Origin of the sequence: Burkholderia sp. Z1, assembly GCF_014893795.1 — a bacterium.
Lineage (GTDB): Bacteria > Pseudomonadota > Gammaproteobacteria > Burkholderiales > Burkholderiaceae > Burkholderia > Burkholderia theae.
Map to the genome: position 1 here is coordinate 2114259 of NZ_JACFYL010000002.1, position 115343 is coordinate 2229601.

General features: G+C 68.0%; 99 protein-coding genes, 1 tRNA gene and 1 pseudogene (2 of these 101 cut by a window edge). 49 read left to right on the forward strand and 52 right to left on the reverse strand.

From position 1 onward, the window contains the following. Positions 1 to 329, forward strand: partial view of an aldehyde dehydrogenase gene (locus H3H55_RS26440; protein ID WP_193100853.1) — the 3' end only. It extends 1159 nt beyond the left edge of the window; the window shows 329 of its 1488 coding nt (coding positions 1160-1488); the start codon falls outside the window, past its left edge; its stop codon occupies positions 327 to 329. A 170-nt stretch (positions 330 to 499) separates the two neighbouring features. Beyond that, positions 500 to 1183 carry an alpha/beta hydrolase gene (locus H3H55_RS26445; protein ID WP_193100854.1) on the forward strand — a complete coding sequence of 228 codons (684 nt, stop codon included), beginning with the start codon at positions 500 to 502 and terminating at the stop codon, positions 1181 to 1183. Positions 1184 to 1234: 51 nt separating this feature from the next. On the opposite strand, the gene H3H55_RS26450 is transcribed toward H3H55_RS26445, so the two are convergent. Beyond that, a complete protein-coding gene (locus H3H55_RS26450) occupies positions 1235 to 2737 on the reverse strand; it encodes an amino acid permease (protein WP_193100855.1) in 1503 nt (500 codons plus the stop codon). A 112-nt stretch (positions 2738 to 2849) separates the two neighbouring features. Next, complete coding sequence (gene aspA / locus H3H55_RS26455) at positions 2850 to 4256, reverse strand: aspartate ammonia-lyase (protein WP_048246333.1); 1407 nt, start codon at positions 4254 to 4256, stop codon at positions 2850 to 2852. 141 nt (positions 4257 to 4397) lie between these two features. Here aspA and H3H55_RS26460 point away from each other — a divergent pair, with 141 nt between their 5' ends. Next, positions 4398 to 5372, forward strand: a complete 975-nt coding sequence (locus H3H55_RS26460) for a LysR family transcriptional regulator (protein ID WP_193100856.1) — start codon at positions 4398 to 4400, stop codon at positions 5370 to 5372. Between the two features lie 89 nt (positions 5373 to 5461). On the opposite strand, the gene H3H55_RS26465 is transcribed toward H3H55_RS26460, so the two are convergent. Next, positions 5462 to 6526, reverse strand: coding sequence for an asparaginase (locus H3H55_RS26465; protein ID WP_129517045.1), 1065 nt, complete (start codon positions 6524 to 6526; stop codon positions 5462 to 5464). Positions 6527 to 6850: 324 nt separating this feature from the next. Here H3H55_RS26465 and H3H55_RS26470 point away from each other — a divergent pair, with 324 nt between their 5' ends. Then, on the forward strand, positions 6851 to 9070 hold the full coding sequence (locus H3H55_RS26470; protein WP_193102165.1) for a TonB-dependent receptor: 2220 nt from the start codon (positions 6851 to 6853) through the stop codon (positions 9068 to 9070). Positions 9071 to 9598: 528 nt separating this feature from the next. Continuing rightward, positions 9599 to 12484, forward strand: a complete 2886-nt coding sequence (locus H3H55_RS26475; protein WP_226800376.1) for a GH92 family glycosyl hydrolase — start codon at positions 9599 to 9601, stop codon at positions 12482 to 12484. A gap of 102 nt (positions 12485 to 12586) precedes the next feature. Here the strand turns inward: H3H55_RS26475 and H3H55_RS26480 are convergent, their stop codons facing one another. From H3H55_RS26480 to H3H55_RS26510, 7 genes are all read right to left on the reverse strand, one after another. Next, positions 12587 to 13534: a dimethyl sulfoxide reductase anchor subunit family protein gene (locus tag H3H55_RS26480; RefSeq protein WP_193100858.1), complete on the reverse strand. Its 948-nt coding sequence runs from the start codon at positions 13532 to 13534 to the stop codon at positions 12587 to 12589. Between the two features lie 37 nt (positions 13535 to 13571). Beyond that, on the reverse strand, positions 13572 to 14318 hold the full coding sequence (locus H3H55_RS26485; RefSeq protein ID WP_193100859.1) for a 4Fe-4S dicluster domain-containing protein: 747 nt from the start codon (positions 14316 to 14318) through the stop codon (positions 13572 to 13574). 16 nt (positions 14319 to 14334) lie between these two features. After that, positions 14335 to 17271 carry a molybdopterin oxidoreductase family protein gene (locus tag H3H55_RS26490; protein WP_193100860.1) on the reverse strand — a complete coding sequence of 979 codons (2937 nt, stop codon included), beginning with the start codon at positions 17269 to 17271 and terminating at the stop codon, positions 14335 to 14337. 361 nt (positions 17272 to 17632) lie between these two features. Then, a complete protein-coding gene (locus tag H3H55_RS26495) occupies positions 17633 to 17956 on the reverse strand; it encodes a hypothetical protein (protein WP_048246325.1) in 324 nt (107 codons plus the stop codon). A gap of 142 nt (positions 17957 to 18098) precedes the next feature. Continuing rightward, positions 18099 to 19121, reverse strand: coding sequence for a DUF2891 domain-containing protein (locus H3H55_RS26500; protein WP_193100861.1), 1023 nt, complete (start codon positions 19119 to 19121; stop codon positions 18099 to 18101). 19 nt (positions 19122 to 19140) lie between these two features. After that, positions 19141 to 20091, reverse strand: a complete 951-nt coding sequence (locus tag H3H55_RS26505) for a DUF979 domain-containing protein (RefSeq protein WP_193100862.1) — start codon at positions 20089 to 20091, stop codon at positions 19141 to 19143. Continuing rightward, positions 20088 to 20777, reverse strand: a complete 690-nt coding sequence (locus H3H55_RS26510) for a DUF969 domain-containing protein (RefSeq protein WP_129517039.1) — start codon at positions 20775 to 20777, stop codon at positions 20088 to 20090. The genes H3H55_RS26505 and H3H55_RS26510 overlap by 4 nt, the downstream gene beginning before the upstream one ends. 330 nt (positions 20778 to 21107) lie before the next feature. On the opposite strand from H3H55_RS26510, the gene H3H55_RS26515 reads away from it, so the two are divergent. Further along, positions 21108 to 21332, forward strand: coding sequence for a hypothetical protein (locus tag H3H55_RS26515; protein ID WP_048246322.1), 225 nt, complete (start codon positions 21108 to 21110; stop codon positions 21330 to 21332). 47 nt (positions 21333 to 21379) lie between these two features. On the opposite strand, the gene H3H55_RS26520 is transcribed toward H3H55_RS26515, so the two are convergent. Then, positions 21380 to 21808, reverse strand: coding sequence for a hypothetical protein (locus tag H3H55_RS26520; RefSeq protein WP_193100863.1), 429 nt, complete (start codon positions 21806 to 21808; stop codon positions 21380 to 21382). A gap of 461 nt (positions 21809 to 22269) precedes the next feature. On the opposite strand from H3H55_RS26520, the gene H3H55_RS26525 reads away from it, so the two are divergent. Together H3H55_RS26525 and H3H55_RS26530 are read left to right on the forward strand one after the other, a co-directional pair. Beyond that, the gene (locus tag H3H55_RS26525) at positions 22270 to 23274 is read left to right on the forward strand and encodes a chemotaxis response regulator protein-glutamate methylesterase (RefSeq protein WP_193100864.1); all 1005 of its coding nucleotides are present in this window, start codon (positions 22270 to 22272) and stop codon (positions 23272 to 23274) included. A 58-nt stretch (positions 23275 to 23332) separates the two neighbouring features. Beyond that, on the forward strand, positions 23333 to 24400 hold the full coding sequence (locus H3H55_RS26530) for a diguanylate cyclase domain-containing protein (RefSeq protein WP_193100865.1): 1068 nt from the start codon (positions 23333 to 23335) through the stop codon (positions 24398 to 24400). Positions 24401 to 24415: 15 nt separating this feature from the next. On the opposite strand, the gene H3H55_RS26535 is transcribed toward H3H55_RS26530, so the two are convergent. Together H3H55_RS26535 and H3H55_RS26540 are read right to left on the reverse strand one after the other, a co-directional pair. Continuing rightward, on the reverse strand, positions 24416 to 26665 hold the full coding sequence (locus H3H55_RS26535; protein WP_193100866.1) for a putative bifunctional diguanylate cyclase/phosphodiesterase: 2250 nt from the start codon (positions 26663 to 26665) through the stop codon (positions 24416 to 24418). 488 nt (positions 26666 to 27153) lie between these two features. Further along, positions 27154 to 28047 (reverse strand): LysR substrate-binding domain-containing protein, encoded by an 894-nt coding sequence (locus H3H55_RS26540; RefSeq protein ID WP_193100867.1) that lies wholly within the window; start codon positions 28045 to 28047, stop codon positions 27154 to 27156. A 203-nt stretch (positions 28048 to 28250) separates the two neighbouring features. On the opposite strand from H3H55_RS26540, the gene H3H55_RS26545 reads away from it, so the two are divergent. The 3 genes from H3H55_RS26545 to H3H55_RS26555 all read left to right on the forward strand — a co-directional run bounded on the left by H3H55_RS26545 (position 28251) and on the right by H3H55_RS26555 (position 30809). Next, the gene (locus tag H3H55_RS26545) at positions 28251 to 28889 is read left to right on the forward strand and encodes a hydrolase (protein ID WP_193100868.1); all 639 of its coding nucleotides are present in this window, start codon (positions 28251 to 28253) and stop codon (positions 28887 to 28889) included. A 214-nt stretch (positions 28890 to 29103) separates the two neighbouring features. Then, entirely contained in the window at positions 29104 to 29826 is a 723-nt protein-coding gene (locus tag H3H55_RS26550; RefSeq protein ID WP_193100869.1) for a haloacid dehalogenase type II, read from the forward strand. Continuing rightward, a complete protein-coding gene (locus tag H3H55_RS26555; protein ID WP_226800377.1) occupies positions 29823 to 30809 on the forward strand; it encodes a hypothetical protein in 987 nt (328 codons plus the stop codon). Before H3H55_RS26550 ends, H3H55_RS26555 begins: the two co-directional genes overlap by 4 nt. Positions 30810 to 30812: 3 nt before the next feature. Here H3H55_RS26555 and H3H55_RS26560 read toward each other — a convergent pair whose 3' ends face one another. Both H3H55_RS26560 and H3H55_RS26565 read right to left on the reverse strand, forming a co-directional pair. Then, the gene (locus H3H55_RS26560) at positions 30813 to 31316 is read right to left on the reverse strand and encodes a hypothetical protein (RefSeq protein ID WP_193100870.1); all 504 of its coding nucleotides are present in this window, start codon (positions 31314 to 31316) and stop codon (positions 30813 to 30815) included. A gap of 94 nt (positions 31317 to 31410) precedes the next feature. After that, the gene (locus tag H3H55_RS26565; protein ID WP_193100871.1) at positions 31411 to 32370 is read right to left on the reverse strand and encodes a LysR family transcriptional regulator; all 960 of its coding nucleotides are present in this window, start codon (positions 32368 to 32370) and stop codon (positions 31411 to 31413) included. Between the two features lie 156 nt (positions 32371 to 32526). Here H3H55_RS26565 and H3H55_RS26570 point away from each other — a divergent pair, with 156 nt between their 5' ends. The 3 genes from H3H55_RS26570 (at position 32527) to mmsB (ending at position 36399) form a co-directional block, all read left to right on the forward strand. Then, complete coding sequence (locus H3H55_RS26570) at positions 32527 to 33855, forward strand: MFS transporter (RefSeq protein WP_193100872.1); 1329 nt, start codon at positions 32527 to 32529, stop codon at positions 33853 to 33855. Between the two features lie 110 nt (positions 33856 to 33965). Then, on the forward strand, positions 33966 to 35492 hold the full coding sequence (locus H3H55_RS26575; protein ID WP_193100873.1) for a CoA-acylating methylmalonate-semialdehyde dehydrogenase: 1527 nt from the start codon (positions 33966 to 33968) through the stop codon (positions 35490 to 35492). Between the two features lie 16 nt (positions 35493 to 35508). After that, positions 35509 to 36399, forward strand: a complete 891-nt coding sequence (gene mmsB, locus H3H55_RS26580) for a 3-hydroxyisobutyrate dehydrogenase (RefSeq protein ID WP_193100874.1) — start codon at positions 35509 to 35511, stop codon at positions 36397 to 36399. A gap of 121 nt (positions 36400 to 36520) precedes the next feature. Here the strand turns inward: mmsB and H3H55_RS26585 are convergent, their stop codons facing one another. The 4 genes from H3H55_RS26585 to H3H55_RS26600 form a co-directional block, all read right to left on the reverse strand. Then, positions 36521 to 36853, reverse strand: a complete 333-nt coding sequence (locus H3H55_RS26585; protein ID WP_129517026.1) for a hypothetical protein — start codon at positions 36851 to 36853, stop codon at positions 36521 to 36523. 197 nt (positions 36854 to 37050) lie between these two features. After that, the gene (locus H3H55_RS26590; RefSeq protein ID WP_193100875.1) at positions 37051 to 39489 is read right to left on the reverse strand and encodes a c-type cytochrome; all 2439 of its coding nucleotides are present in this window, start codon (positions 39487 to 39489) and stop codon (positions 37051 to 37053) included. After that, positions 39479 to 39982 carry a (2Fe-2S)-binding protein gene (locus H3H55_RS26595; RefSeq protein WP_193100876.1) on the reverse strand — a complete coding sequence of 168 codons (504 nt, stop codon included), beginning with the start codon at positions 39980 to 39982 and terminating at the stop codon, positions 39479 to 39481. Before H3H55_RS26595 ends, H3H55_RS26590 begins: the two co-directional genes overlap by 11 nt. 170 nt (positions 39983 to 40152) lie before the next feature. Then, on the reverse strand, positions 40153 to 41310 hold the full coding sequence (locus H3H55_RS26600; protein ID WP_129517022.1) for an FAD-dependent monooxygenase: 1158 nt from the start codon (positions 41308 to 41310) through the stop codon (positions 40153 to 40155). A 298-nt stretch (positions 41311 to 41608) separates the two neighbouring features. On the opposite strand from H3H55_RS26600, the gene H3H55_RS26605 reads away from it, so the two are divergent. From H3H55_RS26605 to H3H55_RS26625, 5 genes are all read left to right on the forward strand, one after another. Continuing rightward, positions 41609 to 42361 carry an Asp/Glu racemase gene (locus H3H55_RS26605; RefSeq protein ID WP_048246304.1) on the forward strand — a complete coding sequence of 251 codons (753 nt, stop codon included), beginning with the start codon at positions 41609 to 41611 and terminating at the stop codon, positions 42359 to 42361. 27 nt (positions 42362 to 42388) lie between these two features. Beyond that, a complete protein-coding gene (locus tag H3H55_RS26610) occupies positions 42389 to 43219 on the forward strand; it encodes an alpha/beta fold hydrolase (RefSeq protein ID WP_193100877.1) in 831 nt (276 codons plus the stop codon). Positions 43220 to 43270: 51 nt separating this feature from the next. Then, the gene (locus tag H3H55_RS26615) at positions 43271 to 44311 is read left to right on the forward strand and encodes a 2,5-dihydroxypyridine 5,6-dioxygenase (protein WP_193100878.1); all 1041 of its coding nucleotides are present in this window, start codon (positions 43271 to 43273) and stop codon (positions 44309 to 44311) included. 19 nt (positions 44312 to 44330) lie between these two features. Beyond that, positions 44331 to 44984 (forward strand): isochorismatase family protein, encoded by a 654-nt coding sequence (locus tag H3H55_RS26620; protein ID WP_193100879.1) that lies wholly within the window; start codon positions 44331 to 44333, stop codon positions 44982 to 44984. 137 nt (positions 44985 to 45121) lie between these two features. Further along, positions 45122 to 47407 (forward strand): xanthine dehydrogenase family protein molybdopterin-binding subunit, encoded by a 2286-nt coding sequence (locus tag H3H55_RS26625; RefSeq protein WP_193100880.1) that lies wholly within the window; start codon positions 45122 to 45124, stop codon positions 47405 to 47407. A gap of 23 nt (positions 47408 to 47430) precedes the next feature. Here the strand turns inward: H3H55_RS26625 and H3H55_RS26630 are convergent, their stop codons facing one another. After that, a complete protein-coding gene (locus tag H3H55_RS26630; protein ID WP_129517017.1) occupies positions 47431 to 47877 on the reverse strand; it encodes a MarR family winged helix-turn-helix transcriptional regulator in 447 nt (148 codons plus the stop codon). A 532-nt stretch (positions 47878 to 48409) separates the two neighbouring features. On the opposite strand from H3H55_RS26630, the gene H3H55_RS26635 reads away from it, so the two are divergent. The 4 genes from H3H55_RS26635 to H3H55_RS26650 all read left to right on the forward strand — a co-directional run bounded on the left by H3H55_RS26635 (position 48410) and on the right by H3H55_RS26650 (position 53579). Continuing rightward, positions 48410 to 49717, forward strand: a complete 1308-nt coding sequence (locus H3H55_RS26635) for an MFS transporter (RefSeq protein ID WP_193100881.1) — start codon at positions 48410 to 48412, stop codon at positions 49715 to 49717. 350 nt (positions 49718 to 50067) lie between these two features. Continuing rightward, positions 50068 to 51618, forward strand: coding sequence for an NCS1 family nucleobase:cation symporter-1 (locus H3H55_RS26640; RefSeq protein WP_193100882.1), 1551 nt, complete (start codon positions 50068 to 50070; stop codon positions 51616 to 51618). A gap of 22 nt (positions 51619 to 51640) precedes the next feature. Then, positions 51641 to 52369 carry an aspartate/glutamate racemase family protein gene (locus H3H55_RS26645; RefSeq protein WP_193100883.1) on the forward strand — a complete coding sequence of 243 codons (729 nt, stop codon included), beginning with the start codon at positions 51641 to 51643 and terminating at the stop codon, positions 52367 to 52369. A gap of 61 nt (positions 52370 to 52430) precedes the next feature. Continuing rightward, positions 52431 to 53579 (forward strand): LysR family transcriptional regulator, encoded by a 1149-nt coding sequence (locus tag H3H55_RS26650; protein ID WP_193100884.1) that lies wholly within the window; start codon positions 52431 to 52433, stop codon positions 53577 to 53579. Between the two features lie 29 nt (positions 53580 to 53608). Here the strand turns inward: H3H55_RS26650 and H3H55_RS26655 are convergent, their stop codons facing one another. Further along, positions 53609 to 55177, reverse strand: a complete 1569-nt coding sequence (locus H3H55_RS26655; RefSeq protein ID WP_193100885.1) for an MFS transporter — start codon at positions 55175 to 55177, stop codon at positions 53609 to 53611. A 100-nt stretch (positions 55178 to 55277) separates the two neighbouring features. Between H3H55_RS26655 and H3H55_RS26660 the strand changes: the two genes are divergently transcribed. Continuing rightward, on the forward strand, positions 55278 to 56156 hold the full coding sequence (locus tag H3H55_RS26660) for a LysR family transcriptional regulator (protein ID WP_193100886.1): 879 nt from the start codon (positions 55278 to 55280) through the stop codon (positions 56154 to 56156). A 151-nt stretch (positions 56157 to 56307) separates the two neighbouring features. Next, on the forward strand, positions 56308 to 57294 hold the full coding sequence (locus H3H55_RS26665; RefSeq protein ID WP_193100887.1) for an ABC transporter substrate-binding protein: 987 nt from the start codon (positions 56308 to 56310) through the stop codon (positions 57292 to 57294). Positions 57295 to 57315: 21 nt separating this feature from the next. Here the strand turns inward: H3H55_RS26665 and H3H55_RS26670 are convergent, their stop codons facing one another. Further along, positions 57316 to 57690, reverse strand: coding sequence for a phage protein NinX family protein (locus tag H3H55_RS26670; protein ID WP_193100888.1), 375 nt, complete (start codon positions 57688 to 57690; stop codon positions 57316 to 57318). Positions 57691 to 58005: 315 nt separating this feature from the next. Here H3H55_RS26670 and H3H55_RS26675 point away from each other — a divergent pair, with 315 nt between their 5' ends. The 4 genes from H3H55_RS26675 (at position 58006) to H3H55_RS26690 (ending at position 63053) form a co-directional block, all read left to right on the forward strand. Further along, entirely contained in the window at positions 58006 to 59103 is a 1098-nt protein-coding gene (locus H3H55_RS26675; RefSeq protein ID WP_193100889.1) for a glycosyltransferase family 2 protein, read from the forward strand. A 6-nt stretch (positions 59104 to 59109) separates the two neighbouring features. After that, a complete protein-coding gene (locus H3H55_RS26680; protein WP_193100890.1) occupies positions 59110 to 60372 on the forward strand; it encodes a glycosyltransferase family 87 protein in 1263 nt (420 codons plus the stop codon). Positions 60373 to 60699: 327 nt separating this feature from the next. After that, a complete protein-coding gene (locus tag H3H55_RS26685) occupies positions 60700 to 61776 on the forward strand; it encodes a glycosyltransferase family 2 protein (RefSeq protein ID WP_193100891.1) in 1077 nt (358 codons plus the stop codon). Positions 61777 to 61790: 14 nt separating this feature from the next. Continuing rightward, on the forward strand, positions 61791 to 63053 hold the full coding sequence (locus H3H55_RS26690) for a glycosyltransferase family 87 protein (protein WP_193100892.1): 1263 nt from the start codon (positions 61791 to 61793) through the stop codon (positions 63051 to 63053). On the opposite strand, the gene H3H55_RS26695 is transcribed toward H3H55_RS26690, so the two are convergent. The 12 genes from H3H55_RS26695 to H3H55_RS26750 all read right to left on the reverse strand — a co-directional run bounded on the left by H3H55_RS26695 (position 63017) and on the right by H3H55_RS26750 (position 73532). Beyond that, positions 63017 to 64057 (reverse strand): TadG family pilus assembly protein, encoded by a 1041-nt coding sequence (locus H3H55_RS26695; RefSeq protein ID WP_193100893.1) that lies wholly within the window; start codon positions 64055 to 64057, stop codon positions 63017 to 63019. The two genes, H3H55_RS26690 and H3H55_RS26695, sit on opposite strands and share 37 nt — an antisense overlap. Beyond that, positions 64050 to 64478, reverse strand: a complete 429-nt coding sequence (locus tag H3H55_RS26700) for a TadE/TadG family type IV pilus assembly protein (RefSeq protein WP_193100894.1) — start codon at positions 64476 to 64478, stop codon at positions 64050 to 64052. Before H3H55_RS26700 ends, H3H55_RS26695 begins: the two co-directional genes overlap by 8 nt. Then, positions 64475 to 65335, reverse strand: coding sequence for a tetratricopeptide repeat protein (locus tag H3H55_RS26705; RefSeq protein ID WP_193100895.1), 861 nt, complete (start codon positions 65333 to 65335; stop codon positions 64475 to 64477). The genes H3H55_RS26700 and H3H55_RS26705 overlap by 4 nt, the downstream gene beginning before the upstream one ends. Continuing rightward, positions 65332 to 66276 carry a type II secretion system F family protein gene (locus H3H55_RS26710; protein ID WP_129517001.1) on the reverse strand — a complete coding sequence of 315 codons (945 nt, stop codon included), beginning with the start codon at positions 66274 to 66276 and terminating at the stop codon, positions 65332 to 65334. Before H3H55_RS26710 ends, H3H55_RS26705 begins: the two co-directional genes overlap by 4 nt. Then, positions 66273 to 67250, reverse strand: coding sequence for a type II secretion system F family protein (locus H3H55_RS26715; protein ID WP_193100896.1), 978 nt, complete (start codon positions 67248 to 67250; stop codon positions 66273 to 66275). The genes H3H55_RS26710 and H3H55_RS26715 overlap by 4 nt, the downstream gene beginning before the upstream one ends. After that, positions 67247 to 68659, reverse strand: a complete 1413-nt coding sequence (locus H3H55_RS26720; protein ID WP_193100897.1) for a CpaF family protein — start codon at positions 68657 to 68659, stop codon at positions 67247 to 67249. The genes H3H55_RS26715 and H3H55_RS26720 overlap by 4 nt, the downstream gene beginning before the upstream one ends. Next, positions 68656 to 69879 (reverse strand): AAA family ATPase, encoded by a 1224-nt coding sequence (locus tag H3H55_RS26725; RefSeq protein WP_193100898.1) that lies wholly within the window; start codon positions 69877 to 69879, stop codon positions 68656 to 68658. Before H3H55_RS26725 ends, H3H55_RS26720 begins: the two co-directional genes overlap by 4 nt. A 22-nt stretch (positions 69880 to 69901) precedes the next feature. Beyond that, on the reverse strand, positions 69902 to 70285 hold the full coding sequence (locus H3H55_RS26730; protein WP_193100899.1) for a CpaD family pilus assembly lipoprotein: 384 nt from the start codon (positions 70283 to 70285) through the stop codon (positions 69902 to 69904). A gap of 13 nt (positions 70286 to 70298) precedes the next feature. Further along, positions 70299 to 71681 carry a type II and III secretion system protein family protein gene (locus H3H55_RS26735; protein WP_193100900.1) on the reverse strand — a complete coding sequence of 461 codons (1383 nt, stop codon included), beginning with the start codon at positions 71679 to 71681 and terminating at the stop codon, positions 70299 to 70301. Positions 71682 to 71746: 65 nt separating this feature from the next. Continuing rightward, positions 71747 to 72760 carry a Flp pilus assembly protein CpaB gene (gene cpaB, locus H3H55_RS26740; RefSeq protein WP_193100901.1) on the reverse strand — a complete coding sequence of 338 codons (1014 nt, stop codon included), beginning with the start codon at positions 72758 to 72760 and terminating at the stop codon, positions 71747 to 71749. Positions 72761 to 72780: 20 nt separating this feature from the next. Next, the gene (locus H3H55_RS26745) at positions 72781 to 73260 is read right to left on the reverse strand and encodes a prepilin peptidase (protein ID WP_193100902.1); all 480 of its coding nucleotides are present in this window, start codon (positions 73258 to 73260) and stop codon (positions 72781 to 72783) included. An 89-nt stretch (positions 73261 to 73349) separates the two neighbouring features. Continuing rightward, on the reverse strand, positions 73350 to 73532 hold the full coding sequence (locus H3H55_RS26750) for a Flp family type IVb pilin (protein WP_048250404.1): 183 nt from the start codon (positions 73530 to 73532) through the stop codon (positions 73350 to 73352). A gap of 851 nt (positions 73533 to 74383) precedes the next feature. Between H3H55_RS26750 and H3H55_RS26755 the strand changes: the two genes are divergently transcribed. From H3H55_RS26755 to H3H55_RS26780, 6 genes are all read left to right on the forward strand, one after another. Continuing rightward, positions 74384 to 75466: an ABC transporter substrate-binding protein gene (locus H3H55_RS26755; RefSeq protein WP_193100903.1), complete on the forward strand. Its 1083-nt coding sequence runs from the start codon at positions 74384 to 74386 to the stop codon at positions 75464 to 75466. Between the two features lie 15 nt (positions 75467 to 75481). Next, positions 75482 to 76324: an ABC transporter permease gene (locus H3H55_RS26760; RefSeq protein ID WP_193100904.1), complete on the forward strand. Its 843-nt coding sequence runs from the start codon at positions 75482 to 75484 to the stop codon at positions 76322 to 76324. Positions 76325 to 76358: 34 nt separating this feature from the next. Continuing rightward, positions 76359 to 77189, forward strand: coding sequence for an ABC transporter permease (locus H3H55_RS26765; RefSeq protein WP_193100905.1), 831 nt, complete (start codon positions 76359 to 76361; stop codon positions 77187 to 77189). A gap of 40 nt (positions 77190 to 77229) precedes the next feature. Next, the gene (locus tag H3H55_RS26770) at positions 77230 to 78075 is read left to right on the forward strand and encodes an ABC transporter ATP-binding protein (protein WP_193100906.1); all 846 of its coding nucleotides are present in this window, start codon (positions 77230 to 77232) and stop codon (positions 78073 to 78075) included. 148 nt (positions 78076 to 78223) lie between these two features. After that, positions 78224 to 79177 (forward strand): TauD/TfdA dioxygenase family protein, encoded by a 954-nt coding sequence (locus H3H55_RS26775; protein ID WP_193100907.1) that lies wholly within the window; start codon positions 78224 to 78226, stop codon positions 79175 to 79177. A gap of 162 nt (positions 79178 to 79339) precedes the next feature. Then, complete coding sequence (locus H3H55_RS26780; protein ID WP_193100908.1) at positions 79340 to 80287, forward strand: TauD/TfdA dioxygenase family protein; 948 nt, start codon at positions 79340 to 79342, stop codon at positions 80285 to 80287. Positions 80288 to 80329: 42 nt separating this feature from the next. Here H3H55_RS26780 and H3H55_RS26785 read toward each other — a convergent pair whose 3' ends face one another. After that, on the reverse strand, positions 80330 to 81991 hold the full coding sequence (locus tag H3H55_RS26785) for an ABC transporter substrate-binding protein (RefSeq protein ID WP_193100909.1): 1662 nt from the start codon (positions 81989 to 81991) through the stop codon (positions 80330 to 80332). Positions 81992 to 82304: 313 nt separating this feature from the next. Between H3H55_RS26785 and H3H55_RS26790 the strand changes: the two genes are divergently transcribed. After that, complete coding sequence (locus tag H3H55_RS26790) at positions 82305 to 82712, forward strand: DUF427 domain-containing protein (protein ID WP_193100910.1); 408 nt, start codon at positions 82305 to 82307, stop codon at positions 82710 to 82712. A 171-nt stretch (positions 82713 to 82883) separates the two neighbouring features. Then, positions 82884 to 83876: a sulfonate ABC transporter substrate-binding protein gene (locus H3H55_RS26795; protein WP_193100911.1), complete on the forward strand. Its 993-nt coding sequence runs from the start codon at positions 82884 to 82886 to the stop codon at positions 83874 to 83876. Between the two features lie 27 nt (positions 83877 to 83903). On the opposite strand, the gene H3H55_RS26800 is transcribed toward H3H55_RS26795, so the two are convergent. Next, positions 83904 to 84488, reverse strand: a complete 585-nt coding sequence (locus tag H3H55_RS26800) for a putative glycolipid-binding domain-containing protein (RefSeq protein WP_193100912.1) — start codon at positions 84486 to 84488, stop codon at positions 83904 to 83906. Between the two features lie 269 nt (positions 84489 to 84757). On the opposite strand from H3H55_RS26800, the gene H3H55_RS26805 reads away from it, so the two are divergent. After that, complete coding sequence (locus tag H3H55_RS26805; RefSeq protein ID WP_193100913.1) at positions 84758 to 85666, forward strand: LysR family transcriptional regulator; 909 nt, start codon at positions 84758 to 84760, stop codon at positions 85664 to 85666. Between the two features lie 39 nt (positions 85667 to 85705). Here H3H55_RS26805 and potE read toward each other — a convergent pair whose 3' ends face one another. Together potE and H3H55_RS26815 are read right to left on the reverse strand one after the other, a co-directional pair. Next, complete coding sequence (gene potE / locus H3H55_RS26810; protein WP_129516982.1) at positions 85706 to 87091, reverse strand: putrescine-ornithine antiporter; 1386 nt, start codon at positions 87089 to 87091, stop codon at positions 85706 to 85708. Between the two features lie 54 nt (positions 87092 to 87145). Beyond that, the gene (locus H3H55_RS26815; protein ID WP_193100914.1) at positions 87146 to 89446 is read right to left on the reverse strand and encodes an Orn/Lys/Arg decarboxylase N-terminal domain-containing protein; all 2301 of its coding nucleotides are present in this window, start codon (positions 89444 to 89446) and stop codon (positions 87146 to 87148) included. A 509-nt stretch (positions 89447 to 89955) separates the two neighbouring features. Between H3H55_RS26815 and H3H55_RS26820 the strand changes: the two genes are divergently transcribed. After that, positions 89956 to 92136, forward strand: a complete 2181-nt coding sequence (locus tag H3H55_RS26820) for an ornithine decarboxylase (protein ID WP_193100915.1) — start codon at positions 89956 to 89958, stop codon at positions 92134 to 92136. A gap of 30 nt (positions 92137 to 92166) precedes the next feature. Further along, positions 92167 to 92688: a hypothetical protein gene (locus H3H55_RS26825; protein WP_193100916.1), complete on the forward strand. Its 522-nt coding sequence runs from the start codon at positions 92167 to 92169 to the stop codon at positions 92686 to 92688. Positions 92689 to 92744: 56 nt separating this feature from the next. On the opposite strand, the gene H3H55_RS26830 is transcribed toward H3H55_RS26825, so the two are convergent. From H3H55_RS26830 to H3H55_RS26835, 3 genes and pseudogenes are all read right to left on the reverse strand, one after another. After that, entirely contained in the window at positions 92745 to 93902 is a 1158-nt protein-coding gene (locus H3H55_RS26830; protein ID WP_193100917.1) for an iron-containing alcohol dehydrogenase, read from the reverse strand. Then, positions 93899 to 94033: pseudogene (locus H3H55_RS37690) on the reverse strand (antibiotic biosynthesis monooxygenase); the annotation flags it as partial. The pseudogene H3H55_RS37690 and the gene H3H55_RS26830, both read right to left, overlap by 4 nt. A gap of 14 nt (positions 94034 to 94047) precedes the next feature. Further along, positions 94048 to 94764, reverse strand: coding sequence for an SDR family oxidoreductase (locus H3H55_RS26835; RefSeq protein ID WP_193100918.1), 717 nt, complete (start codon positions 94762 to 94764; stop codon positions 94048 to 94050). A gap of 133 nt (positions 94765 to 94897) precedes the next feature. On the opposite strand from H3H55_RS26835, the gene H3H55_RS26840 reads away from it, so the two are divergent. Continuing rightward, positions 94898 to 95875 (forward strand): LysR family transcriptional regulator, encoded by a 978-nt coding sequence (locus H3H55_RS26840; RefSeq protein WP_193102169.1) that lies wholly within the window; start codon positions 94898 to 94900, stop codon positions 95873 to 95875. A gap of 20 nt (positions 95876 to 95895) precedes the next feature. Here H3H55_RS26840 and H3H55_RS26845 read toward each other — a convergent pair whose 3' ends face one another. Then, positions 95896 to 96633: an SDR family oxidoreductase gene (locus H3H55_RS26845; protein ID WP_193100919.1), complete on the reverse strand. Its 738-nt coding sequence runs from the start codon at positions 96631 to 96633 to the stop codon at positions 95896 to 95898. Positions 96634 to 96736: 103 nt separating this feature from the next. Here H3H55_RS26845 and H3H55_RS26850 point away from each other — a divergent pair, with 103 nt between their 5' ends. The 4 genes from H3H55_RS26850 (at position 96737) to H3H55_RS26865 (ending at position 100608) form a co-directional block, all read left to right on the forward strand. Continuing rightward, entirely contained in the window at positions 96737 to 97684 is a 948-nt protein-coding gene (locus H3H55_RS26850; protein ID WP_193100920.1) for a LysR family transcriptional regulator, read from the forward strand. Positions 97685 to 97835: 151 nt separating this feature from the next. Further along, entirely contained in the window at positions 97836 to 99224 is a 1389-nt protein-coding gene (locus H3H55_RS26855) for a nucleobase:cation symporter-2 family protein (protein ID WP_193100921.1), read from the forward strand. 586 nt (positions 99225 to 99810) lie between these two features. Continuing rightward, entirely contained in the window at positions 99811 to 100047 is a 237-nt protein-coding gene (locus H3H55_RS26860) for a hypothetical protein (RefSeq protein ID WP_129516971.1), read from the forward strand. 243 nt (positions 100048 to 100290) lie between these two features. Further along, positions 100291 to 100608, forward strand: a complete 318-nt coding sequence (locus H3H55_RS26865) for a hypothetical protein (RefSeq protein ID WP_129516970.1) — start codon at positions 100291 to 100293, stop codon at positions 100606 to 100608. A 289-nt stretch (positions 100609 to 100897) separates the two neighbouring features. Here H3H55_RS26865 and H3H55_RS26870 read toward each other — a convergent pair whose 3' ends face one another. Further along, complete coding sequence (locus tag H3H55_RS26870) at positions 100898 to 101137, reverse strand: hypothetical protein (protein ID WP_193100922.1); 240 nt, start codon at positions 101135 to 101137, stop codon at positions 100898 to 100900. 236 nt (positions 101138 to 101373) lie between these two features. On the opposite strand from H3H55_RS26870, the gene H3H55_RS26875 reads away from it, so the two are divergent. Further along, on the forward strand, positions 101374 to 101778 hold the full coding sequence (locus H3H55_RS26875) for an NUDIX hydrolase (RefSeq protein WP_129516968.1): 405 nt from the start codon (positions 101374 to 101376) through the stop codon (positions 101776 to 101778). Positions 101779 to 101889: 111 nt separating this feature from the next. On the opposite strand, the gene H3H55_RS26880 is transcribed toward H3H55_RS26875, so the two are convergent. The 8 genes from H3H55_RS26880 to fdnG form a co-directional block, all read right to left on the reverse strand. Then, the gene (locus H3H55_RS26880; RefSeq protein ID WP_129516967.1) at positions 101890 to 102102 is read right to left on the reverse strand and encodes a hypothetical protein; all 213 of its coding nucleotides are present in this window, start codon (positions 102100 to 102102) and stop codon (positions 101890 to 101892) included. 206 nt (positions 102103 to 102308) lie between these two features. Continuing rightward, positions 102309 to 102404: transfer RNA gene (locus H3H55_RS26885), tRNA-Sec, on the reverse strand. Between the two features lie 32 nt (positions 102405 to 102436). Beyond that, the gene (gene selB / locus H3H55_RS26890) at positions 102437 to 104362 is read right to left on the reverse strand and encodes a selenocysteine-specific translation elongation factor (protein WP_193100923.1); all 1926 of its coding nucleotides are present in this window, start codon (positions 104360 to 104362) and stop codon (positions 102437 to 102439) included. Further along, entirely contained in the window at positions 104359 to 105798 is a 1440-nt protein-coding gene (selA, locus tag H3H55_RS26895) for an L-seryl-tRNA(Sec) selenium transferase (RefSeq protein ID WP_193100924.1), read from the reverse strand. Before selA ends, selB begins: the two co-directional genes overlap by 4 nt. Positions 105799 to 105873: 75 nt before the next feature. After that, positions 105874 to 106809 carry a formate dehydrogenase accessory protein FdhE gene (gene fdhE, locus H3H55_RS26900; protein WP_193100925.1) on the reverse strand — a complete coding sequence of 312 codons (936 nt, stop codon included), beginning with the start codon at positions 106807 to 106809 and terminating at the stop codon, positions 105874 to 105876. Positions 106810 to 106918: 109 nt separating this feature from the next. Further along, entirely contained in the window at positions 106919 to 107545 is a 627-nt protein-coding gene (locus H3H55_RS26905) for a formate dehydrogenase subunit gamma (protein WP_039370262.1), read from the reverse strand. Then, positions 107542 to 108456: a formate dehydrogenase subunit beta gene (gene fdxH / locus H3H55_RS26910; RefSeq protein ID WP_059237213.1), complete on the reverse strand. Its 915-nt coding sequence runs from the start codon at positions 108454 to 108456 to the stop codon at positions 107542 to 107544. Before fdxH ends, H3H55_RS26905 begins: the two co-directional genes overlap by 4 nt. 10 nt (positions 108457 to 108466) lie before the next feature. Next, positions 108467 to 111538, reverse strand: a complete 3072-nt coding sequence (fdnG, locus tag H3H55_RS26915; protein WP_193100926.1) for a formate dehydrogenase-N subunit alpha — start codon at positions 111536 to 111538, stop codon at positions 108467 to 108469. Between the two features lie 174 nt (positions 111539 to 111712). Here fdnG and H3H55_RS26920 point away from each other — a divergent pair, with 174 nt between their 5' ends. The 3 genes from H3H55_RS26920 to H3H55_RS26930 all read left to right on the forward strand — a co-directional run bounded on the left by H3H55_RS26920 (position 111713) and on the right by H3H55_RS26930 (position 115107). Beyond that, positions 111713 to 112645: a YihY/virulence factor BrkB family protein gene (locus tag H3H55_RS26920; RefSeq protein WP_193100927.1), complete on the forward strand. Its 933-nt coding sequence runs from the start codon at positions 111713 to 111715 to the stop codon at positions 112643 to 112645. Positions 112646 to 113086: 441 nt separating this feature from the next. Then, positions 113087 to 114244: a porin gene (locus H3H55_RS26925; RefSeq protein ID WP_193100928.1), complete on the forward strand. Its 1158-nt coding sequence runs from the start codon at positions 113087 to 113089 to the stop codon at positions 114242 to 114244. A gap of 389 nt (positions 114245 to 114633) precedes the next feature. Then, positions 114634 to 115107 carry a VOC family protein gene (locus tag H3H55_RS26930; protein ID WP_193100929.1) on the forward strand — a complete coding sequence of 158 codons (474 nt, stop codon included), beginning with the start codon at positions 114634 to 114636 and terminating at the stop codon, positions 115105 to 115107. A gap of 165 nt (positions 115108 to 115272) precedes the next feature. Here H3H55_RS26930 and H3H55_RS26935 read toward each other — a convergent pair whose 3' ends face one another. Further along, on the reverse strand, positions 115273 to 115343 hold the end of the coding sequence (locus H3H55_RS26935; protein WP_193102171.1) for an AadA family aminoglycoside 3''-O-nucleotidyltransferase. The gene runs 721 nt beyond the window's last position; the window shows 71 of its 792 coding nt (coding positions 722-792); the start codon falls outside the window, past its right edge — the gene reads right to left on this strand; its stop codon occupies positions 115273 to 115275.

A 115343-nucleotide genomic window follows, 5' to 3' on the forward strand; every position in this document is an offset into this window, starting at 1 on the left:
CGCGTGCCGATGCGCGGATCGTGCGCGAGGAGATCTTCGGGCCCGTGCTCGCGGTCACCGCATTCGACGATCTCGATACGGCCGTCGCGCTCGCCAACGACACGCGCTACGGGCTCGCGGCATCGGTATGGACGGCAAACCTGACGACCGCGCACGAAACCGCGCGCCGGTTGCGGGCCGGCACGGTGTGGGTGAATGGCTACGAGGAAACCGACGACATGAACTTCCCGTTCGGCGGTTTCAAGGAATCGGGCAACGGGCGCGACAACTCACTGCACGCGCTGGAGAAATACACGGAGCTGAAGTCGACGATCATCCGGCTTCGGTAAGACGAAACGGGCGGCACCGGCCGCCCGTTTCGTACCGCACGCTTCGAGTTGAACAACGACGCGCTCCCCGATTCATTCCCACCAGGAAACAATCAATCGCCTCCCGGCGATTCACCTCCCCGTCCGCACGCTCTAGACTGTCGCATCGCTCCTCTTTCCGGACCCACGCAATGACCGACGTCCTGCCGCTGACCACCGAACCCGAGTCGGGCCTCCAGTACCGGCTGCGCCCGGCCACCGGGCGCCCCACCGCCCGCCTGTTGCTGCTGCATGGCGTCGGCGGCAACGAAACCAACCTTCTGAACATTGCCGATGCGATCGACCCGCGCATCGAGATCGCGTTCGTGCGCGGCCCGCTCACGTTCGGGCCCGATCAGTACGCGTGGTTTCCGGTGCGCTTCGGCCCGAACGGCCCTGAAATCGACGCGGCCCGCGCGGACGCAAGCCGTGTGCAACTGATCACGCTGCTGCGTGCATTCCGTGCGCAGGACGGTGCAGGCTCCGCATTGCCGGCCGTGATCGCCGGCTTCAGCCAGGGCGGCATCATGAGCGCGAGCGTCGGCCTCACGTCGCCGGACGACGTCACCGCGTTCGCCGTGCTGTGCGGCCGCATCCTGCCGGAAATCGATCCGCTGATCGCGCCGCGCGATGCGCTTCGCCCGCTTCACGCGCTGATCGTGCACGGCCGCTTCGACGACAAGCTGCCCGTCGCCTGGGCCGACACCACCGACGCGAAACTCACGGCGCTCGGTGTCGCGCACGACACGCGGCTATACGAAGCCGGGCACGAACTGACCCAGGAAATGGCCGCCGATTTCGGCCGGTGGGTCGATGAACGCGCCGGGTTGAACTGAGCGCACCGTGAAGCCGGCCCGCGAACGGACCGGCTTCACCGGCGCGATTCGTCAAGCGTTCCGCGCCGAATCGGCGACGGTGCGCGCCACGGGCGCAGCAACCGCCCGCTCGCGCGCGACGCCACGCTTCGCCAGCTTCCAGCCGATCACCAGCGCGAGCACGACGACCGGAATCGTCGCGACGGTCCACGTCCCGCCCGGATAGTCGAACGCCATCAGCACCAGCACGCCGACGAGGAACACCAGCGTGAGCCACGACGTGAACGGCGCGCCGGGCATCCGGAACGACACGGCCTGCAGCTCGCCGCGATCGACCGCGCGGCGGAACAGGATCTGGCACATCACGATGAAGCCCCAGGTCGTGATGATCCCGAGCGACGCCATGTTCAGCACGATTTCGAACGCCTGGGCCGGCACGATGTAGTTCAGCGGCACGCCGATCGCATTGATCGCGACCGTGATCAGGATCCCGCCGTACGGCACGCCGCGTGCGTTCATCCGCGACACGAAGCGCGGCGCCGACCCGCCCATCGCGAGCGAACGCAGCACGCGCCCGGTCGAATAGAGGCCGGAGTTCAGGCTCGACAGCGCGGCGGTCAGCACGACGACGTTCATCACGGTGCCGACGTACGGCACGCCGAGCTTGCTGAAGAACGTCACGAACGGGCTTTCGTGCGAGCTGTACGCGGTCCACGGCAGCAGCATCGTCAACAGCACGACCGAGCCGACGTAGAACAGCGCAATGCGCCACATCACGCTGTTGATGGCCTTCGGCAGCACCTTGCGCGCATCGGCGGTCTCGCCCGCCGCGACGCCGACGAGTTCGATGCTCGCATACGCGAACACGACGCCCTGCACGATCAGCACGGCCGGCAGGATGCCGTGCGGAAAGATCCCGCCGTGATCCGCGACCAGGTGGAGCCCCGGCATCTGGCCGGCGACCGGATGGCCGCTCGCGAGGAACACGGCACCGACCGCGAGAAACACCGCGAGCGTCCCCACCTTGACGAGCGAGAACCAGAACTCCATCTCGCCGAACACCTTCACGCCGATCATGTTCATCACCGACACGATCCCGAGCGCGCCGAGCGCGAACACCCATTGCGGCACGTCCGTGAACACGGCCCAGTACTTCATGTAGATCGCGACCGCGGTGATGTCGACGATGCCGGTCGTCGCCCAGTTCAGGTAGTACATCCAGCCCGCGACGAACGATGCGCGCTCGCCCATGAACTCCCGCGCGTACGACACGAAGCTGCCGCTGGTCGGCCGGTGCATCACGAGCTCGCCGAGTGCGCGCATGATCAGGAACGCGAACACGCCGCAGACGAGATACACGAGCGCCAGCGCGGGCCCCGCGCTCTGCAGGCGTCCGCCCGCACCGAGAAAGAGGCCGGTGCCGATCGCGCCGCCCATCGCGATCATCTGCACGTGCCGCGGCTTCAACTGCTTCGCATAACCGGCTTCGTGCGACGCGAACATCGCATCGGGGTCGGCATGACGGGCATCCGCGCCGCCGGCCGGGTCGACCGGCCGCTCGCTGGTGTGTTTCATTGTGAGTCTCCATTTATTGATGTATCGCGCCCCGCGCGGGGGCGCTTCTGGAACGATTGGAACGGCCGCGCGCGGGCCGCCGGCGGCAGGCGCCGGCGCCACGCGGCCGGTGTCACAGCACGCGCGGCCGGATCAGCGCTTCGGGCCGCAGCGCGTCGTCGAGTTCCGCGTCGGTCATCAGCTGACGCTCCAGCACGACCTCGCGGACCGACTTGCCGCTCGCGTGCGCTTCGGCCGCGACGACCGTCGCGTTCTTGTAGCCGATGTACGGGTTCAGCGCGGTCGCGAGCGCGACCGAACGCTCCATCGTTTCGCGCAGCCGCTCGGGATTCGCGGTGATCCCGCTCACGCACCGCTCCGCGAGCGTCGTGCACGCCGCGGTCAGATGGCTGAAGCTGCGGAACAGCGCGCTGGCGATCACCGGTTCGAACGCGTTGAGCTGAAGCTGTCCGGCCTCGGCGGCGAAGGTCACGGTCAGGTCGTTGCCGAACACCTCGAACGCGACCTGGTTGACGACTTCCGGGATCACCGGGTTCACCTTGCCCGGCATGATCGACGAGCCGGCCTGCATGGGCGGCAGGTTGATCTCGCCGAAGCCCGCGCGCGGGCCGCTCGACAGCAGCCGCAGGTCGTTGCAGATCTTCGACAGCTTGACGGCGATCCGCTTCAGCACACCCGACACCTGCACGAACGCGCCGCAATCCTGCGTCGCCTCGATCAGGTTCGGCGCGGTGCTCAGGTCGAGCCCGGTGATGCGCCGCAGTGCCGCCAGCGCCTTCTCCGCGTACTGCGGATGCGCGGTGATCCCGGTGCCGATCGCGGTCGCGCCGAGGTTGATCTCGCGAATCAGCCAGCCGGCTTCCTGCAGGCGCGCGATGTCTTCGGTCAGCATCACCGCATAGGTCGAGAACTCCTGGCCGAGCGTCATCGGCACCGCGTCCTGCAACTGCGTGCGGCCGAGCTTCAGCAGGCCCGCGAACGCGTCGGCCTTCTCAGCGAACGCATCGCGCAGGCGCCCCATCGCTTCGAGCAGGTGCTCGACCGCGAAGCACGTCGCGATCCGGATCGCGGTCGGATAGACGTCGTTCGTGCTCTGCGCGAGATTGACGTGCTCGTTCGGGTGCAGGTATTCGTACTGTCCGCGCGCGTGCCCCATGATTTCGAGCGCACGGTTGCAGATCACCTCGTTCGCGTTCATGTTGGTCGACGTGCCGGCCCCGCCCTGGATGACGTCGACGACGAACTGGTCGTGCAGGCGGCCCTCGCGGATCTCGACGCACGCAGCGGCGATCGCATCGCGATACGGCTGCGGCAGCAGCCCGAGCTCGCAGTTGGCGTCGGCCGCGGCTTCCTTCACGGCCGCGAGCGCCAGCACGAGGTACGGAAGCGTCGCTATGCTACGGCCCGAGATATCGAAATTCTCTTTCGCGCGCAGCGTATGGACGCCGTAGTAGACCTCGTCCGGAATGCTTCGTTTACCTAAAAGATCCGCTTCGACGCGGAACCCGTTTTCTGCCATCGTGCCCTCCTGAATGTCTCTTGCCGCTTGTCGTGCGCCGCTTGCCGACGCGACGGGTTCGCATTCTATGCCTTTGCAAAAACAAGCTCGCTTATGTATTATCGAAAGCGGTTTTGCGTGGGACGCAACAGCGAGAATCGAATGAAAAAAGGCGCGAGAGAAACCGGCATCGACCACGTGGGCGCGATGCGCGCGTTCGTCAGGGTGGTCGAAACAGGGAGTTTTTCGGCGGTCGCGAAGGAGATGCACGTGTCGACGTCGACCGTCGCGCGCAAGGTGACGGCGATCGAGGAATCGCTCGGCGTCGCGCTGCTGCACCGCTCCACGCACAGCGTGACGCTGACCGAGGCCGGCCACATCTACCTGGAGCGCGCCGTCACGCTGATCGCCGATCTCGACGATACGCTGCGCGTCGTCGCGGAGCTGAATGCGCGGCCGAGCGGCCCGCTGAAGCTCACCGCGCCGGTCGCGTTCGGCCGCCGTCACCTCGCGCCGCTGGTCGCGCCGTTTCTCGCGCGCTATCCGACGATCCAGCTCGACGTGCGGCTCACCGACAACCACAACGACCTCGTGGCCGGCGGCTTCGATCTCGACATTCACGAAGGCGAGAACTACCTGGACAACCTGGTCGTCCACCGGCTGTCGCGCAACGACAGCATCCTGTGCGCGACGCCCGGCTATCTCGACCGCTGCGGGCGGCCGTCGACGCCGGACGACCTGAAGCATCACAACTGCCTGCGCTACGTGCATCCCGAAGGCGATCCGCGCTGGGATCTCGTGAACGGCGACGCGCAGCACAGCGTGCTGCCGACCGGCAATCTCGTCACCGACCATTCGGAGCTGCTGCTCGAAGCGACCTGCGCGGGGCTCGGCATCGCGGAGTTCGAGATCTGGCTGGTGCGCGACCTGCTCGCGAGCGGCCGGCTCGAAGCCGTGCTGCCGCGCTACCGGCTGCAGAACCGGCTGACGGGCGAATTCATCTACATCGCGTATCTGGCGAACCGGCGCAGCTCAGCGAAGCTGCGCGTGCTGAAGGATTTTCTCGCGGAACACCTCGCGCAGATCGGCGAGCTGTCGGAACGGGAGCTGACGAAGATTCGCGGCGAACGCGCGTAGCGCGCGCGTCCGCATCGGTCAGCACGCAGGCGGGCACCGACGCACGCCGCCCGGATCGCGGGCCGGTGGCATCGGCGCGGCGACCGCGTTCAGGCCGGCTGCAGTTCGAACGGGAACGTGACGTGCCCGAACTCGACGCCCTTCGTGTTGAGCATCCGCGGCCGGTGGAAGCCGGCCAGTTGCGCGCGCTGCGCGGCCGTACCGATCTGCAGCCGCTCGAGGATTTCGCTGACGACCATGTAGAGCACGTCGAGATTGCCGTCCTCGATCTTCACCGACAGGCCGAGCGCGCCGTCGGCGCCGAGCTGCCGCGTGCGTTCCGATGCACGCACGCCGATCCCGTAGCACGCATCCGCGCCGAGCTTGCCGACGACCTGCCCGTCGAACGCGTTCATCAGCACCGTGCAATAGCGCCCGTCGCCGGCAACCAGTTCGGGATGCGCCGTCATCGCGCGATGAATGCGTGCCAGCGCGCGAACGCGCTCGGTGATCGCACCGCCGCCCGCTTCCACCGCGTCCGCGCCGTCGGCCAGCGATGCATAGAGACGTGCCAGCCGATCCAGTGAAAAAGCCGGCGTCGGCAGGTTACAGCCGTCGATCGCCCAGTCGACCTCGTCGTCGCGCAGCCCGCACGCGTCGGCCACGACATGCTTCACGCGCACCTGCATCGGATGGTCGGGCAGATGGTAGTCGGCCATCGCGGCGCCGATCGCCTGCGCGCCGGCCAGCATCCCGACGTGCTTGCCCGAACAGTTGCTGCACACGCCGGTCGGCGTGTAGTCGCGCTTGATCCACGACCGGTACACCGCGTCGGACAACGGCGGATGGCCGCCGCAACGCAAGTCCGATTCGTGCGCGGCCACCTTGGCCAGCATCGCCCGCGTGCGTTCGATATGCCGGTCCTCGCTGCTGTGCGACGCGCACATCAGCGCGATGTCCGCGTCGTCGAAGCCGAAGCGCTCGGGCGCGCCCGTCTCGATCACCGACAGCGCCTGGGCCGGCTTGGCCGCCGAGCGCGCGAGCGTCATCCGGAACGGATCGCCGAACCGGGCCAGCAACCTGCCGCGGGCATCGACCACCGCCACATGGGCGACGTGCGTGTTCTCGATCGCATTGCCGCGGTACGTGACGACCGCTGCGCGTTGGGTGTCCATCGTGTGTTGTCTCCTTGCTCGGGGCCTGCTTGCCGGGGCCCTTCCAACCGGTACCGCAGTGTATCGAGTCGTCGCCGCCGCGCGCCGGTCGAGCCATGGAAAGCGGTGTTGCACGCGACGCAAAGGCAGCCGCGTCGCCCACGAAAGCCTGACTGATTTAGTACAAAAACCATTCAAATGTTTACATATTTGGGTCTAATTCGTACAATTGCGATCGCTAACGCGAATCATACGCATTTACATGGACGTGCTCCGATGTTCCGGCCAGTACTGCCCGCATCGAGAAAACGCGCCCGATCACCGAACCTTCCGTTGCTTCCCGATATGCCTGCCCAGTTCAAGACGAGGCCTCGCGCCCTCGTGTCGGCGCTGACCTGCTCCGTTTTCCTGACGCCGCTGCTCGCCTCCGCCGAAACCGCTCCCGCCGCCGCTCCTGCCACCGACGCACCTGCGACACTGCCGACGATCGCGGTCCAGTCGTCCGCGCTGTCGGACATGCAGGTGAAGCGCTCGCCGTCGTACAAGTTCACCGCGCCGCTGCTCGATACGCCGCGTTCGGTGACGGTGATCCCCGAGCAGTTGATCAAGGAAAAGAACGTCACGTCGTTCGCGGACGCGCTGCGTTCGGTGCCGGGCATCACGTTCCTCGGTGGCGATGCGGCCGCGAACCCGTCGGCCGACCGTCCGGTGATCCGCGGCTTCGAATCGCGCAACTCGATCTTCGTCGACGGGATGCGCGACTCCGGGCTGCAGAATCGCGAGACGTTCGCGGTCGAGCAGATCAGCGTGATCAAGGGCCCTGATTCGGTCTACGCGGGCCGCGGCTCGGTGGGCGGCAGCGTCGACATCGTCACGAAGACGCCGAAGAACGACAACTTCATCAACAGCAGCATCGGCTTCGGCACCGACGGCTACAAGCGCGCGACGGTCGACGCGAACCGCAAGATCAACGACACGACGGCCGTGCGCCTGAACGTGATGGGTCACGACGCGAACCAGGCCGGCCGCAACGACGTGTACAACAAGCGCTGGGGCGTCGCGCCGTCGATCGTGTTCGGGCTGAACACGCCGACCACGGTCACGGTCAGCTACTACCATATGAACTCGTACGACATGCCGGACTTCAGCGTGCCGTTCCGTGCGTCGGGCGGCACGCCGGTGCCGACCGATCGCGGGCAGTTCTTCGGGCTGAACACGCGCGACTATCGTTACGGGCAGACCGACACCGGCGAAGTGCGCGTCGAGCATCGCATCAACGACGACTGGAAGCTGAAGAACACGACGATGTTCGGCCGCACGACGCTCGATTACGTGGCGACGAATCCGCAGATCCTCGCGTCGAATCCGAACATGCTGAGCCTGCAGGCGAAGAGCGGCAAGTACGCGACGAACGGCATCGCGAACCAGACCGAGGTGACCGGCCGCACGAACCTGTTCGGCATGCAGCACACGCTGACGGCCGGCGTCGAGTTCAGCCTCGAACAGAACCGCTACGAGGGTTACCTCGTCACCGATGCGAAGGGCAACAACATCCGCTCGGGCGGACCGTGCACGGTGCCGGGCAACTGCACGCCGCTCGCGGGCGGCTGGAACCCGAACATGCCGTGGACCGGCAACATCGTGCTGAACGGCGACAAGAGCTTCCCCGGCGCGACGACCAACACGCGCACGACGACCGCGTCGGCGTACCTCTTCGACACGGTCAAGCTGACCGAGCAATGGCTCTTCAACGCGGGGCTGCGTTTCGACCGCTACGACCTCAACGCGAAGCAGGCCGGCGCGGCCGACCTGTCGAACACGTCGAACCTGTTCAGCTACCAGTTCGGCCTCGTGTACAAGCCGGTGCGCACCGTGAGCCTGTATGCGTCGTACGGCACGTCGTCGAACCCGCCCGGCGCGAACGGCGGCCTCGGCGGCGGCACCGACCAGATCACCGCGAACAACCAGAACCTGACGCCCGAGCGCACGCGCAACATCGAGGTCGGCGCGAAGTGGGATGTGATCGACCAGCAGCTTTCGTTGACGTCCGCGCTGTTCGACACCGAGAAAACCAATGCGCAGGTCAGCGACGGCCTCGGCCACACGATCAACGCGGGCAAGCAGCGCGTGCGCGGCGCCGAACTCGGCTTCGCGGGCAACCTGACGGACAAGTGGCACGTGTTCGGCGGCTACACCTACCTGAACGCGGTCACGGTCGACGCGGGCCCCGGCAATCCGGGCGGCTCGGGTTTGCCGATGGTGATGGTGCCGAAGCACAGCTTCACGCTGTGGACGAGCTACGACGTGATGCCGAAGCTGACGCTCGGCGCGGGCGCGACGGTGATGAGCAAGACCTACGCATCGGTGTCGCCGACGGTGAAGAAGTGGACGCCCGGCTACGCCCGCTTCGACGCGGCCGCGACGTGGCGTGTGAACAAGACGATGGACGTCCAGCTGAACGTGCAGAACCTGTTCGACAAGAAGTATTACTCGAGCGCGTATCCGATCTACGCGACGTGGGCGCCGGGCCGTTCGGCGATGGTCACGCTCAACTTCTATCAGTAATACCGGCCACGCCGGTTGCGGCGGGAAGGCGCGACGCGCCCTTCCCCGCCGCGTCGCAATTCAGCGAACCACAACCAGCCCTTCGTATTCGAGGCAGCGGCACAGCGACGCGCACGCCAACAGCGTGTGCGCGATGCCGCTGCTTCCGGATGGGCTTTTCCGCGATTCCGCTCGACCGGATCGAGCCCGGCGTGCGGGCGCTGGCGCAGTGCGAGCGGATGCAAAAGATGAACGCCTGACCGGTTGCGAAATGGCGCGCGCATGTCGTTGCGCCGCGCACCACGCGCGTCACTCGCGCTCACACCGTTGCAGTGTCATCTCGACGAAACAGCGCCGAATATCCCGGCGTTTCTATTTGTTTAGTAAATCGAATAAAAATATTACAACTCTGTTATTCCGATTGACAGCGGATTCCTCCAAATCCTAGTGTTACGACCCAACAGGATAGCAATAACCCACGGCGAACCCATGGTTCGATCGACCGGGTGATCAACGCAGAAGATGCATATCCGAATGGAGGGGGCAATCATGAATCGATTCACGACGCTTGCGGCGATACTGGCCGCGACGTATGCGTTGGCAGGATGCGGAGGCGGTGACGGCAGCGACGGAACAGCGGCGTCGATACTGACTGCAAGGCCGTCGAACGCCGTGGCCGATACGACCAATCTCGACGACAACCGCAGCCTGTCGTTGACGCAGTATGTCGATCCGCTGATCGGCACGCTCGCGAGCAATTCACCGAACCCGGTGCCGGCAGGACAGGCCGGCAGCGTCGAGCCGGCCGCCGGCCTGCCGTCGGGCATGGTGCAATGGGCGCCCGACACCAACACCACGCCGGCGCCGAACGACAGCCAGGAACCGAACTCGCCCGCCGGCTACTACTACGACATCCATTCGATCCAGGGATTCAGCGTGACGCACATGCCGGGGGCCGGCTGCAGCGGCAACAACGGCGAATTCCCGATCATGCCGACCACCGACGCGACGAAGCTCGTGCCGACCTTCAGTCATGCGAATGAAACGGCGAAGCCCGGCTACTATTCCGTGCTGCTCGATTCGCAGATCAAGGTGGAGCTGACCGCCACGCTGCGCACCGGCTTCGGCCGGTTGACCTACCCGGCCGGCCAACCCGCGCTGCTGGTGCTCGACGCAACGCGCACCAACACGAAAACGTCGACCACCGGTGCGATCACGCTGGTTTCCGACAGCGCCCTCTCGGGCAGCACGATCGGCGGCGGCTTCTGCGGCAACTCGGTGCCGGTGCCCGTGTACTTCTATGCCGCGTTCGACCAGCCCTTCGCTTCGTCCGCGATTTCGCACGGCGTGGCCCAGCTCGGCTTCCGCTCCGGCCAGACGGTCAGGATGAAGATCGGCATCTCGTACGTCAGCGTCGCCAATGCGAAAGCCAACCTCGACGCGGAAAATCGCGGCTGGGACTTCGACGGCGTGCGCACGCAGGCAGACCGCATCTGGAACGACCGCCTCAACGGGATCCGCGTGGCGGGCGGCACGCTCGATGCGAAGAAGAAGTTCTACACGGCGCTCTATCACGCGCTGTGGGCACCCAGCATCTTCAGCGACGTGAACGGCCAGTACATCGGCTTCGACAATACCGTGCATCAGGTCGCCAAAGGCCAGGCGGCACAGTATTCGTCGTTCTCGGGCTGGGACATCTATCGCTCGCTGATCCAGCTGAAGGCGATCCTCAACCCGTCCGAGACCAGCGACATGATCCAGTCGCTGGTCAACGACGCGGATCAGTGCGGCGCAATTCCGCACTGGGTCAACGACAACGTCGAGGACGGCGTGATGCCGGGCGATGCCGGTTCGCTGATCGTGTCGAGTGCCCATGCCTTCGGCGCACGGCGCTTCGATACGCGCTCCGCGCTGCAGCACATGGTGAAGATGGCGAACATCCCCGGCACCGCGTGCAACAACGTGACCACCAACGGCGGACGCGCGAGCTACCTGCAGACCGGCTACATCACCAGCGGCGAGTGGGGACAGGCTTCGTCGACGCTCGAATACACGAGCAGCGACTTCGCCATCTCGCGCTTTGCCGGCGCACTCGGCGATACCGCCACGCAGCGCATGCTGCTGGGCCGCTCGGCCTACTGGCAGAACCTGCTGAACACCGCGTTGACGCCGCCGCTGATCGCGGCACGGCAATCGAACGGCGCGTGGATTCCAGAGACGCCGAGCAGCGGCGACAACTACGTGGAAGGCAATGCCGAGCAGTACACGTGGATGGTGCCGTACGATTCGGCCGGCCTGTTCGCGCAGCTGGGCGGCAATACGACGGTGACGTCGCGGCTCGACCAGTTCTTCACGGTACTCAATGCCGGCATGACGCTGCCGAATTTCTACATGGGCAACGAGCCGACCTTCGAGGCGCCCTGGCTCTACAACTGGGCCGCGCAACCGTCGGGCACGCAGCGCGTGGTGCAGCAGATCATGGGCACCGCGTTCGGCACCGGCCCCGATGGCCTGCCGGGCAACGACGACCTCGGCGCCGTGTCGGGCTGGTATGTGTGGGGCGCGCTCGGCCTGTACCCGCAGATCCCCGGCGTGGCGGGCCTCGCGATCGGCAGCCCGCAGTTCCCGCAGATCGACGTGCGGCTCGGCAACGGCCGCACCTGGCGGATCCGCGCCGAGGGCGCGCCCGCGTCGAACTATGTGCAGTCGCTGTCGATCAACGGCCGCACCCACCCTGCCGCATGGGTTGCCTACGACGACATCGCCAACGGCGCCACGCTGCACTTCACGATGGGCGGCGCTCCGTCGCAATGGGGCAGCCAGAAACAGCCGCCGTCGTTCGGCGTGCCGGTGGCGGTCAACGCGGCCGACAGCTACAACAATCGCGGCTTCAGCGCGGACGGCGCGACCAATACCGACGGCCAGGGTGCGGACTTCGACGGCAGCCTGTTCAGCTACTCGCTGAACGCGCTGGCGGCCGCGGGCGTGCAGCCGGGCAAGCCGTTCGCGGTGGCCGGCGCCAGCGTGGCGGTGGCGGGCGGACCGCTGTCGCTCGACAACACCGTGACCGTCGGCCAGACCGTGATGCTGCCGCCGGGGTCGGTCGGCACCGGTGTCGTGGTGCTCGGCTCGGCCAACAACGGTCCGAGCAGCGGCATCGCGCAGCTGAACTTCGCCGACGGCTCGAGTCAGGCCGTCACGCTGGCGTTCGACGACTGGACCCTGAACGGCGGCAGCGCGAGCGCCAGCTCGACGGTCGCCGTCACGATGGCCTATCGCAACGGCGGCAACGGCCAGCAGGACAACGTCAAGACCTACATCTTCGCGCAGAAGCTTCCCGTGCCGCCCGGCAAGGTGGTCACGAGCATCGTGCTGCCGCGCCAGGTCAGTGCCGGCAAGATGCACGTGTTCGGCATCGGCATGACGGCCTCGTGATGCCCGCATGACCCGCGGGGGACATCGCACGTGACGATGTCCCCTGCTCTCCCCGCTCCCTCCTCGTGAGCACGCGTCGCGCAAGTTCGCGCACACGCATCGTCACGACGCGCGCTGGTAGTAGATGTTCTGCGGATGCCGCGCGTCCGCGAAGAAGAACCAGCGTTCCGCGACCAGCCCCGCATACTGGATCACGAAGGCCGCGCCGAGCGCGACGGCCGCCGCGACCGACGTCGGCGCGAGCGCGCCCGCACCGGTCAGCACGAACGGCACCGCGAACGCGCCGAGCAGGAAACCGGCCTTCACCGCGCGCAGCGTGCCGTTGCCCTGCCCGTGAAAGAACTCCCGCGTATTGAACGCGCTGGCCGTGAAGCCGCGCGATTTCTGCTCGACCTTTTCATTGCGAATCCCCGTCGCGCTCTGCACGGTCGACTTCGGCCGCAGCCGCGCATTGCGCGCGAGCGACGCGAGCCGTGTCGCGCCGCCCGCGAGCGTCAGCACGCAGGCGGCTGCCGCGAGCCGGCCGACCAGTGCCGGCGCGAGCCAGGCCGCACACGCCGTCGCGAGCGTGCAGCCCGACGCGCAGCCGAGCAGCACGAAGTTCACGAGCGTCAGCGGACTCGCCCATTCCTGCAGGAAGCGCAGGCATGCGTAGATCATCGCGGTGCACACGAACAGCGCGACGCTCGCGAGCGCGCCCGCCGCACCAATCAGCAGCGTGCCGGGCCAGCCGAACAGGTGCGCCGCGCCATACGCGAATGCACATGCGAGAAACACCGGCAGCGCGATGCATTCGCGCGACAGCCACGACGTGCGCCACATCGCGATCGCGCGCCATGCGCGTTCGGGGTGGCCGAGATGGAAGAACGACGCGAACAGGCCGAGCACGCCGAACGCGACCGACAGCGCCGCGCCGGTCACGTAGAACGCGGCGGCCACGTCGACGCCGGTCAGCCGCGCCAGCGCCTCGACGATCACGAGCGTCAGCAGCAGGCCCTGTGCGGCGCCGCATAGCGTGGTGAGAAAAACGACCGAAAAGGCTGGGCGCATGGGAACTCCGTCTGGATCTGAATGAAAAACAACGCGTTCAGCGCGGCGTCGCGAGCGAAACGAGATCGATGTCGCCGCGTGCCGCGCGTGCCTCGAACGACTCGTCCGCATCGCCGCCGCCCGACGTACTGCCGCATCCGCCGCCGCTGCCGCAACCGCATGACGCTTCGGTCTTCACGCGCGGCAGGTAATGGTTCGACGGCCGCGTGTCCCATTCGGGCATCAATGCATAACCGCCGCGTTCGCGGATCGCGCGCGACACGTCCGAGTCGGGATCGTGCACGTCGCCGAACAGCCGCGCCGACGTCGGGCACGCAAGCACGCAGGCCGGCTTGCGATCGCGTTCGGGCAGCGCTTCGTTGTCGATGCGGTCCGCGCACAGCGTGCACTTCGTCATCTCCTTGCGGCCTTCGTCGAGCTCGCGCGCGCCGTACGGGCACGCCCATGCGCAGTACTTGCAGCCGATGCACTTGTCGTAGTCGACCAGCACGATGCCGTCAGACTTGCGCTTGAAGCTCGCGCCGGTCGGGCACACGGGCACGCACGGCGGGTCCTCGCAGTGCAGGCACGATTTCGGGAAGTGGATCGTGTCGGTCATCGGGAACACGCCGGCTTCGTAGGTCTGCACGCGATTGAAGAACGTGCCGGACGGGTCATCGTCGTACGGGCGCAGGTCGGCAAGGCTGCCGGCTTCGCCCGACGTGTTCCATTCCTTGCAGCTCGTCACGCAGGCATGGCAGCCGACGCATACGTTCAGGTCGATGACGAGGGCCATCTGGGTCATGGTTGCGCTCCTTCGATCAGCTATCGTCTGACTGCGAGCCCGCCGACGCCGCGCGCCGCAGCCGCGCGGCGAATGCGCCGGTTCCCGCGAAATACGCCTGCACGCGCTGCAGCACGCGCGGCGTGCCGGGCAGCGGCGGCATCGGCGCGAACTGCGGCAGCGTCGTCGCCGCATCGGCTTCGGCCGGATAGATCCGCACCTGCACGTCGTACCAGCCGGCCTGCCCCGTCACGGGATCGGAGTTCGACATCCGCGCACCGGCGCGGGCCGCATCCGGCAACTCGTCGGTGATCACGTGATTGAGCAGGAAGCCGCGCTGCGATTCGCCCGCTTCGGGCCCGAGGTTCCATGCGCCGGCTGCCTTGCCGATCGCATTCCACGTCCACACGGTGCCGGGTTCGACCGCCTCGCTGTAGCGCGCGCGGCAACGCACCTTGCCCCACGGCGATTCGACGTAGATCCATGCGCCGTCGTCGATCTGTTGCGCGGCGGCCGTCAGCGGGTTCACGAACAGGTGGTTCTCGCCGTGGATCTGCCGCAGCCATGCGTTCTGCGAATCCCACGAGTGGTACATCGCCATCGGCCGCTGCGTGATCGCCGCGAGCGGATAGCGGTTCGCGTCGGTCAGCCCGCTTTCGAGCGACCGATGCCAGAACGGCAGCGGATCGAAATAGCACGCGATGCGCTCGCGCAGATGGTCGGGCGGCTGGCGGCCCGACGTGCGGCCCTGCGCGGCGAGCCGGAATTTCTGCATCACGTCCGAGTAGAGCTGGATCACGATCGGCACGCCGAACTTGCGCATCCCGTTGTCGACGGCCCACTGCATGTACGGGCCGTTGCAGTTGCGCATGTACTGCAGCGGCTCCGGCAGCCGGTGGTGGTACACGCAGTTGTTCTCCGCGTAGCGCTGCCACTGGTCGGGGTTCGGTTCGCCGACGACGGCCTTGTCACCGTTCTTGCCGCGCCAGCCGATCAGGAAGCCGGTGCCGGAGTTCGGCGCCGTCTGGAAGTTGATGACGAAATCCGGATAGTCGCGGTACTTGCGCTGCCCGTCGGCCGTCGTGAACGCCGGAAACTTCAGCCGGCTCGCGAGCTCGATCAGCACTTCCTGGAACGGCTTGCATTCGCCGGTCGGCGGCACGACGGGCACGCGCACCGAGTCGACCGGCCCGTCGAATTCGGAGATCGGCCGGTCGAGCACCGACATCACGTCGTGGCGTTCGAGGTAGGTCGTGTCGGGCAGGATCAGGTCGGCGAATGCCGTCATCTCCGATGCGAATGCATCGCACACGACGAGGAACGGGATCCGGTACTCGCCGTCGTCGCGCTTGTCGACCAGCATCTTGCGCACTTCCGTCGTATTCATCGACGAATTCCACGCCATGTTGGCCATGAAGATCAGCAGTGTGTCGATCGGATAGGGATCGCCGCGCCACGCATTGGTGATCACCGAATGCATCAGCCCGTGCACCGCGAGCGGGTATTCCCACGAGAACGCCTTGTCGAGCCGCGCGGGCGTGCCGTCCGGATGGATGAACAGATCCTCGGGGCCCGCCGGCCAGCCGAGCGGGCCGGTGGCGAGCGGCGTGTTCGGCTTGACCTGGGCCGGGTCGTTCGGCGGTTTCGCCGAAGGCGGCACCGCGCGCGGATACGGCGTCTTGTGCCGGAACCCGCCCGGCCGGTCGATCGTGCCGAGCAGCGACATCAGCACGGCGAGCGCGCGGATCGTCTGGAAGCCGTTCGAATGCGCGGCAAGCCCGCGCATCGCATGGAACGCGATCGGCACGCCCTTCACCGTCGCGTGTTCCTTGCCCCACGAATCGGTCCAGCGCACCGGCAGCTCGATCGCGTGATCGCGCGCGACCGTCTCCATTTCGCGGGCGAGGCGGCGGATCGTGTCGGCCGCGATGCCGGTGATGTCGGCCGCCCATTCGGGCGTGCAGTCGGCCACCTGTTCGCGCAGCAGCGTGAACGACGGCGCGACCGGCGTGCCGTCGTCGAGCGTGTAGCGGCCGTCGAGCGCCGGCTCTGCACCTTCCGTGTGATGCAGCACCGCGCGGTTCGTCTTCGTGTCCCACCACATGCGATTCTGCGGATACAGCGCGTTGACCTCCGGCGCGGCCGCATCGCGCACGAACAGCCCGAACGTGTCGGCGTCGTCGCGCTGATCGACCAGCTCGGCCGCGTTCGTGAAGCGCGACACAAATTCGACGTCGAACGCGTCGCGCGCGATCAGCTCGTGCATCAGCGCCATGAACAGCGCGCCGTCGGTGCCGGGGCGGATCGGAATCCATTCGTCGGCGATCGCCGCGTAACCGGTACGCACCGGATTGATCGCGATGAAGCGCCCGCCCGCGCGCTTGAATTTGCCGAGCGCGATCTTCAGCGGATTCGAATGGTGATCCTCCGCGGTGCCGATCATGAAGAACAGCTTCGCGTTGTCGAGGTCGGGGCCGCCGAATTCCCAGAACGAGCCGCCGATCGTATAGATCATCCCGGCCGCCATGTTCGCCGAGCAGAACCCGCCGTGCGCCGCATAGTTCGGCGTACCGAACTGCTTCGCGAACAGGCCGGTGAGCGCCTGCATCTGGTCGCGGCCCGTGAACAGCGCGAAGCGCTTCGGGTCGGTCGCACGCAGGTGCGCGAGCCGCTTTTCGAGCACGTCGAACGCGACCGCCCACGACACCGGCTCGAACTGCGCGTCGCCGCGCTCGGCGCCCGGCTTGCGCATCAGCGGCTGCGTGAGCCGCGCGGGCGAATACTGCTTCATGATTCCCGACGAACCTTTCGCGCAGATAACACCCTGGTTCAGCGGATGCTCGGGGTTGCCGTCGATATAACGCACTTCGCCGTCGCGCAGGTGCACGCGGATGCCGCAGCGGCACGCGCACATGTAGCACGTCGTCGTCTTGATCTCGGCCTGTTCGTCGCGCTCGCGTGCTCGATGCTCCATCGTCTGTCCTCGTTCGCGGATGATGGCGCGCCCCCCGGGGCGCACCCGTGAATCGGTTCATCCATGCTATGCCGGCAGGCGGCCGACATAAAGTCGCATCCTCCGATCGGTCCTATCGGGCGGCCTGATAGTTGGCTAGACAATCCATCGGGCCTGGCCAGGGTCCGCATGCGCGAAGGCCCGGCTCACGACCGGGCCTTCAGCGTCATGCGTTACCACGGCGGATAGGCGAGCAAGTTCGCTGTCGTCGAGATGCTCGCGACGGCCGCAGCACGTCAGCCCGTACGCGACACTCAACGACCTGCTGGAGAACGTGTCGAAGATGCGTGACGCGGCCGCCCGAGGTCAGACAGTCACGCGTTCAAGCGAGGTGATAGCGCAGCCAGAAGGTTTCGCGACACGCGTTGTCGAACGTGAGCCGCGACGGGCTGATCGGCCGCGCATCGGGATGGCGCAGCACGTCGTAGTCGATCCAGCATTCGGCGCACAGCAGGTCGGACGGCGCGCGATCCTGCTCGACCGAGCGGCGCACGATCGCGCCGTTGTCGAAGCGGTATTCGGTTTCGTCGCGCGTGACCTCGACGTCGTCGTCGGTCCAGCGGTCGTGGGAGGTCGCGTGCGACACGATCGATACCGGGCCGGCGAGCCCGTGGATCGCGGCGACGTAGGAAATGAGCTTGTCCATGAAGAGGCGGCGAACTGGCGGATGGCCGCTTCGCGCAACGCATGCTGCGCGAAGCGGCCCGAGCGGCGAGTATAGCCGCGCGCCGATGACCTTGCCGCCGGCGGGGTTTCGTTCCCGTTGCACCTAGCGCAACGACCGCGCGCTACGCTTCCAGCGCGAGCAACGCGAACGTCGCGAGCCAGTGCTCGCCCATGTAGTCGCCGGCCACGTGCGCGAGCGCGCTCGCGAGATGCCGGTCGGCCGCGTCGAGCAGCTTCGCGCGCCGCGCATCGCCTTCCGGCAGCGCACCGGCGAGCGCGCGCTGGCACCACGCGCGGCTCAGGTTCAGCCCGTCGAGGTGCGCGATCTTGCCGTCGCTGCGGTCGCTGACCGTCGCCGGCTCGAACAGCGTCGCCGGCTCGCCGCGCGCGAGATCCGGCAAAAAGCGCGCGAACCAGCCGTCGAAATCGGCTGCCGGCAGCACGCGCCGCATCAGCTCGGCCTCCATCAGCGCGGGCGACAGGAATTCGTCGCCCGACGGCTCCCACGCCTGGCACGCGACGTCGTTCAGGTGCCAGCGCTTCGCGGTATCGACGATCAGCGCCGCGAGCCCGTCGCGCTGCGTGTCGCGCGCGAAGTCGAGCGTAAGCGCCAGCGCGAACGCGGTGTTGAAGTGCGTACCGACGCGCAGCGGATAGGTCGCCTTCGGCAGGAAGGTCTCGAAGCGCGACACGAACAGGTCGGTGAGCGGCGCCATCGCCTTCGCCCAGCGCGCGGCCTGCGGCAGCGCGCCCTTCAGCGCGAGCCGTTCGAGCTGCGCGGACAGCGCGAGCAGCCACGCCCAGCCGTACGGCCGCTCGAAGCCGCCGTTGTGCGGCAACGCGAGATACGCGCGCTCGCCGGCGACGTTCGCGTCGGTGAAGTGCGCGTCGACGATCGCGACGATGCGCTCGGCCTCCGGCAGCGCCGGATAACGTTCGAGCACGCGCAACACGAGCCAGTAGCCGTGCACGCACGAATGCCAGTCGTAGCTGCCGTAGAAGATCGGATGCAGCGCGCGCGGCCCCTGCACGTCGTGCGGGCCTTCGAGCGAATGCGTGAGCTTGTTCGGATATTCGCGGGTCAGGTGCGCGAGCGCGAGCGACGCGAATTTCGATGCGAGTTCAGGCGTGAGTCGGTCGGTCATGAGGATCTCGTCCATCGAGTCAGAAGCGGAATACGAACGCATACATCAGCAGTGTGTTCACGGCCAGCAGCAGCACGGCCGTCGGCCACTGCGCCTTGATCACGCCGTTCTTGTCCTTCAGTTCGAGCAGCGCCGCCGGCACGATGTTGAAGTTCGCGGCCATCGGCGTCATCAGCGTACCGCAGAAGCCGCTCAGCATCCCGATCGCGCCGACGATCGCCGGGTTGCCGTGGAACTGGTGGACGATCAGCGGCAGGCCGATGCCGGCCGTCATCACGGGGAACGCGGCGAAGCCGTTGCCCATGATCATCGTGAACAGCGCCATGCCGACCGTGTAGGCCGCGACGACCGCGAACGGCGAATCGATCGGCACCCAGTCCTTCACGAGCCCCGACACCACGCCGCCGACGCCCGCGACCGCGAACAGCGCGCCGAGCGCCGCGAGCATCTGCGGCAGGATCGCGGCCCAGCCGACCGCGTCCATCGTGTGGCGCGCTTCCCTCAGCGCATGCACGGGCGAATCGCGCAGCATCGCGAGCGCGACGACGAACGCGACGATCGTGCCGAGCACGAGCGAGATCAGCGTCACGCTCTTCGGATCGACGAACGGCAACAGCTTCAGCGCGAACGTACCGATCAGCGTGACCACCGGAATCAGCAGCGCGGGCAGGAACAGCCGGTTGCCGAAGCGCTGCGCGAGGGTTTCGCGGCGCACGGCCGCCGCTTCGCCGGCCTCGTCGGACTTGCCGCGCCCGAGCTTGCCCGAACCGGCGATCACCGCGAGCGCGATCGCGAGGCAACCCGTCACGAAATGCGGCAGCCGCGCGCCGAACAGGAACGTGACCGCGTAGATCCCCCAGAACGCGAAATTGACGACACGGCGAGGGTTCGTGCGATCCGTCAGGTTGAAGCACGCGAACGCGGCGAACATCAGCCCCGCGAGCGTGTACAGCGATTCGAGGCCGATCATCGCGCGCCCTCCTGCCCCAGCAGGCCGAAGCCGCGCGCGAGCCGCCGGTCGAGCAGCGCGAGGCGCGTGCAGTGGATCAGCAGCGCGGCGATCGCGGTCGGGATCGCCCACACCGACACCTGCAGCGGCTCGACGACGATCCCGTTCTGTTCGAGAAAGCCCTTGATCAGCAGGATCGACTGGATCGCGATGAAGATGTCCTCGCCGAAGAACACGGCGATGTTGTCGACGCCCGATGCATGCGCGCGGATCTGCTGGCGCACCGACTCGGGCAGCTCGCCGTGCCGGTTGACGGCGGCGGCCTCGGCCATCGGCGCGATCAGCGGCCGCACCATCTGCGCGTGCCCGCCGAGCGACGTGAGGCCGAGCGCGGCCGTCACCTGGCGCAGCACGAAGTACAGCATCAGCACGCGGCCCGTGGTCGCCGCCTGCACGCGCGAGATCATCCGCCTCGCCTGCTCCTTGAGCCCGTTGCGCTCGAGCAGCGCGATCACCGGCAGCGTCAGCCAGATGAGCCCCATGTAGCGGTTTTCGGTGAACGCCTTGCCGAACGCGCTGACGATGTCGACGAGATTCAGCCCGCCCGCCAGCCCCGTCGCGAGCCCCGCGATCGTGACCACCAGCAGCGCGTTGAAGCGCAGCGCGAAACCGATCACGACGATCGGCACCCCAATCAGCACCAGCATTGCTCTCCTCCTTGTGTCGGATCCGCGGCGCCTCCTTCGCAACGCGCCGCCTGCCCGGTTTGGACCGGGCTCGAATCGCGAAATCTAACACGAGACTTTATCGATAAAAAGTCGACAATTTACTGCTTCGGGTAAACGTTGAAAACCTGTCCGGGCCGTGTGGGGGCGGCGTTTCATCGGAGGAATCGATGGCCGGCTGGCCGCCGCGGGCGCGTCGATCGCAGCACGGATTTCCTGCCCGGGCGCGGCGACCGGCCGGCCGCCGCGCGTGGCGGAGCCCCGGTGCGCCGACTACACTGGAAAGCATCTGCAACGTACGGGAGAGCCGCCATGATTGACGTATTCCAGACCATCGGCAGCCGCGCGTTCTCCGCTCATCTGGCGAAGGACGGGATGGTGACGCTGATGGAACAGCGCAATGAAGTCGACCGCGTGACGCTCGCGACCGCCTATGCCGCGCTCGTCGAGGAGTCCGAGCAGGAATCCGACCTGCTCGATGCGACGGTCGAAGGGATGATGCGCGCGCTGATCCAGGGGTACGCGCGCAGCCACTGACGGCGATCGACGGCACGGCCGCGCATCCGGTGCGCGGCCGGGTGCCGTTATGCGGCCGGCGTGCCGGCGCCCATGCCGAACCACCGGCCCGCGCGCAGTTGCCCGTAGTCGGCCTGCGTGAAGATCCTCAGCAGGTTCGATACGGCGCCGTTGCTGCCGCGGTCGAGCTGTGTCAGGAAGGCCTCGACCTCGTCTCGCCCCGCAAACAGGATCGTGCTGAAGTAGCGTTCGCGCTCGGCGTCGGACAGGTTCGTCGCGCGCAGCTGGTACGGATGGTGAAGCGCCGCGAACAGGAAGTAGTAGCGTTCGGCGTCGTCGCGCAGCACGCGCACCGCGTCGCGGTCGACCGGAAACTCGCGGTGGAAGGATGCGTGTCCGCTCTCGATGTCGATCCGGTACAGCAACCGGTCGTCGCGCTCGATCACGACCGGTGCGTACGGATCGCGGCTGACCAGCGTGGTGTCGGGCGCGGTCACGGCGCCCGCCTTGCGGCCGGCTCCCCGCCGGTGCGGCGGCGCCCTGCCGATGGCGTGACACACAAGCACGCGAAGATGGCGCGCACGGTCATGCGAAAACGGGGTTTCTCGTTCATGTCGCTCGGCAGCATTCGTTCAATGGAAGGGGCAAACGGCGCGCCATGATCGCACGGCGTACCGCCCGCCAGCCACCTGGCGACCGGCTTTCGCGGGCCGCGCGGCGTGCACCGGCCGCCTCCCGATATACCGTGCACCATAGAGGAAATGCACTGAAACGGCGCATGGCACAAATTTTTCGTTGCCGCCGCCCGCGCCGCATGACAGCATGCGGGGCGTTGCCAACCGAAAAGAATGCCGCGCCGTCCGGCCGCCGATAACCCGCCCGGCGGCACCGAACAGGCAGCCCCTTCCATGAACCCGGCCTACCTCCAACACTACGAACCGACCGGAGAATTCCGCTTGTGAACATCGGCATCGTCAACGACCTCCCGCTAGCCGTCGAGGCGATGCGCCGCGCGATCGCGCGACGGCCCGAGCACCGCGTGCTGTGGGTCGCGACCGACGGCGCGCAAGCCGTCGAACTGTGCGCCACGCAGCCGCCCGACGTCGTCCTGATGGACCTGATCATGCCGAAATTCGACGGGATCGAAGCGACGCGGCGGATCATGCGATCCGAACGACCGTGCGCAATCCTGATCGTGACGAGCTGCATCGGCGCGAACGCATGGCGCGTGTTCGAGGCGATGGGCGCCGGCGCGCTCGACGCGGTCGATACGCCGCGATTCGGCGACGGCGCGGCCGGCGACACGACCAAACTCCTGCTCGAGAAGATCGACCAGATCGGCCGGCTGCTCGATGCGCCCGGTGGCACGCGCCTCGCCGCCACGGCCACCCGCGCGGGCGGCGGCCCGCTGGTCGCGATCGGCGCCTCGGCCGGCGGCCCCGGCGCGCTGGCGTCGATCCTCGGCAGCCTGCCGTCCGATTTCAGCGCGCCGATCGTGATCGTGCAGCACGTCGACCGCGCATTCGCCGAAGGCATGGCGCAATGGCTCGACGGCCAGACCCCGCTCACCGTGCGCGTCGCCTGCGAAGGTGACCGCCCGCAGCCGGGCGTCGCGCTGCTCGCCGCGACCGACGATCACCTGCGCATCACGCGCTCCGGCACGCTCGAATACACCCGCGAGCCGGCCGCCACGCCGTATCGGCCGTCGGTCGACGTGTTCTTCAACAGCCTGACCGAACACTGGCCCGGCCGCGTGATCGGCGTGCTGCTCACGGGGATGGGACGCGACGGCGCGATCGGCCTGAAGGCGCTGCGGATGAAGGGTTACCACACGATCGCGCAGGACGAGGCGACGAGCGCCGTGTACGGCATGCCGAAGGCTGCCGCGACGCTCGGCGCGGCGCGCGCGATCCTCCCGCTCGGGCGCATCGCGGGCGAGCTGGCGACGCTCGCGCGGATCTGAGCCCGACGATGAACACGCGCAACACCCATGCCTGCCCTTGCAACAACCTGCATCAATCATGACCAGTGACCTGACTCGCCCGCCGGGCAGCCCGTACACGCCGCACGCCGACGTGCCGGCGATGGTGCTGCTGGTCGACGACCAGACGATCGTCGCCGAAGCCGTGCGGCGCGCGCTCGTCGACGAGGACGGCATCGACTTCCATTACTGCCCGCGTTCGGACGACGCGATGGCCACCGCGATCGAGACGCGGCCGACCGTGATCCTGCAGGACCTCGTGATGCCCGGCACCGACGGGCTGAGCCTCGTGAAGGAATACCGCGCGAATCCGGCGACGCGCGACGTGCCGATCATCGTGCTGTCGACGCAGGAAGAGCCCGTGATCAAGAGCGCCGCGTTCGCGGCCGGCGCGAACGACTACCTCGTGAAGCTGCCCGACCGCATCGAGCTCGTCGCGCGCATCCGCTACCACTCGCGCTCGTACATGAACCTGCTGCAGCGCGACGAAGCCTATCGCGCGCTGCGGCAATCGCAGCAGCAACTGCTCGAAGCCAATCTCGAACTGCGGCGCCTCACGCACTCGGACGGCCTGACCGGGCTGTCGAACCGGCGCTATCTCGACGAATACCTGGCCGCCGAATGGCGGCGCGGCACACGCGAGCGCAGCGAGCTGTCGCTGCTGATGATCGACGTCGACAACTTCAAGCTGTACAACGACACGTACGGGCACGTGTCGGGCGACAGCGTGCTCAAGCAGATCGCATCGACCATCGAGCGCTGTCTCGGGCAGTCGGGCGACCTCGCCGCGCGCTTCGGCGGCGAGGAGTTCGCGGTCGTGATGCCGGCCACGTCGCCGGGCGCCGCGCGGCTGCTCGGCGAGAAGATCCGCCTCGCGGTCGAGGCGCTGCGGCTGCGGCACGCGCATTCGTCGACCGGCAACACCGTGACGATCAGCATCGGCGGCGCGACCATCGTGCCGGCGCCCGGCATGCCGACGACCACGCTGATCGAGGCGGCCGACCGCGCGCTGTATCGCGCGAAGCACGAAGGCAAGAACCGCGTCGAGATCGATCTGACGCCGACGCCGCCGGGCGCCGGCGGGTTCGGCGCGCCGCCCGGCGAATGAGCCCGGGCGTCGCGCTTACGCGGCGCCGAGCCGGCGCGCGTAGTCGTTCGGGTCCAGCGGGCGGCTGAACAGGTAGCCCTGCTGCATGTCGCAGCCGATCTGCTGCAGGAAGCACGATTGCGCCTGCGTCTCGACCCCTTCGGCCGTGACCTTCATCCCGAGCGAATGCGCCATCGCGACCACGGCCTGCGTGATCGCGACCGAATCGTGATGATCGGGCACGCCCGACACGAACGAACGGTCGACCTTCAGGTTGTGCAGCGGAAAGCGCTTCAGGTACGCGAGCGACGAATAACCGGTGCCGAAATCGTCGACCGAGATCCGCACGTTCATGTCCGTGAGCGCTTCGAGCATCGGCAGCACGGTGTCCGTGTCGTTCATCAGCAGTCCTTCGGTGATCTCGAGCTCGAGCGCGGACGGATCGAGCCGCGTCTGCACGAGACAACGATCGACCGATTCGACGAGCCCTTCGTGGAACTGCCGCGGCGACAGATTCACGGCCAGCATCAGGTCGGGTGCGATCGTGCGGCGCCATTCGGCCGCCTGCCGGCAGGCGGTTTCGAGCACCCACTGGCCGATCGCGACGATCTGCCCGGTGTCTTCGGCAACCGGAATGAATTCCGCGGGCGACAGCGGCCCGAGTTCGGGGCTGGTCCAGCGCAGCAGCGCCTCGGCGCCGACCGTGCGGCCGCTGCGCGCATCGACGACCGGCTGATAGGCGAGCCGCAGCATGTCCGTCGTGAGCGCGCGCCGCAGCGACTGCTCGATCGCGAAACGGCGCTGCAGCCGCAGGTTGAGCTGCGCGGTGAAGAACGTGAAGTGGTTGCGGCCGCGCTGCTTCGCGTCGTACATCGCCGAATCGGCATTGCGCATCAGCGTGACGGCGTCGTCGCCGTCGCGCGGCGCGACACTGATCCCGATCGACACGCCGAGCCAGTACTCGTTGTTCGCGATCGCGAACGGCTTCGCGATCACGTCGATCACCTCGCGCGCGAGCACCTCGAGGCGCTCCGGATCGTCGCAGTCGTCGACGAGGATCACGAACTCGTCGCCGCCGACGCGCGTGAGCGCGTACTGGCCGCCCCCGCAAGCCGCGAGCCGCGACGCGACGCTGCGCAGCAGCGCATCGCCCGCGTCGTGGCCGGCCGTGTCGTTGACCTTCTTGAAGCCGACGAGATCGATGAACAGGATCGCGACGCGCGCGGGCCCGGCCGCCGCATCGCGATCGCCGAACAGTTCGCGCATGCGCTCGGCGAGCCAGCGGCGGTTGTAGAGGCCCGTCAGCGCATCGCGCGTGGCCAGGTAGCGCAACTGCTGCTGCGCTTCGCGCACGGGGCCGATGTCGTTGAACGATACGAGCACGGAGTCGGCCCGAAGCTCACCCGGCTTCACGATCGGCACCGCGTTGCCGCGCACCCAGATGATGTCGCCGTCCGCGAGGCCGAAGCCGACCGTATAGTCGAGCATCGGCGTGGCCGTCTCGAGTGCGAGCCGGCTCGGCCAGTCGTCGGGCGCGATCGGCGTGCCGTCCTCCTGCAGCTTGCGCAGGATCACCGACGACAGCCGGCGGCCGACGAGGTCGCCCTTCACGCGCAGCATCCGGTTCGCGCTCGGGTTGCTCGCGACCACGATGCCGTCGCGCGACACGACGAGGATGCCTTCGTTCAGGCTGTTGACGACGAGCCGGTGATGTTCCTCGCTGCGCGCGAGCTGCCGGACCATCCGGTCCTGGTGCACCGCGAGGCCGACGCTGTTGCCGATATCGCGCAATAGTTCGGTTTCCTCATCGCTTGGACGACGTGGCCGGCGGTGATAGACGGCGAACGCGCCGAGCACGGCGCCCGCTTCGTCCAGGAACGGCACCGACCAGCACGCGCGCAGGCCCAGCGGCAACGCGAACGAACGGTAGTCGGCCCACAGCGGATCGGTTTCGATGTCCTCGACGGCGACCATCCGGCGCTCGTACATCGCCGTGCCGCATGAGCCCGCCGCGGGCCCGATCGACGCGCCGTCGATCGCAGCACTGTACTGCGGGGGCAATGACGGCGCGGCGCCGACACGCACGTGCACGCCGTCGGTATCGAGCAGCAGGATCGTGCAGGATGCGCCGTCGCCGAGCAAAGTCTCGGCACGCCGGCAGACTTCGATCAGCAGTTCCGGCAGCGGTGTGTTGCGCGTGATCAGCCTCAGCACGCTTTGCTCGGACGCGAGTACTTCCGCCGCGAGACCGAGGCTGTATCGAGAGCTTTGCGGTTCGGTATTCAAGTTGAATCCTGCCGTCTGTCCGACCGGGTCTGATACGCCCGATTCGTTATCGATCCTTCGTGCCGTTTTTCGCTCCGGGTTTACGCCGATGCCCGGTGCGCCCCGTTGTGCACCGAGCCAAGGTGCGCCGAAATACATTTAACACCAATCCGTGACACCCCGCGCATCCGCGCGCATCAGGGCTTACGCGCGGTCGCGGCGGCGCTTGCGGCCGCCAGTCAGCTTGCCGAAAGACTTGCGCGCCGTGCGACGGCCTCGGGCCCATCCGCGTGCCGCGCGCGCCGCCGTTGATATCGATTCGTCGGATTGCGGTGGCACCCTGCTTCCGCCCCGGTCAATCGTCCGCGCCGGGATGCGGGCGCGGACAGGTCGAACGCGCGGGCCGACTGCACGAACAGGCAAACCGACTGTTCGGCGACCGCGCGGTTGGTCTGCCATGACACCGATTCCATCAGCACGGCCGGCGGCGGAACACCGCGCGCCGCCCGTCAGTCCTTGCGGATGTGTTCGGCCAGGAAGTCGATCAGCAGGCGCACGCGCGGCAGCAGCCCGCGTCGCGACGGAAACACCGCGTGCACCACGCCGCCCTTCGGCGCCCATCCCGGCAGCACGTCGACCAGCGTGCCGTTGCGCAGGTCGTCCTCGACGACCATGCACGGCAATTGCACGATGCCGACGCCATGAATCGCCGCATCGCGCAACGCGTGCATGTCGTCGGTCACGAAGCGCGGATGATGGCGCAACTGCGCGTGCTCGCCGTTCGGCCCGACCAGTTGCCACACGTGATGCCGCGCCGGCCCCCAGTCGAGGCTCGGCGCGCCGGCCAGCTCGGCCGGGTCCGACGGCGCGGCGCGCCCGCCCAGCCACTGCGGCGAGGCCACCAGCCGCTGCGGGCTGTCGCCGAGAATGCGCATCACGAGATCGCTGTCCTCCAGCGGCGGAAAACGCACGCGCAGCGCGAGGTCGAACCCTTCGCTCAGCGGGTCGACGCGGCGGTTCGTCGCCTCGAGATGCACCTGCACCTGTGGATGAGTCGCCATGAAACGCGCGACGAGCTCGCTCACGCGATATTCGAGCAGCGCGGTCGGACAGCTCACGCGGACGATGCCCCGCGGCTCCGCGTGCCGGCGCTCGATCACCTCGCGCGCGGCGTCGGCTTCGACCAGCACGGCGAGGCAGCGCTCGTAGAATTCGCGCCCGGTTTCCGTCACCGTGAAGTGACGCGTCGTGCGCTGCAGCAGCCGCACGTCGTACCGCGCCTCCAGCGCCGCGATGCGCCGGCTCAACGTCGATTTCGGGACATCCAGCGCGCGCCCCGCCTGCGTGAACCCGCCGTGTTCGACCACTTTCACGAAATAGTAGAGGTCGTTCAGGTCATCCATGATTGTTCCATTCATAGAACACTGACGGCATTTTAAGGGACTGGAACGCCGGTTGTTGCGCGAATAGCATCTTGATTCGACGTGGATCGACGTTGTCGATGCGACCGGGAAGGATGTCATTTCAACCGGTTCCCTCGGCCGCCCGGCCGATTCACCGAGCTCGGGGCTCCCCCTCATTTCCTGCACTGTCTCTGGAGGCAACCATGGCAAGCGAACCGATTCGCGACCCGGCGAACGACCACCTGCTCACCCCGCAGAACGCGGCGTTCATCGTCATCGATTACCAGCCGGTCCAGGTGAACTCCATCGCGTCGATGGATCGCCAGCTGCTGGTCAACAACATCGTCGGCGCGTCGAAAGCGGCCGTCGCGTACAACCTGCCGATCGTCCACTCGACCGTCAACGTGAAGACGGGCCTGAACAAGCCGCCGATCCCGCAACTGCGCGCGGCGCTCGAAGGTTATCCGACCTACGACCGCACGAGCATCAACTCGTGGGAGGACGTCGAATTCCGCAAGGCCGTCGAGGCGACCGGCCGCAAGAAGCTGATCATGACCGCGCTGTGGACCGAAGCGTGCCTGACGTTCCCGGCGCTCGACGCGCTGAAGGCCGGCTACGAGGTGTACGTGGTCGTCGACGCCGTCGGCGGCACGTCGGTCGCCGCGCACGAAGCCGCGCTGCGCCGCATCGAGCAGGCCGGCGGCCAGATGATCAGCGTCGCGCAGCTGTTCTGCGAGTTGCAGCGCGACTGGGCACGCAGCGCCACCGTGCCGGCGTTCATCGACCTGTTCATCGAAACCGGCGGCACGGCCGGCATCCAGTTCTCGTACGACAAGAGCTGACCGGCCCGGCGCGCGCGGCCGCGGGCCGGTTCCCACCGGCGGCCGCGCGCGCCCATGCTTTGCCCGTTTCATCCGTTCCGGCAGCACCCGGACGGCATCGCGGCCGGCCAAGCCGCGTTTTCGTATCCGTGATTCAATGTCGATCGAACCGGCGTCGCGCATTCCGGCGGCACGGTGATGTGCGTCCTCATCGAACGACTTTCACGGGATCACCATGACGCATCCTGCCGAAATCAAGGCGCTCGTTTTCGATGTCTTCGGAACGGTCGTCGACTGGAGAAGCGGCGTCGCACGCGGTGCCGCCGCGTTCCTGGATCGCTACGCCCCCGCGCTCGATCCGTACGCGTTCGCCGACGCGTGGCGCGCCGAATATTCGCCGTCGATGGAAGAGATCCGCAGCGGGCGCAGGCGCTACGTGCGGCTCGACGTCCTGCACCGCGAGAACCTCGTCCGCACGCTCGACCGCTACGGGATCGTCGACGTACCCGACGCGGACATCGATGCGCTCAACCTCGCATGGCACCGCCTCGATCCGTGGCCCGACGCCGTCGCCGCGCTGCACCGGCTGAAGCGGCGCTTCATCATCGCGCCGCTGTCGAACGGCAACATCCGGCTGATGGTCGACGTCGCGAAACGCGCGGGGCTGCCGTGGGACGCGATCCTCGGCGCCGAGGTCGTCCGCGCGTACAAGCCATCGCCGCAGGTGTACAGCGACACGGTCGAGATTCTCGGCGTCGCACCGGCCGAGCTGTGCCTCGTCGCGGCCCACAACGGCGACCTCGCCGCTGCGCGCCGGCTCGGGCTGTCGACCGCGTTCGTGCTGCGGCCGACCGAACATGGGCCCGGCCAGACGACCGACCTGCAAGCCGACGATGCGTGGGACTTCGACGTCCAGGACCTGAACGAACTCGCGGACCGGCTCGGCTGCCCGGCTTGAGCGATGCGTGCGCCGGGTGCGCCCGGCGACTGGTAGACTCCGCAACCATTGCCCTTTCCGATTCGCGTGCCCGCATGTCATCTCCGCTGCATCTGGTAGAAGGCAAACTGACCGCGCTGCGCTTCCTCGAGCGCCCGGATCAGGACAGTTCCGAAGGCCATCCGATACGGCCGGTCGACCCGGAAGCCAGGAAGCAATCGCTCGGCTACTGGTTCACGCACAACGTGGTGCCGATCATGGCGGCGCTGACCGGCAACGGCGCCGCGGCCAATGCGCTGGTGTTTCAGCAAACCAGCGAAGACAGCATCCTCGCGAAGCTGAATGCCGAGGCCGACAAGGTCGAGCATCCGGCAACGTGGTCGTACGCGAACATCCGCGACAGCAAGACCTACGTGTCGCAGAACGCATCCGTGACCGTCGGCAAGAACGGCAGGATCATCCTCGCCAAACTTCCGGTGGAAATCGAAATCGGCGGGCAAACGTATCGCGGCTTCCTGGGCGGGCAATGCTTCGACGTCGGCGACGAGGTCGTGGCCGTCATCAACCGGCAGGGCCGCCTGTTTGCGCTGTCGTCTCCCGACCGGCGCTATCTGGCGATGGATTATGCGTGCGGCAATACGGGGCTGGCCGGCCTGACGCACACGCTGTGGCTGGCCTGGAAATGGTCGTTCATCGGCGTGAACTGCCTGGTCGTCCCGATGATGATCCTGGTGCTCTGGACCGGCGACGGCGGGTTTTCCGACCTCGGGCTCGACCTGCTGATGCTGCTGGGCGGGCCGCTGATGATGGGCGTCCTGCTGGCCCTGATCATCGGCGTGCGGCTGTCATGGTCCGACTGGCTGCCGGCGTGGCGCACGTCGAGCATCCTGCATGCACTGGGCCGCCCGGATCTGTGCACGCGCGATTTCGCCGACGCCCGCAGCGAGGCCGAACGCAAGGGCCAGGTGCGCGACACGGATATCGGTCAGATCTATTACGCGTAGGTGCTAGCCGCCGGGCGCCAGTTCCGTTGCGACGGCACGCCCCTTTGCCGCGAGCGCGAGGCGCCGCCAGTTGCGCGCCGCATACCGGTGGGCCTGCTGCAGCGCCACCCACAGGCCGATCTGACGGATCGGTTTCAGGAAACCGCGCGCGCTGAACACGGTCCGCCGCTCGACGCACGTCTTGCCGCCTTCGACCGGCGTCAGCGTGAATTCGTCCTCGAGCAGGCCGACCCAGTCGCGGCACCAGACCGTCGACGCCACCATCCGGTAACGCAGCCGGCGATTCTCGTCGAGCACGAGGATCCGCTGGTCGATCGTGCCGCGATCCGTCGTGCACTGGCGCGTGTTGCCGACGGTCGGCGTGCCTTCCAGCACGCGGCAACTGACCGGCTTCGGCACGCCGAGGCGGAACAGCAACGGCCGCGTGTCGTCCATCCGGGCATGGAGGAAATGCGGCCACACGTGCTCGGGCCGGCAATCGAAAGTCCACTGCGAATGAATTTCCACGACACGCTCCTGGCGGCTGGCGATGCGGATATGACGGGATGATAGCCCTCGCGGCCGCCTTGTGCCGCCCGAACACCGCCGCTTGAGTCCCCCGCTATTCCGGCTCACCGACAAATTCCAACTTCCCCGATTCGCCCATCAACAATGCCCGATTCGCATCCGCCGCCGCGCGCAGGTAATCCCACAGCGCGGTCACGCGCCGCAGCTTGCGCAGATCTTCCCGGCAGGTCAGCCAGAAACACCGCGTGACAACCACGTCGTCCGGCAGCACGGGCACCAGCGCCGGCTGCGTGGCCGCCATGAAGCACGGCAGGATCGCGAGCCCGCCGCCCTGCAGCGCCGCGAAATACTGCGCGATCACGCTCGTCGTGCGCAGCCCGGCCGTCGCGCCCGGCACCGCGCGCTCCAGGTACAGCAACTCGTTACTGAACGCGAGATCGTCGACATAGCTGATGAACGCATGCCGCGCGAGATCGTCCGTGCACGTGATCGGCGCGTGGTTCGCGAGATAGTCGCGCGTCGCATAGAGCCGCAACTGGTAGTCGCACAACTTGGTGACCACGTACGGCCCGCGATCGGGCCGCTCGAGCGTGATCGCCAGATCGGCCTCGCGCTTCGGCAGGTTGACGAAATGCGGGACCGGCAGCAGGTCGACCGTCACGTGCGGATGCGCGGCGCGAAACTGCGCGAGTTGCGGCGCCAGGAAAAAGCAGCCGAACCCTTCCGTCGACCCGATCCGCACGTGGCCCGACAACGCCGCGCCCGTGTTCGCGACCTGGTCGCACGCGGACTGCACGGTCGTCTCCATCGCGTCGGCATACGCGACGAGCCGCTGCCCTTCGGCCGTCAGCGTGAAGCCGCCGGAGCGCGACTTGTCGAACAGCAGCGTGCCGATCGCCGCCTCGAGCGCGCGGATGCGCCGCGCGACGGTCGTGTAGTCGACGCCGAGCCGCTTCGCGGCGCCGCTCGCGCGCTGCGTGCGCGCGACTTCGAGGAAGAAACGCAGGTCGTCCCAGTTCAGGTTGCCGGAAACCGGCTCGGTGGCATGTCGCATCGGCGGGGAAAAAGGGCTGGAGTCTCCGGGCCGGCCGTCGATATGCATAAATGCACATCCAACCGGTTTCTTTATCGGTACATCATGAATCTGCGCATAACTATACTCGACCGTGACCTGCGGACCACGAACCGCGGCACCCACCACGGAGACACCATGCAGACGCGATCCACCCTCGATGAGCATGCGACAGTCGCGACGCCGGCACCCGCCCGCACCGCGAAGCACTACCTGCTGGCCGGCTGGGCCAGCATGGCCGGCACGACGATCGAGTGGTACGACTTCTTCCTCTACGGCACGGCCGCCGCGCTCGTGTTCAACCGCATCTTCTTCCCGTCGCTGGACCCCGTCGTCGGCACGCTCGCCGCGTTCGGCACGTTCGCGGTCGGCTTCATCGGACGGCCGATGGGCGGCATCGTGTTCGGCCACTTCGGCGACCGCATCGGCCGCAAGTCGATGCTGATGATCACGCTGCTGCTGATGGGCGTGCCGAGCATGATCATCGGGCTGATCCCGTCGTATGACCGCATCGGCTACTGGGCGGCCGCGCTGCTGATCGCGATGCGCTTCCTGCAGGGGATGGCGGTCGGCGGCGAATGGGGCGGCGCGGTGCTGATGGCCGTCGAACACGCGCCGAAAGGCCGCAAGGGGCTGTTCGGCAGCCTGCCGCAGACGGGCGTCGGGCTCGGCCTGATCCTGTCGTCGGTCGCGATGGCCGCGGTGGCCGCGCTGCCGGAAGCCGACATGCTGTCGTGGGGCTGGCGCGTGCCGTTCCTCGCGAGCATCGCGCTGGTCGGCCTCGGCTGGTTCATCCGCGCGAAGGTGCCCGAGTCGCCCGACTTCGAGAAGATCCAGCGCCAGGGCAAGGCCGAGAAGTCGCCCGTGACGGCCGCGCTGCGCCGCCATCCGCGCGAGGTGCTGACGATCGTCGGCGCACGCGCCGCCGAAAACACCTGGTTCTACATGGTCGTCACGTTCGCGCTCGCTTACGCGACGCAGCAGCTCCATCTGCCGAAGGCCGGGATGCTGCACGCGATCACGGCCGGCGCCGCGCTGTCGCTCGTCACGATGCCGCTGTGCGGCCACCTGAGCGACAAGATCGGCCAGCGCCGGATGTTCGCAATCGGCCTCGTGCTGATGTGCGCGTTCGCCGCGCCGTTCTTCATGATGCTCGGCACGCAGCAGACGTCGTACGCATGGTGGGCGATCGTGCTCGGCCTCGGCGTCGTGTTCCCGATCCTCTATGCGCCGGAAGCGCTGCTGTTCGCGCAACAGTTCCCGGCGGAAATCCGCTACAGCGGCATCTCGCTGTCGGTGCAGCTGGCCGGCGTGATCGGCGGCGGCTTCGCACCGATGATCGCGACGTCGCTGCTCAAGGTCGGCGGCGGCCAGCCGCACTACGTGATCGCGTACCTCGTCGGCTTCGGCGTGTTCGCGCTCGGGTGTACCTCATTGATGCGCCGGCCCGCGCCTGATCGCGCCTGAACGCGCCTGCGCCGGATCGATTTCAGTTCACCCTGCCGTCCGCCGTGCATGCACGCGCGGCGGATGCCGGGGCCCGTTTTTCATCGCCACACCGTTTTCCGGAGAGTTCCATGAACGCCGCAGTTCCCCAGACCACCCTCGCCCTGCCCACCGCCAAGCTGCTGATCGACGGCGCGTTCGTCGAATCGCAAAGCGCCGAATGGGGCGACATCGTCAACCCCGCGACGCAGGAAGTGATCGGCCGCGTGCCGTATGCGACGCTCGACGAGGTCGACGCCGCGATCGCGTCCGCGCAGCGCGCGTTCCAGACCTGGAAGACGACGCCGATCGGCGCGCGGCTGCGCATCATGCTGAAGTTCCAGGATCTCGTGCGCCGCAATCTCGAACGGATCGCGCACACGCTCACCGCCGAACAGGGCAAGACGCTGCCCGACGCGCAGGGCGACATCTTCCGCGGCCTCGAAGTCGTCGAGCATGCGTGCTCGATCGGCACGCTGCAGCAGGGCGAATTCGCGGAGAACGTCGCGGGCGGCGTCGATACCTACACGCTGCGCCAGCCGATCGGCGTGTGCGCGGGCATCACGCCGTTCAACTTCCCCGGGATGATCCCGCTGTGGATGTTCCCGATGGCGATCGTGTGCGGCAACACGTTCGTGCTGAAGCCGTCGGAACAGGACCCGCTGTCGACGATGCAGCTCGTCGAACTCGCGATCGAGGCCGGCATGCCGCAGGGCGTGCTGAACGTCGTGCACGGCGGCAAGACGGTGGTCGACCGCCTCTGCACGCATCCGGACATCAAGGCGATCTCGTTCGTCGGCTCGACGCGCGTCGGCACGCACGTGTACAACCTCGGCAGCCAGCACGGCAAGCGCGTGCAGTCGATGATGGGCGCGAAGAACCACGCGGTGGTGCTGCCCGATGCGCACCGCGAACAGTCGATCAACGCGCTCGTCGGCGCGGGCTTCGGCGCGGCCGGCCAGCGCTGCATGGCGACGTCGGTCGTCGTGCTCGTCGGCCAGGCGCGCGACTGGCTGCCCGATCTCGTCGCGAAGGCGAAGGTGCTGAAGATCAACGCGGGCCACGAGCCGGGCACGGATGTCGGGCCGGTCGTGTCGAAGGCCGCGCACGCGCGCATCACCGCGCTGATCGACGAAGGCGTGAAGGCCGGTGCGACGCTCGAACTCGACGGCCGCGGCGTGACGGTGCCCGGCTACGAGCACGGCAACTTCGTCGGCCCGACGATCTTCTCGGGCGTGACGACCGACATGTCGATCTATACGGAAGAAATCTTCGGGCCGGTGGTGGTCGTGCTCGAAGCCGACACGCTCGACGACGCGATCGCACTCGTCAACGCGAACCCGATGGGCAACGGCGTGGGGCTGTTCACGCAGAGCGGCGCAGCCGCGCGCAAGTTCCAGAGCGAGATCGACATCGGCCAGGTCGGCATCAACATCCCGATTCCGGTGCCGGTGCCCTACTTCAGCTTCACGGGCTCGCGCGGCTCGAAGCTCGGCGATCTCGGCCCGTACGGCAAGCAGGTCGTGCAGTTCTACACGCAGACGAAGACGGTCACCGCACGCTGGTTCGACGACGACGCGACGGCCGGCGGCGTGAACACGACGATCGCGCTGCGCTAATTACCGGGGCTCGCACATGGAAATCGCATTCATCGGGCTCGGCAACATGGGCGGCCCCATGGCCGCCAACCTGCTCAAGGCCGGCCACACGTTGACGGTGTTCGACCTCGACGCGCACGCGGTCGACGCCGCGGTGCGCGCGGGCGCGACGGCGGCGGCCTCGCCGCGCGACGCGGCCGCGCGCGGGGCGGTCGTGATCACGATGCTGCCGGCCGCGCAGCACGTGCGCGCCGTCTACCTCGGCGACGACGGCGTGCTGGCCGGCGCGCGCGCCGGCGCGACGCTGATCGACTGCAGCACGATCGATCCCGGCACCGTGCGCGCGGTGGCCGAAGCCGCCGCGCAGCGCGACTTCCCGCTCGCCGACGCGCCCGTGTCGGGCGGCACCGGCGGCGCGCAGGCCGGCACGCTGACCTTCATGGTCGGCGCGGATGCCGCGCTGTTCGAGCGCATCCGCCCGGTGCTGCTCGACATGGGCAAGAACGTCGTGCATTGCGGCGCCACCGGCACCGGGCAGATCGCGAAAATCTGCAACAACCTGCTGCTCGGGATCTCGATGATGGGCGTGTCGGAAGCGATGGCGCTCGGCGCCGCGCTTGGCATCGATCCGGCCGTGCTGGCCGGCATCATCAACACGTCGACCGGCCGTTGCTGGAGTTCGGATACGTACAACCCGTATCCGGGCGTGAGCGACACGGCGCCGGCCGCGCGCGGTTATGCAGGCGGTTTCGCGGCGAACCTGATGCTGAAGGATCTCGGGCTCGCGACCGAAGCCGCACGCAGCGCGCATCAGCCGGTGTGGATGGGCGCGCTCGCGCAGCAGCTGTATCAGTCGATGAGCCAGCAGGGACTCGGCGCGCTCGACTTCTCCGCGTGCGTGAAGCTGTACGAGGCGCAGCCCGCGTAACCCGCGCAGCCGACGCCGGACGTGCGCCGACCCGCGATGCGCTTGCGACGCATCGCGGGTCGTTTTGCATGCGGGGGACGGAGAATGCAGGGGGCGGCGGCGCGACAACGCCGCCGGGTGTTCAACCGCGCGGGTTCGACGCCGTCTCGAAGGTCGGATGGCACTCGAACGCGAGTTCGGAGCGCGCGTCGACACGGCGGCCGCCGGTCAGCGATTCCTGCTTCATGCTCGCGCGCATGCCGCGCTGCGTGCAGAAGTTGTTGGCTTCGTTGAAAGCCTTCTCATGGGCGTCGGCCCACGTCGTCGATACGCCGACCGTGCGCGTCGTCACGGTAAATACGTTCGGGTTCGACGTCGCGGTCACGTCGGAAGCGGTCGAACACGCGGCGAGCAAGCATGCGGCAGCCGCGACGGTCAACCATCGCAGGGTTCGAAAAGGGTCTGGAATGGACATGGGAACAGGCGCACGCCGGGTTGGCGTGCATTGAGCAACATAGGCGCCAGTATGCCTGCTCGATCGCCGGAGATCATGCCCTTTTCAGTGAACACATTGTTTCGAATGGTTAAACGATCGCTGGCGCAGGCAAGATTTACAGCCGGCGCTGCCCGCGTTTTCACGCGACGGGTAGTTTTGTCCTGCCGGCGCATCGCTCAATGCGCGCGTTCCTGCCGGATCCTCGCCGACGCTTGCGCCAGATCCCGCCACGCCGGCTGCGCCGGCGCGTAGCGCGCGCGAATGTATGCAGCGAGTTCGGCCATCTGCCGGTCGTCGAACGCGTCGCCGAAACCCGGCATGTAACCGAGCTGGTCGGTGGCCGGCTGGTCGATCCCGTGATGCAGCACGCGCAGCAGGTTGTCCGGCGCGGCCTGGCTGACGCTCGTATTGAGCCCCATCAGCGGGCGCACGCCGAAATGCCCGACTCCGCCCGATTCCGCGTGACAGACCGCGCACGCCGCGTCGAACGCGCGGCGGCCGTTCTCGAGGCCGAGCGTCGCGACGGCTTCCGCGCCGCGCGCCTGCCGGCTGGCCGCGTCGGCGGCAACCGCGGCGTCGACGGGCGGCGACAGCGACGCGAGATAGTGCGCGATCGCCTGCACGTCCGACTCGGGCAGCGACGCGAGCCCCGCGACGACGGGCGCCATCGGCCCGGCCGCGACCCCATGCTGCGCGGAGAAACCTGTGCGCAGGTAGTCGAACAGCGCGCCTTCGGTCCACGGCACGGGCGCGGCCGGCGACGCGACGAGCGGCGGCGCGACCCATCCCTCGGCCTCGCCGCCCGACAGGTACGCAAAACCGCCCTTCTCCGCGCCCAGCGCGTTGCGCGGCGTGTGGCACGCGCCGCAGTGACCGGCGCCGTCGACCAGGTACTTGCCGCGATTCCACAGCGCGGAGCGCGCCGGGTCCGGTGCGAACGGCCGCGCGTCGTGAAACAGCCAGTTCCAGCCCGCGACGAGGCGCCGCTGATCGAGCGGAAACGGCAGCTTCGTCTTCGGCGGCACGTGCTTCACCGGCGGCTGCGACATCAGGTACGCATAGAGCGCGAGCAGGTCGGGCTCGCTCAGCTTCGCGAACGCCGTATAGGGGAACGCCGGGTACAGGTGCGTGCCGTCGCGCGAGATGCCTTCGCGCATCGCGCGCGCGAACGCCGGATACGACCAGGTGCCGATGCCGGTTTCCGGATCGGGTGTGAGGTTGGTCGTATGGATCGTGCCGAACGGCGTATCGAGCGCGAGCCCGCCCGCGTTGGTCGCGCCGCCGGGCGCGGTGTGGCACACCGCGCAATCGCCGGCGAGTGCGACCTGGCGGCCGCGTTCGAGCGTCGCCGCGCTCCACATCGCGCCGTCCGAGCCGCCGGGGGCGACGGGCGCGATCGGCGCGGGCCCCGGCAGGATCGCGCATGCGAGCCCGATCAGTCCGCCGACCACGCCGCCCGCACCGCCGCCGGCCAGCCAGCGGCGCCAGCGCGATGCGCGGCGCGGCGCGTTGCGCGGCCCGTCGCCGGAATCGGCCGGCACCGGTTGCGCGAGCGCCGCGCGAATCCGCCCGGCATCAAACGGCGGTGCGCGAAACCGCACGCCCGTCGCGTCGTACAGCGCATTCGCGATCGCCGCCGCGGCCGGTGCGGCCGCCTGCTCGATCCGGCGCGCGTCGTACGCGGACAGATCGCCGTGCGCGCGATGCGCCGCGTCGTCGAACGCCACCAGCTCGTGCGCGATCGCGTCCGGCTGCGCACCCGGACCGGTTTCGTCATGCGCGGGCCGCGCGGACAATCGCGTACCCATCACGCGCGAAATCGCCGCCTCGATCTGCCATGCGGGCAAACCGGCCAGCGATGCGTCGCCCGGTTCGCCAGCACCCTGCCCGGCCACGACGCGCCGTACCGCGACGTCGCCCGTCGCGCGGTCGACATCGAGATCGACGACCCACGCGGACCAGCGCGCCTCTGCGTCATGCGAGGCAGCTGCAGCGGTTGCGGCCGAAGGTTCGTCACCGCGCGGCGCGGCAGGCACGCCGGCGCCATCGAATGCGAAGCCGCGGCCGCTGACCCGCGCATGGGCAGTCGCATCCGCCGCGATCGGCGCACCCCATGCGGCGCGCTCGCTGACCATCCGGATAATCTCGCGCGGCCCCGCATCCCGCGATGCATCGAGATGCTGCAGACGCAATGCGACCGGGTCGCGCCGCAGCGTGTCCGCGAGTTCGTCGACGAAGGATTCGCGCGCGAACACGTGTGCGTGCCCCGGAATCGCGCCGCTGGTATCGGCCAGCTCGATCGACGTCTGTGCATGCCGGTAGACGAACGGCGCTGCCGGGCCGGGCTCCCCGCCGTCGTTCGTCGAAGCGTGCGGCACACGACCATCGTCCGTTACCGTGCCCGTGCCGGCCGCCTGCGCGCGATAGCGCCAGGTCGTCATCCGCCCGTCGGGCGCGGTGTGCGTTTCGACATCGAGCGACGCCTGCGCGCGTGTTTCGCCGATCGGCCATTCGTAGCGCGCGTGGTGCGTGCTCGATGCGGCGGCGGCTTCATCGCGCGGCTCGTGCGCCATCACACGCTGCGGCTGCACGGGCAGGCTCACGTCATGCTTCATGGCCATCCCGCAGATAACGCGCGGCGCGATGCACGGCCCGGAGGATCTCAAGGTGCGTGCCGCAGCGGCAAAGATTGAAGCGCAGCGCGTCGCGGATCGCCGCATCGTCCGGCGCGGGATGGCGGTCGAGCAGCGCCTTCGTGCTCATGATCATCCCGTTCAGGCAATAACCGCATTGCGCGGCCTGCTCGTCGATGAACGCGCGCTGGATCGGATGCGGCGCGTCGCGCGACCCGAGCCCTTCCAGCGTCGTGACCTCGCGCCCGCGCGCGGCGGCGGCCGGCACGACGCACGAGCGCGTCGCCTGTCCGTCGACGAGCACCGTGCACGCACCGCACTGCCCGAGCCCGCAGCCGTATTTCGGGCCGTTGAGCGCGCAGTCGTTGCGCAGGACCAGCAGCAGCGGCGCGTCGGGCGCGGCATCGTCGAAGGTGTGCGGCGTGCCGTTCACGCGGAACGCCAGCGGCCGCGACGGAGAAGCGGGATGGGACATGAATGGATCCGGAATGCGGAGCGCGGGCCGACGGTCGGCCGGCGGCGGGCACTGTCGCCGGCTGGCACCGCCGGCGCGCGCCTGACATATAACACGCCGAAAAACGCGCGGTATCGGCGCATCGATCGCGCGCCGGCGGCGACACGGCCGGCGCGGGAACCGCGTGCGCGTCAGGCCGCGGCCGCCACGCCGCTGCGCGACGGCGCCACGAGCGGCACGTCGAACACGTCGTAGCCGAACACCCACGACGGATCCTCGTTGGTGCGCAGCCACGTGTTGTTGTGCGACACGAGCTGCACCTTCGACGCACGCGCCGCGCGATTCGCCTCATACAGCGCGAACGCGCCCGCGTAATCGCTGGCACCGACCTCGTCGAGACAGCGCGCGAGCATCGCGGCATCCTCGATCGCCATCGCCGCGCCCTGCGCCATATGCGGTTTCATCGGATGGCACGCGTCGCCGAGCAGCACCAGGCGGCCACGGCTCCACAACGGCAGCGGGTCGCGCTCCAGCAGCGGCCACTTGGTGATCGACGGCGACACGTCGATCAGGTGCTGGATATCGGCATGGAACCCCGCGAACGCTTCGCGCATTTCGTCGCGGCTGCTGTCGACCATCGACACACCTTCGGGCCATTCGGCCTGCGGCACGCCGGTCACGTAGTAATACTCGTCGCGCTTCTCGGTCACGTAATAGACCATCATGTGGCGATCCTCCGACCACCACTTCACGCACATGTCGTACGGCTTGTTGCCGAGCAGCGACGCCGGAAACACCGCGCGGTGCGCGACATAACCCGTGTAGCGCGGCGGCTCCGCGCCGAGCAGGTGCTCGCGGATCCGCGAATTCACGCCGTCCGCGCCGATCACGATGTCGGCCGTGTCGACGCTGCCGTCGGCAAACGTCAGGCGCACCGCGTCGCCGGTGTCCTCCACCGCCGCGAGCCGCTTGCCGAAGCGGATCGTGCCGGGCGTCACCGCCTGCGTCATCAATGCATGGAAATCGCCGCGATGCACGGTCAGGTAGCTCGCGCCGTAGGTCTTGCGCGCGTAGTCGCCGAGCGGAATCTGCGCGAGCACGTCGGCGCTCTGCCAGTCGCGGCTGTACCAGAAATCCGGGTGCGAACCCATCGTGTTCAACGCGTCCTCGCAGCCGATGCGCCGCATGATCTTCATCACGTTCGGGCCGAGGTGGATGCCCGCGCCGAGGCGCGAGAACGCCGGTGCCTGCTCGTACAGCGCGACATCGTAGCCGCTGCGCTGAAGCAGCGCCGCGGCGGCCGTGCCGCCGAGACCGGCGCCGATGATTGCGATACGGGGTGTGCTCATGCGGATCTCCTGATCGTGGGCCCGTCGCCGGACGCGGCGCGAGGACGGGCGGATTGAATGGCGTTTATGTAGCGTACACACTCAATTTATTCAGGACAAGCGGATTGTTGAGCGCTTCAGCCGCATTCGGGAAAACACCGATATTTCGTTGATTAACCGCGTACACAAACGATCACACCGCGCAGAACGTCATTTTAATGCATTGCCATTTTCAAATGTACACACTAGACTTTGCTCGAAATCCGGCGATCTCGCGTCAGCGTGCCGCCTCACCCTTACCGACACGGAGCCTCCCGTCATGAGCAAGACCTACCGCATCGGCCAGATCGTGCCGAGTTCCAACACGACGATGGAAACCGAGATTCCCGCGATGCTGCGGTTGCGCGAAACGATCCGCCCCGAGCGCTTCACGTATCACTCGAGCCGGATGCGGATGAAGAAGGTGGTCAAGGAAGAACTCGCGGCGATGGATGCCGAATCCGACCGCTGCGCGGTGGAGCTGAGCGACGCGCGTGTCGACGTGCTCGGCTACGCCTGCCTCGTCGCGATCATGGCGATGGGACACGGCTACCACCGCGTGTCGCAGGCGCGCCTCACGAAGCACACGGCCGACAACGGCGCGCAGGCGCCCGTGCTGACGAGCGCGGGTGCGCTCGTCGACGCGCTGAAGGTGATCGGCGCGAAGCGCATCGTCGTCGTCGCGCCGTACATGTTGCCGCTCACCGAACTCGTGGTCGACTACATCCGCAACGAAGGATTCGACGTGCTCGCCTACCGCGCGCTGGAGATTCCCGACAACCTCGACGTGGGCCGTCACGATCCGGCGCGCCTGCCCGACATCGTGAAGACGCTGCCGTACCAGGACGCCGACGCGATCGTGCTGTCCGCGTGCGTGCAGATGCCGTCGCTGCCGGCCGTCGCGAAGGTCGAGGCGATGACGGGCAAGCCGGTCATCACCGCCGCGATCGCGACCACCTACGCGATGCTGCGCGAACTCGACCTCGAGCCCGTCGTGCCCGGTGCCGGCGCGCTGCTGTCCGGCGCGTACTGAACGCGGCCCTTCCGACGGAGTCCACCCATGTCCTCGACTTTTCTCCACGGCGCGAACGTCCGCGCGAACGGCATCCGCCAGCACTACCTGCGCTACGGCGGCGCGACCGGCGCGCGCGCCGCGCGCCCCGCGATCGTGCTGATCCCCGGCATCACGAGCCCCGCGATCACGTGGGGCTTCGTCGGCGAAGTGTTCGGCGCGGTGTTCGACACCTACGTGCTCGACGTGCGCGGCCGCGGGCTGTCCGACGCGTCGCCGGCGCTCGACTACAGCCTCGATGCGCAAGCGGACGACATCGTGGCGCTGGTCGCCGCGCTCGGCCTGCCGCGCACGAGCCTCGTCGGCCATTCGATGGGCGCGCGGATCGCCGCGCGCGCGGCCCGGCGCGGCATCCGCGGGCTCGAATCGGTCGTGCTCGTCGATCCGCCCGTGTCGGGCCCGAACCGCCGCGACTATCCGGGCAAGCTGCCGTGGTACATCGACTCGATGGCGCTCGCGCGCGCCGGCACCGACGCCGAAGGCATGCGCGCGTTCTGCCCGACCTGGACCGATGCCGAACTGCAGTTGCGTGCCGAGTGGCTGCATACCTGCGACGAGCGCGCGGTGCGCGCGACGTACGAAGGGTTCCATACCGACGATTTCCACGCGGACGCCGCGCGCTTGACGGTGCCGTCGCTGCTGATCACAGCCGAACGCGGCGACGTGGTGCGCGACGACGACGTCGCGGAACTGCAGCGCGCGACGCCGTCGATGCGGCACGTGCGCGTGCCCGGCGCCGGCCACATGATCCCGTGGGACAACGCGCCGGGCTTCTACGCGGCGTTCGGCGACTTCCTCGGCGCGCCGCTCGCGGCCTGAGCCCGCGCTTCGCCCCCCCCTCTTTCCCTCACGCCTTTACCGGAGCCGACGATGCCAGTCAGCGACACCCAACTGATCGACGCGTGGAAGCAGGTACTCACGCTGTCGCGCCTCGAACCGGGCCAGACCGTCACGATCCTGACGAGCGCGGCCACCCATCCGCAGACGCTGTCGTGCGCGCTGATCGCGACGCAATCGATGGGCGCGATCGTCAACCGGCTCGACCTGCCGCCCGTCAACGGCGACAAGGCGTTCAGCCGCGACCCGCTCGCGTATCTCGGCACGACGCCGCTGACGGGCAACCGCGCGGCGATCGCCGCATTGCGCGAGAGCGACCTCGTGCTCGACCTGATGACGCTGCTGTTCTCGCCCGAACAGCACGACATCCTGAAGGCCGGCACGAAGATCCTGCTTGCGGTCGAGCCGCCCGAGGTGCTCGTGCGGATGGTGCCGACGCTGGCCGACCGCACGCGCGTGCTTGCCGCTGCAAAGAAAATCGCCGCCGCCCGCGAGATGCGCGTGACGTCCGCAGCCGGCACCGCGCTCACCTGCCCGCTCGGCGACTTCCCGCCGACGGCCGAGTACGGTTTCGTCGATGCGCCGGGCCGCTGGGATCACTGGCCGAGCGGCTTCGCGCTGACCTACCCGAACGACCGCACCGCGCGCGGCACGATCGTGATCGATCGTGGCGACATCCTGCTGCCGCAGAAACACTACGTGAGCGAGCCGATCGTGCTGACCGTCGAAGGCGGTTATGCGACGCGCATCGAAGGCGGCGTCGACGCCGACCTGCTGCGCGACTACATGGAAACGTTCGCCGACCCCGAAGGTTATGCGATCTCGCATATCGGCTGGGGGCTGCAGCCGCGCGCGCGCTGGTCGACGCTCGGGCTGTACGACCGCGAGGCGACGATCGGGATGGACGCGCGCGCGTTCGAGGGCAACTTCCTGTTCTCGCTCGGCCCGAACAACGAAGGCGGCGGCAACCGCACGACCACCTGCCACATCGACATCCCGCTGCGCCGCTGCACGGTCGAACTCGACGGCGAAACCGTCGTGCGCGACGGCCGCGTGACCGACCAACCCGCCTGACCGACGAGCCCCCGACACCATGACCGATCTTTCCCACCACGCCGAAGCGAACGTGTATCGCCAGCAGGGTTTCGGCACGCCGCTGCCGCCGCACGGCAACATCGGCCTCTTGATCGTCGATTTCGTGGTCGGCTTCGCCGATCCCGCGACGTTCGGCGGCGGCAACATCGCGCCGGCAATCGCACGCACGACCCGTGCGCTTGCGCTGGCGCGCGAACGCGGCTGGCCCGTCGCGCACAGCCGGATCGTCTACGCGGACGACGGCAGCGACGACAACGTGTTCTCGCTGAAGGTGCCCGGCATGGCGACGCTGACCGAGCACCACCCGAACAGCGCGATCGTGCCCGAACTCACGCCCTCGGCCGGCGAGCTCGTCGTGCGCAAGACCGTGCCGTCGGCGTTCTTCGGCACGCAACTCGCGCCGTGGCTCGCGCAGCGCGCGGTGCAGACGCTGCTGGTCGCCGGCGCGGTGACGAGCGGCTGCGTGCGCGCGAGCGTGGTCGACGCGATGTCGCACGGGTTCCGTCCGCTCGTGCTCGCCGACTGCGTCGGCGATCGTGCGATCGCGCCGCACGACGCGAACCTGTTCGACATGCAGCAGAAATACGCGGCCGTGATGCCGCTCGACGACGCGATCGCGGCAATCGATGCCATGCATGCCCGCGAACGCTGAGTCGCGACCGATCGCGGGCGGCGCCCGCGATTGACGCTGCGCTTTTGGCGACCTAAATTGGCCCGACGCGCGCCGCACGATCCTTCCCCGACGCAACCGGTCGCCAGCCGCGCCGCTCCCGACAGGACACCTCCCCCGTGAACCGCTCCGAACTGCTCGCGCGCACCGGCTGCCTGACCGTGATCCGGTCGCCCGCACCGCCCGTCAAGCCGGCGCCCGGCCAGCCGGGCAGCCTGTCGTCCTTTGTGCCGGCGCTGCCCGAAGTCTTCGTCGCGATTCTCGACGACGGCCGCATCCTCGCGCTCAACGGACACGTCGATCTCGGCACCGGCATCCGCACGTCGCTCGCGCAGATCGTCGCCGAGGAACTCGACGTGCCGGCCGCGCGCGTGACGATGGTGCTCGGCGACACGGCCGCGACCCCGAACCAGGGCCCGACCATCGCGAGCGCGACGATCCAGATTTCCGCGACGCCGCTGCGTTGCGCGGCCGCGCAGGCGCGTCACGCACTGCTCGCGCTCGCCGCCGAACGGTTCGGCGTCGACGCGGCGCAACTGAGCGTCGACAACGCAACGATTTCGGCGGCCGGGCAAACGGCGACGTTCGCCGCGCTCGTCGCCGCGCAGCGGATCGCGCTGACGCTGGACCTGACCATCCGCACGAAGGACCCCGCGCACTACCGGATCGTCGGCAAGTCGTCGCCGCGCGTCGACCTGCCCGCGAAAGCAACCGGCCAGCTCACGTTCGTGCACGACATGCGCGTGCCGGGCATGCTGCATGGCCGCGTCGTGCGGCCGCCGTATGCAGGCCACGACAGCGGCCCGTTCGTCGGCACCTCGCTCGTCGACGTCGATCGCGCATCGGTGGCCGACGTGGCGGGGCTGGTGGCGGTCGTCACGATCGGCGATTTCGTCGGCGTCGTCGCCGAGCGCGAGGAACACGCGATCCGCGCGGCGCGCCAGTTGCGCGCGACGTGGCGGCCGCATCCCGCGCTGCCGCCGCTCGACGCGCCGGCCGCCGCGATCGCCGCCGCGCCGGCAAAACGCCGCGTGCTGCTCGACGAAGGCGATGTGGACGCGGCACGCGCGCAGCCCGACACGATCACGCTGTCGCGCACCTATGCGTGGCCGTTCCAGATGCATGGCTCGATCGGTCCGTCGTGCGCGCTCGCCGATTACCGGGAACCGGGCGACGGCCGGATCACCGTGTGGTCAGGCACGCAGAATCCCGTCTCGCTGCGCTACGACCTCGCGACGCTCGTCGCGCGCGACGAAGCCGATTTCGATGTCGTGCGGATGGAAGCGGCCGGCTGTTATGGCCGCAACGGCGCCGACGACGTGTGCGGCGATGCACTGCTGCTGTCGCGCGCGGTCGGCCGCCCGGTGCGCGTGCAGCTGTCGCGCGCGGACGAGCATCTGTGGGAACCGAAAGGCGCGGGCCAACTGATGCAGGTGACCGGCACCGTCACGCGCGACGGCCGCCTGCTCGGCTACGACTTCACGACCCGCTATCCGTCGAACGACGCGCCGCTGCTCGCGGCGCTGCTGACCGGCGCGATCGCGCCCGAGCCGCGCGTGTTCGAGATGGGCGACCGCACGGCCGTGTCGCCGTACGCGAGCCCGCATCGCCGCTTCGTCTGCGAGGATCTCGCGCCGCTCGTCCGCGCGTCGTGGCTGCGTGGCGTGTCGGCGTTGCCGAACTCGTTCGCGCACGATGCGTTCGTCGACGAATGCGCGGCGCTGACGGGTATCGATCCGCTCGCGTTCCGGCTGCGTCACCTGCAGGACCCGCGCGCGACGGAACTGCTGCAGGCCGTGGCCGATCGCGCGGGCTGGACGCCCCGCCCGCCGCGCACGCAGCGCGAACGCGACGGCGCGCGACTCGTGCATGGACGCGGGGTCGCCTATGCGCGCTACGTGCACAGCCGCTTTCCCGGTTTCGGCGCCGCATGGTCGGCATGGATCGTCGACCTGAGCGTCGATCGCGTGTCGGGCGAGATACGCATCGAACGCGTGACGGTCGGCCAGGACACGGGCACGATGATCAACCCGGATGGCGTGCGCCACCAGATCCACGGCAACGTGATCCAGGTATTGAGCCGCACGCTGAAAGAGCGCGTGCGATTCGCGGACGGCAAGGTCGCGTCGCGCGAATGGGCCAGCTATCCGATCCTGACGTTCGCGGAAGTACCGGACATCGATGTGGTGCTGATGCCGAGGCAGGGCGAGCCGCCGCTCGGCGCGGGCGAATCGGCGTCGGTGCCGGGCCCGGCCGCTGTCGCGAACGCGCTGTTCGATGCCACCGGCGTGCGGTTCTACGCGCCGCCGTTCACGCCCGAGGCGGTCCGCGCCGCGCTGCGCGACGCCGGCCGGCTGATGCATGCCGACGAGGCCGGCGAGGCCGCCACCGCCGGCACGACGTAGGCGCGACTTGCGCCGCTACCGCATCACGCGTCGCCGTCCTCTTCCATCATCTTGCGCAGCAGGAACTGCAGCGCGACACGTTCGCCCGGATTGAGCGCGCCATAGGTGCGCTCCGTCACCTGTCGCGCGAACGGCACCGTGCGCTCGATCAGCGCGAGGCCGCTCGCGGTCGCGCGCACGAGCAGCTTGCGGCCGTCGTTCGGGTCGTGCAGCACCTCGATCAGCGCCCGCGCCTTCAGGCGCTCGACGACGCCGCGTATCGTCGCCTGATCGATCGCGGTCGCCTTGACGATGTCGTTCAGCGAGCACGCCTGCCTTTCCTTGACCGCGCACAGCGTCACGAACTGCGCGGCCGTGAGGTCCGAATCGGGGATCGCTTCCTGGAAGATCGAAACGTGCCGCTGATAGGCGCGGCGCAACAGGTGCCCGACCTGGTCGTGAAAGTCGTAGGAATCCTTGGAAGACGCCATGAAAGTGCAGGCCCGCGCCGCGTGTAAGGGAAAGACAAGGAGTGTACACCCTCAATTCCACGCAACCGGCCGCCGGGCAGCCGCTTCATTGCGGTGCATCAGGATTCGCGGTGCCCGTTACGCAGCATGCCTGACGATCGCCTGACAGGAGCGGATTGCGCCGGTGGCACCGCCGGGACGATCGGCCGCCCGCGTCCGAACCTGCTGCCGCACACGCGTTTGCGCGCTGCGGCAGGCTTTCACGCACACACTCCATTTTTAAGCGCATACGCACGAATATTGTGCATATTCAGGCGCGCTTCCAGATCATTCATACACATGTTTTAGATCGCCTAAAACCCCACTAAAAGCGCGGTTTTCTTCACACGAACGCTTGCCGACACGCGTCGATTTTCATGCCTGTGCGATTCCGTATTTTCTAGTGTGTACGCTATTTAATTGCCGTGATATACAGACTCCAGTGCGCAGCGGAACCTTCGCTCGCGTCGATCGGCCACCCATTCATCCGTCACATTCGAACAGGGGCAACCCCATGTCTACCGCACACCCGAGCGCCGCCGTTTCCCCCGACGACGCGCTGCACGGCAATCTTTATCGCAAGGTCACGCTGCGCCTGATCACCCTCTTCTGTTTGTGCTACTTCGCGGCCTATCTCGACCGCATCAACATCGGGCTCGCGAAACTCCAGATGCTCGACGCGCTGAAGTTCAGCGATACCGTGTACGGGCTCGGCGCCGGCCTGTTCTTCGGCGGTTACATCCTGTTCGAAGTCCCAAGCAACCTGGTGCTGCAGCGCGTCGGCGCGAAGCTGTGGATCGCGCGGATCATGATCACGTGGGGCCTGCTGTCGGGCGCGACGATGTTCGTGCACACGCCGATGCAGTTCTATATCGTGCGCTTCCTGCTCGGCGCCGCCGAAGCCGGCTTCCTGCCGGGCGTGCTGCTGTACCTGACGCAGTGGTACCCCGATGCGCGCCGCGCGCGGATCGTCGCGCTGTTCATGGTCGGCCTGCCGCTGTCGAGCATGATCGGCAGCCCGATCTCCGGCTGGATCATGCGCGCGTTCGACGGCGCGCACGGGCTCGGCGGCTGGCAATGGCTGTTCCTGCTCGAAGCGCTGCCGTCGGTACTGCTCGGTTTCGCCGTGTTGCGCTGGCTGCCCAACAACATCGAATCCGCGCAATGGCTGAACGCCGACGAAAAGCGGACGCTGCGCGCGAATCTCGACGCCGATCCGGCCGGCAACAAGAGCCACGCGCTCGGCAAGGCGTTCTCCGATCCGAAGGTGTGGGCGCTCGGCCTGATCGACCTGTGCGTGCTGCTCGGCCTGTATGCGGTGAGCTTCTGGCTGCCGACGATCCTGCGCGACACCGGCGTGAAGGACGCATATCACATCGGCTGGCTGATGGTGATCCCGAATGCCGCGGCCGTGCTCGCCACACTGTATTGCGGCGCGAGCTCCGATCGCGCACGCGAGCGCCGCTGGCATATCGTCGTGCCGTTCATGGTGTCGGCCGTCGCGCTGACGATCGCGGCGTCGTCGTCGCACGGCACGCTCGGGACGATACTGCTGTTCTCGCTGATCAACGCGGGCGCGGCGGCCGCGATGCCGGTGGTCTGGGCATTGCCGTCCACGTTCCTGAAGGGCTCGGCCGCGGCCGGCGGGATCGCGTTCGCGTGCTCGATCGCGAACCTCGGCGGGTTCGGCAGCACCTATTTCATCGGCTGGCTGCGCGATACGTTCCATTCGCAAAGCGCGGGGCTGGTTGGCTTCGCCGCGTGCATGCTGGTCGGCTGCGCACTCGCGCTCGCGTATCCGGCGAAGCTCGTGAACCGCTGACGGGTTGCGTCGCGTCGCCCACGCGCGACGCTGTCCCTTCTTTTGCGACCGCGCCTGTCGCGCGGTCCGTCCCACGCCCCCGCTTCGTACAGCGCACGCCGCCACGCCGGCGCGTGCGCTTTCCTGCTTTCATTCGTCGTCATCCGCCACGCAGGCACGCCGCCGCGCCATCCACGCATCCGGCCCCACCTCCGGCCGCATCCCATTCATTTTTCAAATGACGCCCAGCCGAATATTTAATTTCCCATCACCGAATCGGCCACCCATACTCGCGAACAAATCCGAGACATAACGTCCACGGCGGCCGGGCCGGCGCTGCGTTCATACGCTGCCGGTTTCGCGCCCCGCACATGGAAGGAGACAACGGCGTGCAACTGGAAGCCACCCACCGCCCCGGCATCGTGCTCGGCGCGGACGACGCATCGCATCGAACCGATACGGCCGCGCGCGACCCCGCGCTGAGCCCGCGGCTGCATAACCCCGATCTCGCGCCGACCAAGGCCGAAGGCCGGACCTGGGGCCGCTACAGCATCTTTGCGCTGTGGACCAACGACGTGCACAACATCGCGAACTACTCGTTCGCGATCGGGCTGTTCGCACTCGGCCTGTCCGGCTGGCAGATGCTCGCGTCGCTCGCGATCGGCGCGGTGCTCGTGTACTGCTTCATGAACCTCACCGGCTACATGGGCCAGAAGACCGGCGTGCCGTTCCCGGTGATCAGCCGGATGAGCTTCGGCATCTACGGCGCCCTGCTGCCCGCGATGATCCGCGCGGTGATCGCGATCGCATGGTTCGGTATCCAGACCTATCTCGCCTCCGTCGTGCTGCGCGTGCTGCTCACCGCCGTCTGGCCGGGCCTCGCCGCCTTCGACCAGAACGCGATCTTCGGGCTGTCCACGCTCGGCTGGATCACGTTCGTCGCAATCTGGCTCGTGCAGATCGGCATCCTCACGTACGGCATGGAAATGGTCCGCAAGTACGAGGGGCTGGCCGGCCCGGTGATCCTCGTCACGACGCTGTCGCTCGCCGCCTGGATGTTCAGCCGCACGGGCGGCCATCTCGCGATGTCGATCGGCAAGCCGCTGACCGGCCTGAAGATGTGGACCGAGATCTTCGCGGGCGGCTCGCTGTGGCTCGCGATCTACGGCACGCTGGTGCTCAACTTCTGCGATTTCGCGCGCTCGTCGCCGAGCGCGAAGACGGTGCGCGTCGGCAACTTCTGGGGCCTGCCGGTCAACATCATCGTGTTCGCGACGATCAGCTTCGTGCTCGCGGGCGCGCAGTTCAAGCTGAACGGCCAGATCATCCACAGTCCGACGGAGATCATCGCGACGGTGCCGAACAAGCTGTTCCTCGTGCTCGGCTGCCTCGCGTTCCTGATCGTGACGGTCGCCGTGAACATCATGGCGAACTTCGTCGCGCCGGCCTTCGTGCTGACGAGCCTCGCGCCGCACCGGCTGTCATTCCGCCGCGCGGGCCTGATCAGCGCGACGGTTGCGGTACTGATCATGCCGTGGAACCTGTACAACAGCCCGATCGTGATCGTCTACTTCCTGTCCGGCCTCGGCGCGCTGCTCGGCCCGCTGTACGGGATCATCACGGTCGACTACTGGCTCGTGCGCAAGCAGCGCGTGAACGTGCCCGATCTCTATACCGAAGCGCCCACCGGCACCTATTTCTACACACGCGGCGTGAACCGCAAGGCGCTCGCGGCCCTCGTGCCGTCCGCGCTGATCTCGATCACGCTCGCCGTCGTGCCGGCCTTCAGCGCGATGACGCCGTTCTCCTGGCTGCTCGGCGCGGCCATCGCGGGCAGCGTGTACTGGCTGCTGGCCGATCGCAAACGGCAATACGACGAGCGCTCGGGCGAACACATCGCGGTCGCCTGCGCGCAACACTGAACACACGCATACGGAGTCACCGATGAGGATCCTGGTAGTCAACGTCAACACCACCGAGTCGATCACCGACGCGATCGCCGCGCAGGCGCAGGCAGCCGCGTCGCCGGGCACGGAGATCGTCGGGCTGACGCCGCGCTTCGGCGCGGAGTCGGTCGAAGGCAACTTCGAGAGCTACCTCGCGGCGATCGCCGTGATGGATCGCGTGTTGAGCTACGACGAGCCGTACGACGCGGTGATCCAGGCCGGCTACGGCGAACACGGCCGCGAAGGCCTGCAGGAACTGCTGACGGTGCCCGTCGTCGACATCACCGAAGCGGCCGCGAGCGTCGCGATGCTGCTCGGCCATCGCTACTCGGTCGTCACGACGCTCGACCGCACGGTGCCGCTGATCGAGGATCGCCTGAAACTCGCCGGGCTCGACGCGCGCTGCGCGTCGGTGCGCGCAAGCGGCCTCGCGGTGCTCGAACTCGAAGAGAACCCGGCCCGCGCGATCGAGTCGATCGTCGGCCAGGCGCAGCGCGCGGTGAAGGACGATCACGCGGAAGTGATCTGCCTCGGCTGCGGCGGGATGGCCGGCCTCGACCGGCAGATCGAGGAGTGTACGGGCGTGCCGGTCGTCGACGGCGTGTCGGCCGCGGTCGCGCTCGCCGAGTCGCTGGTGCGCCTGAAGCTGAAGACGTCGAAGGTCCGCACCTACGCGCCGCCGCGCCCGAAGCGGATCGTCGGCTGGCCAGGCGTCTTCGCAAAATGACGGGCCGCCGGCCGGCTGTCGCGTCGCGCGCGGGCACTGCGTCGCCGGGAGGCATATCGGCATGCGGGACCCGCTAGACCTGAACGCGCTGCCCCGCGACACGTCCGACACCGCGGGCGTGCTCGACGTGCTGGATGCGCGGCTGATGCGCATCCTGCTCGTGCTGCTGACCGAACGCACCGTGTCGCGTGCGGCCGTGCGCCTGAACATGTCGCAGCCGGCGACCAGTGCCGCGCTCAAGCGCCTGCGCACGCTGCTCGGCGACCCGCTGCTCGTGCGCAGCCGCTACGGAATGGTGCCGACCGAGTTCGGCTCGCGGCTGATCGAACCGTTGCGCAACGCGCTGCGCGTGATCGACTTCATCCGCATCCAGCAGCCGAGGTTCGACGCGCGCACGTCGGTGCGCACCTACCGGATCGGCTGCCCCGACTACCTGAACGTGCTGTTCGTGCCGAAGCTCGTCGCGCTGTTCCGCGAGCGCGCACCGAACGCGCAGCTCGTGTTCCATCCGCTCGGCGACGGCTTCGACGACGAGCGCGCGCTCGCCGACGGCGAGCTCGACGTCGTGATCGACAATCGCCCGGCGCGTTCGTCGCGGTTCCGGCAGGACGACCTGTTCGACGATCGCGTCGTATGCCTGATGCGCGCGACGCACCCGCTCGCGCGACGCGGCGCGATGACGGCCGGCGATTTCGCGGATGCGCCGCAGCTGTGCCCGACGCCGTCGTGGCTCGAAGCGTCCGGCGCGATCGACCGGCAGCTCGAACGCGTCGGCCTGCTGCGGCGAATCGTCGTCACGCTGCCGCACTTCGAACTCGCCGCGCATGCGCTGGTGCGCTCCGACCTGATCCTGACCACCACGTACCGGCTCGCACGGCACTACGCGAAGCTGCTGCCGCTCGCCGCGATCGCGCTGCCGGTCGAGCCGCCGGACATCGTGTACCGGATGACGTGGAACGAATCGGGATCGTGCACCGACGGCGTGCGCTGGCTGCGCGGGCTGATCGCGGAAGCGACGCGCGGCTGGCTCGACGCCGAGGCCGCGCTGCCGGCGGTTGCTGCGGTTGTAGCCGCAACCGTCCCGGCGACGCCCGCGCCCGACCCGCTGCGCGTGCCGCGGGCACGCAAGGCAACGCACTGCCGCGCGTCGCGCCGGCCGCTCGTCGCCCGCGTCGCGCGTCATCTGCGCCACACGACGAAATCGCACTAAGCCACGGGCGAAACACACCGGGATACGCGTCACGCGTCGCTCATCGGTTGCGCAAGCAACTTGTATGCAACGACGGCCGCGACGAGCGCCAGCACGCCGCTTACCGTCAGCGCGTCGGCGAACCCGCTCGCGAACGCAACGGGCGCTGCCTTCGCGAGCACGCCGGCCGCCGACGGCGGCACGCGGCCGAGCGCTTGCGCAAGATCGCCGGCCAGCAGGCTCGACATGAACGGCGCATCGGCGAACGCGCGCAGGCCGGGCGCGGCGGACAGCAGCCGATCGAGTTGCGCGTGCGTGCTCGCCGCCAGCACCGCACCGAGCACGCCGACGGCCGTCACGATCGCCGAGAAGCGCGTCGTCGTGCTGATACCCGACGCCATGCCCGTGCGGTTCGGCGGCACGCACGCCATGATCGCCTTCTGCGTATCGCCGTTCATGATGCCGGCGCCGCAGCCCGTCACGAACATGCCGAGCGCGACGAGCCGGTAGTCGCCGCTGGCCGTCAGCGCCGCGGTCGCGAGGTTACCCGCACCGATCAACGCGAGCCCGCCCGCCAGCACGCCGCCGGACGACACGCGCGCGGCGAGCGCCGCACCGAGCGACGGCCCGGCGACCATCGCGAACGCGAACGGCAGCATGCCGAGCCCCGCGTCGATCGCCGACATCCCGAACGCGTTTTGCAGGTACAGCGGCAGGAACGTCATCATCACCTGCGCGCACGCCGCATAACCGAACATCGCGAGCACGGCGCCGACGAAGCGCGGCTGGCGGAACAGCGCGAGATCGATCATCGGCCGCGACTGCCAGCGTTCCGCGCCGATGAACGCGGCAAACAGCGCGACGGCAAGCGCGAGCCGGCCGAGCGTCGAGGCCGACAGCCAGCCGTGCGACGGTGCGCCGATCAGCGCCGCGATCGCGCACGACAGCGCCGCGCCGAACAGCAGGCTGCCGGCCGCGTCCACGCGTTTCGCGTGCGGATCGCGCGATTCGTCGATCGCGACGCGCGCGCCAACCGCCAGCAGCGCGCAGACGGGCAGGTTCAACAGGAACACCCAGCGCCACCCGATCCATTGCGTGATCGCACCGCCGACCAGCGGCGCGATCGCCGTCGCGATCCCCATGCACATGCCCCAGATCGCCCACGCGCGCGCCCGTTCGCGCCCTTCCGGAAACCGGTTCGCGATCACCGCGAGCGCGGCCGTCAGCAGCAGCGCGGCGCCGCCGCCCTTCACCGCGCGCGCGGCGATCAGCCAGCCGGCCGACGGCGCGACGCCGCAGCCGAGCGACGCGAGAAAAAAGAGCGCGAGCCCTGCACCAAGCATCCGCTTGCGGCCGAAGCGGTCGGCGAGCCCACCGGCCGGCAGCAGGCACGCGGCGAACGCGGTCATGTACGCGCTCACGACCCATTCGATCTCGGCGAAGCTCGCGTGAAAACTGCGTGCGATGCTCGGCAACGACACGGCGACGACGTTCGTGTCGAGCACGATCAGCGAACAGGTCGCGGACGCGACGGCAAGCGTCGCGGCAGCCGGCAGGCGGGTGCCCGCGCGCGGGGCGGCGGCCGCGTCTGCGCGCGACGCCGGGGAGGATTGGGACATCGGCAACTCCGGAACAGGATCAACGACCCGTATGCTAGGCTTGCCCGGTATTGCCTGTCATTGACACTCCCACGCTGTTTTATTGACGAAAATTGCAATCATGGACCGGCTCGAATTCCGTCACGTGCGCGCGTTCCTGAGCGTCGCGCAGCACCTGCATTTCGCCCGTGCGGCCGAGGCGCTCGACATGGCGCCGCCCGCGCTCACACGGCAGATCCAGGAAGCCGAACGCGTGCTCGGCGTGCGGCTCTTTCACCGGTCGCGCCGCGCGGTCACGCTGAGCGCGGCCGGCGAGGCCTATCTCGCCGAGGCCAGCGCCGCGTTCGAGCATCTGCAGCGCGGCCGCGAACTCGCCGCGCTGGCCGAACGCGGCGAACTCGGCCGGATCGAGATCGGCTACGTATCGTCCGCCGTCTATTCGGGCACGCTGCAGCGCACGGTCGGCGCGTTTCGCGCCGCACACCCGCGCATCGAGCTGAACCTGCGCGAAGTGCCGATGGACGACGTCGCGAACCAGCTCGACGCGGGCCGACTCGACCTCGCATACGTACGCCCGCCGCTGCCGCTGCCCGGCGGCCTGCGGATCGTCACGCTGCAGCGCGACGTGTTCGTCGCGGCCGTGCCGGCCGAATCGCGCTACGCGGCGATGGCCACCGTACGCGCGGCCGACCTCGCCGACGCGCGCTTCGCGGTGCCCGAGCAGGAGCGCGGCACGCTCGAGGTCGCGCGCCGCGGCCGCTTCGCGCCGGTGATCGCCGCACGGCCGGGCGGCCTGCTCGCGGTGCTCGCGTGCGTGTCCGTGAACGGCTGGGTCGCCGTGATTCCCGATGCGCTCGCCGGTTGCGTGTCGCTGCCGGGCGTCGTGTACCGGCCAATCGCCGGCAAGCCGATCACGTCCGAACTCGCACTTGCGCACCGGCGGTTCGAAAAGGCGCCCGCGGTGCGGGCGTTCCTGCGCACGGTTCCTGCCGCTGCATGACGTACTCGCGCGCGTCGATACCGGCCGTCCCGGCCATCATCACCGCGCGAATATGCATTTCTCGATTCGATGTTTGTCGGCCGGAAACCGATTCCGTAACCTGCCCGGCAGCCGCGCCGCACGCGCGCGGATCACCGAGGACACGCCGCCGATGAACCCCTCTTCCGCCATAGCGCGCCGCCGCATGCTGCAGCGTCTTGTCGCCCTCGCCGCCGCACCGCTCGCGGGCGGCATCGCGCTGCCTGCCCGCGCGGCCGGCGCCGACCTGTCGGGCGTCACGCTCGTGCTCGGCGACCAGGCCGGCGGCCTGCGTGCGCTGGCCGAAGCCGCGCGCGTGCTCGACGGCACGCCCTACCGGTTCCGCTGGGCCAATTTCCAGGGCGCCGCGCCGCTGTTCGAGGCCCAGCGCGCGGGCGCGATCGATCTCGCGCCGGCCGGCGACCTGCCCGTGCTGACAGCTGCACTCGGCGATCCGGCGTTGCGGATCGTCGCGACGCGCGTCGGCTCGCCGGCGTCGCTCGGCATCGTCGTGCAGCCCGATTCACCGGTCCGCGCGGTCGCCGACCTGAAGGGGCAAACCGTCGTCGTGTCGTCCGCACGCGGCAGCATCTCGCAATACCAGTTGTACGGCGCGCTGCGCGAACACGGCCTCGCGCCGCGCGACGTCGACGTGCGCTTCGTGCTGCCCGTCGATGCGTTCGCCGCGTTCGAGGCGAAACGGATCGGCATCTGGGCGACGTTCGACCCGTACTACGGGCATGCGGTAAGACGCGGCGCGCGCATCGTCCGCGACGGCAGCGGCATCAATTCGGGGCTCGCGTTCCTCACGTCGCCGGTCGACACGCTCGACGATCGCGCGAAGCGCGCCGCGCTCGCGGACGTGCTCGCACGGCTCGCCCGCGCGGGCCAGTGGGCACTCGCGCACCCGGCCGATTACGCGAGCGTCTATGCGTCGCTCACGCGCCTGCCGCCCGACGCGGCCACCGACATCGCGCACCGGGCCGCGCTCGCGCAACGCAGCCTCAGCGGCGCCGACATCGACGTGCTGCAGCGCGTCGCCGACCGCGCGGCGGCGGACGCGATCCTGCCGCGGCGCGTCGACGTCGCGTCGATCGCGATCCGGAACGTGTCTGCGTGACGATGCCGCGAGCGGCGGCGTTCAGCGCGGCCGCGCCATATCGAGGTCCGGCACGTCGTCGCCGAACGTCGACGCGACGAGCGTGCGCATCGCGGCGATCAGCAGCGTCGGCCCCGACTGGTTGAACGTGCAGCGCTCGCCCGCGGCCGGCACGGCCCGGTGCAGTACGGCCCGCCACGCGCCGCGCCCGCCGTCGCGCTCGAATGCGGCGAACGGCAGCCGCTCGACGATCGGGCTGCCGTCCGCCCACGACGACGACGGCGCGAACGGCACCGGCGCCCCGCCCGGTGCGCGAATCGACGTACAACCGGACGCGTCGGCGCGCGGGGCGTCATGGCCTTCCGCGATCGCGACCCAATAATCCAGCGGTGCGCCCGTCAGATCCTGAACTTGCATGGCCGTCTCCGTCACCGTCGTTGCAGACGCCATGCTAACCGCTGCACACGCGTGAACGGCGAGTCGCGGATCGCGCCGACCGCGCCCGCCGGCGGCCGGCCGCATCGCTGAAACCCCTCCCCCGAGCAAACCCGCGCCCCCTGTCACCATCGCGTCATTCGTGCGTACAATCATCCGAAGCTTGCCGCCCGGCCCGCAGCAAGCCAACCAGGCCATCACAAACACAAGACTTGCGCCGAACCGGACCCGTTTCCGCACCTTCGGCGACAACAGGACCAGACAATGCGGCGCAGACCGGATCTCACGGGGGGACGTATGTCCACGCACACCCGAAAGCCGTTGGTATCGCTCGTCGTGCCCTTTCACGACGAAGCGGAAGCGATCGATGCATTCTTCGCGACCACCGTTCCGATACTGGAATCGATCGGCACCGCGCGCTTCGAAATCGTTTGCGTGAACGACGGCAGCCGCGACGACACGCTGGACAAGCTGATCGACATCGCGGCCGGCGATCCGCGCGTGCGCATCGTCGATCTCACGCGGCGCTTCGGCAAGGAAGCCGCGCTCACCGCCGGCATCGATGAAGCCGCCGGCGCGGCCGTGATCCTGATCGACGCCGATCTGCAAGACCCGCCCGCACTGATTCCCGCGATGGTCGAACGCTGGCACGCGGGCGCCGAGGTCGTTGCCGCCAAGCGCACCGACCGCATGTGCGATCCGCTGATGCAGCGCGTGGCCGCCGCGCTCTACTACCGCGTGCACAACCGGCTCTCCGAAGTCGAGATGCCGGAGAACGTCGGCGATTTCCGCCTGATGGACCGCCAGGTCGTCGACGCGCTGTGCGCGCTGCCCGAGCGGCGTCGTTTCATGAAAGGCCTGTTCGCGTGGGTCGGCTACCGCACCGAAATCATCGAATACACGCGCGCGCCTCGCAGCGGCGGCCGCTCCAAATTCTCCGGGTGGCGGCGCTGGAACTTCGCGCTCGAAGGCATCACGAGCTTCAGCACCGTGCCGCTGCGTGTGTGGACCTACATCGGCCTCGCGTTCGCCGCGCTCTCGCTCGTCTACGGTGCGTACATCGTCATGCGCACGCTGCTGTTCGGCAACCCCGTGCACGGCTATGCGTCGCTGATTTCCGTGATGCTGTTCGTCGGCGGCATCCAGTTGATCGGTATCGGCGTGATCGGCGAATACCTCGGCCGCATCTATCACGAATCGAAGCAGCGACCGGTCTATCTGGTGCGGCGCCGCTACCGCGCCGACGCCCATGCGGTCCAGCAGCCCGCGGGGCACGCCGCGCAGCCGGACCGTTCGAAGCTGCTGCAGTTTCCGGTCCGGCGCGTCGCCGCGGCCCGACGCCGGCAGGCCGCCGCCGTGGGCGTGCCGGTATCGCGCAACCTGTCGGTCAAGTAACGTCGCATGGATATCTCCAGCTCATCGATACGGACCGACGAACGCGCCGTTCGCGTCTGGCTGACACCGGGCCGCATCGCGCTTTACAGCGCGGTCATGCTGACGATCGGCGTGCTGTTCGTGTCGCTGCTGGTCTGGAACGGCGTCCTCTCGACCGACCCGGGCACGTTCCGCCCCGGCTCGGGATACATGGTGTTCTGGTCCGCGTCGCATCTGATGCTGCACGGCTCGTCGTGGCAGGCCTACGACGTCCCGACGTTCTCGCGGGTGCTCGCCGGCTTGTTCCCGACGACCGGTCGTTATGCGTTCCTGCCGTGGCTGTACCCGCCTTCGTATCTGCTGGTGGTGGCGCCGTTCGCGCTGCTGCCCTATGCGATCAGCTATCCGCTGTTCATCGCGCTCGGCATCGTGCTGCTCGGCGTGGCGGCCTGGCGGGTGTCGGGGCTCGCCGCGACGCCCGGCGCGAAACGTGTCGGCTGGCTCGCGCTGCTTGCATGCCCGGGCGTATTCGTCACCGCGACGTACGGACAGAACGCGATGCTGACCGCGGCATGCGCGGCGCTCGCCGTGTATTTCGTCGATCGGCGGCCGATGCTGGCCGGTTTCCTGATCGGCCTGCTGTCGGTCAAGCCGCAACTGGCGTTGCTGTTCCCGTTCGTGCTGATTGCCGCGCGCGCATGGCGCGCGTTCGCGTGGGCCGCGGCATTCGCCGTCGCATTCACCGCGCTGGGGGTTGCGACGGGCGGCATCGAATCGGTCCGCCTCTTTCTGCAAAATGCCGGCGCGCTGCGTTCGCTGATCATCGAGCATGGCGTGCCGTTCTGGTTTGCATCGCCGACACCGTTCGCGGCGTTCCGCCTCGCCGGCCTGTCGCCGGCACTCGCGTACGCCGGGCAAGCCGCCATCGCCGCGATCGCGATCGCGGCCGCGTGTTTCGTCTGGCACCGCAACCGGGATGTGCGGCTGCGCGGCGCGGTACTGGTCATCGCGACGCTCGCCGCGAATCCCTATGTCTGGCACTACGAACTGTCGTGGCTGTGCATCCCGATCGCGTGCATGATCGCGATCGGCTCGCAGAACGGCTGGCTGCGCGGCGAGCAAAGCGTCGTCGCGGCGATGTGGGCGCTGCCGCTGTACGAGTTCCTGAATCCTTGGATGAAGCTGCCGCAGATCGGGCCTGCTGTCACGTCGGTCGCCTTGCTCATGCTGCTGCGGCGTGCACAGGTCGCCGGCCGCGGCGCGCGCACCGATAGCGTTCGCACGCGCTGAGCGGATTGCCACGCGTTACCGGCGCAGCGCCCTGCTTGATTCGGGCGGATGGCCGACCATCGGAATCCGGCCACGGCATCGCATGAGGCCACTCCCGCGATCCCCCGTGCGCCGACAAGCACGATCCCGATACTTTCTTGCCTTGCAGCGCGCCCGCCGTCGACGAAGCCTGCCCCGACGGTGAAACAGCCCCCCGCACACCCCGCGCATCGGTATTACGAATCGTCCATTTCTGCATACAATATTCGTAACGCCTGTCGTCCGTCCTGCGGTGGACGACACCCGGATCCATACGGTGCAGCGCAGGCCGGATTTCTCGGGGGATGCATGCCCACGCACGCCAGAAAACCGCTGATCTCGCTCGTCGTGCCGTTTCACGACGAAGACGAAACGATCGACGCGTTCTTTGCCGAAACACTGCCCGTGCTCGAATCGGTCGACGCGGTCCGCTTCGAGATCGTCTGCATCAACGACGGCAGCCGCGATCGCACGCTCGACCGGCTGCTCGCGGTCATGGCCGGCGACCCGCGCGTGCGCATCGTCGATCTCACGCGCCGCTTCGGCAAGGAGGCCGCGCTCACCGCCGGCATCGACGAAGCCGCCGGCGCGGCCGTGATCCTGATCGACGCCGATCTGCAGGACCCGCCTGCACTGATCCCCGCGATGGTCGAACGCTGGCAAGCGGGAGCCGAGGTCGTCGCCGCGAAGCGCACCGACCGCACGTGCGATCCGCTGATGCAGCGCGTGGCCGCCGCGCTCTACTACCGCGTGCACAACCGGCTCTCCGAAGTCGAGATGCCGGAGAACGTCGGCGATTTCCGACTGATGGACCGCCAGGTCGTCGACGCGCTGTGCGCACTCCCCGAGCGGCATCGCTTCATGAAAGGCCTGTTCGCGTGGGTCGGTTACCGCACCGAGATCATCGAATACACACGCGCGCCTCGCAGTGGCGGGCGCTCCAAATTCTCCGGATGGCGGCGCTGGAACTTCGCGCTCGAAGGCATCACGAGCTTCAGCACCGTACCGCTGCGCGTATGGACCTACATCGGCCTCGCATTCGCCGCGCTCTCGCTCGTCTACGGCGCGTACATCGTCCTGCGCACGCTGCTGTTCGGCAATCCCGTGCACGGCTACGCGTCGCTGATTTCCGTAATGCTGTTCGTCGGCGGCATCCAGCTGATCGGCATCGGCGTGATCGGCGAATACCTCGGCCGCATCTATCACGAATCGAAGCAACGCCCGGTCTATCTCGTGCGCCGTCGTTACCGCGCCGAGCCTGACGCCGCCGCGCATCCGGCGTCGAAGCTGCTGCAGTTTCCGCTCAAGCGCGTGCACGCGACGCGCCGCCGGCCGGTGGCGCCCGCGGCCGCCGGCCACAGCGCCAAGCGCACCTCCGTCAAGTAACCGGCACGCGGCACATGGACATTCCCCGGCAATCGATGCGCTCGGCGGAACACCCCGTTCGCGCGTGGCTGACACCCCGACGCGTCGTCACGTACAGCGCGTTCGTGCTCATCTTCTACGCGCTGTTCCTGGCGATCTGGGCGTACGTGATCCGCTACGCGCCGGACACCGCCACCAAGCGCCCGGGTGCGGACTACGCGGTGTTCTGGTCGGCGTCGTACGTGATGCTGCACGGCGCACCATGGCAAGCGTACGATCTCCCGACCTTCTCTCGGCTGTCGGCCGCGTTGTTCCCGTCTTTCCGCGGCGAAGGTTTCGTCGCGTGGCTGTACCCGCCCACCTACCTGCTGCTCGTGACGCCGCTCGCACTACTGCCTTTCGCGATCGGCTATCCGCTGTTCGTCGCGTTCGGCATCGTCGTGTTCGGGTGCGCCGCGTGGCGCGTCTCGGGCCTCGGCGCGACGCCCGGCGTGCTGCGCGTCGGCGCGTTTGCGCTGGTCGCCGCGCCGTGCGTGTTCGTCACCGCGATGCTCGGGCAGAACGCGTTCCTGACCGCTGCGTGCGCGGCGCTGGCCGTCTACTGGGCCGACCGGCGGCCGATGTGGGCAGGCCTCTGCATCGGCCTGCTGTCGGTCAAGCCGCAGATGGCGCTGCTGTTCCCGTTCGTGCTGATCGCCGCGCGCGCGTGGCGCACGATCGCGTGGGCTGCGCTCGCCACCACCGTGTTCGGCGCGTTGAGCGTACTGGTGTGCGGCGTCGAGTCGCTGCGCCTGTTCGCCGCCAGCGCGGAGCTCGCGCGATCGCTCATTCTCGAGCATCGCGTGATGTTCTGGTTCGCGTCGCCGACGCCGTTCGCGGCGTTCCGCCTCGCGGGCCTGCCGCTCGGCGCCGCGTATGCCGCACACGCCTGCGTCGCGGCGATCGCGATCGCGGCCGCGTGCTTCGTGTGGGCACGCTCGCGCGACACCCGCGTGCGCGCAGCGGCGCTGGCGGTCGCGACGCTCGTCGCGAACCCGTACGTGTGGCACTACGAGCTCGTGTGGCTCGGTCTCGCGATCGCCTGCATGCTGGCGATCGGCTGGCGCGACGGCTGGCTGCGCGGCGAGCAGACCATGATCGCGCTGATGTGGGCGTTGCCACTCGTCGAATACCTGAACGCGTGGCTGCTGCTGCCGCAAATCGGCCCCGCCGTGACGCTCGGCGCCCTCCTCGTGCTGCTGCGCCGCGCGCGGTCCGGCGCTCACAGCGCGAGCCGCGGCGGCACGTACACGCCGTAGTACGGTCCGACGCCGTCCGCGACGCCGGTCAGCTTCACGCCACCGACAAAGTGGCCCTGGATGTACTTGTACGAGCCGCCGAGCGACACGTCGATGTGGAACGCCGCGAACGCGACGATCGGCACAGTGGTGCTGCTCGACGTCTGCGTGACGACCGGCAGCACCACCGTCGCGCCGACCGGCACCGACGTGTAGAGCGTCGCCTTCACGCCGGTCGCGAGGTTGATGCTGTCGCCAATGCTCAGCGTGGTCGGGTTGCCGGTCACCATCAGCCCGCCCATCGTCGTCGTGTCGGTCGCCGTCGACTGGAACGACGTCCACTGCCCGCCCATGCACAGCAAGCCGTAGGTCTGGCCGTTCGTGATCGAGAACTCGTACGGCAAGCCCGTCAGCGGATTGATCAGCGGCTGGTTGGTCACCGCGTTCCAGTACTGGTTGTAGATGCACTGGTCGATCGCGATCGGAAACAGCCCGCCGGCCGCCACCCCGCCCGGCGCGGCCAGCACTGCCACCGCGGTCGCGCTGCCGGACGCGCCGGAAATCCCCAGCAGCCCGCCGAGCAGCAGCGGAATCGAGCCGCCGTTCACACCCGGCGCGCGCGACACGGTGACCTGCACGGCCGGCACGTCGTACACGCCGGGCGTAATGGTCGTCGCCTGCATGCCCGCAGGGCTGCGCGTCATGTTCCAGTACCCGGTGGCCACCGTGCCGGACGACAGCGCGGCACCGGCCGCCGAATTCCGCGCGATCACGCCGTTCGCCGCCGACGCGGCCTGCGACCAGTTCACCGCGCCGCCGCTCGACGACATCATCGCGTCGGCCCCCGCGAGCGCGGCCGCGTCGGCGGCGTTCTGCAACTGGTTGCGCACGGTGGCCACCCACGCGATGTCGATCGCCAGCGCGCCGAACGACAGCAATGGAATCAGGAACAACAGGAAGAACAGCGCGACCGAACCGCGCTGCCGCGCCAGCGCGACGGGCCGCGCGCCGCATGCGTCATTCATAGAGCATCACCGACGTGGCCGAGACCGTCACCGGGCCGGTCAGCGCGCTGAACGCGGAACCGAGCACCATCCCCGAATACGTGTAGGTCACCGTCACCGTCAGCGCGGTGCCCGACGTCGTCCCGTTCGCCTGCGTCACGGTCACGGCCGGCGTCGTCGCGGTGCCGCCGGTGATCAGGCTGTTCTGCATGTAGGTCTGCGCGACGCTGGCGACCTGCGTCGTGGTCAGCATCGGCACGCGCAGCACGACGCCGGCGCGCGCGGCCTCGCGGCTCGCGTTCGTGATGACGGCCTTGTCGCACAGGATCAGGCTCGTATCGATGATGCCGATCAGCACCATCAGCAGGAACGGCAGCATCAGCACGAACTCGAGGGACACGACGCCGCGCGCGCGGCGGACGCCCGTCGCCCCGCGTGTCATTTTGCGGCCCCCGCTCCCGGCGGCGCGATGCCCGACTCCAGCGCCGCGCCCGACAGCGGCGGCGTGCCGCCTGCCGCCCCGCGCGACGCGAGCCGCGCGCGCACCGCCTGGTAGAAGCGCAGGTTGTCGGCCACCGCCGACGCGGGCAGATCCGCGGACAGCAGCTTCTTCGCCGAATCGGTATTGCCGAGCACGCCATACGCGAACGCGAGGTTCTGGCGCGCCTGCCACGGCGCGTCGGGCAGCCCCGCGACGTCGAGCAGCACGTTCACGCCCTCGCGCGGCCGGTTGCCCAGCACGAGCGACAGCCCGAGGTCGATGCGCAGCCCCTGCGCGTCCGGGTGCGCGCGCAGCGCGTCGCGATACACGGCCTGCGCATCCGCATGGCGCCCCTGCAGGTCGAGCACGGTGCCGAGCCCTTGTGCCGCGAGCGGATGGTTCGGCTGCGCGGCCAGCAGGTCGCGATAGCGCTGCGCGGCCTCGTCGAGCCGGCGCTGCCGCAACGCGATGCGCGCGAGCCCGAGCTGTGGGCCGAGCTCCGCGGGCGACTGCCGCTGCGCTTGCTCGTAGAGGATCCGCGCGCGCTCCAGGTTGCCCGTGCGATAGTTGACGTCACCGAGCCCCAGTTGCGCCGCGAGCGAATCGGGATGCTTCGCGAGCACCTTCTCGTACAGCGTCGATGCGAGATCGACGTTGCCGCCGGCGAGCGCGCTGTCCGCGATGCGCAGTTCGGCCTGCGGATCGTCGCTCTTGTGCGACAGCACCGGCCGCGTCTGGACACCCGGTGCGCCGCAGCCACCGGCCAGCACCGGCAGCACGGCCGCGAGCACGAGCGCGCGTACGACGGATCGTGTCATTTGAACACCTCGAGGAGGCGGATTGCCGCCGGGCCCGCCGCGATCAGGCAGACCGTCGGCAGGATGAACAACATCATCGGCAGCGTGATCTTCGGCGCGAGCTTCGCGGCCTTTTCCTCGAGCGCGACGATCTGCTCGGTGCGCTCGGTGCGCGACAGCGTTCGCAGCGCCCGCGTGATCGGCGTGCCGAACCGTTGCGACTGCGTGAGCGTCGTCGCGAGCGAGCGCGCCGACGCGAAATCGACGCGCGTCGCGAAATGCGTGAGCGTCGCGGACACGTCGCCGCTGAGCGTGAGCTCGTCCGCGCACACCGTCAGCTCGTCGGCCAGCGGCGGGCAGATGCGCGCCAGTTCGTGCGCGACGCGCCGGACGCCCGACGCGAGACTGTTGCCGGCCATCGTGCAGATCACGAGCAGGTCGAGCGCGTCCGGAAAGCACGCGGCGATGATCCGCCGCCGCCGCCGGATCATTGCGCCGAGCACGTACTCGGGCACGATCACGCCGATCACGAACGCGGCGACCATCGCCAGCGCGCGGATCACGAAGTATTCGCCGAAGCGCGGGATGAACGGGCTGAACACGATCGCGACGCCCGCGAACAGCACGCCGCAGCTCAGCTTGATCCCGATCATCGACGACACCGCGCGGCGCTCGCGAAAACCCGCGCGCGCCAGTTGCAGGCCGAGCTTCACGCGCTGCATCGGGTCGAGCACCGGCAGCCGCTCGCCGAGCTGCGCGAGCCGGCGCGTCAGGCCCTGGCGGACTTCGCCCGGCTGCAGCAGCCCCGCCGACGGCGACGGCGCGCGCTGTCCGGCCGCCTGCTGCACGCGCGCGGCGATGCGCCGGCGCGTGCCGCCGCCGGGCCTGGCGAGCGCCACGCCGACACAGGCGAGCAACAGCAGCAATTCAAGGCCACGGGCGGCCAGTATCGATATCGTCATCGTGCGGTATCCAGTCGCGAGATCTTGCGGATCGTCAGCAGCCCCACCGTCAGCAGCCCGGCGGCGATCGTCAGCATCGTGTTGCCGGCGTGCGTCGTGAACAGCAGCATCACGTACGCGCGATTCACGAGGAACAGCGCGCCGATCATCACGAACGGCACCGCCGAAATGATCTTCGTCGTGATCCGCCCTTCGGCGGTCAGCGCGCGGGTCTTCAGGCGGATGTCGCGACGCGTGCGGATGATGCTCGACAGTTCGTCGAGCGTCTCGCCGAGGCTGCCGCCGGTTTCGCGCTGCAGCAGCAGGTAGACGGTGAAGAACGAGAAGTCCGCGATCATCAGCCGGTCCGCCGCCTGCGTCAGCACATCCTTGAGATCCGCGCCCACCCGCAGGCTGTCGCCCATCGTGCGGAACGTCGAACGCACCGGCTCGGCCGCGCTGTCGCCGACCGTGCTGATCGCCTGCGTGACCGGAATGCCCGCGCGCACGGCCCGCACGATCAGGTCGATCGCGTCCGGGAATGCCTCGAGAAAGCGGACCCGGAAACGCTCGACCAGTGCGCGGTAGCTGGCGCGCATCGCGACCAGCGGCAGCCCGATGGTGATCAACGGGCGCAGCACGCCCGGCGGCCCGATCAGCTTCACCGCGACGATCGCCGCGATCGCGCCGGCCACCGTGCTGGCGATGACGATCCGCATGCCGCCTTCGCCGCCCACCGCCCGCACGCGTGTCACGTAGTGCTGCAGCCACGTGCGCACGCGGTTTTGCCGGCGTTCGAGGTTGAACAGCGCGACGCCGGACCCGTCGGCCGCGCCCGCATCGCGACCCGCGAGCAACGGCGACAGGCGCCGCATCCGCTCGCGAATGCGCCGCGCGGGCGTGTGGCGCGCGCGCTCCAGCAGCGACGACAGCGCGAGCCCGATCGCGAGGATCACGACGAACGCGCACACCGCGAACAGGTCGGCGGCCCTCATGGCCGGAATACCTCGGCGAGCGCATCCTCCTGGCCGTAGTACGCGGCGCGCGCCGCGAACGCCGGCCGCAGCGACGACGCGTCGAACACGCCCTTGACCGCGTCGCGCGTCGTGTCGCCTTCCTGGCGGAACGCGAACAGGTCCTGCGTGATGACCACCTCGCCCTCCATCCCGACGATCTCGGTGATCCGCGTGACGCGCCGCACGCCGTCGCGCATCCGCTCGATCTGCACGAACAGGTGCACGGCGCTCGCGATCTGGCGCCGGATCGACAACAGCTGCAGGTTCGCGTTCGCCATCATCACCATGCTCTCGAGCCGGCTGATCGCATCGCGCGGCGAGTTCGCATGGATCGTCGTCATCGAGCCGTCGTGGCCGGTGTTCATCGCCTGCAGCACGTCGAACGCCTCCGGGCCGCGAATCTCGCCGAGGATGATGCGGTCGGGCCGCATCCGCAGCGCGTTGCGCACGAGGTCGCGCTGCGAGATGCCGCCGAGCCCCTCGGTATTCTCCGGCCGTGTCTCGAGGCTGACGACGTGCGGCTGCTGCAGCTGCAGCTCGGCCGCGTCCTCGATCGTCACGACCCGTTCGTGCTGCTCGATGTGCTGCGACAGCGCATTGAGCAGCGTCGTCTTGCCCGAGCCGGTGCCGCCCGAGATCACGATGTTCAGCCGGCACGAACACGCCACCTTCAGCAGTTGCAGCATCGGATGCGAGATGTTGCCTTGATGCGCCATCCGCGCGAGCGTGATGTCGCGCTTCGCGAACTTGCGGATCGAGATCGACGGGCCGCGCATCGCGATCGGCGGCAGCACGACGTTCACGCGGCTGCCGTCGGCGAGCCGCGCGTCGACCATCGGGCTGCTCTCGTCGACGCGCCGGCCCACCGCCGCCGCGATCCGCTGCGCGACGCTCGTCACGTGCGCGTCATCGCGAAACTTCAGCGACGTGAGCTCGAGCCGGCCCGCGCGCTCGACGTAGACCTGGTCGGGCCCGTTGACGAGGATGTCGGTGACCGTTTCATCGGCGAGCAGCGGCTCGATCGGCCCGACGCCGAACATGTCGTTCAGGATCGCATCGACGATCAGCACCTGCTCGCCGGCCGTGATCTTCAGGCGCTCGCGCTCGACCGTGTGCGCCGCCACCTGCTCGATGCCCGCGCGCACCTCGTCGCGCGTCTTCATCAACGCCGCCGACATGTTCATCGACGCGAACACCGCGGTGCGGATCGCATCGAACTTGCCGGAGCGGATCAGCGCCTCGTGAGTGTCGGCGGTCGCGGGTGCGCGTGTCGGCGGCGGCGCGGGCGCGACCGGTAGCGCCGTCGCCGTCGCCGGTTCACGCGGTACCGCTGGCACCGCGGCCGGCGCGGGGTCCGGCGGCGGCCGGTTGCGGTTGCCGAACGTCACGATCCTTTCCTCCACTTGACGAAGCGCGCGTACCACGGCTCGGCGATGGCCATCGGTTCGCCGGTGATGCCGTTCGCGAGCTGCAGGATCCCGTCAACAAAGCCGTGGGCCTTCGCGCCTTCGATCGGCTCGCCGAGGTTCTCGGCGACCGCGAGCGTCTGCGGCTCGTGCGGCAGCTCGCGCAGCGTCGCGCCGCCGAACGCTTCCGCGAAATCGGCCGGCTCGACCCGGCCCGCGACCGGCGCGAGCGGATTGTTCAGCACCATCGACAGCTGCCGCTCGCCCGGCAGCTCCTGCACGAAGCGCGCGAGCCGCGCGGATTCGTATGCGGCGTGCACCGAGCGGTCGGCGACGACGTACGCGAGATCGGACGCCTCGAGCGCATCCTCGAGCAGCTTGCCGGCACCACTGCCGACATCGAACAGCACGTAGTGGAAGCGGTCCTTCAGCATGTCGACCAGCCGCGCGATCGCCCCGTCGCTCAGCGGCACGTCGGCGCCGTACGAGAGCTCGGCCGACAGCACGTGCAGGCGGTCGCCCTTCGTGACGAACATGCGGTCGAACAGCGCGTCGTCGGGGCGCTGCTCCATGTTCAGCAGCTCGACCAGCCCGTTGTTGCTGGACAGCCCGAGCATCGAGTTCGCGCCGCCGCCATGCAGGTTCAGGTCGATATACGCGACGCGGCGGCGCTTCTCGCCCGTCAGGCAGCGCGCGAGGCTCACCGCGATGGTCGTCGTGCCGACGCCGCCGCGCGCGCCGACGAAACTGACGATCTTGCCGGTGCGCCCCTGCACGACCGATTCCGTCGCCGTCAGCGCGCGCCGCATCAGCTCGACGGTCAGCGGCTTGACGATGTAGTCCTGCACGCCGATGCCGAGCAGGTTGCGAAACAGCCCGACGTCGTTCTGCGTGCCGATCGCGACGACCCGCACCGATGGATCGCACACGTCGGCGAGCCGCATCAGGTCCGATACCGGCAGCACCGAATCCGACACGTCGATGACCAGCTGGCGCGGCGAGCGCTCCTGCTGCTGCAGCAACCGGATCGCGTCGTCGCAGGTGCCCGTCTGCAGGTGCGCACGCGTGATCGACAGATCCTGCGCGACGCGCCGGATCACGTCCTCGCTGCCGGGATCGGACACGACCGCGACGAGGTCCGTCGCGCCGGCGGACACGGCGCGCTTGGCATTCTGGCGTTCGAGGACGTTCATGGGCGGCATCGCGATGGCAGCGGAAATCGGTTCAATGGCCGGGCGAGCCGGTCGTCGTCAGCGTCTTGCCGGGGGTCGGCTGCTTCACGCGATCCTCGACGTAGCGGCGCACCGCGCCGGCCGCGACTTCCGCGTCGGCGCCGCCGTACGGCACGGGCGCGACGAGATCCTGCGGCCGCGCGAGCATGATCGCGAGGTTCGTGTAGGTCGCGCAGCCGAACGGCACGCCCGGCCGCCCGAAACCCGCGTCGACGAGATGTGACGGCTGCATCAGCTTCGCGCAGTCGGGCGCCACCGCCTGCACGCCGTCGAAGCCGATCGACCGCGCGTCGGGCAGGCTCAGCGGCGGCGGCGCCGACATGCAGCCCGCCAGCGCCAGCGACAGGAGTGTCAGGACAGCGGTTCGAACTCGCATGGGCGCCTCCGATTCAGTACACGAAGCCCGCGGCGCCGACGAGGCGCGGCGTGTCGCCCGACAGCAGGTCGAGCCCGAGCTCGTGCTGCACCGCGAACTCCAGGTCGCTGCTCGGCCGCGCGACGGTGTCGATCGCCTGCTCCAGCTGGCCGGGCCCGGCCGGCTGCACGATGTACGGCGTCACGATCACGACCACCTCGGTCTTGCTGTCCTGGAAGTTCTTCGACGAAAACAGCCGGCCGATGATCGGCAGCCGGCCGAGCCCCGGGATCTGCGACACGGTGTCGGCCGTCTGGCTCTGCAGCAGCCCGCCGATCGCGAAGCTCTGCCCGCTCGACAGCTCGACCGTCGTCTCGACGCGCCGCACGGTCAGCCCCGGGATCTTGACGCCGCCGGTCGTCACGCTGTTGTTCGGGTCGACCTCGCTCACCTCCGGCCGCACCTTCAGGCTGATCCGGTTGTCGGCGAGCACGGTCGGCGTGAAGTCGAGCGACACGCCGAACGGCTTGAACTCGACCGTGATCGCGCCGGACGACGTGCCCGCCTGCGCGACCGGGATCGGAATCTCGCCGCCCGCGAGGAAGCTCGCGGTTTCGCCGGACATCGCGGTGAGGTTCGGTTCGGCGAGCATCGTGATCAGGCCCTCCTGGTCGAGCGCATCGAGCACGACGTCGATCGACCAGCGCCCCGCGCGAAATCCGCCGAGCACCGAAAACGCGCCCGTCGGCGACAGGTTGAACAGGCCGCTCGTCGGATCGAACAGCGTGCGCCCGTTGAACAGCCCGCCGACGAAATTGCCGGCGCCGCCGAGCGCGCTCCAGTTGATGCCGAGCTGCTGCGTGATGTTGCGGCTCACCTCGGTCACCCGCACGCGCAGGTTCACCTGGATCGGGCGCGACAGCGTGAGCCGGTTGACGATGCTTTCCTTGTCGTGCAGGTACGGCGCGAGCGACTGCATCACGGCGTCCGCGTCGGCCGCGCTCGGCACCTTGCCCGACACCATCAGCGAACCGGGCGCGCCCGACACCGACAGCTTCAACTGCGGAAAGCGGCCGTCGAGCACCGCCTGAAGCGACGCCGTGTCGACCTGCACGATCACCGTCCTGCGCAGGATCGGCCGATGGTTCGCACCGAGCGCGATCAGCGTGGTCGTGCCGGCCTTCTTGCCGAACACGAACACGGTGCGCGGCGACGGTACCTGGATGTCGGCAATCGCCGGATCGGCGACGAACATCGCGATCGCCGGCTCGGGCAGCGACAGCATCTCGCCCTTGCCGGTCGCGATCGACAGCACCGCGCCCGCGTCCGGCGCGCGTGCGCCCTGCGCGAACGCGACGCCGGGCGCGGCGACGCCGGCCAGGCACCAGAGAGCGAACCAACGAATCATGCGCACCATGCGTGTTCCCGTCATCCCGTCACATGCCGGCCGGCGGCCGGCCGCCCCGATCCGTTCACCCGTCATTACGGCGCCGCCACCCGCGGCAGTTGCGCCGTCGCATCCGCCGCGACGTTGCCGCCGCCCGGCAGCGCCGGCAACCCCGGCATGCCGGACGGCAACGGCGGCAGGCCCGGCGTGCCGGTGCCGCCGCCGCGCGACCCGTCGTCGATCGACGAACCGCGATAGATCACGACCGTGTTGTCCTGTCCCGTCGAGCGCGCGCCGCCGGCCTCCGGTCGGGCGGACGGCACGCGCGCAGCCTCGCGGGCCGCACGCGACACGTCGCCCGCCCACACCGGCTGCGTGTCCGGCTCCGGCTCGTCGCCACCCGCCGGTTGCCGCCGGTCGCTGGTCGCGAAGCTGCGCAGCGCGAGCGACAGCGACCCGAGGCGCGTCGCGACCAGCACGACCTGCGCGGTGCGCGGCGCGACCTCGAGCGTGACCGTGCGCGCGCGCGCCGTCGCGTCCGGCGCGCTCGCCGGCGCCTTCGCGCGCTGGAAATCCGAGCCGACAGCGAGCACGCGCGCGCGCCGCACGACCGTCTCCGCTTCGAAGGTGCCGGGCGACGTCGCCGAGCCGCCGATCTGCTGCGTGAGCACCACGTCGACGAAGTCGCCCGGCTGGATCAGCCCCGCGTTACCCGACACGTCGTCGACCGGCACCGAGATCGCGCGCATGCCGGGCTGCAGCGCGGCCGCGAGAAAATCCGGCGCGCCAGCCGGGATCACGTTGTCCGTGCGGATCGCCGTGCCGGCACCGACGCGATTGCGCAGCAGCGCACCCTTCAGATCGGCGCCCGGCTGCGACTCGACGAACGCACCGGGCGGCACCTGCGCGCGCGGCATGCGCTTCCAGCCGAGATCGTTGTCGCGCAGCAGCAGCCCTTCCGGCAGATCGGCGGCCGCGACGCGCACGCGCGCCTGATCCGCGTCGCCGGGTGCCGACGTCGTCGACGCGGCGACGTACAGTTCGCGCAGGATGAACGCACCGATGCCGGCAGCGACGATCAGCACGGCCATTCTCAGAGGTTTGGGCATGGCGGCGTGCGTCCCCCCGGCTAGGTAAGCGAAACCGCGTACGGAGACGGCACCCAGACGGCGAGCGCACCGCCGAATGCGAGCGCGACACCGTACGGCACGCCGCGCACGGCGAGCGCGCGGGCGGGCGCCGCGCGACGCTGCCACGCGATGGCCGCGAGCGCGGCGAGGCCGCACAGGGCGCCCGCCGCGCCGACGATCGTCAACACCGGGAGCGCCAGGGTCGGGCCGGCCCACAGGAATACCGCCGCCGCGAGCTTGACGTCGCCGCCGCCGATCCAGCCCGCGTGATGCAAGCCGCCGAACATCAGCAGCATCGCCGCAGCCGTCGCCACGTGGCTGGCCAGCGGCGCGAGGCTCTCGTGCGCGAGCGCCGCCGCGACGAAATACAGCATCGCGAACGCCAGCACCGCGCGATTGGACAAGCGACGATCGCGCAGGTCCTGCGCCGCGAGCGACGCCAACACGATCGTGGCCACCGACTGCACAAGAATGAGCATGGGAGAGCCGTCCGTCGGCGCACCCCCGGCTGGATACGTTCTACCGATGCGGATCCGTGTGTTCGTCGGCGGCGCGCGGGTTCAGGGGATCAGATCAGGCTCGTCACCTTCGAGATCAGCGCCGTGAACACGCTCGGCAAGCCACCGGAAGTGCTGCTGAGGATCACGCCGACCGCCGCCAGCGCGACCACGACGATGCCGGCCAGCACCGCATATTCGAGCGAGCTGACGCCACGTTCATCACGCAGCAGGGACTTGACGTATTGCAGCATGGCAACCTCCGTGTGACGGGGTCGATGATCGACCGTTGAACGCAAAGACGCTGCATGGGTGCGCCGGCTGCACAGGGCGCTCGCCCATTCGCGACTCTTACGAACGGCCCTGGCATCGGGCTGTTCGCACCCTCGAAGTCCACTCGATCACTACGACGTGCGGCATGCAACGACGGCATCGATCGTTTCATTCGCACGCTTGTTATGCGCCGTGCCGGCACGATGCCGACTGCGCTGATTCGTCTAGGGTATAGACAATTTTTCGGACGATTTCAAATAATTTGGCGTCGGAATGTATTTATGGATAGCGCCCTGAAACAATGAAATTCATACCGGTCATCTATCGAAATTCTTTCTCGTGACATGCCGCATGGTTCAGATGCCGAGACAAACGTTTCGACTATTGCGATGCGTCATTCAGCGCCTGGCTTACAACCCATTTTCATTCTGTTTTCCGGTATGCCGGATCGGGCCGTGAGCGCCGTTTCATGCGGCCAGACCGGCGAAAATGACGAGCCCACATCGCTTTTTTAACCGCCTGATACCCATTTCACCGCCCGGATTCTCCGGTCGATCGGCATGCGAATCCGCGATTTCGCCATTTCATGAATCCCTGAATCGGCGCTTTCCCGATTATCGAATGACGTCAACAAATACGATCGGAATCCTGAACGATTAACCCGCACACGCGAATCCGCTTGCGGTCCTCATAAAACGGCGCACCCGGCCCGGCAACCCGCCGGACGGCGATAAGCATAGTTCAAATCGTTGCTTGTCCCGCGCCGGCAGCGTCCACCAGAATGGCTCGACGCCTCCCGGCCCGACTTCTCTCTCTCGCGACCCGACGTACCATGACCGAACGATTCCCTTCTCCCCTGCGCCTGCTGCGATCGCTGCTGGCGGCCATGCTGATGACGCTGGCGGCCACCGCCGCGCACGCCGACAAGCCCGCCACGATCCGCATCGGCGTCGCCCAGCAAGGCGCCGGCGATCCGCCGACCTTCGGCGGATCGAGCGCCGCCACCGTGCAGTTGCAGCAGCGGGTCGAGAAGGAGTTCGCGGCCGACGGCATCACCGTGCAGTGGCTGTTCTTCAAGGGCGCGGGGCCGGCCGTCAACGAGGCGATCGCCAACAAGGCGCTCGACTTCGCGTATCAGGGCGACCTGCCGGCCGTGCTCGCGCGTTCGAACGGCATCAAGACACACCTGCTGCTCGCCGCGAGCGTGCGCTCGGGCGTCAAGATCGCGGTGCCGCCCGATTCCGCGATCCGCTCGATCAAGGACCTGAAAGACCGCCGCGTATCGATCTTCCGCGGCACGAACCTGCAGCTCGTCGCCGACAACGCACTCGCGACGAACGGCCTCGGCGAACGCGACCTGCGCGTGATCAACCTCGACTCCGCGAGTTCGCTCGCCGCGCTCGCCTCGAAAGGCATCGACGCGTCGGTCGGCGACTACCAGCTGTACAAGCTGCGCGACGCGGGGCTCGCGAAGATCATCTATGAATCGCAGAACGACGGCCCGCAGTACACGCGCCAGACTCACCTGCTCGTGCTCGACGACTTCGAGCGCGCGCATCCGGACATCGTGCAGCGCGTCGTCACCGCGTTCGTGAAGGGCGCGCAATGGTCGTCCGACGAAGCGAACCGCGATGCGCTGTTCAAGCTGTGGGCGAAGAGCGGCGTGCCGTATTCGTCGTGGCAGGCCGATTATGCGAACCAGCGCCTGAAGGATCGCCTGTCGCCGCTGATCGATCCGTTCCTCGTCGCGCGCTACAAGGCCGTCGCGCAGGATGCGCTGAAGCTGAAGCTGATCCGCCAGCCGGTCGACGTCGACGGCTGGTTCGAGCCGAAGTATCTCGACAACGCGCTGCGCACGCTGAAGCTCGAAACCTACTGGCAACGTTACGACGCGGCCGGCAAGCCCCTTTCCTGACCTGGACCTGCCCCGATGAGCGACACCGCGATCCCGATTCCGTCGTCCGAGCTGAATGCGCTCGCCGCGCAGCCGCGCCGCACGGCGGGGCTGAAGCGGCTGTCGTGGCGGCTCGCGCCGTGGGTGCTGCCCGCGCTGTTGTTCGCGCTGTGGACGGTCGGCAGCGCGCGCGGCTGGATCGCGCCACAGATCCTGCCGCCGCCCGAGCGCGTGTATGAAGCGCTCGCCGACCTCGCGACGAGCGGCGATCTCGCGCGCCACACGCTGATCAGCCTGCAGCGCGTGCTGGTCGGCTTCGCGGCCGGCACGCTGCTCGGTTTCGCGACCGGCGTCGCGCTCGGCCTGTCGCGCACGCTGGAGGCGTACGTGCTGCCGAGCTTCAACGCGCTCGTGCAGATTCCGGTGCTCGGCTGGTTGCCGTTCCTGCTGCTGCTCGTCGGTGTCGGCGAACCGCTCAAATACCTGCTGATCGCGCATGCGGCGCTCGTCCCCGTCACGCTGAGCACGTTGCAAGGGTTTCGCCAGACACCGCCCGCGCTCGACGAAGTCGCGCGCGTGTTCGGCTACACGCGCCGGCAACGCATCGTCCACGTCGTGCTGCCGGCCGCGATTCCGACGCTCGCGACCGGCGTGCGGCTCGCGTTCACGAAGTCGTGGCTCGCGCTCGTCGTCGTCGAACTCGTCGCGTCGTCCGAAGGGCTCGGTTACCTGATCGTGTACGGGCGGCAACTGTTCCAGCTCGATCTCGTGATGGCGGCGGTAATCGTGGTCGGCGCGGTCGGCCTGCTGATCAACCGGCTGTTCGATGCGCTCGAAGCGCGCCTGCGCCGCGGCGTGCCGTCCGCGTTCCGCGGCTGAACCGGCCTGCCGGCCCAACCGAAGGAGACCACCCGTGCCGCATTCCGCCACGCCGACGCTCACGCCGGACGATCCGCCGCCGGCCGCCGCATCTCCCCGCCGTCTGCACGCGCCCGACTGGCGCGGCTTCGTGCTGCCGCTCGCCGCGTTCGCGCTGTGGTGGGCGATCGCTTCCGCGCATCTCGTGAAAAGCGGGCTGCTCGTCGGCCCGGCCGACGTGCTGCGCACCGCGTGGGTGCAGGCCGCGAGCGGCGCGCTCGGCCGCGCGCTGTCCGCGTCGCTCGCACGCGAAGCCTGCGGTTTCGCGATCGGTGCGGCGGGCGGACTACTGCTCGGCGCGGCGCTCGGGCTGTCGCGCGTCGCCGCGCGGATGGTCGGCCCGAGCTTCGACACGTTCAAGCAGATCTCGCTGTTCGCTTGGATTCCGCTGATTTCCGTGTGGTTCGGCCTCGGCGACGTCGCCAAGGTCGTGTTCCTGTCGCTCGCCGCGCTGCTGCCCGTTGCCGCGCATACCTGCGACGGCATTCACGCGGTGCCGCGCGCGTATGTCGACGTCGCCCGCGCGCTGCGCTACTCGCGGCTGCAGCTCGTCCGCTACGTGATCCTGCCGGCCGCGCTGCCGTCGATCTTCACCGGGCTGTATCTCGGCCTGATCTATTCGTGGCTCGCGACGCTCGGCGCCGAATACCTGCTGGTCGCCGGCAGCGGCATCGGCAACACGCTGATCGACGGCAGCGAGCAGTTCCGGATGGATCTCGTGCTGTTCGGGATCATCGTCGTCGGCGTGACCGGCTGGGCACTGAACGCGATCGCGCGCGCGATCGAGCGCAAGGTGCTGGCCCGGCGCGGCGACCTGTCGCGATGATCGCCCTTTCCTTCCCTGCCGCAACCTTCTTCGCCCCGCCATGACGACCCTCGCCTCCGATTCGATCGACATCCTCCACGTGAGCAAGCGCTACGCACAACGCGGCGCGTCGCTCGCCGTGCTCGACGACGTGTCGCTGCACGTGCGTGCCGGCGAATTCGTCACGATCGTCGGCGCGAGCGGCTGCGGCAAGTCGACGCTGCTGCGGCTGATCGCCGGGCTCGATACCGATTACGCGGGCGAGATCCACGCCGGCGACGAACGCGTGCGCGACACGTCGCTGCAACGCGGGATCGTGTTCCAGGATCACCGGCTGTTCCCCTGGCTGACCGTCGAACAGAACATCGGCGCCGCGCTGCGCAACGCGCCGCTCGACGCGACGGCGAAGCGACGCGCGGTCGCGGATCACATCGCGCTCGTCGGGCTGAACGGCTTCGAGCACGCGTATCCGAACCAGTTGTCGGGCGGGATGGCGCAGCGCGTCGCGATTGCGCGCGGCCTCGTGAACCGCCCGCGCGTGCTGCTGCTCGACGAGCCGTTCGGCGCGCTCGACGCGCAGACCCGCGCGCGGATGCAGAACGAACTGCTGCGCATCTGGGAACAGGAGCGCATCACGATGATGCTCGTCACGCACGATGTCGACGAAGCCGTTTATCTCGGTGACCGTGTCGTGACGATGGCACCGCGCCCGGGCCGCATCGAGCGCATCGTCGACATCGCACTGCCGCGGCCGCGCCGGCGCGATTCGCCGGAATTCGCGCGGCTGCGCGACACGGTGCTCGCCGATTTCGATGAACGCGACCCACCGGGCAACGATGGCGCGGGCGGCAAACGCATCGGTATGACGCCCCGTCACCGGATCGGCGAATGGCGGCTCGCGTGGTAAGTGCATGACTCATGCGTATTGCTCAGCAAAACGACACATATCGATCATCGAAACTTGCACGCTAAGGTTGTGACGATTCATCGGTTCCGGTTCCGCGCGGTCCCTGCTTGAATGGAGATTCGATCGACCCGACTCCAGGAGACTCCCGATGTCCGAAGTCCAGCACGCCGCTCACCCGTCTTCCCATGCTTCGCACGCCGCGCCGCGCACGGCCGCCGCCCCGCTCCAGTTGCGTCAGGTCGCCGGCCGGATCGGCGCGGAGATCGCCGGCGTCCGGCTGTCGGCCACGCTCGACGACACGACGTTCGACGCGGTCCAGGCCGCACTGCTGCGCCACAAGGTGCTGTTCTTCCGTGGCCAGCATCATCTCGACGACGCCGCGCAGGAAGCGTTCGCGCGCCGCTTCGGCGATATCGTCGCGCACCCGACCGTGCCGCCCGTCGACGGTAGCGCGCACCTGCTCGAACTCGATTCCACGCACGGCGCGCGCGCCAATTCATGGCATACCGACGTGACCTTCGTCGATGCATACCCGAAGATCTCGATCCTGCGCGCGGTCGTGATTCCGCCGTTCGGCGGCGATACCGTGTGGGCCAACACGGCCGCCGCGTACGCTCATCTTCCCGACCCGCTGCGCGCACTGGCCGACACGCTGTGGGCGCTGCACACGAACGCGTACGACTACGCGTCGACGCACGTGCATGCCGACGATGCGCAACTGAAGCGTTACCGCGAGGTGTTCACGTCGACCGTCTACGAAACCGAGCATCCGGTCGTGCGCGTCCATCCGGAAACCGGCGAACGCACGCTCGTGCTCGGGCACTTCGTGCAGCGGCTCAAGGGGCTGTCCGCGCAGGATTCCGCGCACCTGCTGCAGGTGTTCCACGAGCACGTGACGCGTCTCGAGAACACCGTGCGCTGGAACTGGCAGGAAGGCGACGTCGCGATCTGGGACAACCGCGCGACGCAACACTACGCGATCAACGACTACGGCGATGCGCGCCGCGTCGTGCGCCGCGCGACCGTTCACGGCGACGTGCCGGTCGGCATCGACGGCCGCCAGAGCGTCGTGCTGAAAGGGCCGGGCGCGACACTGCAGTAACGCCCGAGCCTTGCGGCGGCACGATTCCCTGCGTGCCGCCGCGCGTTCCACCCGATTCGCCACCCCGGGACACCCGATCATGAACCTGTCGCCACCGAGCCAACGTGTGCACCCGCAACGATGTCGGCCATCCGCCCCGTTCACTTCCGCCAGGAGCGTCGCATGAGCGCCCTACTCGAACCCGCCGCCCAGCCGGTCGACGTGATCCCGCTGTCCGCCCACATCGGCGCGGAAATACGCGGCGTCGACCTCACGCAACCGTTGACCACGCCGCAGATCGCGGCAATCCGCGCCGCGCTGCTGAAATGGCGCGTCATCTTCTTCCGCGAGCAATTCCTCACGCACGAGCAGCATGTCGCGTTCTCCGCGCAGTTCGGCGAGCCGACGGTCGGCCACCCGGTGTTCGGACACGTCGACGGTCATCCTGCCGTCTATTCGATCGCGAAACATCGCAAGGCGACGCGCTTCGAAGGCGAACCGGTGCGCCGGCCGTGGACGGGCTGGCACACCGACGTGACGGCCGCCGTGAATCCGCCGTGGGCATCGATCCTGCGCGGCGTGACGATCCCGCCGTACGGCGGCGACACGCACTGGACCAACCTCGTGCGTGCGTATGAAACGCTGTCCGCGCCGCTGCGCGGTTTCGTCGACGGCTTGCGCGGCCTGCACCGCTTCACGCCGCCGGCCGGTGCGCGCGCAACCGGCGCGTTCGACGAAGCGGTCGAGCGCCGCCCGCTCGTGACCGAGCATCCGCTCGTACGCGTGCATCCGGAGACCGGCGAGCGCGCGCTGTACGTGAGCCCGAGCTTCCTGAAATCGATCGTCGGGCTCACGCCGCGCGAAAGCCAGGCGCTGCTCGAACTGCTGTGGGAACACGTGACGCGGCCGGAATTCACGATCCGCTTCAAGTGGGAACCGCGCAGCATCGCGTTCTGGGACAACCGCGCGACCGCGCATCTCGCGCCAGTCGACATCTTCGATCTCGACTTCGACCGCCAGCTCTATCGCACGACCCTCACCGGCGATGTGCCGGTCGGCCCCGACGGGCAGCCGTCAGTCGCGCTCGAAGGCTCGCCGGTCGAAACGGCGGCGGCCGTCGCGCTCAACTGAGCGCAACCGGCACCGGCGCGCGCGAGCGCGCCGGCCCTTCCGTCAATCGAGCCACACGCCGTCGAACCGGTGCCCGCCGAGCGGCGAGAACGTCAGCCCGTGTACGCGCCGAGACACCGGCAACGACACGATCGACGTCGCGATCGGCGTGAACGGCACCTGATCCTTGAACACGACCTGCGCCTGTTCGTACAGCGCCGTGCGCTTCGCGACATCGCCGTTCGCGCGCGCCGCGCTCACCAGCTTTTCGAAATCCTGGTTGCACCACTTCGCGAGGTTGCTGCCGTGCACCGCGTCGCAACCGAGCAGCGTGCCGAGCCAGTTGTCGGGGTCGCCGTTATCGCCCGACCAGCCGTACAGGATCGCGTCGTGTTGCCCGTCGTGCTTCGCGCGGCGGTTGTACTCGCCCCATTCGTAGCTGACGATCTTCGCGCGCACGCCGATCTTCGCCCAGTCCTGCTGGATCAGTTGCGCCATCAGCTGCGCATTCGGGTTGTACGGCCGCTGCACCGGCATCGCCCACAGCGTCAGGTCGAAGCCGTTCGGGAAGCCGGCCTGCGCGAGCAGCGCCTTCGCGGCGGCCGGATCGCGCGGCGCATCCTTCAGGCGCGGGTTGTACGACCATTGCGTGGGCGGCATCGGGTTCGTCGCGATCTTCGCGTCGCCGTTGAAGACGGTCTTCACGATCGCCGTCTTGTCGATCGCGATGTCGAGCGCGCGCCGCACGTCGACGCGATCGAGCGGCGCGTGCTGCGTGTTGTACGCGACGAAACCGACGTTGAAGCCCATCCCCGAAAACAGCGTCAGCTTCGGGTCGCGCCGCACCGTGTCGAGATCGGCCGGCCGCGGAAACACCGACACCTGGCACTCGCCCGCCACCAGCTTCTGCAGGCGCGCGGCCGGATCGGGCGTGATCGCGAACACGAGGCGCGCGAGCTTCACGTCGTCCGGCTTCCAGTAGTCGGGATTCGCGTCGTAGCGGATCAGCGCATCCTTCTGGTACGTGCGCAGCAGGAACGGCCCCGTGCCGACCGGGAACTGGTTGATGTCGGCCTCGCGATGGCGCGCCGCGAGCTGCGCCGCATATTCGGCCGACAGGACCGACGCGAACGCCATCGCGAGATTGCGCACGAACACGACGTCGGGCGACTTCAGCACGAAGCGCACCGTGTAGTCGTCGATCTTCTCGATACGCTCGACGTTGCGGTCGAAACCGAGATCGCTGAAGTACGGGAAGCTGACCGGGTAGGCCTTGCGGAACGGATCGTCCGGATCGAGCATCCGGCGGAACGTGAACACGACGTCATCGGCCTGGAACGGCCGCGTCGGCTTGAACCACGCGGTCGTCTGGAACTTCACGCCGCGCCGCAAATGGAACGTGATCGTGCGCTGGTCGGGCGATACGTCCCAGCTCGTCGCGAGCGACGGTTCGAGATCGAGCGTGCCGCGCTTGAACTGCACGAGCCCGTTGTAGATCGTGTACGTGCTCGCGTCGAAATCGGTGCTCGTCGTGTGCTGGCCCGGATCGAAGCCGGCCGGGCTGCCTTCGGTGCAGTACACGAGCGTCTTGCCGGTCGGCGCGGCGAGCGCCTGCGTGGCCGCGCCGGCGAGCAACAGCGACGCGGCGATGCAGCGCAGCGCGACAACGGCATGAGGTGCGCCACGCGCACGACGCGCGGCTGACGAAACGAAAGCGTTCTTCATGGTGGCGGAGAGAAAGGACGATGGCTGTCATGCGAATGACGACGGCCGATCTTCGCGCGCCGCCCGCCGATCGCTTACCAATAAATTCGGCGTTGCTTATCGCCGGGGATGCATCCCGCTGCCCGTGCATGAAAATGTCCACGCGAGCGCCGGGGGATTGCCCGACAGCCCTGTCGCGCGCGGCCGGTCGCCGTCAATCCGGCCCCCTGCAGACTCTCCGGAATTGGCGCATCGTATCGGCTGGCAAACGCCGGCACGGGCGCGCCGGGATCCGCCCGGCGCCGTCGCGCCGCCGATTCCTGGAGGACACACGATGTCGATCAGTTCCGATACGCCCGCTCGTCCCGTGAAATCGCCGGGCCCCGATCATCCGATCACGATCGAACCGCATCCGTCGCGCCTGGTGGTCAAGGTGGCCGGCAAGGTCGTCGTCGATACGCGCCGCGCGCTGGCGTTGCGCGAAGCCAGCTACCCGGCCGTGCTCTATCTCCCGCGTGAAGACGCCGACATGTCGCTGCTGCAGCGCACGGACCATTCGACCTACTGCCCGTACAAGGGCGACTGCGCGTATTACTCGATCCCGGCCGGCGGCGAACGCGCGACCAACGCCGTGTGGACGTACGAGCATCCGTATCCGGCCGTCGAAGCGATTCGCGGGCACCTCGCGTTCTATCCGGACCGCGTCGACTCGATCGAGGAAAGCGCCACCGGCACCGATTGAGCGCCGCTGATTTGCATATGCGCATTCATTGGTTGGCCGCCGGCGCGCGCGGCCGTATCGTCCTGAATCCGGCGCGGGCCGACCCGTTGCGTGCCTCGCCCGCATCCGGCCAAGTCCTGCGTCGGCCGCGCCTTCGCGCGCGGCCCGTGAACCCGCACGCAGGACGCTCCGATGAACGACATACCGCACGCAGACGTTGAAACGACACCGGCAAACCCGCGCCGCCGCCAGTGGCTGCACGGCGCGGCCGCCGGGCTGGCCGGGCTCGCGCTCGGGCCGCTCGCGGCCCGGCCCGCGCTGGCCGACGGCAACGGCACGCGGCTGCGCGTCGGCTTCCAGAAATACGGCAACTTCGTCGTGCTCAAGGCGCGCGGCACGCTCGAGAAGCGTCTCGCGAGCCAGGGTGTCGCGGTGCAATGGCTCGAATTCCCGGCCGGCCCGCAACTGCTCGAAGGGCTGAACGCCGGCGCGATCGACGTCGGTACGGTCGGCGAAACGCCGCCGATCTTCGCGCAAGCCGGCGGCGTCGATTTCGTCTATATCGGCAACGAGCCGCCCGCACCGCAGGGCGAGGCGATCGTCGTGCTGCCCGATTCGCCGATCCGCAACGTCGCGCAACTGCGCGGCAAGAAGGTCGCGTTCAACAAGGGTTCGAACGTTCACTACCTGCTCGTGAAGGCGCTCGAACATGCGGGCCTCACGTATGCCGACATCCAGCCGATCTACCTGACGCCCGCCGACGCGCGCGCCGCGTTCGTGCAGCGCAACGTCGATGCGTGGGTGATCTGGGATCCGTATCTGGCGGCCGCCGAGCGGCAACTCGGCGCGCGCGTGATCGCGAACGGCGACGGGCTCGTGCGCAACACGCAGTACTACCTTGCCGCGCGCAAGTACGCGGCGGCGCAGCCGCAAGTGCTGCGCGCGCTGCTCGACGAAGTCGACGCGACCGATCGCTGGGCACGCGACCACGTTCCCGAGGTTGCCACGCAACTGTCGCCGCTCGTCGGCCTCGACGCGCCGACGCTCGAAATCGCACTCAAGCGCGCCGGCTACGGCGTGCAGCCCATTACCGATGCGACGGTCGCGTATCAGCAGAACATCGCCGACGCGTTCAGCGCGCTGAAGCTGATTCCGGGCAAGCTGACGGTTGCCAGCGCGCGCTGACGCGCCGCCGAAACGCGATGCGACGCGTTACGCCGCGGGCGCGGTGCCGATGCGCCGCCATTCGTCGTAGTCGGTGACGAGGCCCGCGTCGTCGATCGCGATATCGGCCGCATACGTGCCGCTTTCGTAGCGATACACGTGACGCGCCGTGCGCGTATAACGCTGCTCGCCGCGCACCAGGTCGAAATCCGGAAAACGCAGCCACGCGGTGCGGATCGCTGCCGAATCGCCGACGGCCAGCGCGAGCCGCCGGATCGGCAGCGTATTGGTCGACGGACTGAAACCGAGATCGATATCGGTCGCGCCCGCGAGCGTCGGTGTATCGACGCCGTCGATCGTCCAGCGCCCTCCTTCGCATGCGATGTCCAGTTGCCGCGGCGGCTGCGTGCCGACCCAGCGGATTACGCGCGCCGAACGCGTGAGCCAGTCGGCGCCGCATGCGATTGCGTAATCGATGCGAAACGGCGTGCCGTCGATCGCACCCGACACCGAACCCGACAGGTCGATTCCCGTACGCGACTCCACGAGCCGGCACCATTCGGCCGACTGCCACGTTTGCACGACCTGCCATGCGACGCATCGCGTGCGCCCGGCTCCGTCCTGTTGCGTCATGTCGCTGTCTCCTGTCAGTCGCGCGGAAGCCGATTTTCGCGCACGAGGCCGCGGAACGCACGCGGCTTCGGCACACCGCATGCCCGCCGGCACCAGCCGGCTTCGAACCGATAGTCAGTATCGGCCCAACCCGCACCGTCAGGCCGACGATGCTTTGGTACCATCGGTCGAGCGGAACACGCTCCGGCACGCATCGTCGTTCGTCGACGACGGTCGTTATCGGCCGGGAACCGGACCAGCAGACACAAGCAGACAACAGGCGCGACTACATGGATTTGTTGGCGACGATGCGCATCTACGTCAGGGTCGTGGAGCGCGGCACGATGTCCGGCGCGGCGCGGGATCTCGACATGGGCCAGCCGGCCGTCAGCGAGCGCATCGAACGACTCGAAAAACATCTCGGCACGCGGCTGCTGCTGCGCAGTGCGCGCACGCTGACCTGCACGGAAGAAGGCCGCATCTTCTACGAGCGCAGCAAGGCGCTGCTCGACGCGGCCGAGGTGGCGGTCGCGTCGGTATCGAAGACGGAACACGCGCTCGACGGCACGATCCGGCTCGCGGCGCCGCAATGCTTCGGCGAGGTCGTGCTGCCGCGCGTGCTGATGCAGGTCCGCACCGCGTATCCGGAATTGCACATCGACCTCGTACTGAACGACGACATCGTCGATCCGGTCACCGAAGGCGTCGACATTTCAATCCGGGTCGGCCAGCTCAACGACGGCGGGTTCGTCGCGCACGCGCTCGGCGAGGTCGCCCGCGTACTCGTCGCCGCGCCGTCGTATCTCGACCGGCACGGCCCGCTCGACACGCCGGCCGATCTCGCGGCCCATCCGTTCATTCGCGTGAAAGGGGTCTTCGCCAACGAGCAGTTGCCGCTGCAACGAGACGGCGGCGCGGTCCAGCACGCGCGGATCCGCACGGTCATGACCACGAGCCACTGGCGCCCGATGTTCGACACGATCGTGGCCGGCGGCGGCATCGGCGTGGTGCAGCACCCGGCCTGCGCCGACGCGCTCGCGCGCGGCGAACTCGTCCGGCTCCTGCCGCAGTACGCGATCCCCGATTTCGCACTCAATGCGCTCGTGCATGCGCAGCGGCCGCTGCCGCCGCGCGTGCGGGCCGTCGTCGATCTGCTGAAGCAGGCAATCCCGCCGCTGCTGACGCAGCGCCACCGCTAACGACGACAGCCACCGGCAGTCATCGATGGCCGCCCGCCGTCACGCCTGCAGCGACTTCCCTGGCTCCTTCACGTGCGCGTCGACTTCCATCTGGTAGAAGCGCGCGCTGACGAAACCGAACAGCGTCCAGCCGAGGAACACGCACAGGCCGCCGAGCATCAGCGCCTGCTCGCCCGAACTGAACAGCGCATAGAAGCTGTACGCGGTGGCCACCATCGCGATCGCGTTCGTCAGCAGCGCCTTGGCCGGCGGCACCTTCGCGACCTTCTGGATCGTGATCAGCGCGGCCATCGACATCACGTAGGGCACGAGGTTCGTCACGACCGCGAGATCGACGATCTTCTGGAACTGGCTGCTCAATTCCGGGCTGATCGTCATCAGCGCCAGCGCGACCTGCGCGACGAGCAGGATCACCATGCCGACGATCGGCGTGCCCGTGCGCGTCGCGCGTGCGAACACCGGCAGGAAGTAACCGACGTCCGCCGAGCTCTTGAACACCTGCGCGACCGTGAACTGCCAGCCGAGCAGCGAGCCGATGCACGCGATCACCATCAGCGCGGTGACGATCGTGCCGACCGTCGGTGTGAACATCGTCGCGAACGCAATGCCGAACGGCGCGTTCGATGCCGCGAGAATCGCGTTGGGCACGATCCCCGCGATCACGTTGGTCGACACGATGTAGAAGATCGCCGACGCGACCGTGCCGCCGAGCACCGCGATCGGCACGTTGCGCTCCGGGTTCTCCACCGCGTCCGAGTTCGCGCACGCCGATTCGAGCCCGAGGAACGCCCACAGCGTCACCGCGATCGAGCCGCCGACGGCCGGCCCGAACGGCAGGTTGTGCGGATTCCACGCGGCGCCCCAGGTCGCACCGCTGAACCAGAACCAGCCGATCAGCGACACGATGACGACCGGAATGATCACGCCCCACACCGTCACCGCGCCGATCCGGCCGGTGATGCGCGAGCCGCCGAAGTTCGCGACCGTCGTGAGCACGAGCAGGAAGATGGTCCACAGGCCAGTCTGCAGCGGCGTCAGCGTCGCGTCGAACAGCACGGTGCCGTAGCCGACCGCCGTGACGCCGATCGCGACGTTGGCGATCACGAGCGACAGCCCGTACGTGTAGTTCGCCATGTAGTTGCCGGCCTTGCCGAACGCGTATTCCGCGTAGCCGCCCATCCCGCCCGGCTTGCGGCTCAGCATCCCGCAGCGCGCGAACGCATAGGCCAGCGCGAGCGAGCCGCCGGCCGTGACGATCCACGACAGCAACGAGATCGTGCCGACCTGCGCGAGTTTCGACGGCAGCAGGATGATGCCGGAGCCCATCATGTTGACTGCCGTCAGGATGGTCAGCTGCCAGACATTCATCCGGTTCTTCGGCGCGGCCGCCGGGGCCGCGTCGGTCATGCGCGCTGCGTTTTCCATGATGTCGATCCTTCGATGTGAGGCCGCCGCGCGGCCGGTCGCTCGTTCGCCCGGTCAGGCACTCAGGCAGTACACGCGGTACGTGCCGTCCTCGACTTCCACGCCGTGCGTGTCGTGCGCGAAGCCCGGGAAGCGCCGGTCGTACGCTTCGAGCGCCTTCAGGTAACCGAGCACCGGGCCGCCGGCCGGCCCCGCGTTCTCGCCCGGCATCAGCAGCGGAATGCCCGGCGGATACGGCACGACGCCGGTGGCGACCGTGCGCCCGGCCAGTTCATCGAGCGTGACCTGCTCGACGCGGCCCTGCACGAGATGCTCGTACGCGCGTACCGGGCTCATCTCCGGCGTCGGCAGGATCGAGAACGCCTCCGACATCAGCCGCGTCGTGCCGAGCTGCTCCATCGCCGCGAACATCGTGTCGGCCAGGTCCTTCAGCCCCATGCCCGCATAACGCGAACCATGCTCCTTCGCGAGCGACGGAATCGCGAGGTCGAGCGGCAGGTTCGCGTCGTAGTCGCGCTTGAAGTCGCACAGCGCGCTGACGAGCGAGCCCCACTTGCCCTTCGTGATGCCGATCGAGAACAGGAACAGGATCGTGAAATCGGTCGTCTTCTCGACGACGATCCCGCGCGCATCGAGATACGCGGTCACGACGCTCGCCGGGATGCCGACCGGCATCAGGCCGCCGGCCGGCGCGACGCCCGGCGTGACGATCGACACCTTGATCGGATCGAGCATGCAGTAGCCATCCTCGATATTGCCGAAGCCGTGCCATTGCGCGCCCGGGCGCAGCACCCAGCACGACGGGTCGCTCGCGAGCAGCTCGGGCGGTGCATCATGGAACGGCAGCGTGCGGCCCGTGCGCGCCTCGAGTACGGTGTCGGGCTGCCAGCATTCGAAGAACCAGTCGCCCTTCGCCGCGTACTCGGCACTCATCCGCGCGATCATCTGCCGGAACGCGACGGCCTCCTCGATCGACTCGTGCGTCAGCGTTTCGCCGCCGGGGCCGTCCATCATCGCGGCCGCGACGTCGTTCGACGCGATGATCGCGTAGTTCGGCGACGTCGACGCGTGCATCATGAATGTTTCGTTGAACTGGCCATGCGGAATCGGGTTGCGGCCGTCGCGCACATGGATGTACGACGCCTGCGACAGCGCGGTCAGCAGCTTGTGCGTCGACTGCGTCGCGAACACCGTGGGCCGGTCCGCATGATGGTCGCGCGGGTCGCCGTGCATCGCATGGCGGTCGCGGTAGATCGGATTGAAACGCGCGTAGCCGTACCAGGCTTCGTCGAAATGCAGGCGATCGACGCTCGCGCCGAGCAGCTCCTCGACACGCGCGACGTTGTAGCACAGGCCGTCGTAAGTCGAGTTCGTGACGATCGCGTGCTTCGGCTGGCGATCGGCGAGCCCGACCGTGAGCGGGTTCGATGCGATCGCCTCGCGGATTGCCGCCTGCGTGAGGCGCTCGGACGCGATCGGCCCGATGATCCCGTAGCGGTTGCGGGTCGGCACGAGGTAGGTCGGGATCGCGCCCGACATCGTCATCGCATGCTCGGCCGACTTGTGGCAATTGCGATCGCACAGCGCGATCTGGTCGCGGCTCACGCTCGCCATCAGGATGATGCGGTTCGACGTCGACGAGCCGTTCGTCACGTGATACGTGCGGTGCGCGCCGAACACGCGCGCCGCGTAGCGCTCGCTTTCGCCGATCGGGCCCGAGTGGTCGAGCAGCGAGCCGAGCTCGCCGACCGAGATCGACAGGTCGGAGCGGAACAGCGCTTCGCCGAAGTATTCGAAGAACGCGCGGCCGACCGGCGACTTCAAAAAGCCGGTGCCGCCCGTGTGGCCAGGCGTATGCCACGAGTATTCGTAGACGCGCGAGAACTTCGCGAGCGCGCCGAACATCGGCGGCAGCACGGTTGCGCGATAGCGTTCGATCGCCGCATGGATGCGCCCGCCGATGAAGTCGGCCGTATCCTCGAGCAGCCACACGAAATCGTCGACCTTGCCCATCACCGTGGCCGGCACCGTCGATGCGACGCTGCGGTCGGCCAGCAGGAAGATCGGCACGTTGGCATTGCGCTGCCGGATCGCGTCGACCACGGCCTCGGACGGCCCGTGGCCGTCCACGCCGAGATCCCAGTCGAGCAGCACGCACTGGATCGACGGATCGGAACGGATCGATACGATCGCATCGTCGGCGGAGGTCGCCGTGAGCACGTCGATGTCACGTTGCACGAGCTCCGCGCTCAGCGTGCGGACCGCGCGCCCGGTTGCCGTTTCCTGCGTGATCTCGTCGTCGACCAGCAGCGCACGCATGCCGAGACGACGGATGCCACCGACGGACGTATTCATGATGTTGCCCTCGTTGTTCCGTTGCTTCGTTGGGGTTGTTCGTCTCGCGAGCACCCGGACGCAGGCCACGGGCAGCGACATGAGACGCTCGCAATTCCGGTTTGATTCGCCATCCAATTCGCTGCCGACTATGCCATAGACGACTTTCAATGAAAAGCCGACGATTCGGCGAAAACGTCGGTCGCTTTCAAATCGGATTTCATGATTTGATCATTTTCATGTGCGCCGCAGCATTTAAATTTGAGATAACTTGATCATTCTCACCCTGCAATAACATTGTCATTTCCGCTCGATTGAACTCGCCGGGTTTTGTTGCTAGGATCGGCTGCGCCGTGCGCTGACCGGTGGCGGCTGCACCCCGCCGCGCAAGGCCAGCTGGCGCGGAGCGCATTCGGCATTCAGCATTCGCGGGAGCATTTGAATCGGCTGCGGCGCATGCCGGATTACGCATGGATTGCGTACCGGCACGAATGCCGCGCCCGCTTCCGCACATTTTCGGGAGAATTCGCGTGAGCCTGTTGAAAATCGCAGTCGAGCCGGCGCTGATTGGCGCCTTCCTCACCACGCACGAACAGGTCGACGTATTCCAGACCGATTTCACGAATATCGCGGCAATCGTCGTCGGAATCGATGCGGCGCAGAAAGTCCAGAAAACCGTTGAAAGAACCGGCTTCGCGATTCCGTTCTTCGTCGCGGTCGAGCCCGACCAGGAAGTGCCGCCGTCGATCCTGCCGGGCGCGAGCGGCGTGATCCAGCTCGGGCACGGCGGCCGTCACTACTACGGCCGGCAGATCTCCGCCGCCGCCGACATCTACAGCGAGAACCTGCTGCCGCCGTTCTTCAAGGTCATGCGCGACTACGTGCAGCGCGGCTACGTCGAGTTCGACTGCCCCGGCCACCAGGGCGGCCAGTTCTTCTCGAATCACCCGCTCGGCCGGATGTTCTTCGACTTCTTCGGCGAGACGATCTTTCGCGCCGACCTCTGCAACGCGGACGTCCGGCTCGGCGACCTGCTGATCCACGAAGGCCCCGCGCTGGAAGCGCAGCGCAACGCCGCGCGGATCTACAACGCGGACAAGACCTACTTCGTGCTGAACGGCACGTCGACGTCGAACAAGGTCGTCACGAGCGCCTTGCTCGCGCCCGGCGATCTCGTGCTGTTCGACCGCAACAACCACAAGTCGGTGCACCTCGGGGCGCTCGTGCTGTCCGGCGCGCGGCCGGTCTACCTCGAAACCGCGCGCAACGCGTGGGGCCTCATCGGCGGCGTCGACAACGCGGCACTCGACGAAGCGCGCATCCGCGACGCGATCCGCGACGTCGCACCCGAGCGCGCCGACCTGCCGCGCCCGTTCCGGCTCGCGGTGATCCAGCTCGGCACCTACGACGGCACGATCTACAACGCGCGCGAGATCGTCGACCGGATCGGGCATCTGTGCGACTACATCCTGTTCGATTCGGCGTGGGTCGGCTACGAGCAGTTCATCCCGATGATGCAGGACTGCTCGCCGCTGATGCTGACGCTCGGCCCCGACGATCCCGGCATCCTCGTCACGCAGTCGGTGCACAAGCAGCAGGCCGGTTTCTCGCAGACGTCGCAGATCCACAAGAAGGACAGCCACATCGAAGGCCAGAAGCGTTACTGCGATCACCGGCGCTTCAACAACGCGTACATGATCCATGCGTCGACGAGCCCGTTCTACCCGATGTTCGCGGCGCTCGACGTCAACGCGCAGATGCACGCGGGCCCGGCCGGCAAGCGCCTGTGGCGCGACTGCGTCGCGCACGGCGTCGATGCGCGCAAGCTGCTGCTGAAGACCTGCCGGCAGATCCGTCCGTTCATTCCGCAGCATGTCGACGGCCGCCCGTGGGCCGACTACCCGACCGAGCAGATCGTCGACGACCTGCGCTTCTTCCGCTTCCATCCGGCCGACAGCTGGCACGGTTTCGAAGGTTATGCGGACAACCAGTATTTCGTCGATCCGTGCAAGCTGCTGCTGACGACACCGGGCATCGATCGCGACACGCACGAGTACGCGCCGTTCGGCGCGCCGGCGCCGATCCTCGCGCGCTACCTGCGCGAGCACGGCGTCGTGCCCGAGAAGGCCGACCTGTACACGATCCTGTTCCTGCTCACGCCGTCGGAGAGCTTCGGCAAGCTGCAGCATCTGGTCGCGCACCTCGCGCAGTTCGAACGCCATCTCGACCAGGACACGCCGCTGCGCGAAGCGATTCCGTCGCTGTGCGAAGCGTATCCGGAGCTGTACGGCACCATGCGCCTGCGGCAGTTGTGCCAGCGGATGCACGATTTCTACCGCAGCCACGACATGAAGCACCTGCAGAAGCAGATGTTCCGGCGCGCGCAGTTCCCGAAGCAGGCGATGCTGCCTCAAGCCGCGAATACCGAGCTGATCCGCAACAACGTCGAGCTCGTCACGCTCGATCGCATCGAAGGCCGGATCGCGACCGAAGGTGCGCTGCCCTATCCGCCCGGCATCTTCTGCGTGGTGCCCGGCGAAGCGTGGGGCGGCCCGGCGCTCGACTACTTCCGCGCGCTCGAAGCCGGGATCAACGCGCTGCCGGGCTTCGAACCGGAGATCCAGGGCGTCTACCTGCAAACGAAGCCGGATGGTACGAAGCAGGCATCGGCGTACGTGGTGGCGGCCGGCGCCGACGCATCGCGCGCCTGATCGCGCACGGCGTGTATCATCGCCGCCATCATGCCCATCCGCCCCCTTCGTCCGCTCCTGCTCGCCGCGGCACTCGCCGTCTCCGTCGCCGCGCATGCGCAGCAGGTCGGCGTGATTGCCGACGGCGTCTACTACACGCCGAACACGCACCTCGCGGCGGGCACGTCGCTGCAAATACTGCCGGACGACGACAAGGGCATCCCGCGCTGCTGCGCGACGATCACCGGGCCTGCCGGCAAGCCCGGCAACCAGATTCTCGACGCGCTGCACGACGACCGCACGATCGCCGCGTATGCGCTGTCGCGGCCGAAATCGGTCGCGGCGGACACGCGCGGCTTCGGCGTGGTCGGCACCGCGCGCTTCGTGCGCCAGGGCGCCCGCCCGGAAGCCGTGCTCGACGGCGGGCTGCAGCTCGCGTTCTCGACCTGCACGTCGGTGGAAGGCACGCATTACCTCGGGCGCAAGGTCGGCGCCAACAAGTTGCTCGTGCACCTGTATCAGTACTTCGACGGCGAGCTCGAGCCGACCTGCAAGGATCGCGACCTGAAATAACGGCACCCGGCCGGCGGCATCGCGCCGCGGCCGGTCGACCATTCACGCCGGCCGCATCACCACGCGTGCCGATAGATCGCCAGTGCGTCGGCCTCCGTCACCTCACGCGGATTGTTCACGAGCAGGCGCGTCTGCAGCATCGCGTCCGACGCCATCCTCGGCAGGTCGCCCTCCCCGATCCCGACCTCGCGCAGCGTGCGTGGGATGCCCGTCGCGACGATCAGCCGGTCGATCTCGTCGATCAGCGCATGCGTCCTCGCTTCGTCGCTGCCCGTCGCCTGCGGCGCGACGATCGCCGCGAGTTCCGCATAAAGCGGCGCGGCGGCCGGCGCGTTGAAGCGCAGCACGTGCGGCAGCACGAGCGCATTCGACAGCCCGTGCGGCACGTGGAAGATCCCGCCGACCGGGTAGGCCAGCGCATGCACGGCCGCGACCGGCGCGTTCGCGAACGCCTGCCCCGCGAACATCGCGCCGACCAGCATCGCCTCGCGCGCGGGCCGGTTGCTGCCGTCGTCGCATGCCGCGAGCAGGTTGCGCGACAGCAGCGTCAGCGCGTGCACGGCCAGCATGTCGGATACCGGATTCTTCAGCCGCGCGGATGTATAGGCTTCGATCGCATGCACCATCGCGTCGATGCCCGTCGCGGCCGTCGCCGCGCGCGGCAGGCCGAGCGTCAGCTCGGCGTCGAGGATCGCGACATCCGCGAACAGGTGCGGCGACACGACGCCCATCTTGCGCGCCTCGCCGACCGTGACGATCGACACGGCCGTGACCTCCGAACCCGTGCCGGCCGTCGTCGGCATCTGCACGAGCGGCAGCCGCGCGCTCGCGACCTTGTCGACGCCGTACATGTCGGTCAGCGCCTGCCGCCCCGGCGCGAGCACCGCGATCAGTTTTGCGACGTCCATCGACGAACCGCCGCCCAGGCCGAGCACGAGCTCGGCATCGGCCGCGACGGCCCGCTCGGTCGCTTCGAGCACCACGTGCTCGGGCGGATCGGCGATCACGTCGTCGATCACGGTCACCTGCCAGCCGTGCGCGGCGAGGCTCGCCAGCGCGGGCGCGAGCACCCCGCTGCGATGCAGGAACGCATCGGTGACGACGCACAGCCGCGCGAGCGCCGGAAAACGTTCGCGCAACAACGCGCCGAGCCGGCGCGCGGCGCCGAATTCGACGATCTGCGTCGGAACGGTACGGAATTGAAACGGATTCATCGGGTGCCTCCCGGTGGCGTCGCCGTGACGGTGTCCGGCTGCACCATGTAGCGCGACACGTCGCGGCGATCGAGCAACGGCATGATCGCCCGGATCGCGATTCACTGGAAGTGCGGCGTTTCCCGATGCATGCCCGATGCACCGCTTACCACGGCACCGTCCGCCCCAGATAGTCGAGATACTCGAGCCCGGGGCGCTCCCGCTTCGCGATCAGCACGTCGACGAGGCTCGGCACGCTCTCGTCGATGGTCAGCCGCGCATCGGGCCCGCCCAGCTCCGTGCGGACCCAGCCGGGCGCCATCAGCGCCAGCGCGCGCGGCGTGCCGGCCTGGCGCGCCGCGAAGCTGCGCATGAACTGGTTCAGCGCGGCCTTGCTGCCGCGATAGACCTCGCGCATCCCGTTGACGTTGTTCGCGACGCTGCCCTGCCCCGACGACATCGCGCCGATCAGGCCGTCCGCGGTCACGAGATCCTGCAGCGCCTCGATCACGCGCATCGGCGCAAGCGCATTCGTGATCATCACGCGCACGAATTCGTCGGTCGTCACTTCGCCGATCGTTTCGTTGGGATCGTTGGTCGTCCCCGCGTTCACGAACAGCAGGTCGAAGCGCCGGCCCGACAGGCGCTCGCGCAGCGCGGCCAGTTGCACCGGCTCGCAGATGTCGAGCGTCTCGATCTCGAGCCGGCCGTCGAACCGGTCCGCGAGATCGTGCAGCTTCGTGCGACCCGATCCTTCGCGCACGGTCCCCGTGACGTTCCAGCCCTTGTCGAGAAATGCCTCCGCCATCGCGAGCCCGAGGCCGCGCGACGCCGCAACGAGCAGGATCGCGGGTGCGTTCCGGTTTGATTCAGTCGATTGCATGGTTTCCGCCTTTGCCGGGTTGCATGATGCGCCCACTATAGGCGCGCACCAAACCATGCGCCAGACGCACCGGATGCAATCGATAGTTGCATCAGACGCCATGCCAGATCGAGCAATGGCGTATCCTGTCCGCATGGAAGACATCGACCTGAACCTCGTCACCGCGCTCGACGTGCTGCTGTCCGAAGGCAGCGTGACCGGCGCCGCGCGCCGGCTTGGCCTGAGCACGTCCGCGATGAGCCGCACGCTCACGCGGCTGCGGCTTTCCACCGGCGATCAACTGCTCGTGCGCGCCGGGCGCAAGCTCGTGCCGACGCCGCACGCGGCCGCATTGCGCGACCGCGTACATGCGATCGCGAGCGACGCGCGCGCCGTGCTGCGGCCGGCGACGGCCGACGTGGACCTGGCGACGCTCGCCGCCACGTTCACCATTCGCGCGGCGGCGTCGTTCATGGAAATGCTGTCCGGCCCGGTGGTCGCCGCGATCGGCGAAGTCGCGCCGCACGTGCGCATCCGCTTCGTGCCCAAACCCGATCGCGATCCGCAAGCGCTGCGCGACGGCACCGTCGATCTGGAAATCGGCAAGCGCGGCGACGACGCGCCCGAGCTGCACACGCGCATGCTCGGTCACGACTGGCACGTCGCGGTGGCGCGCGCCGGACATCCGCTGTTCGCGTCGGCCCGGATCACGCCCGCGCGCTTTGCGGCCTGCCGTCAAGTGATCGCATCGCAGCTCGGCGATTTCAGCGGACCGGCCGACGAGTCGGCGAACCGGTCCGGCTCGGACCAGACCGTGCGCGTGGTCGTCCCCAGCTACCCCGATGCGATGCGCGTCGCGGCCAGCACCGACCTGATCGCGCTCGTGCCGCGCTCGTGCCTCGGCAACGCGTTCTCGCCGGGGCTCGTCGAAATCCTCGGGCTGCGTAGCTTCGAGATCCCGGTCCGCCTGCCCGCGATCCTCGTCTCCGCGCTGTGGCACCCGCGCATGCACGGCGACCCCGTGCATCGCCGCCTGCGCGACACGGTCATTGCCGTGTGCCAGCGCATGTATCCCGATGCCCGCGCACCGCGCACACCGGCGCGCGGCACGAAAACACGCGCGGCCGGCTGACGCCGTGCGACGCGCCCGGTTCAGACCAGCCGGCCGCCGCCGTCGATGTGCAGGATTTCGGCGTTCATGAAGCCGTTGCCCACCAGGAACGCGATCGCGTCCCCGACTTCGTCGGCGCGCCCGACGCGGCCGCCGGGCAGTGCCGCTGCCGCCCCCGCCAGGATCGAATCGCGCGCTTCCGGGCCGAACGCGTCGTACAGCGGCGTCTCGACAAAGCCGGGCGCAACGACATTGACGCGAATCGGTTTCAGTTCCAGCGCGAGCGACTGCGCCAGCGCTTCGACGCCACGCACGGCCGCGGCGATGACGGACGTGCCCTGCGCGGCCGGGCGATCCGCCAGCTGCCCGCCGGTCAGCACGATCGAGCCGGTCGCGGGTATCAGCGGCAACGCGGCCCGGATCGCGTAGACCGGCCCGGCGATACGCTCCTGTATCGCACCGAGCAGATGATCGGGATCGGTCTCGTTCAGCTTGCCGGCGATGAAGCGGCCGGCCGTGACGACCAGGTGATCGACGCGCGTCATCGTGTCGAATACGGCCTGCACCGCGTGCCTGTCCGCGATATCGCCCACCGCGATGCGTGCGCCGCCGATCGCGTGCGCGGCCGCCTCGAGCTTCGCGCGGGTCCGGCCGACCAGCGTGACGGTGGCGCCCCTCGCTTTCGCGGCGGCCGCGGCTGCAAGACCGATTCCGGAACTCCCACCGAATATCACGACGTGCGCGCCGTCCAGTGTCGAAGATTGCGTTGCCTCGTTCATGTCGACTCCTCATCAAGGGTTGAAGGTTCACGAACGTTAAGTCATGCCCAATTTCGCCGGAACATGGGAAACTTGAATAGGGTTCATGCCATAAGGGAATAAGATGGATTCGCTGCGATCCATGCGCGTGTTTGTCCGCGCGATCGAGCTGGGCAATTTTTCGGCGGTCGCTCGCGAGGAAGGCACCGGCCAGCCGACGATCAGCAAGATCATCGCCGCGTTCGAAAAAGAACTGGGCGTCCGCCTGCTCGAACGCTCGACCACCAGCCTCGCGCCGACCGACGAAGGCCGCCGTTTCTACGACCGCTGCAAGCGCGTGCTCGACGAATACGCCAGCGCCGTGGCCGAGGTGCGCGGGCAAACGCTGCGGCCGGTCGGCAAACTGGTCGTCAACGCGCCGCTGGGGCTGGGCGAGCTGAGGCTGAACGCGCTCGTGCTCGAATTCCTCGCCGCGTGGCCGGAGATCGACGTCGAACTGCACCTGACCGATCGCGTGATCGATCTGGTCGAGGAAGGCGTCGATGTCGCCATTCGCCTCGGTCACGTGCTGCCGCCGGATGTCGTCGCGCGACACATCGCGTCGTCGCCGCGCCTGCTGGTGGCCGCGCCGGCGTATGTATCGAAGGCACCCAGGATCCGCCGGCCGGAAGACCTGGCGGCGCACGAGTACGTCGGCTACGCGCGCACGGACATCATCGGAAGCGAACTCGAATTTGCCCGCGGCGACGACAAGGTCGCCGTTCCGGTACGCGGCCGGTATCGTGTGAACAGCTCGATTGCGCTGCGGGAGTGCTTTCTGGCCGGGAACGCGGTAGGCAGCGCGCCGGCGTGGCTCGTCCAGGATCTGATCGACACCGGGCAGCTCGTCCGGCTACTGCCGAAGTGGGACATGGTTCCGCCGCATGCGCTGCACCTCGTGTATGCGTCGCGCCGATATCTGCCGCTGCGGACCCGCACGTTCCTGCAGTTCATGGCGCAGCGGATTCCCGAATTGCCCGGCTTCAGCGCGACCGCGACGATGGCCACGGTCGCATCGCGGCAAACCCGCTGATCGATGGGCGCCGCGGTCGCGGCCGAGCGGGCGCCGATCCGTCGCTGTTTTCGCCATCGGTCGAATCCCGGTTATCGCAGCGCGCCCCGACGGCGGCGGCGGGCCCTTCGGCTAAAATGCCGCACTTTCCACCTTGTCCGGCCCGCTCGCCATGCAACCCGCCTCCTCCGCCCAACCTGCCGCCCACGGCGCCGACGCCGCAGCATCGGCCCGCGACCTCGTCTACGGCCCGAACGACCGGCCGGCGCCGATGGTCGCTTTCGTCGCCGCGCTACAGCACCTGCTGGCGATCATCGTGCCGATCGTCACGCCCGGCCTGCTGATCTGCCAGGCGCTCGGCGTGTCCAGCCGCGATACGACCCTGATCGTGTCGATGTCGCTGGTGATTTCCGGCATCGCCACCTTCGTCCAGTGCAAGCGCTTCGGCCCGCTGGGCGCCGGCCTGCTGATCGTTCAGGGCACCAGCTTCAACTTCGTCGGCCCGCTGATCGCCGGCGGCAGCCTGATGGTCAAGCAGGGCACGCCGGTCGAGACCGTGATGGCCGCGATCTTCGGCGTCGTCATCGCCGGGTCGTTCGTCGAGATGAGCGTGTCGCGCATCCTGCCGTTCGTGAAGCGCCTGATCACGCCGCTCGTCACCGGCATCGTCGTGCTGCTGATCGGCCTCACGCTGATCAAGGTCGGCCTCATCAGCATGGGCGGCGGCTACGGCGCGATGGCCAAGGGCACGTTCGCGAGCGCGGAGAACCTGACGCTGTCGGGCCTCGTGCTCGGCACGATCATCCTGCTGAACCGCGTGCCGATCGTCTGGGTGCGCAGCACCGCGCTCGTCATCGCGCTCGTGATCGGCTACCTCGCGGCTGCTTTCCTCGGCCGCCTCGACTTCACCGGCATGCACCAGGCCGCGCTGTTCCAGGTGCCGACGCCGCTGCACTTCGGCATCGGCTTCTCGTGGTCGCTGTTCGTGCCGATGCTGATCATCTACCTCGTCACGTCGCTCGAAGCGATCGGCGACGTGACGGCCACCAGCAAGATCTCGAACGAACCGGTCGAAGGCCCGGTGTGGATGCAACGAATCAAGGGCGGCGTGCTCGTCAACGGCGCGAACTCGCTGCTGGCCGGCGTGTTCAATACGTTCCCGAGCTCCGTGTTCGCGCAGAACAACGGCGTGATCCAGATCACCGGCGTCGCGAGCCGCCATGTCGGCATCTGGATCGCGGGGATGCTCGTGGTGCTCGGCCTGTTCCCGGTCGTCGCCGGCGTGCTGCAGGCCGTGCCGGAGCCGGTGCTCGGCGGCGCGGCAATGGTGATGTTCGGCGCAGTGGCCGCCTCGGGCATCAACATTCTCGCGGGCGTCCAGCTCGACCGCCGCGCGCTGCTGATCATCGCGGTGTCGCTGGCGCTCGGCCTCGGCGTATCGCAGGTGCCCGACATTCTCAACAGCCTGCCGCACGCACTGAAGAACGTGCTGGAATCGGGCGTCGCGACGGGCGGTATCTGCGCGCTGGTGATGAACTGGTTCCTGCCGGAAAAGAAGTAAGAACCCGATACGTGGCAACCGCGCGGTGTGTCAGGCACCGCGCCGGTCGGCCCGAACGCCGACCGCCGGCGCACCCCGACCGCGCCGGACACCGCGTATCAACGGCAATCCGCGTCGCCCGAAATAAGACAGGCACCCGAAGGACGACGCGCGTATGATGAGCTCATCCGAGCAGTCGTGATCCGTTCGACTGCTCGCCCTCCCTCTTCCCTCTTGCTGCAGCGCGCCCACTGTCGCACGCAGCGCTAAGTCTTTCGTCCCCCCGTCGCGCCACACACGGCGATACAGGCCGGATGCGTTCGCCCTGCGATTCGTCGCGGCCGAACGTTCAGAGTTCAGCAGCTCGTCATGAGCGCGCATCTCTATCGTGGACTCGAATATTGCGCGCTCATTTGCCCCATGCGCCGGCGCAACACGACCGCCCGCATGACGACGACGCAGGCTTCGACACTGTGGTCGAGATCCTGCCTGCGGGCACTGACGACAACACCGCTCGAAATTGGCCCGTGCGGCGGCTTTCGAGTGAAATCGAACGCACTCGCCGTACAAAAAAACCAAGAATCGAACCATAACCGGGAGTCGGAAAATGAGCTGGTACTGCGATGTGGAGCGCGAACTGGCTCACATTAGGGGAGCGATCGGACTGCTCGAGCAAACCCACGACGCCTTCACCAACCGATCGCCAGTGAGCGATCCGGCGTATTGGCGAGTCAAGCTCGACGCACTCCGGACACGATTCGAGCGAAACAAGGTACTCGAATACCAGATCAATGAGCTGTTCGCTCGCCTCGACCGGATCCATGATCCGAACTTCCGCAAATAAGAATCTGCCACACACGTCCGAGCATTCGATGGCGCATCAATTCGGGACCCAACGCATCGTGAATACCGAATTGCAGGCGGTACATCCGCTCGGCGAACGCAGTATCCGCGGCGCCGACCGTCGCGCGAGTCGCCCTGGCCCGGCCTCGCTCGCGAGTCGATCCGTCATCCTTATCGTTTTTCCGGCATGGAGCATCCCGGGAAGCAGCCAAACCGGGACCCCGCCGGACTTCGGAGCACCATCATGATCGATGCCAACCCAAGCAGCACCTTTCGGCACCTGCCACTGACACCCGAACAGGATGCGGAGATCCGGCACTACATCAGGAAGAAGGAGCAACGAGGCGAACCCTGGGACACCCCGGAACTGGCGACGATGCTCAAAGACATGCTCGAGCCGCCTCTCAACGACGACGAGGAGCCGGACGCCGACGTCGAGGAAACCAAGCTGGCCTGCGAGTACGCATTGGCCTCGATCGACGAGGCCATGGAACCTGTTTCCGCGAGCGAGGAACGCACCGCGGCAATGGAGGCCGAGGAGATGAAACACCCCAGGCGGTAGCGCGCCGCCAGGCCCGAAGTTCGAGCCGACGCTGCGCTGCCGTCGTGATCCTGATTGTTTTTGTATCGCCCTTCTGTCTCGTTGCCGCTTGCGAAACGTGGAGCCGATGCGCTGGGTAGGGTGCCGACGCCACATCGCTGCTCACACGTCCTTCAGCACGTGGATGCGATCGCCGATTGCTTCCGATCCGATCGCAGGCACTACCCTGCGTCTCGCCATCCTCGCCGAATCCCCTTTCGAGCCGCCCGCTGCAGCACCGAAGTCGGGCAGACAACTGCCCGGAAGAATTTCAGTGTGCCCAAAGCTGGCCGCGCCGCTCGATCGACGCCACCACGATATTCAACACATGGCGGACGACATCCTCACCCGTCATACCCGCATCGAGGTACTGGCGAACCTTCATGATCCGCGGCTGATGGGTACCGTCGTCATTGTTCATCACGAAAATACTGGCCGTCGCCATATCGGTCATCAGCGCTACCTGAATGGTCTTGCCGCAAACGATCGTTTGCATGCTTAAGGTAGTCATGGCCGGGTCCGGTCTGGTCGTCAGGGCCTCAAGTATGCGCCGCACCGGCCGGGCGAATCCGCCTGTAAACGCCCCTTTTTCAGCCGATTCGCGGGCAATTCGCACACCGGGAGCAGCTTCGACTTATCGGCGCAATCGCGGTGCTGATCGCTCGATCGAACGGTTTCCGCCGATGCCGCCTTGGCTCCGCGATAAACGCTGGTTAGAATCTCGCCAGAGTCCATGCCCCTGAGCCTATGAATTCCCCTCAATCGACCGAAGTACTCGTTAAAGAACGGGCGACGATCGTCTGCTACCGCGATAGCCAGGTGCTGCTCGTCGCGCGCGCGTCGTCGCGCTGGGCGCTGCCCGGCGGCACGATCAAGCGCGGGGAAACGCCGCTCGAAGCCGCACATCGCGAGTTGTGCGAAGAAACCGGCGTCACCGGCCAGCATCTGGTGTACTCGATGCAGTTCACCGGGCTCGCGAAGATCCATCACGTGTTCTTCGCGGAAGTCGGCCCGGACCACACGCCGCAACCGAACAACGAGATCGAGCAATGCCGGTGGTTTCCGATCGACGGCGTCGACGCATTGCGCGCGAGCATCCCGACGAAACGCATCGTCGAGCTCGTCTACAAGCACGAAATCCTCAAGTCGTAGCGCGCACGAAATTCCGTACGGCTCGTGCGTAACGTACGTATCGCGGACGAGCGCATTCATGAGCCGTCGGCCGGCTCGAGTCGTGTTTCGTGGACAGTGACGCGCGAACGCTCAGTGCGAGCGCTTTCTTCGTAACTCGTGCGTGGAATAGACGACGAGGAAGATGCCCAGCATCGCAGCGCCGGACGCCATGAAGTCGTTTGCGGTTCCCGAGCTGTGCAGGGACGTCGGGAAGATGCCGAGACTCAATCCTGCGGCGGCAAGAAGCAATCCAGCAGCCACACCCCAGATCGGTCCGGCGGTCTTTTCGATTTTATTTTTCATACAGCACCCGTCTACAGTCATTACCTGGCCGGTATCGGCAAGAAGCGCCACGCCTACCCCCAGTGATTCCACTATAGCCGGAAAATAATTCGCGAACTTTCAGTAATTTTCCCGATCAAGTTTGCTCGATCGTGGCCGCTTTACAGCGTCGGCCCATGACGCAATTGCACGCCATTCGAAGCGCATTGAATCGCAAGAAGACGGAATGGCGGAAGGCAGCCGGAGTCGAACCGACCCGGGAGTGTCTGACACCCCCAACCGGGTTTGAAGCCCGGCCGTACCACCGGATACGAATGCCTTCCTCGGGGAAAAGAACCAAAAGAACAACGAGCGCCTACGCCTGAATACCCATCCAACCGCTGTCAGGCCGCAGGAAGTGAAGATCGCGGTGGAAGCGAGTATACCCAACCCGATCGAAGAACTCGAGAATCTGGATCGCGCGCTTGCGGCCGAGCCCCGTCGCGTCGCGGAACGTCGCGGCATCGAGCCCCGCGCCGGGCGCCGGCGCGAGATGCGCGACCAGTTCGGCGAGTTCGCGCACGACATCCGCGTGATAGAACAGGTCGCGCACGACCTGATGCACGTCGCCGCGCCGCGCGAGCTTGCGCAGCAGCGTGCGCACCGCGTCCTCGGCCGCGCCCGTGTCGCGGGCCAGGTCGCGTACCCACGGCGGATCGAAGCGCCCCGCATGAATCAGCGGCAGCAGTTGCCGCGCCAGCCCTTCCTCGCGCGGATCAAGGCTCACCGAATGCGACGGCAGGTGCAGCCACGGCCCGCTACGCGCGACTTCGCCGCCGGCCACCACCGCATCGACGAGCGCGCGCCACAACGCATCGCCGACGAGCGGCGCAGCCATCCGCCGCAGGCGCGCGGCGTCGAGCCCCTGCTCGTCAGGCGCGCGCTCGTGATACGCGCGCAGCGTGTCGATCGCCCGCGTCTGCAGCGCGCGCCAGTGCGCATGCGAAATCACCGCGCCGTCGTTCGACGCGGCGTCGCGTTGCCCGATCGCCAGCGCGTCTTCCGGCAACGCCAGCGCGTTCGGCGCAAAGCCCGTCAGATGCGTGAGCATCGTGCGCGCGATGCCGAGCGGCGCCTGTGCGAGCAGCGCATCGAGGCGCCCTGTATCGATCCACACGGCGAGCGCATCGAGCCACGCGCGGCGCAAGGGCGTGCGGCGCTTGCTCGCCGGCCCGAACGGATCGAGCACGCGACCGCCGCCGACGGTGCGCGTCGCCTGCGGATTGCGGACGATGAACCGGTCGCCCGGCAGCGCGAATACCGGTTCGTCGAACACCAGTTGCACGCGCATCCGCTGGCCAGCCACGAGCGTGTCGCCGTCGAGCAGTGCGACATGCGCGACGCGATGCAGCGTGCCGAGATGCACGTGCAGCGGCGCCCAGTGCGTCAGCGTCAGCCCGGCATCCGCGAGCAGCGTCAGCTCGACGTCCACGCGTGGCGACACCGCGACGAGCCGCGCATCGGCGACGGTATCGCCGCGCTCGACATCGGCCTTGTCGACGCCGGCGAGATTCAGCGCGCAACGCTCGCCCGCGCGGCCGGCCTCGACCGGCCGGTTCTGCGCATGGATGCTGCGCACGCGGGTCGCGCCACCCGTGCGCACGATCGCGAGCGTGTCGCCCGTCGCGACACGGCCCGCGAATGCGGTGCCCGTCACGACGGTCCCCTGCCCCGCGAGCGTAAACACGCGATCGACCGCGAGCCGGAACAGGCCGTCGTCGCGACGGGCGCGCCACGCGATCGCCGCGTCGGCCAGGTGACGTTTCAACGCGGCGACGCCCGGATCGTCCACGGCCGTCGCGCGCGTTTCGAAAATCGGCACACCGGCCAGCGTCGAGTCGTGCAGCCATGCGGCGATCTCGTCGCGCACCTGGGCGACGCGCACGGCGTCGACACGATCGCATTTCGTCAGCGCGACGGCGCCGTGCGTCACACCGAGCAGTTGCAGGATCGCGAGATGCTCGCGCGTCTGCGGCATCACGCCGTCGTCGGCGGCAATCACGAGCAGCGCGAAGTCGATCCCGCACGCGCCGGCCGCCATCGTATGAATCAGCTTCTCGTGCCCCGGTACGTCGATCAGGCCCAGCACGTCGCCGTTGTCGAGCGGCGTGTACGCGTAACCGAGTTCGATCGAGATGCCGCGCGCCTTCTCTTCCTTCAGGCGGTCGGTGTCGACACCGGTCAGCGCGCGCGCGAGCGTCGTCTTGCCGTGGTCGATGTGTCCGGCGGTACCGACGATCATGCAGCGGGCCCTGCGAACGGCACGCATTGCGCGACGAATGCCGCTTCGTCGGCGGCTTCGAGGCAGCGCAAGTCCAGCCGCAACGCATTATCGGCAACGCGGCCGATCACCGGTCGCGGCCATTCGCGCAGCCGTTTCTCGAGCTGCGCGAGCGCGCGGCCGCTGCGCTTGCCGTCCGCCGTGCGCACGACGAGCCCGGCGCTCGGCAACTGGTCGACCGGCAGCGCGCCGCTGCCGATCTGGCTGAACATCGGCTCGACCGTCACGTCGAAGCCGCTGCCGAGTGCGGCCTGCAACACCGGACGCACGCGTTCGGCGGCTTCGGCGATCTCATGCCGCGGACGCGTCAGCAGGCGCAGCGTCGTGAGCCGGTCACGCAGGAATTCGGGCGCCTGATAAAGACGCAGCACGGGTTCGAGCGCCGCGAGCGTCAGCTTCCCGACGCGCAGCGCGCGCTTGAGCGGATGTTTCTTGATCTTCTCGACCAGTGCGCGATCGCCGACGATCAGGCCGGCCTGCGGGCCGCCGAGCAGCTTGTCGCCGCTGAACGTGACAACGTTTGCGCCGGCGGCGACGGTTTCCTGCACGGTCGTCTCGTGCGGCAGGCCCCATGACGACAGGTCGGCGAGCGTGCCGCTGCCGAGATCGACGGCGACCGGCAGCCCGTGCTCGCGCGCGAGCGGCGCGAGTTCGGCGAGCGTCGCCTCCTTCGTGAAGCCGCTGATCGCGTAGTTGCTGCAGTGCACCTTCATCAGCAGCGCCGTGCGCGGGCCGATCGCATCCGCGTAATCGTGCAGATGGGTGCGATTGGTCGTGCCGACCTCGCGCAGCCTTGCACCGGCACGGCTCATGATGTCGGGAATGCGGAACGCGCCGCCGATCTCGACCAGCTCGCCGCGCGACACGACGACTTCCCGCTTCGTCGCGAGCGCCGACAGCGTCAGCAGCACGGCTGCCGCGTTGTTGTTGACGACGGTCGCGGCTTCCGCGCCCGTCAGTTCGCACAGCAGATCGTCGATCAGGTCGTCGCGATCGCCGCGGCGGCCGGTGGCGAGATCGAATTCGAGGTTGACGGGCCGCGTGAGCGCGTCGACCACCGCGCGCACCGCGTCGTCGGGCAGCAGCGCGCGCCCGAGGTTCGTGTGCAGCACGGTACCGGTCAGGTTGAACACCGCACGCACGGCACCGGCGCTCTGCGCGGCCAGCGTGCGCGCGACGGCCGCGGCGATGCGCGGCTCGTCGAGCGGCTCGGCCGCCGCCGGGTCATGCTGCGCCGCGGTGCGCCAGCGTTCGAGTTCGGCGCGCACGGCGTTCAGCACGCGTGTGCGGCCATAGTCGGCGAGCAGCGGTTGCAGCGGCGCCGACGACAGCACGCGCTCGACCGACGGCACGCGCGCGAGCACGGCATTCAGTTCATTCAAACCCGGTTCGGTCACGTCGTGGTGGCTCCCGTCTGATGCTTCGCAGACGGCCGAAGCCGGCGCTCGCGCACCGCCCCCGGCCCCCTGCCGTCACTCCGCTTCCCGCGACACATCCGGCCACAGCAGCGGATTCGGCGAGCTGCGCTGATAACCGGCCTCGTTCATCAGCAGATCGAGCGTGAGGCTCGCGAGATCGTCCGCCAGCGGCTCGAACTCGTAGTCCTTCTCCTGATAGCCGATCTTGCGATAGGTCTTGCACTCGTCACACGATTCCGCCTTGACGGCTTCGCTGCCGCCCTCGATCCCGTGATACGCGATGCCCTTCGTCGAATCGCAATGCGAACACTTCGTGCGCACCATGTGCCACTCGGTCGTGCACAGCCCGCACTGCAGGAAACGGTAACCCTGGAACTGGCCGCCGACCCGCACGACGCTGGCGACCGGATGCGTGCCGCAGACGGGGCACAGCCCCGGCTGGTCGAGATACGGAACGTCGGCCGGCGACACGCGGCTCGCCAGGTCCGTCCACACGACCTGCAGCGCGGCCATCAGGAACGGTGCGGTAGCCGGGTCGACCTCCGCGAAGCGCAGCGCGAGGATCGCGTCGGCCTGCGCGTCGAGTTCGGCGGGCGCCATCAGGCGCAGCCGGTCGAGCAGCCTCGCGAGCGACGGGTTGACGAGCCCGGCGCCCTCGACGCGGTCGAGCAGTTCGTACAGCACGGCGCGCCATCGCGGATCGCGCTCGCCGTCGAGCGCCGGCACGAGCGGCATCGAATGCTGCTGCGCGCGCGCGATCGCTTCCTGCGACGGCAGCGGCAACTCCAGCGTCTGCAGCGTCGCATGCTGCGCATCGGCGACGGTGGCCATCAGCCGCAGGTAGCCGCTGATCGGGTTCAGGTCGGCGAGCTTGCGCAGCCGCGCGGCGCGCGCCGAGAACGCGGTGGCGCGCTCCGGCAGGCGAAAGCGCGGAATGGCCGAATGATCGAGTGCCGAGATCTCGGTCGGTTCGAGAATACGTTGTGTCACAGAAATGTCTTCCAAATAAACAAGCGCCGACGGATCGGCGCTTCAGGCAGTTCCGACGGGCGACGGGGCGAGGCCCGCCGCGATCGGCGCGCCGCCCCGGTCCGATGCGTTATTTCACGCTTTCACGGAACCACTTCGGGTGATGCTTGCGAGCCCAGCCCAGCGTGACGGTGCCGCGCACCATCGCGCCGATCGAGCCCTTCACCCACAACGCCGCGTAAATGTGCACGATGATGCTCGCGATCAGCACGAAGGCCGCCACGGCATGCACGACAGCGGCCGCTCGGATCACCCCGATCGGGAAGTAGAACGAGAAGTAGCGCCGCCAGATCACGACTCCCGACAGCAGGAGCAGCAGCAGGCACGCCACCAACGTAAAGAATAGCAGCTTCTGCCCGGCGTTATAGCGGCCGACGGGCGGCAGCTTGTCTTCCTGGTTGGTCAGCACGTCGCCGATCTGCTTCAGCCACTGCCGGTCGTCCGCGTCGAGCGCGTTGTGGTGCCAGAAGCGCACGACCAGGATCGCGAACGACACGAACATCACGAGGCCGACGAACGGATGCAGGATCCGCGTCCACTGGCCGCCGCCGAACAGCGCGGTCAGCCAGAACATCGACGGATGGAACAGCGCGAGCCCGGACAGCGCGAGCAGCACGAACGTGATCGCGGTGATCCAGTGGTTCGTGCGCTCGTTCGCCGAGTAGCGGACGATCAGGTTGGGGTCGTCGTGCTTCATTTCGCGTCCTCCTTGATGCGTCGCGCCTCGTCGCGCGCGGCCGATTCTTCTGCGTCGCTCACCTCGTTCGGACCGACCCGGACGTAGTGGAAGAACCCGGCGAGCGCCGTCAGCGCGATGCCGGCCACCGCGAGCGGCTTCGCGATGCCCTTCCACAGCTTCACCATCGGGCTGATCGACGGATTGTCGGGCAACCCGTGATACAGCGACGGTTTGTCGGCGTGGTGCAGCACGTACATCACGTGCGTGCCGCCGACACCCTGCGGGTCGTACAGCCCCGCATGCTCGAAGCCGCGCTCCTTCAGGTCCTCGATCCGCTCGGCCGCGTGCTGCTTCATGTCCTCCTTGGTGCCGAACACGATCGCGCCCGTCGGGCAGGTCTTCACGCAGGCCGGTTCCTGGCCAACCGCAACGCGGTCGGAACAGAGCGTGCACTTGTACGCGCGATGATCCTTCTTCGAGATCCGCGGAACGTTGAACGGGCAACCGGTCACGCAATAGCCGCAACCGATGCAGTTCTCCTCGTGGAAATCGACGATCCCGTTGTTGTACTGCACGATCGCGCCCGGCGACGGACACGCCTTCAGGCAGCCCGGATCCTCGCAGTGCATGCAGCCGTCCTTGCGGATCAGCCATTCGAGGTCGCCTGCCGGGTTCTCGTATTCGGAGAACCGCATCACCGTCCACGAGTGCTCGGTCAGGTCGGCCGGGTTGTCGTACACGCCGACGTTGGTGCCGACCTCGTCGCGCAGGTCGTTCCACTCCATGCATGCCGTCTGACATGCCTTGCAGCCGATGCACTTCGATACGTCGATCAGCTTCGCGACGCTCCCGGTCACCGGTTCGCGCACCGTGGGCGGTGGCGTCGTGGTGGCCGAGACGCGCTTGATATCCAGCGATTGCAATGCCATCTCTTTCCCCTTACGCCTTTTCGACCTTCACCAGGAACGACTTGAATTCCGGTGTGTACGAGTTGCCGTCACCCACGGACGGAGTCAGGGTATTGGCGAGATAGCCGGGCTTCGTCAGACCCTTGAAGCCCCAGTGCAACGGGATGCCGACCGTCTGGACCTTCTTGCCGTCGACCGTCAGCGGCTTGATCCGCTTCGTGACGAGCGCGACCGCGATGATGTAGCCGCGCTTGGACGACACCTTCACGCGTTCGCCGTGCGCGACGCCGACTTCCTTCGCGAGGTCTTCGCCGATCTCGACGAATTGCTCGGGCTGGATGATCGAGTTCAGCCGCGCGTGCTTGGTCCAGTAGTGGAAATGCTCGGTCAGCCGGTAAGTCGTCGCGGCGTGCGGGAACTCCGGTGCCTGACCGAACGCCGCGCGGTCGTCCGGGAACACGCGGGCGGCCGGGTTGTTCAGCGCCTGCGGGTTGTTCGGGTGCAGCGGGTTCGTGCCGATCGGCGTCTCGAACGGCTCGTAGTGCTCGGGGAACGGACCTTCGTTCATCCCCGCCCGCGCGAAGAAGCGCGCGACGCCTTCCGGATTCATGATGAACGGCCCCATCCCGTTCTCGGGCGGTTCGTCCGCCTTGAAATCGGGAATGTCGGGGCCCGTCCACGCCTTGCCGTTCCAGCCGATCAGCTTGCGGGTCGGGTCGAACGGCTTGCCGCTCACGTCGCACGATGCGCGGTTGTACAGGATCCGCCGGTTCGCCGGCCACGCCCACGCCCAGTTCAGGGTCTGGCCGATGCCGGTCGGGTCCGAGTTGTCGCGCCGCCCCATCTGGTTGCCGGCCTGCGTCCATGCACCGCAGAAGATCCAGCAACCGCTCGCGGTCGTGCCGTCGTCCTTCAGCTGCGCGAACGCGGCCAGCTGCTCGCCCTTCTTCACGAGCGTCCTGGCCGGATCCTTCGGGTCGGGCAAATCGGCGAGCGCACGGCCGTTGAACTCCATCGCGAGCTCTTCGGGCGTCGGGTTTTCCGGGTTCGCGTACTGCCAGGTCAGGTTCACGATCGGGTCCGGATACTTGCCGCCATCCGTCTGATACATCTTGCGCATGCGCAGGAAAAGCCCCGACATGATCTCGAGATCGCTCTTCGCCTCGCCCGGCGGCTCCGCACCCTTCCAGTGCCATTGCAGCACGCGGCTCGAACTCACGAGCGAGCCGTTTTCCTCCGCGAAGCATGTGGTGGGCAAACGGAACACCTCGGTCTGGATCTTCGACGCATCGACATCGTTGTAGTCGCCGTGATGCTTCCAGAACTCGGACGTCTCGGTCGCGAGCGGATCCATGATCACGAGCCACTTCAGCTTCGCGAGCCCCGCGGCCGTCTTCACCTTCGACGGCGCCGCCGCGAGCGGGTTGAAGCCCTGGCAGATGTAGCCGTTCATCTTGCCCGCGCTCATCAGCTCGATCGTCTGCAGCAGGTCGTACTGCTTGTCCAGCTTCGGCAGGTAGTCGTAGCCCCAGTTGTTCTCGGCGGTCGCCGCGTCGCCCCACCACGACTTCATGAAGCTGACGTGGAACGCCTTGTAGTTCTTCCAGTAGCTCAACTGGTTCGGCCGCAGCGGCTGCTGCACGCGCTTCGCGATGTAGCCGTCGAAATCCTGCTCGGCCTGCATCGGCAGCGTCATGTAGCCCGGCAGCAGGTTCGACATCAGCCCGAGGTCGGTCAACCCCTGGATGTTCGAGTGGCCGCGCAGCGCGTTCATCCCGCCGCCCGCGATGCCGATGTTGCCGAGCAGCAGCTGCACCATCGCACCGGTGCGGATGATCTGCGCGCCGATCGAGTGGTGCGTCCAGCCGAGCGCGTACAGCACCGTGCCGGCACGGCCGGGAACGGCCGTGGTGGCGAGCATCTCGCACACCTTCAGGAACTTCTCCTTCGGCGTGCCGCAGACCTGCTGGACCATGTCCGGCGTATAGCGCGCGTAGTGCTGTTTCAACAGGTTGTACACGCAACGCGGATGCTGCAGCGTCGGGTCGACCTTCGCGAAACCGTCGTCGCCGCGCTCGTAGTCCCAGCTCGATTTGTCCGGGTACGCGTGTTTCTCGGCGTCGTAGCCGGAATAGATGCCGTCGTTGAACGCGTAATCCTCGCGCACGATGAACGAGAAGTCCGTGTAGTTCTTCACGTACTCATGCTGGATCTTGTCGTTCGTCAGCAGATAGTTGATGACGCCGCCCAGGAAGACGATGTCGGTGCCGGTGCGAATCGGCGCGTAGTAGTCGGCCACCGAAGCCGTACGCGTAAAGCGCGGGTCGACGACGATCAGCCGCGCCTTGCGGTGCGCCTTCGCCTCCGTTACCCACTTGAACCCGCATGGATGGGCCTCGGCTGCATTGCCGCCCATCACGAGAATCACGTCCGCGTTCTTGATGTCGACCCAATGGTTCGTCATCGCTCCACGGCCAAACGTCGGGGCAAGACCTGCCACCGTCGGGCCATGTCAGACACGCGCCTGATTGTCGAATGCGAGCATTCCCAGACTGCGGACAGTCTTGTGCGTCAGGTAGCCGACCTCGTTGCTGCCCGCCGACGCGGCCAGCATGCCGGTCGTGAGCCAGCGGTTGACCTTCGCGCCGTCTTCCGCCGTCTCGACGAAGTTCGCGTCGCGGTCGGCCTTCATCAGCTTCGCGATCCGGTCGAGCGCATCGTTCCACGAGATCGGTTCCCACTTGTCCGAGCCGGGCGCCCGGTATTCGGGGTGCGTCAGGCGGCTCGGGCTGTGGATGAAGTCGATCAGGCTCGCGCCCTTCGGGCACAGCGTGCCGCGATTGACGGGATGGTCGGGATCGCCTTCGATGTGGATGATGCTCGGCTGCGCGTTCTTCGCACCGTCTCCGAGGCTGTACATGAGGATGCCGCAACCCACTGAACAATAAGGACAGGTGTTGCGCGTTTCGACTGTGCGCGCCAGCTTGTACTGTCGGACTTCGGCCAGCGCTTCGGACGGAGAAAAGCCCAGCAGGGCAAGACTCGATCCGGCGAGCGACGTGGCCGTCACCTTCAGGAACTGGCGCCGGGACATTTGTAGCATGGCGGTCTCGGCGTTATTGTGGGGGTGGGGAAACTGAAAGGAATTATAGACAGTCCACGCAACTATGGCCGTATCCTCGGATCAATACGGACTTGTCCGATTAATTGCATTGCCCTTTTAAGACTAGTCCAGTCGCCAACCTTGATCGGCGCCTCGTACCGCCACCGACCACGCATGAAACGACAGATCACCACCGAGGCGACCCGCCTCGCCCAACGACAGGCCAACTGGGCCCTCACCGCATTCAAGCGCTTCTCGTCCGACCGCTGCTCCGCGATGGCCGCGGGCATCGCGTTTTTCTCCGCGTTCTCGCTCGCGCCGATGCTCGTGATGGTGATCGCGGTGGCCGGCTGGTTCTACGGCGACGACGCCGCGCGCGGCCAGGTGTTCGAGCAGGCGCACCAGCTGATCGGCAACGACGCGGCGGCCAGCATCCAGACGATCGTGCAGAACGCGCACCGCGCGGGCGAGCGCGGCGGCCTCGCGACGCTGATCTCGTTCGCCGCGCTCGCGATCGGCGCGTCGGCCACCTTCGCGTCGCTCAGCGCCGCGCTCAGCGTGATCTGGCCGGCCACCGAAAACCGCTGGTCGAGCATGCTCGGGCTCGTGCGCGTGCGGCTGATCTCGTTCGGGCTCGTGCTCGGCGTCGCGTTCCTGCTGATCGTGTCGCTCGTGCTCGACACCGCGATCACGTTCGTCGGCACCTGGCTGCTGGGCAATTCGCCGTATGTCGTCGTCACGAACCTCGTGCAGTTCTTCGTCGGCATCGCGGTGCTCGCGGCCGCGTTCGCCGCGTTGATGAAGTTCCTGCCCGATGCGCGCGTCGCGTGGCGCGACGCCGCGATCGGCGGCATCGTGTCCGCGATCCTGTTCTCCGGCGGCAAGAAGCTGTTCGCGCTGTACCTCGCGCATGCGGGCACGGCCAGTGCGTTCGGCGCGGCCGGATCGTTCGCGGTCCTGCTGATGTGGCTGTACTTCTCCGCGGTCGTGCTGCTGCTCGGCGCGGAATTCGCGGCGGCACGCGGCAACGCACATCGGCCCGCCGGCGTCGCGTCGGCCGCGCCCGCTCAAACCGATCGCGCCGCCAGCAGCATGCACGACGACTGATTCGCACACGCTGCGCAAAAACGGCCGCGCAACCGGCATCGCGCACGCCGCCGCATCGAAACGCCTCCTTCCCGCCGCTTTGCCACCCCGCCAACCACGCTGTCCGCCGCGCATTCGCGCGGCGTTGACGCGTTCCTTGCATGCCGGCACGTTGATCGCTGCAATCGCAAACGTTTGCTCACCCTCGTTTCCGTGCGTCAACCGGCCGAAACGGGCCCTCTGCCGCAATGTGCAACATCTAGCGAAACAATCGCACCGCAGCAAATGTCAACTATTTCAAAAACAGGAACAGTCGTTGATGTGCTTGATATATATAGACTTTTTGATGCTGTTACCTTTTCGAGACACTTTATTTTTTAAGCTTTCTTGCGTCGATGGCACTGAGCTATTCTCCAATCCGCAACAAATAACGATGAATCACTTGCGTGGAGAAACTCAACGATGAAGAAACTCGCTCTCTCGACCCTCTCGCTCGCCCTGCTGGGCGCCGCTGGCGCTGCTCACGCTCAATCGAGCGTGACGCTGTACGGCGTGATCGACACGTCGATCGCCTACGTTCACGGCAATAACGGCCAAGGCATCAACTCGTGGCAAATGCTGTCGGGCAACCTGCAAGGCAGCCGCTTCGGCCTGAAAGGCGCAGAAGACCTCGGCGGTGGCCTGAAGGCGATCTTCCAGTTGGAAAACGGTTTTGATCCGGGCACGGGCCACCTGAACCAGGGCGGTCGCATGTTCGGCCGTCAGGCATTCGTCGGCCTCGAAAGCAAGCAATACGGTACGCTGACGCTCGGCCGCCAGTACGACCCGGTCGTCGATCTGGTCCAGGCAGTCACGGCTGACAACTACTTCGGCAGCACGTTCGCAACGCCGGGCGACGTCGACAACAACGACAACAGCCTGCGCGTCAGCAACGCGATCAAGTACACGTCGCCGGTGTTCGCCGGCCTCCAGGTCGAAGGCATGTACGCCCTCGGCGGCGTTGCAGGCAAGACGGGTTCGGGCCAGACGTGGTCGGTCGCAGCCGCATACAACAACGGCCCGATCGGCGTTGCTGCTGGCTACTTCTACGCGAACAACCCGACGCCGTCGGCAGGTGTCCGCAACAACTGGACGTCGACGACGTCGGACAACATCGTCGACGGCCCGATCAACGCGGGTTACGTGTCGGCGAAGTCGATCGCCATCGCGCAAGTCGCAGGCCAGTACGTCATCGGCCCGGTCACGCTTGGCCTCGGTTACAGCAACTCGCAGTACAAGCCGGACGCATCGTCGGGCTTCGGCTCGACCGAGAAGTACAACACGGGCCGCGCGTTCGCGACGTATCAAGTCACGCCGCCGCTGCTGCTGGGCCTCGGCTACTCGTACACGAAGGCAAGCGGCAACACGGACGCCAAGTACCATCAAGTTTCGCTGGGCGGCGACTACTCGCTGTCGAAGCGCACGGACGTGTACCTGGTCGGCGCGTACCAGCACGCAAGCGGCACGCAGCTCAACGCAGACGGCACGACGTCGGCAGCGCAAGCATCGATCGGCTCGTACGGCTTCGCCGGCACGAAGTCGCAAGAAATGGTCGCTCTCGGCCTGCGCCACAAGTTCTAAAAACGATGTATCCGGTGTGCATGGCGTCTCCGACGCCTTGCCGCCGAACTGGAAAGCCAGCCTTCGGTTTCGACCGTGGCTGGCTTTTTTTTCGTCCGTCGCCGGCGGGTCGAAATGGCCTGCGCGGGCCGGCGAGCAGAGACGATGCCGACGCACGACCGCCGGCCGGCAGCGGCGCCTGGAGGCTGCAATGCGCCGGAAACGCCGCTTCCGGATGCCCGGGCAGGTCGCTACCTCTCCACCAGGCGACTACCATCCGCAGTTGCCGGCACCGTTCATCCCGTGCGACGGCGCATTCGCCCCGGCATGTCGATTTCGGCGGCCGTCGTGCGTCGTACCGATGTCGGCACGCAGTTTGCGCCCCGGCCAATACAGACAGGAGATTCGTCATGACGATTCAGAAGATCACGCCTTTTCTCTGGTACTCGACGGAAGCCGAAGAAGCAGCGGCCTTCTATGCAGGCATCTTTCCGGATTCGCGCGTCGTCCGCGTCACGTCCGTGCCCGGCACCGACGGCACCCGGATGGTCGAATTCGAGCTGTTCGGGCAGCCGTTCTTCGCGATGAGCCACGCGCGCACGGAGTCGTTCAACCACACGATCTCGCTGCTGGTCAGTTGCGGCGATCAGGCGGAGCTCGACCGCTACTGGAGCGCCCTGCTCGACAACGGCGGCACGGCGGACGGCTGCGGCTGGCTGAGAGACCGCTATGGCGTGTCGTGGCAGATCGTTCCCGCCGATCTCATTCCGATGATGGCCGACCGCGACGCGGTCAAGGCAGCGCGCGTAGCCGCGGCGATGATGCAGATGACCAAGTTCGACGCCGCCGCGCTGAAGGCCGCCTATGAGGGCACCGGGGGCTGACGAAACGTGTCGTGCCTCGGATGCGTGGCGGCGCGCCGGTCTAGCGCCGCGCGAGTCGCCGGCGAGCGCCCGATCGGCTGTTTGCGCGTGCGGCGTCTGCGCAAGCGCTCATGATCCGCGGTGGTTCGGCCCGCATCCCGATCACGTGCACCGTGGTATCCGCCGCTACGCCGACCGCATCGATTCGACGGTCCGCCGCGCGTAGCCGATGAAGGCGGCGAGCGGTTCACCCGACA

What these genes read in the sequence shown, in the direction of transcription:
- H3H55_RS26785 (WP_193100909.1), bottom strand. Translation starts at nt 81,991, where the DNA reads ATGAAGAACGCTTTCGTTTCGTCAGCCGCGCGTCGTGCGCGTGGCGCA.
- H3H55_RS26585 (WP_129517026.1), bottom strand. Translation starts at nt 36,853, where the DNA reads ATGTCCATTCCAGACCCTTTTCGAACCCTGCGATGGTTGACCGTCGCG.
- H3H55_RS26445 (WP_193100854.1), top strand. Translation starts at nt 500, where the DNA reads ATGACCGACGTCCTGCCGCTGACCACCGAACCCGAGTCGGGCCTCCAG.
- cpaB (WP_193100901.1), bottom strand. Translation starts at nt 72,760, where the DNA reads ATGCCCAAACCTCTGAGAATGGCCGTGCTGATCGTCGCTGCCGGCATC.
- selB (WP_193100923.1), bottom strand. Translation starts at nt 104,362, where the DNA reads ATGATCGTCGGTACCGCCGGACACATCGACCACGGCAAGACGACGCTC.
- H3H55_RS26470 (WP_193102165.1), top strand. Translation starts at nt 6,851, where the DNA reads ATGCCTGCCCAGTTCAAGACGAGGCCTCGCGCCCTCGTGTCGGCGCTG.
- H3H55_RS26800 (WP_193100912.1), bottom strand. Translation starts at nt 84,488, where the DNA reads ATGACGCAACAGGACGGAGCCGGGCGCACGCGATGCGTCGCATGGCAG.
- H3H55_RS26465 (WP_129517045.1), bottom strand. Translation starts at nt 6,526, where the DNA reads ATGGACACCCAACGCGCAGCGGTCGTCACGTACCGCGGCAATGCGATC.
- H3H55_RS26530 (WP_193100865.1), top strand. Translation starts at nt 23,333, where the DNA reads ATGACCAGTGACCTGACTCGCCCGCCGGGCAGCCCGTACACGCCGCAC.
- H3H55_RS26675 (WP_193100889.1), top strand. Translation starts at nt 58,006, where the DNA reads ATGTCCACGCACACCCGAAAGCCGTTGGTATCGCTCGTCGTGCCCTTT.
- H3H55_RS26575 (WP_193100873.1), top strand. Translation starts at nt 33,966, where the DNA reads ATGAACGCCGCAGTTCCCCAGACCACCCTCGCCCTGCCCACCGCCAAG.
- mmsB (WP_193100874.1), top strand. Translation starts at nt 35,509, where the DNA reads ATGGAAATCGCATTCATCGGGCTCGGCAACATGGGCGGCCCCATGGCC.
- H3H55_RS26600 (WP_129517022.1), bottom strand. Translation starts at nt 41,310, where the DNA reads ATGAGCACACCCCGTATCGCAATCATCGGCGCCGGTCTCGGCGGCACG.
- H3H55_RS26860 (WP_129516971.1), top strand. Translation starts at nt 99,811, where the DNA reads ATGAGCTGGTACTGCGATGTGGAGCGCGAACTGGCTCACATTAGGGGA.
- H3H55_RS26635 (WP_193100881.1), top strand. Translation starts at nt 48,410, where the DNA reads ATGTCTACCGCACACCCGAGCGCCGCCGTTTCCCCCGACGACGCGCTG.
- H3H55_RS26750 (WP_048250404.1), bottom strand. Translation starts at nt 73,532, where the DNA reads ATGCTGCAATACGTCAAGTCCCTGCTGCGTGATGAACGTGGCGTCAGC.
- H3H55_RS26855 (WP_193100921.1), top strand. Translation starts at nt 97,836, where the DNA reads ATGCAACCCGCCTCCTCCGCCCAACCTGCCGCCCACGGCGCCGACGCC.
- H3H55_RS26500 (WP_193100861.1), bottom strand. Translation starts at nt 19,121, where the DNA reads ATGACCGACCGACTCACGCCTGAACTCGCATCGAAATTCGCGTCGCTC.
- H3H55_RS26735 (WP_193100900.1), bottom strand. Translation starts at nt 71,681, where the DNA reads ATGGTGCGCATGATTCGTTGGTTCGCTCTCTGGTGCCTGGCCGGCGTC.
- fdxH (WP_059237213.1), bottom strand. Translation starts at nt 108,456, where the DNA reads ATGGCATTGCAATCGCTGGATATCAAGCGCGTCTCGGCCACCACGACG.
- H3H55_RS26670 (WP_193100888.1), bottom strand. Translation starts at nt 57,690, where the DNA reads ATGCAAGTTCAGGATCTGACGGGCGCACCGCTGGATTATTGGGTCGCG.
- H3H55_RS26515 (WP_048246322.1), top strand. Translation starts at nt 21,108, where the DNA reads ATGATTGACGTATTCCAGACCATCGGCAGCCGCGCGTTCTCCGCTCAT.
- H3H55_RS26540 (WP_193100867.1), bottom strand. Translation starts at nt 28,047, where the DNA reads ATGGATGACCTGAACGACCTCTACTATTTCGTGAAAGTGGTCGAACAC.
- H3H55_RS26715 (WP_193100896.1), bottom strand. Translation starts at nt 67,250, where the DNA reads ATGAGGGCCGCCGACCTGTTCGCGGTGTGCGCGTTCGTCGTGATCCTC.
- H3H55_RS26645 (WP_193100883.1), top strand. Translation starts at nt 51,641, where the DNA reads ATGAGGATCCTGGTAGTCAACGTCAACACCACCGAGTCGATCACCGAC.
- potE (WP_129516982.1), bottom strand. Translation starts at nt 87,091, where the DNA reads ATGGAAAACGCAGCGCGCATGACCGACGCGGCCCCGGCGGCCGCGCCG.
- H3H55_RS26805 (WP_193100913.1), top strand. Translation starts at nt 84,758, where the DNA reads ATGGATTTGTTGGCGACGATGCGCATCTACGTCAGGGTCGTGGAGCGC.
- H3H55_RS26640 (WP_193100882.1), top strand. Translation starts at nt 50,068, where the DNA reads ATGGAAGGAGACAACGGCGTGCAACTGGAAGCCACCCACCGCCCCGGC.
- H3H55_RS26710 (WP_129517001.1), bottom strand. Translation starts at nt 66,276, where the DNA reads ATGACGATATCGATACTGGCCGCCCGTGGCCTTGAATTGCTGCTGTTG.
- aspA (WP_048246333.1), bottom strand. Translation starts at nt 4,256, where the DNA reads ATGGCAGAAAACGGGTTCCGCGTCGAAGCGGATCTTTTAGGTAAACGA.
- H3H55_RS26775 (WP_193100907.1), top strand. Translation starts at nt 78,224, where the DNA reads ATGTCCGAAGTCCAGCACGCCGCTCACCCGTCTTCCCATGCTTCGCAC.
- H3H55_RS26685 (WP_193100891.1), top strand. Translation starts at nt 60,700, where the DNA reads ATGCCCACGCACGCCAGAAAACCGCTGATCTCGCTCGTCGTGCCGTTT.
- H3H55_RS26700 (WP_193100894.1), bottom strand. Translation starts at nt 64,478, where the DNA reads ATGACACGCGGGGCGACGGGCGTCCGCCGCGCGCGCGGCGTCGTGTCC.
- H3H55_RS26815 (WP_193100914.1), bottom strand. Translation starts at nt 89,446, where the DNA reads ATGAATACGTCCGTCGGTGGCATCCGTCGTCTCGGCATGCGTGCGCTG.
- H3H55_RS26690 (WP_193100892.1), top strand. Translation starts at nt 61,791, where the DNA reads ATGGACATTCCCCGGCAATCGATGCGCTCGGCGGAACACCCCGTTCGC.
- H3H55_RS26495 (WP_048246325.1), bottom strand. Translation starts at nt 17,956, where the DNA reads ATGGACAAGCTCATTTCCTACGTCGCCGCGATCCACGGGCTCGCCGGC.
- H3H55_RS26545 (WP_193100868.1), top strand. Translation starts at nt 28,251, where the DNA reads ATGGCAAGCGAACCGATTCGCGACCCGGCGAACGACCACCTGCTCACC.
- H3H55_RS26755 (WP_193100903.1), top strand. Translation starts at nt 74,384, where the DNA reads ATGACCGAACGATTCCCTTCTCCCCTGCGCCTGCTGCGATCGCTGCTG.
- H3H55_RS26875 (WP_129516968.1), top strand. Translation starts at nt 101,374, where the DNA reads ATGAATTCCCCTCAATCGACCGAAGTACTCGTTAAAGAACGGGCGACG.
- H3H55_RS26760 (WP_193100904.1), top strand. Translation starts at nt 75,482, where the DNA reads ATGAGCGACACCGCGATCCCGATTCCGTCGTCCGAGCTGAATGCGCTC.
- H3H55_RS26930 (WP_193100929.1), top strand. Translation starts at nt 114,634, where the DNA reads ATGACGATTCAGAAGATCACGCCTTTTCTCTGGTACTCGACGGAAGCC.
- H3H55_RS26850 (WP_193100920.1), top strand. Translation starts at nt 96,737, where the DNA reads ATGGATTCGCTGCGATCCATGCGCGTGTTTGTCCGCGCGATCGAGCTG.
- H3H55_RS26450 (WP_193100855.1), bottom strand. Translation starts at nt 2,737, where the DNA reads ATGAAACACACCAGCGAGCGGCCGGTCGACCCGGCCGGCGGCGCGGAT.
- H3H55_RS26490 (WP_193100860.1), bottom strand. Translation starts at nt 17,271, where the DNA reads ATGGAGCATCGAGCACGCGAGCGCGACGAACAGGCCGAGATCAAGACG.
- H3H55_RS26825 (WP_193100916.1), top strand. Translation starts at nt 92,167, where the DNA reads ATGCCCATCCGCCCCCTTCGTCCGCTCCTGCTCGCCGCGGCACTCGCC.
- H3H55_RS26590 (WP_193100875.1), bottom strand. Translation starts at nt 39,489, where the DNA reads ATGAAGCATGACGTGAGCCTGCCCGTGCAGCCGCAGCGTGTGATGGCG.
- H3H55_RS26505 (WP_193100862.1), bottom strand. Translation starts at nt 20,091, where the DNA reads ATGATCGGCCTCGAATCGCTGTACACGCTCGCGGGGCTGATGTTCGCC.
- H3H55_RS26845 (WP_193100919.1), bottom strand. Translation starts at nt 96,633, where the DNA reads ATGAACGAGGCAACGCAATCTTCGACACTGGACGGCGCGCACGTCGTG.
- H3H55_RS26485 (WP_193100859.1), bottom strand. Translation starts at nt 14,318, where the DNA reads ATGACCCAGATGGCCCTCGTCATCGACCTGAACGTATGCGTCGGCTGC.
- H3H55_RS26905 (WP_039370262.1), bottom strand. Translation starts at nt 107,545, where the DNA reads ATGAAGCACGACGACCCCAACCTGATCGTCCGCTACTCGGCGAACGAG.
- H3H55_RS26650 (WP_193100884.1), top strand. Translation starts at nt 52,431, where the DNA reads ATGCGGGACCCGCTAGACCTGAACGCGCTGCCCCGCGACACGTCCGAC.
- H3H55_RS26920 (WP_193100927.1), top strand. Translation starts at nt 111,713, where the DNA reads ATGAAACGACAGATCACCACCGAGGCGACCCGCCTCGCCCAACGACAG.
- H3H55_RS26665 (WP_193100887.1), top strand. Translation starts at nt 56,308, where the DNA reads ATGAACCCCTCTTCCGCCATAGCGCGCCGCCGCATGCTGCAGCGTCTT.
- H3H55_RS26480 (WP_193100858.1), bottom strand. Translation starts at nt 13,534, where the DNA reads ATGCGCCCAGCCTTTTCGGTCGTTTTTCTCACCACGCTATGCGGCGCC.
- H3H55_RS26550 (WP_193100869.1), top strand. Translation starts at nt 29,104, where the DNA reads ATGACGCATCCTGCCGAAATCAAGGCGCTCGTTTTCGATGTCTTCGGA.
- H3H55_RS26725 (WP_193100898.1), bottom strand. Translation starts at nt 69,879, where the DNA reads ATGCCGCCCATGAACGTCCTCGAACGCCAGAATGCCAAGCGCGCCGTG.
- H3H55_RS26745 (WP_193100902.1), bottom strand. Translation starts at nt 73,260, where the DNA reads ATGCTCATTCTTGTGCAGTCGGTGGCCACGATCGTGTTGGCGTCGCTC.
- H3H55_RS26695 (WP_193100893.1), bottom strand. Translation starts at nt 64,057, where the DNA reads ATGAATGACGCATGCGGCGCGCGGCCCGTCGCGCTGGCGCGGCAGCGC.
- H3H55_RS26790 (WP_193100910.1), top strand. Translation starts at nt 82,305, where the DNA reads ATGTCGATCAGTTCCGATACGCCCGCTCGTCCCGTGAAATCGCCGGGC.
- H3H55_RS26610 (WP_193100877.1), top strand. Translation starts at nt 42,389, where the DNA reads ATGTCCTCGACTTTTCTCCACGGCGCGAACGTCCGCGCGAACGGCATC.
- H3H55_RS26630 (WP_129517017.1), bottom strand. Translation starts at nt 47,877, where the DNA reads ATGGCGTCTTCCAAGGATTCCTACGACTTTCACGACCAGGTCGGGCAC.
- H3H55_RS26830 (WP_193100917.1), bottom strand. Translation starts at nt 93,902, where the DNA reads ATGAATCCGTTTCAATTCCGTACCGTTCCGACGCAGATCGTCGAATTC.
- H3H55_RS26475 (WP_226800376.1), top strand. Translation starts at nt 9,599, where the DNA reads ATGAATCGATTCACGACGCTTGCGGCGATACTGGCCGCGACGTATGCG.
- H3H55_RS26880 (WP_129516967.1), bottom strand. Translation starts at nt 102,102, where the DNA reads ATGAAAAATAAAATCGAAAAGACCGCCGGACCGATCTGGGGTGTGGCT.
- H3H55_RS26680 (WP_193100890.1), top strand. Translation starts at nt 59,110, where the DNA reads ATGGATATCTCCAGCTCATCGATACGGACCGACGAACGCGCCGTTCGC.
- H3H55_RS26730 (WP_193100899.1), bottom strand. Translation starts at nt 70,285, where the DNA reads ATGCGAGTTCGAACCGCTGTCCTGACACTCCTGTCGCTGGCGCTGGCG.
- H3H55_RS26925 (WP_193100928.1), top strand. Translation starts at nt 113,087, where the DNA reads ATGAAGAAACTCGCTCTCTCGACCCTCTCGCTCGCCCTGCTGGGCGCC.
- H3H55_RS26510 (WP_129517039.1), bottom strand. Translation starts at nt 20,777, where the DNA reads ATGCTGGTGCTGATTGGGGTGCCGATCGTCGTGATCGGTTTCGCGCTG.
- H3H55_RS26660 (WP_193100886.1), top strand. Translation starts at nt 55,278, where the DNA reads ATGGACCGGCTCGAATTCCGTCACGTGCGCGCGTTCCTGAGCGTCGCG.
- H3H55_RS26620 (WP_193100879.1), top strand. Translation starts at nt 44,331, where the DNA reads ATGACCGATCTTTCCCACCACGCCGAAGCGAACGTGTATCGCCAGCAG.
- H3H55_RS26605 (WP_048246304.1), top strand. Translation starts at nt 41,609, where the DNA reads ATGAGCAAGACCTACCGCATCGGCCAGATCGTGCCGAGTTCCAACACG.
- H3H55_RS26770 (WP_193100906.1), top strand. Translation starts at nt 77,230, where the DNA reads ATGACGACCCTCGCCTCCGATTCGATCGACATCCTCCACGTGAGCAAG.
- H3H55_RS26840 (WP_193102169.1), top strand. Translation starts at nt 94,898, where the DNA reads ATGGAAGACATCGACCTGAACCTCGTCACCGCGCTCGACGTGCTGCTG.
- H3H55_RS26570 (WP_193100872.1), top strand. Translation starts at nt 32,527, where the DNA reads ATGCAGACGCGATCCACCCTCGATGAGCATGCGACAGTCGCGACGCCG.
- H3H55_RS26865 (WP_129516970.1), top strand. Translation starts at nt 100,291, where the DNA reads ATGATCGATGCCAACCCAAGCAGCACCTTTCGGCACCTGCCACTGACA.
- H3H55_RS26615 (WP_193100878.1), top strand. Translation starts at nt 43,271, where the DNA reads ATGCCAGTCAGCGACACCCAACTGATCGACGCGTGGAAGCAGGTACTC.
- H3H55_RS26565 (WP_193100871.1), bottom strand. Translation starts at nt 32,370, where the DNA reads ATGCGACATGCCACCGAGCCGGTTTCCGGCAACCTGAACTGGGACGAC.
- H3H55_RS26460 (WP_193100856.1), top strand. Translation starts at nt 4,398, where the DNA reads ATGAAAAAAGGCGCGAGAGAAACCGGCATCGACCACGTGGGCGCGATG.
- H3H55_RS26835 (WP_193100918.1), bottom strand. Translation starts at nt 94,764, where the DNA reads ATGCAATCGACTGAATCAAACCGGAACGCACCCGCGATCCTGCTCGTT.
- H3H55_RS26595 (WP_193100876.1), bottom strand. Translation starts at nt 39,982, where the DNA reads ATGTCCCATCCCGCTTCTCCGTCGCGGCCGCTGGCGTTCCGCGTGAAC.
- H3H55_RS26780 (WP_193100908.1), top strand. Translation starts at nt 79,340, where the DNA reads ATGAGCGCCCTACTCGAACCCGCCGCCCAGCCGGTCGACGTGATCCCG.
- H3H55_RS26795 (WP_193100911.1), top strand. Translation starts at nt 82,884, where the DNA reads ATGAACGACATACCGCACGCAGACGTTGAAACGACACCGGCAAACCCG.
- H3H55_RS26870 (WP_193100922.1), bottom strand. Translation starts at nt 101,137, where the DNA reads ATGACTACCTTAAGCATGCAAACGATCGTTTGCGGCAAGACCATTCAG.
- H3H55_RS26655 (WP_193100885.1), bottom strand. Translation starts at nt 55,177, where the DNA reads ATGTCCCAATCCTCCCCGGCGTCGCGCGCAGACGCGGCCGCCGCCCCG.
- H3H55_RS26705 (WP_193100895.1), bottom strand. Translation starts at nt 65,335, where the DNA reads ATGACACGATCCGTCGTACGCGCGCTCGTGCTCGCGGCCGTGCTGCCG.